Here is a 113361-nt window from a genome sequence, read left to right on the forward strand (position 1 = left end):
GATCGCGCCGACGCTCGACCACATCAGGCCACCCCTGGGCCAATTAACCCTCAGGGCGGAGCGCACTGTCAATGTAGGGTGAGAGAAGATGCTGCATTCATCCTGAAAATACCGAACGTGTATTCACGATGAATATGCGTTCGGCATGTTCGGCGCGCTCGCACGTCTGGCCGGATGATGCCGGACAGTGACAGCCTCGATCTTCCCTTGCGAACCCCCGCCCCCCGCACCGGCCATGAGTCTCTTCCGGCCACAGATGTGCACGTCACGCCCCCGCACCGGCGAAGTGCGGCCCCGGCGGCCTCCGACCTCGCCCGACCCGGCGCCGGGGGCCCTCGCGCCCCGATGCCGCGGGGACCGGGCGCGACCCTTGGGGCCGGGCCCGGGCGAGGCTCCCTCCGGCGAGAAGTCCTGTTCACGTACGGGGCGAGGTTGTGAAGGTCTCGTGACGGCCGCACCCGTGACGGTCGCGGAAGTGGCCGAAGAGCGTCCTGGCTTCGGCGGCCGCTCCCTACACTGCGTCGGGACGCGGCCGTCCGGGAGGGGGAACATGATCGGGTGCCGTCCTTCCGGACCCGGCGACGGCCGGGAGTCCGATGTCCTGGGCCCCTACCTGGAGTTGCTGCGGGCCCGGTTGACCGGTGACCGGTTCGAGCTGCTGATCCGGGCCGTCGAGACCACCTGCACCCTCCTGGGGGACGACCCCGGGCCCGTGCTGGAGGTTCCCGCGGAGAGCCGCCTCGCCCCCGCATTGCAGCGCGAGTACCTCTCCCTCATCGCCGTCATGGTCACGGGCCACCTCGACCACCACCTGGTCGAGGTCCTCTCCCCCGACGGCGACCGGGGGTGGGCCGTCGTGGAGGACGCCCGCGACCGGCACGCGCGGGCGGCCGAGCGGTCCTGGATCGACGCGGAGCTCGACGGCATCGCACGCGCCGGAGGCTCCGCCGCGTCCTGACGCCGCATCGGATCCGCGTCCTCGCACCCCGGCCGACCGTACGGGTGCGCGCCTCGCGCTACGCGGAGCGGCGACGACCACGACGGCGACTGCCACCGGGGCCACGGCTGCGCCCGGACGCGAGGACGGCGAGCGCGAGGCCCAGGAGGAGCGCGGCGACGGCGAACGTGGTCCGCGTCCCTTCCGCGACGGCCGCGGGGCCCGCCTGCGCCACGTCACGCGTCCCCGACGCCACTGCGAACACGGCGCCCATGACGGACGCGCCGGTGACCAGTCCGAGGTTGCGGGACAGGTTGAGCAGGCCGGAGGTGACGCCCCGCTCGGCCGGGTCCGTGTCCGCCATCACGGCGGTGTTGTTGGCCGTCTGGAAGACCGCGTAGCCGGCCGTGACCACGACCAGGGGGGCGAGGTAGCCCCCTGCACCGAACTCCGCCGGGGCCAGCGCCAGGCCGCAGGAGCCCGCCACCATGGCGACGAGCCCCGCGCCGGTCGTCCGCCGGGCGCCGAAGCGGTCGGCGACGCGCCCGGCGGGCACACCGGCCAGCGCGGCGACGAGCGGGCCGACGGACAGGACGGCGCCGACGCCGGCGGGGGCCAGACCGAGCGCCCGGGACAGATGGAACGGCCCGACGACCAGGGTCGCCATCATCACCGTCGAGACGAGCGCGCTCATCGCGAGGCTCGCCCGCAGTGCCGGATCGCGCAGGCTCGCCGGCCGGACCAGCGGTGCGGCCGCTCTCGCCTCGGCCCGTACGAAGAGGGCGGCTCCGGTGCCGGCGACCAGCAACAGGGCCGCGGTGCGCAGCCCGAAGCCGCCGCTCCCGGAGGTCATGGCGAGTGCGTACGCACCGAGCGTCAGCGCGAGCAGCAGCGTGCCCCGGTAGCCGAAGCGGTGGTCGAGACGATGGCCCGAGCCGGGTCGGCCGGCCGCGGGGTCGCGCCGGTCGACGGGCAGGTGGCGGTGGGCGAGGAGGAGGGTCGCGATGCCGAGAGGCACGTTGACCAGGAAGATCGCCCGCCAGCCCGGTCCGGAGAGGAGGGCGCCGCCGAGCGAGGGGCCCAGTGCGGTGCCGATCGCGGACATGGTGCCGAGGAGGCCCATCGCGGCGCCGGTCCGCTCCTTGGGGACGCTCTCGCCGACGAACGCCATCGTGAGCGCCATCATGGCGGCCGCGCCCAGCCCCTGCGCCACCCGGGCGGCGATCAGCAGAGACAGCGTCGGCGCACCGCCGCACAGCGCCGAGGCCAGCGTGAAGAGGAGGATCCCGGCGAGGAGCAGCCGTTTGCGGCCGACGAGGTCGCCGAGCCGTCCGACACCGACGATGACGGTGGTGAGGGCGAGGAGGTAGGCCAGCACGACCCACTGGACCCGGTGGAAGGGGGCGTCGAACTCCTGCGTCAGCGTGGGCAGTCCCACGTTGGCGATGCTCGTGCCGAGCGAGGAGAGCAGCACGGACAGGGAGAGCGCGGCCAGCGCCCACCGGGGCGAGGCCGCCGGTGGCGGGCTCGCGTCCGGGGCCCGGTCGGGTGCGGGGTTCAACGGTGTGGTGCGGTCGTGTCCGGCGCGGTCCGCGCTCGCGGGGTCGGGGGCCTGGTGTGTGGTCATGGCGGGGAGCGTGCACCGGTCGGGCCGCCACGGCAATTATCGTTGCCAATTCCGGGACGGGCGGGATGGAATGCGGTCATGGACACCACGCCGCCCTCGCCTCCGCCCCCGCCGTACCAGGCGGTCCTCGACGAAGTCGCGCCCAGGTTGCGCCGGCTGCGCGCCCGGCGCGGCCTGACCCTGGCCGCGCTCTCCGCGGAGACCGGGATCTCCAAGAGCACCCTGTCCCGGCTCGAATCCGGGCAGCGCCGCCCCAGCCTGGAGCTGCTGCTCCCGCTCGCCGGGGTGTACCAGGTGCCCTTGGACGACCTGGTCGGCGCCCCCGAGGTGGGTGACCCGCGGGTGCGGCTGACGTCGCATCCGTTGGCGAGGGGCGGTACGTTCGTCCCCCTCACCCGGACTCCCGGACCGCTCCAGGCGTACAAGATGATCATCACGGACCGGGGTGACGCCCCGGACCACCGGACGCACGAGGGCTACGAGTGGCTGTACGTGCTCGACGGCCGCCTGCGGCTCGTCATCGGCGAGCACGATCTGGTCCTCGGCCCCGGCGAGGCGGCCGAGTTCGACACCCGCGTGCCGCACTGGTTCAGCAGCGCGGACGGCCGGCCGGTGGAGATCCTGAGCCTGTTCGGCCGGCAGGGGGAGCGCATGCACGTCCGTGCGAAGCCCCTCACCTGACCGCGGCCGTCGCACGACCCCTCGTCACGCGACGGCCTGGGCTCCGTCCTGTTCGGGCGCCACGACCAGGAAGGCGTCCCGTTCCAGGTCCATGACGACGCTGGCCGGCTGCCCCTGCGCCCTGCGTTGCGCGGCGTACTCCTCCGCCGGCCAACTGCCGTGCGGTCCCCCGGCGGGGAAGAATTCGAGAACCTTGGTACCCGTCATTGCCGACACCTCCAGCGCCCTGCGCGTCCACTGCGTTTCCCGCGTATGCCCCTGGAACGGGCGGCCATTCCCCCGGGGGTGGCCGGCCGCGGCACCGAGCGGGGCGGGGCCCGGGGGCGGCTGCGGGGGCGTGCGGGCGGTCCGGTTCAGGCCCGGCGAAGCCGCGCGGCGAGGGTCAGGAAGAGGAGGAGGTTGGGCACGGTCTTGACCTCGGCCCGGGCCCAGGGCTTCGGCTGCCCGGCGCGGCGGACGATCACCGCTCCCCCGCTGACGTCGACCGCCTCGACCGCGGACCAGGGCAGCGTGCCGCCGCGAGTGGTGGAGATGCCGGTGGCGTCCAGCGTGAAGGGTCCGTGGGCCGCCTTCCGCCCGCCGCGCACCGCGTCCCACACCCGCTGTGCCTGGGCGCGGGCGATGGCCTCGCCGATCAGCGGCAGCCAGGTGCCGTGGTCGGCGAAGGAGTCCGTGACGTCGAATCGGGTGCCGTCCGGCGCCACCAGGGTGGAGACGTGGGAGGTCTTGAAGGGGGTGGTGGTGCCCTTGTACTCGATCACTTCCTGGACGGTGGCCTGGTAGTGGACCGCATGCTCCCAGCGGAGCGCGAAGAGCCGACCGCCCCCCGAGTCCACGAGCAGGCCCTGCTCGAAGAGGTGCAGCCGCCGGCCGGCGACCTTCCTGCGGAAGTTCGGGCTCTTGACCAGGGCTCCGACGGCCAGCACCGTCAGGAACAGCGGGTACAGGGCGAGGATGCGGGAGTAGGAGGTCCAGAGCAGGACGCCGCCGGCGCCCAGGGCTGCGGTGCCGGCGATCGCACCGGCCATGAACAGTCCTCGGCGCCCGTCCCGCACGTCGAGCTCCTTCCTCGGCAGGAAGGTGTGTTCGAGTCGGCCGAAGCCCTTGCGGGCGGCCAGGTCGGCGGCTTCGGGGGACGGGGAACCCGGCACGCTCATACGGGGCCTCGGATTCGCTTCTGGGCGGCCTCGGGACCGGGGCCGTTACGGCTCGCCGTGCGATGGTACCCGCGTCCGGCCCGGTTCCGGCAGTCGTATCGACCATCCATCTCGCCCTGGAAACAGGCCGGTTGGCATGCCCAGCCGGCCGAGGACGGCCCCCGGGCCAGGGCGGGTCCCGGCCCGGCCCGGGCGGCCGGGCGGCCCGACCGGTCCCCGACCGCTCCGGACGCCGGTGGTCGGCCAACCGGGTGACAGGGGGAATGGCCGGGCCCGGGACCGGGTTTTCTTGTCGTACGTCTTTCCTGCCGAAGGAGTGTGCCGTGGCCCTGTCCGATACCGAACGTGAGCAGTTCCTCGCCGAGCCCCACATCGCCGCCCTCGCCGTCGATGCGGGTGCGGAGGGCGGGCGCGGACCGCTGACCGTCCCCATCTGGTACCAGTACGCGCCCGGCGGCGACATCTGGATCATGACGGGCCGTGCGTCCCGGAAGGCCGAACTGATCGCGGCCGCAGGCCGGTTCACCCTCATGGTGGACCGCGTGGAGCCGACGATCCGGTACGTGTCGGTCGAGGGGCCCGTGGTGTCGACCGTACCCGCGAAGCGCGAGCAGCTGGTCGAGATGTCGTCCCGGTACCTGCCCGCCGACAAGGTCGCGCCCTACGTGGACTTCGCGTGGAAGGAACACGGCGAGCAGGTCGTGATCCACATGCGGCCCACGCGGTGGGTGAGCTCCGACCTCGGCCAGGTCTGAGACCGCCCGCCGCCACCCGCCCCGGTCGCGGCGGGCCCGTGCCGGCCCGCCCCGGGCCGGGGTCGTGCCGCACTCAGAGGATCCGTGGAGGATCGATGCACCGGCGCAATCCGTTCCTGGCCTGCCGTGCGGCCGCTGCCGTCCTGGCCTGCGTGTCCGGTGTGTCCGGGTGCCACGCGCCCGCGGCCGGGCCCGGCGCACCGGCCGCGTCCTCCTCCGTACCGTCCTCCGGCGACTTCTCCGGCCCGGTCGACATCGGGGGTGGCCGACGGATCCACCTGAGCTGCAAGGGCAGCGGCCGCCCCACCGTGATCCTGGAGTCCGGGCTGCACGACTCCTCCGACACCTGGACCTTCACCGACACCCGGCCGCCCGTACCGAAGTCCCCGGCCGTGTTCCCCGGCGTCGCCGCGTTCGCGCGGGTCTGCACGTACGACCGGCCCGGTACCGTCCGCTACTCGGACCCGCCCGCCCTCACCACCCGCAGCACGCCGGTGGGCGGCACGCGCTCCCTCACCGCGATGGCCGACGACCTCGACCGGCTGCTGACGGCCGCGCACCTGCCCGCGCCCTATCTGCTCGTCGGCCACTCGTACGGCGGGATGATCACCCGGCTGTACGCCCAGCGGAACCCCCACAAGACGGCCGGCCTCGTCTTCGTCGACGCCTTCGGCACGGACATGCGGCCGCTCTTCGGGGCCCAGTGGCCCGCCTACCTGAAGCTGCTCGACAGCCCCGGCACGCCGCTCGCCGCGCAGCGGGGATTCGAGACGGTCGACGTGGACGGCGCCGTGGCCGCGATCGAGGCGGCGGGGCCGCTGCCCGCGGTGCCCCTGGTCGTCCTCAGCAAGACCGAACCGTTCGCCGCGCCCCCCGGCGCTCCGAAGGCCCTGCTGGACACGCTGGAGCGGGCCTGGCCGGTGGTGCAGCGGAGCCTGGTGCGGCTCGGGCCGCAGACACCGCAGTACCTGGCGACCGGGAGCGACCACTACGTGCAGGTGCACGATCCGGACCTGACGATCGGCGCGGTGCGGCTGGCCGTGGGACGGATCGGCACGCGGCCGTAGCACCGGGGCCGGACCGCCGGTCGCGCGGCGTGCCCGCCCCGGTTGCCGCCGCCGGGTCTGTCGCCGCCGGACCGCGCACGGCAGGATGGCGCCATGGGCCCCCTCCTCGCGGCGCTGCCGGACGCGTTCGGGACCGTGCCGTACGCCGGTTTCCGGTTCCCCGGGTCGGCGGCCGTCCGGCGCCGTCCCGATCTGGCCGAGGGCGCCAACTGCCAGCTGTTCTCCTACGCGGTGCTGCGGCACTTCGGCCGGGCCGTGCCACCGCTGCGCTCCGACGACCTGTGGAGCGACACCAGGCACACCACCGGGGTCGCGCGACCGCAGGTGCTGGACCTGCTGCTGTTCGGCGCGGACCGCGATCCGTACGGCGCCCACGTGGGCGTGTGGGCCGGTGGCGGCACCGTCCTGCACCTGTGTGCGGAGGTGGGCCGTCCGGCACTGTGGACCCTCGCCGACTTCGCCGGCCGGCCGCGCTACCGCGTGCTGATCGGTGCCAAACGGGTGCGCTGAACGGCGCGCTGCCCGGCCGGACGGTATGGAGGAGGCCGGCCGGACGACGGCCTCGTGGCGGACTCGTCCTGCCCGAACAACACACCTAGGCGGTCGGCACCGTCCGGTCGGTGGTGGTGAGACGGGCCAGTTCCCAGGGGTCGTGGGCGCTGAAGACGGTGACCTCGTCCGCGTGGTCGCGGCGCAGGGCGCGCAGTCGGTCGCGGGTGGCGACGCGCGCCGTGCCGTCGGTCTGCGCCCCCTGTTGGACCGGTTCGAAGACGGGGTGGGGGAAGGGCGGGGTGTGCTCGATCTCGCCGTGGTACATGTACGCGTCGCCCGCGTGCAGCAGCCACCGCCCGTCGCCGCCGCGCACGGCGACGCCCGCGTGACCCGCCGAATGGCCGGGCAGCGGTACCAGCAGCAGCTCGGTCGCCATCCCTTGCGGTCGCGCCGCGCCCGTGAAGCCGAACCACGGGGTGTGCTCGTCGACGCGTGCGGGCGTCAGCAGCGGGCCGTGGGCCCGGTGCGCGGGCATGAAGCGGGCGAGGCTGCCGTGGTGGTGCGGCGCCGTCGGGTCGGTGACGGCCCGGTACTCGTCGGGGTGTACGTGCACCTGTGCGCGGGGGAAGTCCGGCAGCCCCCCGGTGTGGTCGCGGTGCAGGTGGGTGAGGACGATGTGCCGTACGTCCCGCGGTGCGTGGCCGAGGCGGACGACCTGGTGCAGCGCGCTCTCCCCGGGGTCCAGTGCGGGCCGGGCGTGGGCCAGCCAGTCCGCGCCGAGCGACCGCTCGGGGTGTCGCAGGTCCGCGGTGCCGAGTCCGGTGTCGACCAGCACCAGACCGTCCTCGTCCGTCTCGATGAGCAGGCAGTGGCAGACGGCGGCCCTCTGCGGTGCTGCGGCGCCTGCCGGGGGTGTGTCGCCGAGCGGCGGAATCTCACGGAGGGAACCGCAGTTGAGGTGGTGGACGCGCATGAGGCCCCCTGGAGGAACGTGGGCGGGCTGTTTCTCCACGGACCTTAGAAGGGGCTCTCGTGACTCACCAAACGGTTGGACACGTACCGGCGCACGACGGGGGTCCGCTGGCGGACTGCCCGGACGGTGCGCTCGTCCCGCCGGGCGACGAGCCCCGCTGCCCCGTCGACATCACCCTCGCCGCGCTGGGCGGCCGGTGGACGCCGCTGGTGCGCCGCGAGTTGCTCCGCCGCGATCGGGCCGCGTACACCGAGCTGTCCGCCGCCCTGCCCGCCCTGTCGGACAAGGTGCTCTCCGACCGGCTGGCGCAGCTGACCGCTGCGGGCGTCGTCGAGCGCCACCGCACCCCCGGCTGGGCCGCCCGGGTGCACTACGTACTGACGGACCGGGGACGAGCCTTGGAGCCGGTGGTGCACAGCATGTGGGTCTGGGGAGCGTCCCGGCGCACGGCTCGCGGCTGACGGCCGGGCGACGCCGGCTCGGCCGTCCGCGGGCGGTGCCACCGCCACCGCCCTACGGGGCCGGAGGTTCGCCAACGGCGAGGTGAGCAGCACGTCGGCGTCCGAGACGAGGACGAAGCACAGCAGCGCCGACTCGCCCCGGTCCATCCGGTCCGCATCCCAACGGCCTCCATGCGAGCGGGGGATGCGGGGTTCACTCACACCGGAGCTCCGGACCAGGCCCCTCCGGCTAGCCTCGCCGGGGGCGGGGCCCGGGGCTATTCCTCGGTGGTGTCCGGGCGGTTCCTGGCGCGCTTGGTGACGATGGCGGCCGCGGCGAGGGCGCTGCCCGCGAAGGCCAGGGCGAGGGTCCACGGCTGGTTGAGGCAGTGGCCGGTGGCGTGGTCGACGGAGTACCGGCCCGGGCCCGCGAGACCGATGGCCGCGGCGGTGAAGCCGAGGAAGGCGGGGTATTCGTAGCCGCCGCCCTGGGCGAAGAAGCCGGCGGGCGCGTGGACGGAGACCGCGCCGGCCATGGCGCCGGCGGCTGCCGCACCGGCCGCCGGGGTGGCCAGGCCCAGGGCGAGCAGGGCGCCCCCGCCCGCCTCGCCGAGTCCGGCGGCGATGGCGCTCTCGCGGCCGGGGGTGAAGCCCATGTGCTCCATGCCGGCGGCGGTCTGCTCCAGGCCCCCGCCGCCGAACCAGCCGAACAGCTTCTGCGTCCCGTGCGCCATCAGCACCGCGCCCGTTCCGGCCCGCAGGGCCAGCAGGGCGAGGTCACGTCGGTCGAGGCAGGGCATCGGGGTCTCCCGGTGGGTGCGGGGCGGGCGGCGGTGCGCGGCGCCCGCGCGGGTCCGCCCGTGCTGCGCGGCGGGCCGGGGCGCCGGGCGGGGCACGTGGCCCCGGCCGGGTGGGGTCAGTGGATGACGCTGAAGCTGCGCCAGGGCAGGGTGTGGGGGGCGGTGACGTTGGAGAGGGTGGTGGCGACGTAGACGCCCTCGTCCCGCTCGCCCTTGCGGCAGTCTTCCGTGCGGTACAGCACGACGTCCACGAGGGTGTTGTTCTCCACGTGGGTGGCGCCGCGCGGGACCGCGATGCGGTGGCAGCCCTTGACCAGGGTGTTGGAGTAGCTCACCTGGACCGGCGAGTCGTGTCCGCTGAAGGTGAGCACGCCGACGGTGCTCCGGCCCAGGCCCGAGCAGGCGGTGGCGCTGAGCAGCAGTGCTGCGGCACCGGTGATGGCGCCGATGCGACGGCGGTGGGACATGGCGGCGTCCTCGTCTGTGCGGTGCTGGCTGTCCTTCCCCACAGCGTGCACCGGCGGGCCGCGGGCGGCATCCGCTGGACGGCCGGGCGGATGAACGCGGCTCCGTGGACGCGGAGCTCACCCGCCTCTCCGCCGGCCGCGGGGCTTCGTAACGGCCGGACGGCCCGGCCGTGCGGCCGGGCCTGCCACCCCGTCCGGGACGGGGTGGCAGGCCCGGTGGGTCGGGGCCGGCGCCAGGGACGTGCCGGTCCCGGAGGACTCAGGCGTACCGGCCCCGGAGGATCCGGAAGGCGGCGTAGCCCGCGGCGGCCGCCAGCACCAGGACGATGGACCCCTCGACGAGCTGGGTCCACCAGTAGTGCGCGTGCGGGTGGAAGTCGGCGTACCTCCCGACGATGTCCAGGTCGGCCGGGCAGACACCGGCATCGCCGGACCGCTCGAAGCAGATCCATCCGGGCAGCCGCCCGCCCGAGCCGGTGGTGAACCCGGCGTCCCGCAGGAAGGCGTCGGACGGCACCTGCTGGTCCGGGTAGGCCGAGAACGGGGTGGCGACGGTGCGCACCGGCACGAGCGACCAGCGCAGGTGTCCCATGACCAGCATGACCAGACCGGTGACCAGACCCGTGACGGCCATCGCGGGCACGGTGCGGCGCACGAGCTGGCCGACGACCGCGCCGAGCGCGATCGCCAGCAGGCCGTACGCGACGAGGACCGGGCCGGTCGCCTCGTAGGGTCCGCGGTCCGCCCAGGAGAACCCGTACGTGTCCGCCACCCGGGACCAGCCGAAGCGGTAGACGCCGATGAACAGGGCGGCGGCGACCACCCACACCGCCGCGGCCACCACGACCTTGGAGGCGAGCCAGGCACGCGGGGACGTCGACTGCGTCAGCGCGAGCCGGTGGGTGCCGCTCTCCCATTCGCGGGCGACCATCGGACCGGCGACGAAGGCGCCCGCCAGCAGGGGCAGGAACAGCATGCCCGTGGAGGCCAGGTCCATGACGGACCGCTCCAGGGACTGCCAGGAGCGCGGGAGCGCTCCGGTCGGGCGGTTCGCCAGCAGGCGCAGCGCGACCAGGGCGGGAAAGCTGACGGCGATGGCCGCGGCCAGCACCCACAGCGCCCGCCGGTGCTGGCGGACGGCGACCCAGCGGGGGCCGGTGGGCATCACCGCGCTCATGCGTCCACCGCCTCGGCGGTGGCGGGGCGCAGGGTGAGTGCGGGGGCCTGGGGAGAGCGCAGGTGGGAGAGCAGGACTTCCTCCAGGGACGGGTCAGTCGCCTGCCAGAGCGTCTTGTCGACGGGGCCCTGCAAGCGGACGAGCGTGGTGAGTTGGCGGCCCGTCGTCCGGGATTCGACCACCGTGTGGGGGGCGAGGTCCGCGGCGTCGGCGGTGGGGCCGGTCAGGACGGTGTGGGCGGCGACGACGTCGTCGATCGGCCCGGCCAGGCGGACGCGTCCGCCGTCGACGAGCAGCAGGTGGTCGCAGGCCCCCTCCAGTTCGGTGAGGATGTGCGAGGACATCACCACGGTGGTGCCGTGCTCGGCGGCGTCGCCCATCAGCGTGCCCATCAGCTGGTGCCGGGCGAGCGGGTCGAGGTCGGCCATCGGTTCGTCGAGGAGCAGCAGGCCGGGGCGTTTGGCGAGCGCGAGGGCGAGGGCGACCCGGGTGCGCTGGCCGCCGGAGAGCGTCCGTACGCGGGCGCCCGTGTCGAGGCCGCCCTCCGCGACGATCCTCGCGGCGAGAGGGGCGTCCCAGCGCCCGGAGTTGAGCTCGCGGCCCAGGCGCAGGGTCTCGCCCACCGTCAGCTGCGGGTAGAGGGGCTTGTCCTGTGCGACGTAGGCCAGTTCCTCGCGCGGCGGGGCGTCGATGGTTCCTTCGGTGGGCCGCAGCAGGCCCGCGGCCAGCGCCAACAGCGTCGACTTGCCGGCGCCGTTGGGTCCCACGAGTGCGCATACGCGGCCGGCGGAGAGCCGCAGGGAGCAGTCCCGCAGCGCCCAACCGCGCCGTTTCCCGTAGCGCATGCCGAGGCCGTGGGCCTCGATCACCGTGCCTTTCACGCGTCGTCCCCCTTGACGAGTCGGTCCAGTACGGAAGCGAAGAGCGCGGACACGTCGTCCCGCTCCATTCCGGCGGTGCGGGCCCGCCGGGCCCAGTCGGCCAGTTCGTCGCGCAGTGGCGAGTCGGCCGGGGCGTTGCCCAGGGATGTGCGCACGAAGGTTCCCAGGCCCCGTCGCGCTTCGACGAGGCCCTCGCGTTCCAGCTCGCGGTAGGCCTTGAGCACGGTGTTCGGGTTGATGGCGGTCGCCTGGACGACCTCACGTGCGGTGGGCAACTGGTCTCCTGGTTCCAGCAGGCCCAGGCGCAGGGCCTGTTTGGTCTGCTGGACGATCTGGAGGTAGGTGGCCACACCGCTGCGCCGGTCGATGCGGTACTCCAGCACGGATAAGAACCACCCTTTCACTAGTCAACTAGTGAAAGGGTCGGGCACCCGTGCCGTGCTGTCAACCCACTTCGTGCGTAGGGCCCTTCGCGCGGTGCGGGGTTTCACACGTAGGGGTTTACGTCTCTCGCGGCCGACCGAACGGGTGCGAATCGCGCAGAGATGGAACTACAGCCTCCTCATGGTGAGTAGCATCCGGCAGCAACACACGAGGTATGAGGAGAGTGAGCCGACATGGCCAACGAGCTGGACACCGTACCGATCCACAGCCTGTACGCGGAGCGGTTCGCCGCCGATCTGGAGACCAACCGCAAGGAGCAGGCCGACGTCGCTGCGCAGCTGACCGAGTTGGAGGAGCGCCTGAGGCAACTGAAGTCGGACGAGACCTGGCTCTCTGGGTTGCAGGGCACACTGCCCGGGGACGCCCCGCGGAAGGAGTCGCCCGAGGAGGCGGTCGCGTCCAAGGCGGTGCCCCGGCCGCGGGCCGCACGCAAGGCGTCGGCCGGCACGACGCGCGGCAGGAAGGCGGCGCAGCCCGGGAAGTCCGCCCCCGCCACCGGGCCCACCGCACCCGACGCCGCACCGGTCACCGAGTCCCCCGAGGCCACCGCCGTCGCGGCCACACGGGCACCCGCGAAGGCGAAGGCCACCGGCACCGGCACCGGCACCGGCACCGGCACCGGCACCAAGACTGCGGCCGGTTCGCGCAAGCCCGCGCGGACCGCGGTGAAGTCCACGGCTACTCGGGCGGCGAAGTCGGCGAAGTCGGCGCCGAAGAGTGCCGCGAAGGACGACGCGAAGGTCGCGACGAAGGGCGTGGCGAAGGCCGCGCCCGAGTCCGCACCGACATCCGCCCCCAAAGCGCCCGTCAAGGCCGCTTCGAAGGCCCGGGCCAAAGCTCCCGCGAAGTCGGCCGAGCAGCAGACCGCATCGACCGCACCCGTGCCCGTACCCGTACCCGCACCGACGGCAACGGGCACGGCGACGGCGAAGCCCGCCGAGCCCCCGCTGCGCGAGCTCGCGCTCGCCCTGCTGGTCAGCGCTGCGGAGCCGCGGATGGTGAGCGAGGTCACGACCGCGCTGGCCGAGGCGCACCCGGAGCGCGCGGCCTCCACCCAGGTGGTGCGCAACACCCTGGAGACGCTCGCCAAGAAGGGCGTCATCGACAAGGAGCACCGGCAGGGCTCGGTGATGTACACCGCGCACCAGCCTCCGGCGGGTGAGCCGGCTCCGGTTCCCGAGGTGGCCCCGGCCGACGACACGGCGGTGGAGAAGACGACGGCCGAGGCCTGAGCCGTCGCCTTCGGCCCGCCAGCGGTGGTCGTGGGGCCCGCTGGCGGGCCGCCGGGCGAACGGAGTGGGGAACAGGACGGACGGGGCATCGGGCGTGCGCCGCCGGTTCCGTGCTCATGCGCCGTCCGCGGAGAAGTGCTGGTAGTCCGGGTTGGACCAGCGTCCGCCCCAGTACCAGCCCTCCGCGCGGAAGGCACTGGTCAGCACGGAGTCCGCGTGGATCGTCCCCGGCCGGTCGGGCTCGCGGTCGAGGTGGGACCGCCCGTTCGCGGGATGGATGGTGCCGTGTATGTCCACGTACGGGTTCTCGACGGGGTTGATGTCCACGGCGTCGCCCCACGCGTGCCGGGACCGCCTGCCGGGGTCGCCGGTGACCTGCCGGCAGTTGAAGGCGGAGGTGTTGTCGTCTGCCATGGCCCGGTCGTCGTCGCCCCCGTACGCGGCCATGACCCGCATCCGGCGGATGGGGAAACGGGCCTCGAAGGCCTTGCCGAAGACCCGGAGCAGGGGTTCGACCGCGTCGCGGTGCACGACCAGTTCGCCTTGGTGGACCTTGCCGTCGAACCCCCAGTGGTTCATCCGGACGAGCCTCAGCAGGTCGGGCGGGACCGGACAGCCCTCCCGGTGGGTGGCGCCCAGCGTCTCGGGCGGCACGGCCGAGACGCTGGCCGAGAGCGTGGCGGCCGGGTCGACGGGTGCGGCGGCCCGCAGTCGGGCCGTGGAGGAGGAGACGTCGCAGGACGTCCCGGACGCGCACAGTGCGGCGGCCAGCAGCACGGCCGCGAGGCGGTTGCCCACCGGTCCACCGTAGAGCCGAACGGCGCTCCGGGCATGCCGAGCACGGCGGGGCCCGGGAACCGGGCTGAAATCGCGGGTGGGAGGTGGGCGGGCTGCCGTGCGGGCCGTGCCCGCGCCCGGCGGTACGAGCGCCGGGGGCGGGGGTCCACCGGACGTCGGGCGGGCCGGCGTGAAGGGTGCCGGCCGTGGCGTCCGGTTGCCGTACGGTCCGAGCGGCAGCTCATCGTGCCGCCGGGGCCCGGGTCGAGCGACGACGGGGCGTCGCACGGGACGGGGCCCGCTCCGGGGGCCCGAGCCGCTCACCGCCGCGGACTCCCGACCTCTCGCGTATGACCCGGGATCCGGACGTCAAACGCACCTCGCGGCACCTTTTCTGAGCGGTGGTCAGCACAGCGGCCCGGGCCCTCCCCGACGGCGCGCAGGCGGAGGTCAGCCGGTGTACTTCTGCCACACCTTGACGGTGGTCTTCGGGTTGCTCGCCGAGTTCGACTTGTGCGCCGTGAGGCAGCGGTACTGCTGGCCCAGGTGGACGACCCGGTCGTTCTGGGCGTACTGCCGGTTGACTTTCCACTCCGAGAATCCTGCTGCCATGGGGGCTCACCTTTCGCCGGGCCGGCTCGCTGCCGGCCCGGCTGATCCTCGCACCCTTCGTACGGCCCCTCCGCCACGGGCCGCGGCCGTCAGCTCGCGGCGGGCCCTTCCGGGGCTCCGGCGGGAGCGGGGCGGCGGCCCCGGTGGCGGGAGACGCCGACGCCGGCCAGGCAGATGGCGCCGCCCAGGAGGGTCAGCCAGCCGGGGATCTCGCCCAGCACGAGCCAGGCGATGAGGACCACGGTGGCGGGCACCGCGTAGGTGGTGGCGCCCATCCTGCCGGCGGTGGTGCGGGCGAGGGCGTAGGTCCAGGTCGTGAAGGCCAGGGCGGTGGGGAAGAGACCGAGGTAGACCATGTTCAGGGTGGCCGACAGGGGGGCGTGCGGCAGCTCGGCGAACAGTTGCCCGGCGAAGGGCAGGGTGACGGCCGTGCCGACGAAACAGCCGTACGTGGTCACCTGGATCGGGCTCGCGTACGCCAGGGCGGGCTTCTGCGAGACGACACCGGCGCCGTAGGTGAGCGCGGCCACCAGGCAGAGCAGGACCCCGCCGAGCGAAGAGGACCCGCCCCCGGAGGTGGACAGGCCCACCACGGCGGCACCGGCGAACGAGACGCCCATCCCCGCGAGGAGCATGGGCGGGAAGCCCTCCTTCAGCAGCCATCCGCTGAGCAGGGCGATCACGATCGGGCCGATGTTCACGATCATGGCGGCGGTGCCGGCGTCCACCAGTTGCTCGCCCCAGTTGAGGGCCACCATGTAGAGCCCGAACCAGAGGATGCCGGAGCCGAGGATGCCGGGCCAGGCCTGCCGGGGCGGGAAGGGGACCCGCCGGACGGCGAGGACGATGCCGAGGGCGAGCGACGCCGTCAGCAGGCGCCCCAGCGCCAGCGCGCCGGGCGAGTAGTCGGCCGCCGCGGCGCGGATGGACACGAAGGCGGAGGCCCACAGCACGACGGTGAGGGAGGCCGCCGCGAGGGCACGATGATCGGTTCCGGGGACTCCGGCCGTTTGATCCATGCGGGTCAACGTACCCAGGGGGCGCCCCCGCTGCCCACCGCGTTTCACCGGCCCCGTACGGCCCGACCGGTGGGCGGTCCGTACGGCACCGCGCGCGCACCGTACGGCCCGCCCAGCGCCCCGCGCGGGACCGCGACGGGCTCCCGCGGGACGGCGACGGGTCGTCGCCCGGCCCGTCGGCGCGCACCAAGGGATCCGGTGCGCGCAGACGGCTCCGGCGCTACCGCGCGGCCGATCCGTCCTGGGCGGGGGCGGCCGCGAAGGAGGCCAGGTCCTCGCGGAGCGCGCGGACCACCGCGTCCTGGTGCTCCGTCAGGTAGAAGTGCCCGCCCGGGAACCCGCGGAAGGTGAACGCGCCACCGGTCAGCTCCCGCCAGGCCATCGCCTCGGCCACGGTGACCTGCGGGTCCTGCTCGCCGCACAGCACGCTGACGGGGACGCGCAGGGCCGCGTCGGCGGAGGCGGGCGCGGGCGCGTAGCGGTAGGTGTCCACCGCCCGGTAGTCCGCGCGCAGCGCGGGCAGGATCACCTCGCGGAACCCTTCGTCGGCCAGCAGCCCCGGGTCGGTGCCGGCCAGCGAGGTGAGCTGGGCGAGCAGTTCCTCGTCGCTGCGGACGGGCGCGGCGTCCGGCCGGTGCGTCAGCGGGGAGCGCCGGCCGGAGAGGACCAGCCCGCGCAGGCCCGTGGCACCGTCCGCCTCCAGCCTGCGCGCCAGCTCGAAGGCGACGAGGGCGCCCATGCTGTGCCCGAAGAGCACCAGGGGCTGTCCGAGCCAGGGCTCAAGGGCCCGGTGCACCCCGTCGACCATGGCGTGGATGCTGTCGGGCGCGTCCTCCCCGAACCGGTCCTGGCGGCCCGGGTACTGCACCGTGAGCACCTCGGCGTGCGCCGCCAGCTCCTGCGAGAAGGGGAAGTAGAACGACGCGTTCCCGCCGGCGTGCGGGAGCAGCACCAGCCGCGGGGCGGGTGCGGTCGGGGCCGGGTGGAACCGGCGGATCCACGGGTCCGGCTGCGGGCCGGGCCGCGGTACGGCCGGTCGCGGGTCGGGGGCGCTCGCGCCCGGGGCCGTGGGGTGCGCGGTGGTCATGTCCGCTCCTCGAACTCGTCCGTCAGCAGCCGCTTCTTCTGCGGCTTGCCCATGGCGTTGCGCGGTACCGCGGTGATGAACCGGACCTCGCGCGGCCTCTTGTGTACCGACAGGTGCGCAGCGACGAAGTCGGTGAGCTCGGAGCCCGTGACTCCGTCCGCCACGACGAAGGCGACGATCCGCTGGCCCAGGTCGGGGTCGGGGACTCCGACCACGGCCGCCTCGCGGACCCGGGGGTGGTCCAGCAGGGCGTTCTCGACCTCGCCCGCGCCGATCCGGTACCCCCCGGATTTGATCATGTCGAGGGAGGCGCGGCCCACGATCCGGTGGACGCCGTCCGCGTCGGCGGCCGCGATGTCGCCCGTTCGGAACCAGCCGTCCTCGGTGTGCGCTGCGGCCGTGGCCTCCGGGCGTCCCAGGTACGCGGAGAACAGCGTGGGTCCCGTCAGCTGGAGTTCGCCGATGTCCGCGCCCGGCTCGGCGGCGATCCGGGTGCGGATGCCGGGCAGGGGCGTGCCGACCGTGCCGGGGCGCACCTCGGCGCCCGCGCGGCCGCTGAGGGTGATCAGGGTCTCGGTCATCCCGTACCGCTCCACGGGCCGGTGGCCGCTGAGCGCGTGGAGATCGCGGAAGACGGGGGCGGGCAGGGCCGCGCTGCCCGAGACCAGGAGGCGGGCTCCGGACAGGGCGGCGGCCGCCTGCGGCTCGGCGGCGATGCGGGACCACACGGTCGGCACCCCGAAGTAGAGGCTGCCGCCCGCAGCCGCGTAGGCCTCGGGGGTGGGGCGGCCGGTGTGGACCAGGCGGCTGCCGGTGCGCAGGGCGCCGAGTACGCCGAGGACCAGGCCGTGCACGTGGAACAGCGGCAGGCCGTGCACCAGGGTGTCGGCGGCCGTCCACTGCCAGGCGTCGGCCAGCGCGTCGAGGTCGGCGGTGAGGGCGGCGGAGCTGAGCACGACGCCCTTGGGCGGCCCGGTGGTGCCGGAGGTGTACAGGATGAGCGCCGGGTCGCCGGGCGCGGCCGGCTCCGTCGTCCCGTGGTCGCCGCGGCGGGCGAAATCGGCCTCGATCGGGGTCGCGCCGGAATCCCGCAGGATGTGCTCGCGCTCGGCGGGTCCGGCGTCGGGCGGCACCGGTACGCAGGGCACCCCGGCCAGCAGCGCGCCCACGACGGCGGCGACGGTCTCCAGGGAGGGCGTGGCGCTCACCGCGACCGCGCGGGCTCCCCCGATGTCGGCGGCCACCGCGCGGGCGGCGCCGAGGAGGTCCTCGTAGGAGGAGGTGCGGCCGGCGACGGTCACCGCGTCCGGGCGGTCTCCGTGGGCGCCGGTGAGGGCGGTCAGCATGGCGGCAACTTCCCTGCGCGAGGCGGCGGTGGGTCCGGGCGTCAGCCTACGGGTGCGCGGCGCCCGTCCCGTACACGCCCGCCTTGTGTCCGGCGGCAGTTGGGGATCCGGCGGACCGGAGCGCGGGCCGCGAGCGGGGTCGCGGCCCGCGCCGACGGCGCCCGGCGGGGAGCGTCGCCGGGCGGTCGGCGAAGCCGGTGGGGCGAACGGGCTCCGGGCCGTGGCGAGCCCTGCGCAACCCGTCCCGTCGCCCCCGGAACGCGGCCCGGGCGCCGTACGGCCGGGCCCGGCGCGGGGCCCCCGCCGCGTTGGCCTTGCGCGGCACCGGCGAGGACGCGCACGACCCGGTGGGCGGCGGTCCGCAGGTCGTCGGCGCTCGTCTCGCCGCTATCCGGCAGGGAGACGGGCGTCTCGGCGCAGCTGCTCCACCCCTACGCCGGGCCGGTTGCGCGGTCGGGGCGGCCCCGGGGTCCCTTCCGGCACCCTGTGCGGCTCGGCGGCCGGGCGGCGGCCGGTTCGCGGGGCCGGTCGTCAGGGCGCGGTGCGGGCCGGGAAGGTGAAGGTGTAGCCGTGCGCGGTGAGCCAGGGCAGGTACTGTCCGAGCGCGGCGACGGTCTCGCTGCGGTCTCCGCCGCCGTCGTGGAAGAGGACCGTCGGCCGCACGGGCAGGGCGCCCTCCACCGTGGAGACGATGGCGGGCAGGCCGGGCCGGCTCCAGTCCTTGGGGTCCACGCTCCAGCCCAGCGGCCGCATGCCGTTCGCGGCGGCGATGGCACGGCTGTCGGGGGTGAAGGCGCCGCCCGGCGCCCGGTAGTAGTCGACGGCGACGCCCGGCACCGCGTTCTCGATCATGGCCTTGGCATCGAGGATCTGCCGGCGCTGGTAGGCCACGGATTTGTGGTCCATCGTGACGTCGTGGTCGACCGAGTGGTCGCACAGCCGGTGTCCCGCGGCGGCGACCTCGCGGACGAGTTCCGGGTGGGCGCGCGCACTGGTTCCGATCATGCAGAACGTGGCCTTGACCTTGTTCTGTTCCAGCACCTTGAGGACCCGCGGGGTCCAGCGGGGGTCCGGGCCGTCGTCGATCGTGATCGCGATGGCGCGCCCGGCGCCCTGGGCGAGCCGCGAGATGCCGAGCGGGACGGGAGCCGCGGCGGGCGCCGCCCCGCCGGGCGCGGCCGCGGCTTCGTCGCGTGCGGCGGGGCGGTCGGTCGCGGCGAGGGCCGGCGCGCCGCCGACGGCGACGAGAGCCAGTGCGGCCGCTGCCGCCGCCCTGACGCGTGTCCGCCGTCGCCGGGTCCCGGCGGTGCTGGTGCTGCTCATGAATGCGGTGTTCCCTTGCGCTCGGCCCCCTGGTTCCACGGTGCCGGTCCAGGCTAGGGAGGCCGTGGCGGGATCTCTTCCCCCGTTCGGCCGATATGCGGGCGCCCGGGGCCGCGACCGGTCCGGGTCGGGGACACGGGCACGGGCGGGCCGCGCTTCAGATGGTCGTCGGCGGGGCGGCGCGGCGGTACTCGGCGTTGATCCGCTGGGCCTCTTCGAGCTGGTCCTCCAGGATGACGATGCGGCACGCGGCTTCGACGGGAGTGCCCTGGTCGACGAGTTCGCGGGCGCGGGCCGCGATGCGCAGCTGGTAGCGCGAGTAGCGGCGGTGGCCGCCCTCGGAGCGCAGCGGGGTGATCAGGCGGGCCTCGCCGATGGCCCGCAGGAAACCGGGGGTGGTGCCGAGCATCTCGGCCGCCCGGCCCATCGTGTAGGCGGGGTAGTCGTCGTCGTCGAGCCGGCTGAGCGGGTCGTCTACGGTCATCGCACCTCTCTGTGGAACGCGCCGAGGGCCCTGGCGCCGAACGGCACCAAGGCCCCGAGGAACTTCTCACGCCGTCGGTGCGAGGGCGCACGCCACTCGCCTCCACACCTGGCTAGCCGAAACCATAGCCCTCCGACCGTCACATGTCTATCACGACCGCGATAGATTTCCGCATGTTCGATGGTGAAGTAATCAGGTTCGAACGGGTCGGAACCACCCGACCGACGGCGCGCGACGGACGCCACGGGGCCACCACCCGCTCCACGACTCCCCCCGAAGGTCCGGCTCGCCCGCCATCGCCCTTACGAGCCGCAGCACGTGCGCCCTCACGCTTCGCACGCGCGCCGGTAGAGAAACCGTGGCCAGGCGGGTGTCTAATCTCTACTCCAGCCAAGGTAGATTTCTACCTGCTGGAGGGCGAGGAAATCAGCAGCGGCCTCCGTACCCGCGTCACCACCCGAAGATGATCTGAAGCCACGGGCAGCCCCGCGCGCCCGTTCGACCGATGCGACCCGAGGAGTCACCACCATGACCGAGCACCCTGCCCGGCAGGCAGGCGGGGAGGACATCACCGTGGACGTCCTGGACCACGCCGTCACGGTCCGGCCCACCGGCGAGATCGATCTCGAACGGGCCTCCGTCCTCGCGCTCGCCCTCGCCGAAGGCCTTTCCCACGCCTCACCGAGCAGGCCTCTGGTGGTCGACTGCGGCGGCCTGACCTTCTGCGACTCCTCCGGCCTCAACGCCTTCCTGTCCGCCCGGCGCACGGCGGAGAAGACCGGCACGGTGATCCGCCTGGCCTCCCCGAACCAGCAGTTCCGGCGCCTCTTGGAGATGACCGGGACCACGGCCCTGTTCTCCGTCGAGCCGGACCCCGCCGATCGCCGGTCGGCCGACGGAGCGTCCGCCGACTAGGACGGCGCCGCGGTCCGCCGGGAACGGTACGCCCGCGGGAGGAGCCGTCGAGCGGCGGGCACCGGGCGCGGGCGTCAGGCGCGACCGAACCGGTCCCCCTGCTCCTCGCGCCGGCGGCCCGGCGGGCCCGCGGGCCGGGGGACGGCGCGGCCCGCGCGCAGCCATTCGCGCTCCAGGCGGTCGTAGATCGGGGAGTCGGACTCCGTCCAGGCCGGTCCGAGCGGTCGCGGGACCCGGGCCGTTGCCTGCGGGGGCGGGGCGAAAGTCGTTTCCTGCATACCGGGTCAACGATTCTGCTGCCCCGGGTGTGGCGGCGCGTGACCGTTTCGTCACCACCCTGTCCCACGTGCGGCTGTCGGGCAGTCGGCCTGTGGGTCTCAGCGGGTGCCGCGCCGCCAGCCCGGCCGGTCTCCCACGGCCCAGGAGGCGGCTGCCGTGCGGCGGGCCGCCGCGTCCCGCCGACGGGCGGCCTCGCGGCGCGCCGCACCCCGCGCCTCGGCCCGTGTCCGGTCCCCGGCGCCGGCGGCCCGCGCGGCCAGGACGGCGGCGAGGGCCACCGCGACCGCGGCGACCTCCTCGGGCGCCGGCTCCCCGCGGGTGATGTGCCAGGCCGGTGCGGCCGGGCCCGCCCGGCCCCCCGCACCCCGGGACCGTGCCGGGTCCCTCTGCCGCTCGTGCTCGTCGTCCGCTGGCGTCATCGGACGCTCCTCCGTCCTCGGGAGGGGTGCCCGACGCGCGCATGCGGCGGGCCCCTCCAGACTCCCCCTCCCCCGGCCCGGTTTCCTCCCCTCGGCCGCCGCGGAGGCCCGCGGACCCTCCGGGCCCGATCCCGCGGGCCGAAGTTACCCTGAGGTCATGTCTGGAACCGTGCCCTCCAACGCACTTCGCCTCGCCCCCGTCACCGAGCAGAACCTGGCCGCCGTCCTGGCCGTGCAGGTCCGCCCCGATCAGCGGCACCTGGTGTCCCCCGTGGTGAAGTCGCTGGCCGAGGCGTACGTGCACGGCGAGGTCGCCTGGCCGCGGGCCGTCGTCGACGGCACGGAAGTGGTCGGCTTCGTCATGGCCTTCCTCGACATCGTCTGGGACCAGGAGAAGGACCCCGACGACCGCCGTTCCGGCATCTGGCGGTTGAACATCGACGCCGCCCACCAGGGCAGGGGCTACGGCCGCTTCGCCGTCGGCGCGGTCCTCGACGAGCTCCGCGGCCGCGGCGCCGGTCCGGCGTACGTCTCGTGGGACACCGGCGCGCACTCCCCCGAACCGTTCTACCTGGGCCTGGGTTTCCGTCCGACCGGGGAACTCAGCGGGGGCCAGCGGGTCGCCGTCCTGCCCTTGGACGCGTCATCGGCTCGGTGAGCACCACCGTGCGCGGCGCCCGCGCGGCCGGCTCGAACGCGGCCGGCGCGGTCGCGCCCGCGCGGAACTCCCGCGGGCTGACGCCCCGGACCCGCTTGAACGCGGTGGACAGGGCGAAGGCGCTCCCGTAGCCGACCTTGCGCGCCACCGTCGCGACGGTGGCGTCGGGTTCGCGGAGCAGGTCGGCCGCGAGGGCCAGGCGCCAGCCGGTCAGGTAGGCGACCGGGGGTTCGCCGACGACCTCGGTGAAGCGGCGGGCCAGGCCGGCCCGTGAGACGCCGACCTTGAGGGCGAGCTCTTCCACGGTCCAGCCGTGTTCCGGGCTCTCGTGCAGCAGGCGGAGCGCCGGGCCGACCACGGGATCGCCCTGCGCCCGGTACCAGGGCGGGGCGTCCGAGCCGGGGGCTTGGAGCCAGGCCCGGAGCACGCCGATGACGAGGAGGTCCAGCAGCCGGTCCAGGACGATCTCCTGGCCCGGTTCGTCGCGGGAGATCTCGGCGCTGAGCAGGGTGATGAGGGTGGAGTCGGCCGCGCCCGCGGGACGCACCAGGACGGTGGGGAGCGCGCCGAGCAGGCGGCGGCCGATCTCGCTCGGCGCCTGGTAGGTGCCGCTGAGCATCACGGCCGAGCCGGCGTCCCGGAGTGGTTCGCCCCAGGTGCGGACGCCCAGGGACATCGAGTCGCTGACGTCCCGGCCCTCCTCGTCGCTGCACCGCTGGTCCGGGCCCACGGTGATCTGGACCGGGCTGTCGGGTGCGTCGGCGACGCCGTAGCAGTCGGGACCCCTGACGACCGCCACGTCGCCGGGGCCGATCCGCACGGACTCGCCGTCGTCGGGCAGCAGCCAGGCCGAGCCGTGGACCATGGTGACCACCGACAGCGGGGCGCGGTCCTCGATCCGCAGCGACCAGGGCGGGTTCAGCACGGACTTGAGGAGGAAGGCGCCCCGGGCCTTGGGGCCTTCGAGGAGTCCGGTCAGCGTGTCCATGGGCCCATTGTCCCCGGAGCCGTACACCGCCGGTCGGGCTCGCGCGCCATCCGGGCCCCCGCCTCGCCGGGGCGGGCCGGTCCGGTGGGAACGGGAGGGTCCTCGACCCTCCAGCGGACTCAAGGGCATTCCATATGATCATATTGTTCGATGACCACGAAGACTCTCTACCTGCTCTGCTCGGCCGCACCGCCCGTCTTCGAGGTGGCGCACGTCATCGAGGACGCCCAGGCACGGGGCTGGGACGTGTGCCTGGGACTGACCCCCACGGCGGCGCACTGGCTCGCGGCGAGCCTCGACGGGCTGGCGGCGCTGACCGGGCACCCGGTCCGCTGGCAGTACAAGCTCCCCGGCGAGGAGGACGTGTGGCCCGCGGCCGACGCCCTGCTCTACGCCCCCGCCACCTTCAACTCCGTCAACTGCCTGGCCCTGGGGCTCACCGGCCGCTTCACCGTCGGCGTGGCCGCCGAGGCCGTCGGCAAGGGCACCCCCTTCGCCGTCATGCCGTGTACGAACGCCGCGCTCGCCGCGCACCCCCGGTTCGAGCAGTCCCTGTCCGTGCTGCGCGGGGCGGGCGTCCGGGTCCTCTACGGCGAGGGCGGATTCACCCCCGGTCCGGCGGGCCCCGACGCCCCCGCGCACTTCCCGTGGTCGGCCGCCCTCGACGCCGTGGACCGCGCCGCGGGCCCGGCGCCGGCCTGAGGTCCGTCCGCCGGCAACCGGCCTGCGGCGCCGGGGCCCCGGTGACCCGCCCGGCCCCGGGGCTCAGCCGCGCAGCGTCCGGAAGAAGGCCCGTACGTCCCCCACCAGCAGGTCCGGTACCTCCATCGCCGGGAAGTGGCCACCGCGGTCGAAGGTGGTCCAGCGGACGATGTGGTCCGTGCGCGCGGCGACGTGCCGCAGCGGGATGAAGTTGTCGTGGGGGAAGTCGGCGAGCGCGGTGGGCGTGCGCGACTCCTCGGGCGGCTGTCCGGCGTAGTCGGCATGGGCCCGCTCGTAGTAGATCCGGGCCGCCGAACCCGCCGTCCCCGTCAGCCAGTAGAGCATCACGTTGGTCAGGGTCCGGTCCCGGTCCACCGGGCAGCCCGGGTCCGCCCACTCGGCGAACTTCTCGGCGATCCAGGCCAGCAGCCCGACCGGCGAGTCGTTGAGCCCGTACGCGAGGGTCTGCGGCCGGGTCGCCTGGATGTCGGCGTACCCCTGCCGGTCGCGGGTCCAGGTCCGCTGCCGCTCCCAGGAGGCCAGGGTCCGCGCGCGCTCGGCCGGGTCGAGCGCGGCCAGCTCCGCCGGGTCCGGCTCACGGGTCGCCCCGGCGCCCGGCAGCAGGTTCAGGTGGACGCCCAGCACCCGGTCCGGCTTGAGTCGGCCCAGCTCCCGCGAGATCGCCGCGCCCCAGTCGCCGCCCTGCACGCCGTACGACCGGTAGCCCAGCCGCTCCATCAGCGTTCCGAAGGCCCGGGCGACGCGCTTGAACTCCCAGCCGGTCTCGGCCGTGGGTCCGGACAGGCCGAAGCCCGGGATGCCGGGCAGCACGAGGTGGAACGCGTCGGCGGGATCGCCGCCGTGGGCCCGCGGATCGGTCAGCAGGTCCGCGACCTCCTGGAACTCGACGATCGAGCCGGGCCATCCGTGCGTCATCAGCAGGGGCGTGGCGTCCGGCTCGGGCGACCTGAGGTGTGCGAAGTGCACCCGGGCGCCGTCGACGGTCGTGGTGAACTGCGGCCAGGAGTTGAGCCGCGCCTCGGCCGCCCTCCAGTCGTACCCGTCCCGCCAGTACTCCACGAGCGAACGCATCCGCTCCAGCGGTATCCCGTACGCCCAGCCGACGCCCGGGAGCTCGTCGGGCCAGCGCACCCGGGCCAGCCGCTCCCCCAGGTCGTCCAGTTCCCGCTGCGGCACGTCCAGCCGGAACGCGTGCAGGCCCGCTCCACGATCGCTCATGGGGCGTCATCGTAAGTGCATCCGCGGCCCCCGGTCCGGGACCGGGGCGCTCGCCGCGGTCCGGCGCGGCCGCCCACGCGGCCACGCGGCCACCCGGCCGCCGAAGAGTAATATCCCTTAACCATACGAACCCGCCCGAACCGCTCCCCGTTCGGCTCCAGTCCATACCAGTTGACTGGTTTCCTTCGGCCCGCCCCGGCTACATTGGCCCCGTGCCGACCGGCGTCCCCGGCGGCGGCCGCCGCAGCGGGCGAAGTCGCTGACGACCAGAGGGCTACAGGGAGACGCGGACGTGGCGAGGGCCAGGCAGGAACGGGCGGAGATCACCCGCCAGGCCATCCTCGACGGCGCCGCCGTCGCCTTCGAGCGGACCGGCTTCGACGGCACCAGCCTCACCGACGTCGTCCGGAACGCCGGGGTCACCAAGGGCGCCCTCTACTTCCACTTCCCCTCCAAGGAAGCCCTCGCCCGCACCCTGATGGACGAACAGTTCCGGGTGGCGGAGGGCATCGCGGCCGTCGAGGACCGCGGGCTGCAGACGGTCATCGACCTCACCCACCGCGTGGCGCACGGCCTGCGCACCGAAGCTCGCGTCCGGGCCGGCATCCGCCTCGTCATCGAGTTCGGCTCCTTCACCGACCCGGATCCCGGCCCGTACGACACCTGGATCGACACCTGCCACAGTTGCCTGGTGCCGGCGCAGGTGCGCGGCGACCTCGATCCCGGTCTCGACCCGCACGCCCTGGCGACCCACCTGGTGGGGGCCTTCACCGGGATCCAGGTCACCTCGCACGTGCGTACGGGCCGCGACGACCTGCACACCCGGATCCTGGACATGTGGCGGTTCCTGCTCCCGGGCATCACGCCCGCGCACCGCATCCCGCACCTCGACCCGGCGGGCTCGCTGCGCTGCCGCACCGAACTCGGCCTGCCCGGCCCGCGTACGGCCACCACCGGCTGACCCACGAGCCCAGGACGGCCCCGTCCGCCCCCGGTGGACCACGGGGGTGCCCGCCTACGGGCGGACGGGGCCGTCCTGCCGTCCCTTCGCCGCCCCGCCCCTGCGGGCCCCCGCCGGCAGGGCGGCCCGAAGGGCCTCAGAGGCCGCCGGATACCCGCAGGACCGCGCCGGTCGTGTACGAGGCGTCGGCGGAGAGCAGCCACGCGACGGCTCCCGCGATCTCCTCCGGCCGTCCGGCCCGGCCCATGGGGACGGCGGCGGCCACCCGGGCCGGCCGCTGCGGGTCGGCGTGGAACCCGGTCCACACCGTGCCCGGTGCGACGCAGTTGACCCGGATGCCCTGGGCCGCGACCTCCTTGGACAGCCCTACGGTGAGCGCGTCGACGGCGGCCTTGGCCGCCGCGTAGTGCACGTACTGGCCGGGGGAGCCGAGCGTGGCCGCGGCGGAGGAGATGTTGACGACGGCGCCGCCTCCGGTGCGCGTCATGTCGCGGACCGCGCGCCGCGCGCAGAGCAGGTAGCCGAGCACGTTGACGTCGAGCGCGCGGCGCAGCCCGGCCGTGTCCGCGTCGGCGAGGGTTCCGTTGGGTCCGCTGATCCCGGCGTTGTTGACGAGGCCGGTGACGGGGCCGAGTCCGGCGGCGGTGTCGAAGAGGTGGTCGACGGCCGCTTCGTCGGCGGTGTCGACGCGGACGGCGAGGCAGTGGCGGCCGGCCCGCCGGACCGTGTCGGCGGCCTGCTCGGCGGCCTCGGCGTCGGAGTGGTAGCCCAGGACGACGTCGTGGCCGTCGGCCGCGAGGCGGGCGCAGACCGCGGCGCCGATGCCGCGGCTGCCTCCGGTGACGACGGTGAGGTGGCGCTGGTCCAAGGGGGGTCTCCGTCCGGTGGCGCCGTCCCGCGGCGCGGCTGATCGACTGGCCGCCCGCGGACCGGGCGGCGCGGCTGCGGCGCCGTCCGGTTCAGGCGGGGTCCTGGACGCAGAGGCCCTCGACGGGTTCGGCGCGCGGCAGCCGGGCGAAGAACGCGCCGGGGGCGATCAGCTTGCCGCGGCGGCTGCCGCTGCCGACCAGTACGTACGGCATGTCCGCGACCGCAGGGTCCACCAGCAGCGGCCAGTCGGCGGGCAGGCCGACCGGGGTGATGCCGCCGTGCTCCATGCCGGTGAGCTCGACCGCCGTGGCCATGGGGGCGAAGGACACCTTGCGGGCGCCCAGGTGGCGCCGCACGACGCCGTTGACGTCGATCCGGCCGGCGGAGGGGACCAGGCAGGCCGCGAGGGTGGTCTCGCCGCCGCGTTTGGCGGCGACGACGACGCAGTTGGCCGACTGGCCGAGCAGCTCGGGTCCGTAGTGCGCGACGAAGGCGGCGGTGTCCGCGATGGCCGGGTCCGTGTCGACGTAGAGGACCTCGTCGGCTCCGGCGGCGTCGTCGGCGTGGAGGCCGCGCACCGCTTCGGCGACGGGGCGGGTGAGGTCGGCGAGGCAGTCGGCCGCGGGGCGGGCCTGCTCGAAGGGACCGATGGGAGCGCGCATGTCCGTACGGTAACAGCGGCTCCCGACCGGAATGTCACCCCCCTGGCGGCCGGTCGACGACCAGGGCGGCGGGGGCGCGTGGCGGGCGGGGCGGCAGCTCCAGCGGGCGCCGGCCCGGGGTGAGGGAGCCGAGGACGCGCGGCCCTTCGGCGCCGGTGCAGTCGGGGGCGTTGCCGGGCAGGCCGTGCAGGGTGAGGAAGCCGAGGACGGCGAAGGCGTACGCCTCCTTCGCCGCGACCGGCAGACCGAGGGCGTCGGAGGTCAACAGGGTGGTGCGGGCGGGCAGTTCGGCGCGGAGCATGGCCATCAGGACGGGGTTGCGGGTGCCGCCGCCGGAGGCGATGACCTCGGTGGCGGCGAGGGGGCGCAGGGCGTCGGCCACGGTGCGGGCGGTGAGGCGGGTGAGGGTGGCGAGCAGGTCGGGGGTGGTGGGGCGGTCGGCGCCGTGCAGGACGGTGCGCAGGTAGCCGGGGTGGAAGAGTTCCTTGCCGGTGGTCTTGGGCGCGGGCAGCCGGTAGTACGGCTCGGCGAGCAGGCGCCGCAGCAGCGGTTCGTGGACGCGGCCCCTGGCGGCGAGGGCGCCGTCGTGGTCGTAGCCCAGGCGGCCGCCGGTCGCCTCGTGCGCGGCCGCGTCCAGCAGGGCGTTGCCCGGGCCGGTGTCGAAGGCGACGGGGGTGCCCGTGGCGGGCAGGGCGGTGAGGTTGGCGATGCCGCCGATGTTCAGGGCGGCGGGGACGCCGGGGCGCCCGCGCAGCAGCATGGTGTCGATCAGCCCGACCAGGGGCGCGCCCTGGCCGCCTGCGGCGACGTCGCCGGGGCGGAAGTCGGCGACGACGGGGCGGCCGGTGGCTTCGGCGATCCATGCGGGCCGGCCGAGCTGGAGGGTGCCGCGGACCCGGCCGGCGGAGACCCAGTGGTAGACGGTCTGCCCGTGCGAGGCGATCAGATCGGTGCGGCCGGAGCACAGTTCGCGGTCGGCGCGCACGGCGAGGTCGGCGAAGGCGCGGCCGATGCCGGTGTCGAGGCGGCACACGTCGGCCATGGTGGTCGGGGCGGGCGGCAGGGCCGCGGCCAGGGCGCGGCGCAGTCGCGCGTGGTAGGGGGCACTGACCATGCCGAGCGGGGTCAGGCGCAGGGTCTCGCCCGTGGCGTCGAGGGTGAGGTGCGCGGCAGCGGCGTCCACGGCGTCGTGGGAGGTGCCCGACATCAGGCCGAGGACCCTCATCGCAGGGGCTTCCGGTGGTCGTCGCCGCGCAGGGTCGCGAGGGCCAGGGCGCTGAGGGCGCAGGCTCCGGCGGCGTAGTGGGCGGGGATGTCGGGGTCGCCGGTGAGCTCGGTCAGGGAGGTGATGACGAGTCCCGCGCAGCCGGCGAAGACGGCGTTGGCCAGGGCGTAGGCGAGTCCGAGGCCGGTGCAGCGGACGCGGGCGGGGAACATCTCGGCGAGCATGGCGGGGCCGGGTCCGGCGAGCAGGCCGACCGTGGCGCCCGCACCGGCCAGGGCGGCGGCCTTGGTGACGGAGCCGGCCGCGGGGTCCTGGAGCAGGTGCAGCAGCGGCAGGGCGAGGAGGACGACGGCGAGGGCGCCGCCCAGCATGACGGGGCGGCGGCCGACGCGGTCACTGAGCCGGCCGGCGGGCAGGATCGAGGCGGCGAAGCCGAGGTTGGCGCAGGCGGTGGCGGCCAGGGCGTCCCTGAGGGAGGCGCCGAGGGTGGCCTGGAGGTAGGACGGCAGGACGACGAGGAAGGTGTATCCGGCCGCCGACCAGCCCATCACGCGGCCGACGCCGAGCACGACGGCCCGGGCGGTGGCGAACCGCTCCGCGCCCGGTCCGGCGGGGGCCGAGACGGGCGCGGCGTCGGCCGGGGTGTCGGCCGGGGCGGACCCCTGCGGTACGGAGCGGCCGGGGCCCGGGGGGTCCGCCGGGTGCGGGGCCTGCGGTACGGGCGGCCGCGCCGCGCTCGGGCCGACGGCTCCGGGCAGGGCGGGCTCCGTCAGGCCGGTGCGCAGCCACAGTGCGGCCAGCCCGAGCGGCAGGGCCAGCAGGAACGGTACGCGCCAGCCCCAGGCGGTCAGGGCGGCCGGGGTGAGCGCCGAGGCGAGCAGGGCGGCGGTCCCGGCTCCGGCGAGCAGGCCGAGGGCGACGGTGAAGGACTGCCAGGCTCCGTAGCGACCGCGCCGGCCTGGTGGGGCGTACTCGGTCATGAGGGCCACGGCGCCGCCGAACTCGCCTCCGGCGCTGAGGCCTTGCAGGGCCCGGAGCAGGGTGAGCAGCCAGGGCGCGGCGGCGCCGATCGTCGCCTGGGTGGGCAGGAGGCCGATCAGGGTGGTGGCGAGGGTCATCAGCGCGATGACGAGGACCAGGGTGGGGCGGCGGCCGACGCGGTCGCCGAGCCGGCCGAAGAGCAGGGCTCCGGCGGGGCGGAAGAAGAAGGCCAGGGCGAAGGAGGCGTAGGTGGCGATCAGCGGGCCCGCGCCGCCGGGGGAACCGGCGTGCGGGGTGAAGAAGTGGCCGGCGAGGACCGTGGCGAAGCAGCCGTAGACGCCGAACTCGTACCACTCGACGAAGTTGCCGGCCGATCCGGCGAGCAGTGCGCGGCCGGGCCGGGTGTCGGCCTGCGGCGGCGCGGGGCGCAGTACGGGAGGACTCACCCGTGCTGGGTGCCCGGTCGTGGCGTCGGGGATGCCCCACCGGGCCCGGGTTCAGCAGTTCGGACGGCGCCGCGCATCGTAGTCCGCGCCGCGCGGGCCGGCCGGGCGCGGGCACCCCACGGCCCGCGCCGCCCCTGCGGATACCGGCAACCGGCCACCGATGACCCGCTCGCCCCCGGGGCGGACCGGCTCCGGCCCCGGCGCCGGTACGCCCCGTTCGGACGGGGCCGCGTCAGGCCGGCCCGACCGCGGCGGTCACGGCGCGGACCAGCCCGGGCAGGCCCTGGGGGTTGTCCTTGAGGAAGAGGTTCGGTTCGATCAGTTCCAGCTCCATGACCAGCGGTTCGCCGTCTTCGTCCAGGGCCAGGTCGACCCGGGCGAAGAGGGGGGCGGCCTGCGACGGGATCGCCGCCAGGGCGGCGCGCGCGGTGCGGATTTCCGCTTCGGTCGGCGGGTGCGGGGTGATGCCCGGGTGGGCCACCCGCTGGTTGTCGATGACCCCGGCCTCGGTGAGCAGCGGCCCCTTGCGTATCGCGTGGCTGAACGCACCGCCGAAGAAGACCAGCGCCCGCTCCCCCTCCGCCACGCGGCGCAGGTACGGCTGGACCATCACCGTGCGGCCCTGGTCGAGCAGCATCCGGGCGTGGCGCGCGGCGTCCGCGTGGTGGCCGGGTTCGTAGCGGGCGGTGTCGCGGGCGCCGGCGGAGACGGCGGGTTTGACGACGACGCCACCGGGCCGGTCGAAGTCCGCGACGTCGTACGGCGTGCCCGGTTCGAGGAAGCGGGTCGGTGCCACGCGGACCCCGCGCTCGGCGAGACGGGTCAGGTAGCGCTTGTCGCTGTTCCAGCGCACGACCGGCGCCGGGTTCCGCAGGCGGGTGGCGCGGGCCGCGGTGTCGGTCCAGGCCAGGAATTCGCCGAGCCGCTGGGAGTAGTCCCAGGTCGACCGGATGAGCGCCAGGTCGAAGCCGTCCCACACGGTGGCGTCGGCGTCCCAGGGCACCGGCCGTGCGGCCAGTCCTTCGGCGCGCAGGGCCTCGACGATCAGCGGGAGGTCGGCATCGGCCTCGATGCCCGGCCCGCTCGTCACGACCGCGATCCTGGCGCCGTCCCTCGCGCTCCCCATGGTCCACGCTCCCCCGTGTTCGAGCGCCGGGCGGACCCCGGCGCGACCCGATGATACGAAGGCCGCGCCGTCCCGTTCGCGCCGCCCGGCGCTTCAGGGGCCGGCCGCTGCGGCGGCCGGGTCACCGCAGCGGTTCAGGGGGCCGCCCGCCAGATCGTGGTGGCGTTGCAGAACTCGCGGATGCCGTGCCCCGCCAGCTCGCGCCCGTACCCCGAGCGCTTGACGCCGCCGAAGGGGAGGGCGGGGTGCGAGGCGGTCATGCCGTTGACGAAGACCCCGCCGGCCTGGAGGTCGCGGACGCAGCGCTCCACGTCCTCGTCGCTCCCGGTCCACACGTTGGAACTGAGCCCGAAGGGCGTGTGGTTGGCGCGGGCGATGGCCTCGTCCAGGCTGTCCACGCGGTAGAGCGTGGCGACCGGCCCGAAGGTCTCCTCCTGGTCGATGCGCATGGCGTCGGTGATGCCGGCGAGGACGGTGGGCTCGTAGAACCAGCCCGTCTCGCGGCCCGGGGGGCGGCCCGCGCCGCACAGGACGGTCGCGCCGTGGCGCACCGCGTCGTCGACGAGTTCCTCCAGGTCGGTGCGGCCCTGCTCGGTGGCCAGGGGGCCGACGTCGGTGGCCTCGTCCATCGGGTCGCCGACGGTGAGCGCGGCCATCGCGGCCGTGAAGGCCGCGGTGAACTCCTCGTAGACGTCGGTGTGGACGATGAAGCGCTTGGCGGCGATGCACGACTGCCCGTTGTTCTGCACGCGCGCGGTGACGGCCGTCTGCGCGGCGCGGGCGACGTCCGCGGTGGGCAGGACCAGGAAGGGGTCGCTGCCGCCGAGTTCCAGGACCGTCTTCTTGATCTCGTCCCCGGCCACGGCGGCGACGGCCCGGCCCGCCGGTTCGCTGCCGGTGAGGGTGGCGGCGGCGACCCGGGGGTCGCGGAGGACCTTCTCGACGCCGTCGGAGCCGATGAGCAGGGTCTGGAAGCAGCCGCGCGGGAAACCGGCCCGCTGGAAGAGCTCGCCGAGGTAGAGGGCCGTGCCGGGGACGTTGGAGGCGTGTTTGAGGAGACCGGTGTTGCCCGCCATGAGGGCGGGCGCGGCGAAGCGCATGACCTGCCAGAGCGGGAAGTTCCAGGGCATGACGGCCAGCACGACTCCGAGCGGCCGGTAGCGGACCCGGGCGGAGGCCGCGCCGGAGTCGGTGACGTCGCCGGGGGCCGGGTGTTCGTCGGCGAGCAGCGACTCGGCGTGGGCGGCGTACCACCGCATGGCCTTGACGCACTTGGCGGCCTCGGCCCGGGCGGCGGCGATCGGTTTGCCCATCTCGGTGGTCATGGTCCGGGCGATGGCCTCGTTGTCCGCCTCCAGCAGGTCGGCGGCCCGCAGCAGGAGGGCAGCGCGCTCGGCGAAGCCGGTGGTGCGGTAGTGGGCGAACGCCGCTGCGGCCTCCGCGAGGCACTGCTCGACCTGTTCCGGGGTGTGCGCGGTGAAGGTGTGCAGGGTCTCGCCGGTGGTCGGGTTCACGGTGGCGATGGGCATGGCTCGGGTCCTCCCTGGGGGCGGGTCGCCTACCGACCCTCCCCCGCCCGCCGCCGGGCCGCAACGCGGGGGCCTACGGGCGGTTCAGGGCGCGTCGGCGAGGAGCTCGGGGCCGTTGTGGCGGACGTCGTTGACGGCGGTGGAGACGGCCCGGGCGTTCAGGTGGCCGCCGGCGGGCGTGCCGAGGAGGGCGCGCAGCTCGTCGGGGTCCTGCCGGCCGGGGTCGAGCCAGGCCCCGTAGTGGGCGGGGGCGATGGCGAGCGGCATCCGGGGGTGGACGCGCCCCGCCGCGTCGACGGCCTCGGTGGTGATGATGGTGCAGGTGGCCAGCCAGGCGGCCGGGTCGTGCGCGTCGGCCACGCCGGGGTCGCGCCAGAAGGCGTAGAGCCCGGCCATGGCCATCACCGAGGCGTCGTCGGGGCTGATGAAGTAAGGCTGCTTGAAGGCCTTGCGGCCGTCCGTGGCGGGCACGGGCTCCCACTCGTAGAAGCCGTCGGCGGGCAGCAGGCAGCGGCGGGTGGCGAAGGCCCGGCGGTAGGCGGGCTTCTCGTGCACGGTCTCCGCCCGGGCGTTGATCATCTTGGCTCCGGCGGCCGGGCTCTTGGCCCACGACGGCACCAGCCCCCAGCGCAGGGTCCGCAGCCCGCGCTCCACGGCGCCGCTGTCGCGGTCGGCGCGCTCCAGTACCGCCCATACCCGGTCGGCCGGAGCGACGTTCCAGCTGGGCGCCAGGACCTCGTCCGGGTCCCGCCGGGTCACGTCGAACAGGTCGGCGAGGTCGGCGGGACCGCGGGTGGAGGCGTATCGGCCGCACATGCCGTCCACTCTGCCACCCGGCGGGCGGGGTGGCAGAGTGGACCGGGATGTTCCGGCCGAATCCGCCGCTTCCGGGTGTCCGGGGGTGCAGAGCCCGCCGGACGGGGCAGGGGCGCGTGGACCGGGCAGGCCCGAGAGAGGACGGAAACCGTGGCGCGACCGAGGATTCTCGTGGTGGGCGCCGGCTTCGCCGGCGTGGAGTGCGTGCGCCGGCTGGAACGCCGGCTTACCCCGGAGGAGGCGGAGATCTCCCTGGTCGCGCCGACCTCCTACCAGCTGTACCTGCCGCTGTTGCCCCAGGTGGCGTCCGGGGTGCTGACGCCGCAGTCCATCGCCGTCTCGCTGCGGCGCAGCAGCCGGCACCGGACCCGCATCGTGCCGGGCGGGGTGATCGGCGTGGACCCCGAGGCGAAGGTCTGCGTCATTCGCACCATCACCGGCGAGGTGACGGACCGGGCGTACGACCATCTGGTGCTGGCGCCCGGCAGCATCACCCGCACCTTCGACATCCCCGGGCTCACCGAGCACGCGCGCGGGATGAAGACCCTGGCGGAGGCCGCGTACCTGCGCGACCACGTCATCGCCCAGCTCGACCTGGCCGACGCCAGCCAGGACGAGGCCGAACGGGCGGCGCGGCTGTGCTTCGTCGTGGTGGGCGGGGGCTACGCGGGCACCGAGACGGCCGCCTGCCTGCAGCGGCTGACCCATCACGCGGTCAAGCGCTACCCGCGGCTGGACGAGCGCGAGATCAGCTGGCACCTGGTGGACCTGGCCCCGCGCCTGATGCCCGAGCTCGGCGAATCCCTGGGGAGGGCTGCCCTGGACATCCTGCGGCGGCGCGGCATCGAGGTGTCCCTCGGGGTGAGCGTGGCCAAGGCGGGTGCGGAGGAGGTCACGCTGACGGACGGACGGGTGCTGCCGTGCCGGACGCTGATCTGGACGGCAGGGGTGGCGGCGAGCCCGCTGATCGCCACGTTGGACAAGGAGACCGAGCGCGGGCGGCTGGTGGTGACGCCGCAGCTGACCGTGCCGGGCGCGTCCGGCGTCTTCGCGCTGGGTGACGCGGCGGCGGTGCCCGATCTCGCGGGCGGCAAGGAGGGGGCGATCTGCCCGCCCACGGCGCAGCACGCCCAGCGGCAGGGCCGGACCGTCGCCGACAACCTGATCGCGACGCTGCGCGGGCAGCCGCTGCGGCCGTACGTGCACAAGGACCTGGGCCTGGTGGTCGACCTGGGGGGCACGGACGCCGTCTCCAAGCCGCTGGGCATCCCGCTGCGCGGGCTCCCGGCCCAGGCGGTGGCCCGCGGCTACCACTGGTCGGCGCTGCGGACGAACGTGGCGAAGACCCGGGTCATGACGAACTGGCTGCTCAACGCGATGGCCGGGGACGACTTCGTCCGGACCGGCTTCCAGCGGGCGAGGCCGCCGGCGCTGCGGGACTTCGAGTACACGGACACCTATCTGACTCCGGCCGAGGTACGGGCCCACACGGCGTCCCTGCGGGCGTCCGCCGGCTGAGGGGCCGGCCTCCGGGGCCGTCGGGGCCGGCCGCCACGGTGAGTGGCGGCCGGCCCCGACGGGGACCGCGGGATCAGCTGTTGACGCAGGTGTTGCCGAAGGCCGGGTTCAGCAGGCCGATGACGTTCAGGCTGTTCCCGCACACGTTGATCGGGACGTGGACCGGGATCTGGATCAGGTTGCCCGACAGCACACCCGGCGAGCCCGCGGCGATGCCGTCGGCGACGGCGTCCGCCGAGGCCGCGGAGGCTCCGCCCAGGACCATCAGGCCGACCGCCAGGACAAGACCCGCACTCTTCCGAACACGCGACACGTGAGATCTCCTCGCTACTGCCGTAGCGGCGCCGGGGCGCCGCACGACCCCGGCAGGGGCCGTCCCCGTTCCTTCGGCAGCAGCGCGGCCCCAGCCGGGTCCCGGGGGCCCGTTTCCCCCGAACGGAGACCCCCGGCTCCTCTGTTCGGCGGTAGCGGGCGTGCGGCGGGCCTCGCGGGGTCCCGTAGGCTCGTCGGATGGCCAAGTACTTCGACGTTCACCCCGACAACCCGCAGCCGCGCACCATCGGCAGCGTGGCCGACCTCGTCCGCTCCGGCGCGCTCGTCGCGTACCCGACGGACTCCTGCTTCGCGCTGGGCTGCCAGCTCGGCAACCGGGACGGCCTCTCCCGCATCCGGTCGATCCGGAACCTGGACGACCGTCACCACTTCACCCTGGTCTGCGAGAACGTCGCGCAACTCGGCCAGTTCGTGATCTTCGACAACGACGTCTTCCGCGCGATCAAGGCCGCCACCCCCGGGAGCTACACGTTCATCCTCCCGGCGACGAAGGAGGTGCCGCGCCAGTTGCTGCACCCCAAGAAGAAGACGGTCGGCGTCCGCATCCCCGACCACGTCGTCACGCAGGCCCTGCTCGCCGAACTCGGCGAGCCGCTGCTCTCCAGCACCCTGCTGCTGCCCGGTGAGGACGAGCCGCTGACGCAGGGCTGGGAGATCAAGGAGCGGCTCGACCACGTGGTGGACGCCGTGGTCGACTCCGGCGACTGCGGCACCCAGCCGACCACGGTCATCGACTTCTCCAGCGGCGAGGCCGAGATCGTGCGCCGCGGGGCGGGCGACACCTCGCGCTTCGAGTAGCGCGGCCGGCGGGCGCGCGCCGCGCCCGCCCGGGCGGCCGCTCGCGCCCCGCCCGCACCGCCCGCCCGGGCCGCCCGCGTCAGGTGCTCGGGTGCAGCCGGGTGGGCGGCGACGCCGAGTCGTGCGGGTGGCCGTCCAGGGCGGCCAGTGCGCTGCCGGCCAGCCAGGCGCGCCAGTCCAGGTTCCAGTCCCCGAAGCCGTTGTCGAAGGGGGCCATCTTCTCGCCGCCGCTGTTGACGACCTCGACGACGTCGCCCTCGCGGACCGTGCCGAAGAACCAGGCCGCGTCCTCGGTGCTCATGCCGGTGCAGCCGTGGCTGACGTTCTCCTCGCCCTGCGACGCGACCGACCAGGGCGCCGCGTGGACGTACTCGCCGCTCCAGGTGACCCGGGTGGCGTAGCGGACGGGCAGGTCGTAGAACTCGGTGGTGCCGCGTTTGATGCCGATCGAGTCGCCGCGCATCCGCACCTTCTCCTCCTTCCCCAGCACGACCTTGATGCCGCTGCGGGTGCGGAACCCCTCCTTGCCGGTGGTGACCGGGATGGTGCGGACCACCTGCCCGTTGCGCCGGACGGTCATCTCGTGGGCGGCGGCGTCGGTGACGGCCTCGATCCGGTCGCCGACGGTGAACTCCAGGCCCTCGGAGGGCCCGCCGTAGCCGTGCTCGCCGACCCGCACCCCGTCGAGTCCGCTGCGGACGCGGACCTCCGTGTGCGCGGGCCAGTAGGTGCGCGGCCGGAAGTGCAGGGTGGAGTCGTCGACCCAGTGCCAGGCCCCGTCGACGTGCGGCTCGGAGGTCACCTGGAGCGCCTGTTCGAGCCGGGCGCGGGCCACCAGGTCCTCGGCGGGCACGGGACGGCTGAGGGCGGCGGTGACGATCTGACCCGCGCCGTACGTCCCCGGGCGCGGGCCGAAGGCGACGGTCAGCCGGTCCCCTTCGGCGGGCGGCGCCGTCCGGAAGGTCATGGTCACGCCGACCGGCGATCCGGTGGCGTCCTGGGCGCCGACCTGGACGGTGTAGGTCTCCCCGGCCCGCATCGGCTCGGTGTTGAGCCAGCGCGTCCCGTCGTGGCCGAGGGCGCCGGCCAGATGGCGGCCCCGCCCGTCCCGTACGGTCACGTCGGTGAGGCGGCCTTGGTCGGCGAGGGAGATCTCCAGCGGCGCGCCGGCGTCGGTCGGCAGCGAGTCGGACTCGGCGGCCCGGGCCGCGTCGCCGACGGGCGGGCGGCGCGGTACGGTCCCGACGCCGGCGGAGGCGGCCACGACGCGCTGCTCGCGCCAGGCCGTGCAGAGGGCGGGCCGGAAGGTGTGCACGGCGCACCAGCGCTCGGTGTCCCCGTGCCCGTCGTCCAGCGCCCTGCCGACGAGCAGGGTGACCGCGGCGTGCGCCGCGCCGCGGCCGGGGGGCGCCTCGCCCGGTTCCGGCTCCGGCCCTGCGCCCGGCGCGGCCGCGACGAGGAGCATGACGCCCGTGGCCGTGGCGACGGCGCCCCAGGCCCTGGTGAAGGGGGTGCGGCCGACCGGCCTCGCCCGTAGCCCTCGTTGCGTTCGGGACGTGGTCACGCAGCCTCCCAGATCTCACACGGCCGGATGACGGCATCAAAGCGATCGGGAGCCGAGCTGATGATCATAAACTCGGTCTTGCGGCCGAACGGGCACGTCAAGACAACTCGGACGGAGCAGAGCGACCCCGGACGGCCGCGGCCGGGAGGGGTACGGGAACCCGACCGGCGCACCGGGCGTCCTGGAAAGCGGTGGGGCCCGGCGGGCTGCCGGGACGGCTGGTGCGAAAGGGGTGGGGCGTGGGGGGCGGATGGTCCTGGGTGCGCGGGCGGATCCTCGCGGCGTGCGCCGTACTGACGGCGTTGCTGCTGGCTTTCCACTCCGCGGTGCCCAACGGCGTCGGGCGGCTGGGGAGCCTGTTGGAGGCGTTCCTGCCCTGGCTCGGGGTGCCGGTGGTGGTGCTGGCCGGCCTGGCCCTGCTGCGGCGCTCGGCCGTCGCGGCCGTCGCCGTGCTGCTGCCGGCGGCGGTGTGGGCGTACCTCTTCGGCCCGTTGCTGTTGCCGGCCTCCGGCGGCGGGGGCGACGGGGGCCGGCCGTACGAGCTGGTGGCCGTCCAGCACAACGTCGGCGACGAGAACCGGGACCCGGCCGGCACCGCCCGCGCCCTGACCGGGGCCGGTGCGCAGCTGGTGGCCCTGGAGGAGCTGACGCCGGCCGCGTTGCCGCTGTACGCGTCGGCCCTGGCCGCCGACTACCCCCACCACGTGGTCGAGGGCTCCGTCGGGCTCTGGTCGAAGTACCCGCTCTCGCAGGCCCGTCGGGTGGACATCAGGCCGCGGGGCATCCCCGAGGGGTGGAACCGGGGCCTGCGGGTCACCGCCGCCACGCCGGGCGGCGAGATCGCCGTGTACGTGGCGCACCTGCCCTCGGTGCGCCTGGGGCCCGGCGGGTTCGGGTCCGGCTTCCGTGACGAGAGCGCCGTCCTGCTGGGCGCGGCCCTCGCCGCCGAGAAGCGGGAGACGGTGGTCGTGCTCGGCGACCTGAACGGCACGGCGCAGGACCGCGGCCTGGCGCCGGTCACCTCCCGGGCCGCCCCGCCGCGCCGGGGCTTCGCCCTCAGCTGGCCCGCGGCCTTCCCGCTCGCGCGGATCGACCAGGTCCTGGCCCGCTCGGCGACCGTCCTGGACATCCGCGCCCTCCCCCCGACGGCGAGCGACCACCTCCCGGTCGCCGCCCGCATCCGCCTGCCCCCGCCCTGACCCCGGCCGGGCGTCGGCACTGCGCGCAGGCTGCCGGGTCGTGAACAGACACATACCCTTCGAACGGGTCCACAACTTCCGTGACCTGGGCGGCTATTCGGCCGCCGACGGGCGGACCGTGCGGTGGGGGCGGCTCTACCGCGCCGACTCCCTGGGCAAATTGCGCGGCGCGGACTGGGAGCTCTTCCTCGGCCTGGGCGTCCGGACGGTCATCGACCTGCGGTACCCGTGGGAGATCGAGGCGAAGGGCCGGGTACCCGAGCACCCGTCCCTCGCGTACCACCACCTCAGCATCGAGCCCCGGCCCTACGACCAGGCGGCGCTCGGCCCGGAGGTGGATCCGGGCCCCTACCTCGCCGAGCGCTACCTGGAGGTGGCGCACGACGGCGTCGACGAGCTCCGCCGGGCCCTGCGGCTCCTGGCCGGCCGGGACGGGCCGGCGGTGTTCCACTGCGCGTCCGGCAAGGACCGCACGGGTCTGCTGGCCGCGCTGGTGCTGACGCTGCTCGGGGTGGCCGAGCGGGACGTCGTGGACGATTTCGCGCTCACCGGACGCGCGACCGGGCGGCTGCTCGCCGACCGGCGGGCGGACCGTCCCGCCGGGGAGCCGGTCTGGCCCGGGTACGGGCAGGCGCCCGCCGCGGTGATGAGCCTGTTCCTGGGCGCCTTGGCCCGGGAGCACGGCTCCGTGCACGACTACGCGACCGGGTCGCTCGGCGTCGACGACGCCCTCGTCTCGGCCCTGCGCGACCGCCTGCTCGAACCGGCCGCGGCGCCGGTCTGACCGGCTCCGCCCCGGCCGGGCGCGCGCGGCGGCGCGACGCTCGCGCACCCCGGGCGCCAGAACGCCCTTTCACCCCGGTTCTCCGCGGCGGGCACGGCATACTCGGAGCATGGCTGACACCACCGCGGTCGAGCTCGACACCGATGTCCACGACCGGCTCACCGCGCTCGCCGCGGAACGCGGACTGAGCCTGCCGGCCTACCTCGCCGAGCTGGCCTCGGCCCAGGAGCGGGAGGCCTCGCTCGCCCGCGCCACGCGGGCCTTCGAACGGGCGGTCGACCGGCCCGGGTTCCGCGAGGCCTTCGCGCGCGACTTCGGCCCGGCCGGCCCGGGCACCCGGAGCAGCCGGGGCCGGTGACCGCGCGGCGGCCGCCGGCTCGGGAGGGCGCGCTCAGGTCGCCGGCTCCCGGACCGCCCCCACCCGTACGGGGGCCGGGATCGGCGTGCGGCTCGCGGCCAGCAGGCGGGAGCGGCTCTCGGCCCAGGTCCGCAGGTTGCGTACGAGCGCCGCGCGCACCCCGTCGCGGGTGACGGCCGGACCGCAGTCGGGCGGGCCGAACGAGGTCTCGAAGGCCGGTGCGTCCCGGAAGGCCAGGAAGAGCTCGGCGCGGTGGTGGAACCGGGCCCGCGTGGGCGGCGCCGCCGGAGTCCCGCCCGGGACCGGGCGCAGCAGCCGGTGCGCGACCTCTTCACGGACCAGCCGGGGCGGAGCCGGCCGTACGAGGCCCTGTTCGACCGCGAAGTCCAGGCAGAGCTCGACGGCCTCCCCCAGCGGCAGCGCCTGCGGGCCAGCGGTGAGCCAGTACTCGCCGCCGGTCACTCCGGCGCGGATCAGGCCGGCCGCGGCGCGGGCTACGTGGTCCTGCGGGACCAGGTCGACGCGGGTCCGCGCGTCACCGGGCAGGACGGGCATCCGGCCGAGCACGAGCGAGCCGAGGGCCTGGACGAGGCCGCGGGTGCCGCTGCTGCGCCCGGTGTGCGAGTCGCCCAGCAGGAGCGCGGGCCGCAGGATGACGCCGGGCACCGGGGCCTCGCGCACCGCCTGCTCGGCGGCCCGCTTGGACTCCAGGTAGGCGGCGGCGCCCGGGAACCGCTCGCGGTCGCGGTCGCGGAGCTCGGCGGCGACGAACGCGGTGCTCACGTAGTGGAAGGGAGCTTCGGCCCGCTCGGCGAAGGCGAGCAGGTTGCGGGTGCCGGAGACGTTGGCGCGCCGGATCTCGCCGGGGGTGCGGCGCCAGTCGGTCTCGGCGGCGCAGTGCAGCACCACGTCGACGCGGTCGGCGAGTTCGGCGCGTTCGGCAGGGGTGAGTCCGAGGCCGGGAGCGAGCAGGTCGCCCGCGATCTCGCGGACCCGGGGGTCGCCGACCGGATTGCGGCGCCGCAGGCAGACGAGCTCGTGGTCGGCGGCCAGTTCGTCGATGAGGGCGTGGCCGAGCACCCCCGCACCGCCCGTGAGCAGGAGCGTCGGGCGCGGGGCGGAGCCGGTACGGGCGGGGGGCAGCGTCATGAACGATCCCTTCTTGATCACGTATGACACCCCAACGACCGGTTTGCGCCCGGGTGGCGGAAGTCATCACATGAACAACCCTTTGGAGTAAGCCGCTTGCTCCGTCCGGCCCGTCTCCATCGGCCGGCGCCGCGCGCCGGCGGTGGTGGGGCCGGGTCAGTCGAGGACCGGGTGGAACTCCGGGTGCGCGTCCCACCACTCCTTGTGGAAGGGCTGGTTGCCGACGTTGTCCACGTAGGCCAGGGCCGCCGCCCGGTACAGCAGCTCCGCCTGGCGGGCCGAGACCGTCGCACGGTTCCAGGCCAGCCGGATGCGGCCGGTGATCGGCTCGCCGCCGAGCGGGCGCATCACCGTACCGGGCGCCGTCGGGGCCGTGGGCTGGCTCAGGGAGACCGCGCGACCGGCGGCGATCAGGTCGTAGTGCATCTTGCGGTCGGCGATCCGGTAGCGCAGGGACGGGCTGAAGCCCGCCTGCGCGCAGGCCGCGACGAGTGCCTCGGGTCCGCCGTCGTCGTCCTCGACCAGGGTCATCCAGGACTCGGCCGCGAGCTCGGCCAGGTCGATGCGCTCCCGGCGGGCCAGGGCGTGGCCGGCGGAGAGCCGGATGCAGAAGGGCTCCCTGGCGACCAGGGTCCTGGCCAAGGCGCCCGGGGGCAGCCGCACTTCGTGGTCGTTGACCTCGCCGTAGACGATGGCGTCGTACTGTCCGGCGCCCAGCATCCGGGCCAGGGCCGTCACCGAGTCCTCCAGGTCCACGGTGATCTCCTGGCCGGCCATGGAGAGGTCGGTGCGGGCCAGCAGGCCGTCGAGCAGGACCAGCAGGATGCAGCCGAGCCGCAGCGGCGCTCCGGTGGCGATCTCGCGGGCCTCGGCGCCGAGCGCGTCCATCTCGCTGAGCACGCGGCGCGCCTTGGCCAGGACGAACTGGCCGAGCGCCGTGGGCTCGACGCCGTTGCGGCCGCGGACGAACAGCTCGCCGCCGGTGACCCGCTCGATGCGGCGCAGCTGGGCCGAGAGGGCCGGCTGCGAGACGCCCAGACGCCTCGCCGCTCCCCCCAGACTGCCCGCCTCCGCGATCCTGCAGACCGCTTGCAGGTGCCTCAACTCCAGCTGCATCCGGGCAGCGTACGCAGCGACGCGGGCCCGGCACCATAACCCGGACCTTATGCCTGCCGGGATGTCCCGTTCACGTCACGTTCACGCCCATACTCGGCCGCGAACACAGCACGTCGCACGAGCCTCGCCCCACACCCCCCACGATCGGAGTGGACGTTGCAACCCACCAGATGGACGGCCGCCGTGGCAGCCATGGCGCTGACCGCGAGCCTGGCCGGCGCCCTGGCCGGGACGGCATCGGCAGCGCAACCGGCGCAGCCCGCACCGTCACAGCAGGACTCCCCCGCCGCCCGCGCGGTCGCCGCCGCGGACCAGGCCGTGAACAGCGGTCTGGACTCCCTCGTCAACTCGGCCCAGGAGCAGTACGAACGGCGTCTGGTCACCCCCTGGGTGAAGGACCTCTACTCCGTCGCCTACGAGCGCAGCTACCGCGGCCTGCCGGTCGTCGGCGGCGACGCGGTGGTGCTGGCCGACGGCGCGGGCAAGGTGCGCGCCCTGCAGTCCGCTTCGGCCGTGCGGATCGACGTGGCGACCCGGCCCGTCGTCACCGCCCGGGCCGCCGAGAGCACTTCCCGGGCCAAGCTCGCCTCGGTGGACAAGGTCGAATCGCACCGGCTGGTGGTCCGCCTCAAGGACGACAAGCCGGTCCTGGCCTGGGAGACCGTGCTGTCCGGCCGTACCAAGGCCGCGCCCAGCAGGCTGCACGTCTTCGTGGACGCGCGCAGCGGCGCCGTCGTCGACAGCTACGACGAGGTCGTGGCGGGCAGCGGCAACAGCAAGTGGAACGGGCCGGGCCCGCTCGCCATCGACACCACCGCCTCGGGCTCCACGTACTCGCTGCGCGACCCGAACCGGACCGGCCTGAGCTGCGCGGACTACAGCACGGGCGCGGTCTTCTCGAAGTCGTCGGACTCCTGGGGCACGGGCAACCCCACCTCCAAGGAGACCGGCTGCGTGGACCTGATGTTCGCCGCGCAGAAGCAGTGGGACATGCTGGGCCAGTGGCTGGGCCGCAACGGCGTCAGCGGCAACGGCCGCAGCTTCCCCGGCAAGGTCGGGTTGAGCGACCTGAACGCCTACTGGGACGGCAGCTCGGTCACCATCGGGCACAACAGCGCCAACGAGTGGATCGCCGGCGTGGACGTGGTGGCGCACGAGTACGGTCACGCCATCGACACCAACACCCCGGGCGGCACCAGCGGCCAGGAGGCCGGGCTCGGCGAGGGCACCGGTGACATCTTCGGCGCGCTGACCGAGGCGTTCATCAACGAACCGTCGCCCTACGACACCCCGGACTACACGGTCGGCGAGGTCATCAACCTCCAGGGCCGCGGCCCGATCCGCAACATGTACAACCCGCCGGCCGTCAACAACGACCCGGCCTGCTACAGCTCCGCGATACCCGGGACCGAGGTGCACGCGGCCGCGGGCCCGCTCAACCACTGGTTCTACCTGCTCGCCGAGGGCACCAACCCGGGCGGCGGCAAGCCCAGCAGCTCCACCTGCAACCAGACGACGCTGACCGGCGTGGGCGTGCAGAACGCCGGAAAGATCTTCTACGGCGGCATGCTGCTCAAGACCAGCAGCATGTCCTACAAGAAGTACCGTACGGCGACGCTCAGTTCGGCGAAGTCCCTGGATCCCGCCACGTGTGACCTCTTCACCAGGACCAAGGCGGCCTGGGACGCGATCAGCGTGCCCGCCCAGGCGGGCGACCCGACCTGCACGCCGAGCGGGCAGAACAACGACTTCTCACTGGCGCTGAACCCGTCCTCGGGCACCGTGCAGCAGGGCGCGTCGGTCACCACCACCGTGGCCACCAGCACCACCACCGGATCCGCGCAGTCGCTGACCCTCACCGCCACCGGCCTGCCGGCCGGGGTCACCGCCTCCTTCAACCCGGCCACCGTGCAGTCCGGCCAGTCCTCGGTGCTGACCCTGACCGCCACCGCCAACGCCGCCCCCGGCTCCTCCACCGTGGTCGTCAAGGGCCAGGGCACCACCCTCTCCCACACCGTCGACTACGCGTTGAACGTCGGCGGGACCCAACCCGGCAACGATCCTCCGAACATCAGTGTGGACAACGTCCGCGCGCACCTCACCCAGTTCGGCACGATCGCCTCGCAGAACGGCGGCAACCGCCGTGCGGGCAGCGCCGGCTACACCCAGTCGCTGGCGTACGTGAAGGGCAAGCTGCAGGCCGCCGGTTACACGGTGTCCGAGCAGAACTGCACCTCCTGCACCTACCCCTCCAACAACCTGATCGCCGACTGGCCCGGCGGCCCCGCGGACCAGACGATCATGTTCGGCGCCCACCTCGACGGCGTCTCCGCCGGCCCCGGCATCAACGACAACGGCTCCGGATCCGCCACGCTGCTGGAGAACGCCCTCGTCCTCGCGCAGAAGAACCCCACCATGACGAAGCACGTGCGCTTCGCCTGGTGGACCGACGAGGAGCAGGGCCTCAACGGCTCGAAGTTCTACGTCAACCAGCTGAGCAGCGCCCAGCGCAGCGCCATCAAGGGCTACTACAACTTCGACATGGTCGGCTCGACCAACGGCGGCTACTTCATCAACAACGTCAACTCGGCCACCGCCGCCCCGCTCAAGGCGTACTGGACCTCGCTGAACCTCGCGCCCGAGGAGAACACCGAGGGCCAGGGCCGCAGCGACGACTACTCCTTCCAGCAGGCCGGCATCCCCACCTCCGGCTACGCGGCCGGAGCCAGCGCGCGCAAGACGTCCGCCCAGGCCGCCAAGTGGGGCGGCACGGCGAACGCCGCCTACGACGCCTGCTACCACAGCTCCTGCGACACCACGAGCAACATCAGCCCCACCGTCCTGGACCGCAGTGCCGACGGCGTCGCGTACGCAGTCTGGAAGCAGGCCGTGGGCGGGGAGACCCCCGCCCAGGACTTCTCGCTGAGCACGAGCCCCTCGGCGGGCAGCGCGGCCCCCGGCGGTTCCACCTCGGCCACCGTCAACACGGCGACCGTCAGCGGCGCCGCCCAGACGATCGCCCTGTCCGTCTCCGGCGCCCCGGCCGGGGTGAGCGCCACGCTCAGCCCGACGTCGGTGCAGTCCGGCAGCGCCTCCACCCTGTCCGTCCAGGTCGGCGCGAGCACCGCGCCGGGCACCTACACCCTGACGGTCACCGGCTCCGGCACCGTCAGCCACACCACCACCTACACGCTGACCGTCACCGGCGGCGGCGGCTCGTGCACACCCCGCCAGCTCGTGGTCAACGGCGGCTTCGAGAGCGGCACCAGCCCGTGGACCACCACCTCGGGAGTCATCACCAACCAGGCCGGCCAGGCGCCGCACGGCGGCAGCTACAAGGCCTGGCTGAACGGCTGGGGTTCGGCCCGCACGGACAGCGCCTCGCAGTCGCTGACCATCCCGTCCGGCTGCTCCGCGTACCAGCTGTCGTTCTTCCTGCACATCGACACGGACGAGACCGAGAACGTGGTCTACGACACCTTCACCGTCTCGGTGGGCGGCCAGACCCTGGCCACCCTGTCCAATCTGGACGCGAACACCGGCTTCACGCAGAAGACGTACGACCTGTCGGCCTTCGCCGGCCAGAGCGTCACGCTGAAGTTCAACGGCGTGGAGGACCAGTCCCTCCAGACCTCCTACGTCGTGGACGACGTCACCCTCCAGGTGAGCTGACGCCCGCCTGACCGCACGGAGCCGGCCCGGTCCCCTCGCGAGGGGGCCGGGCCGGCGCGTTCGCGGGACGGCCCGGCCGCGGCGGGCGGGCGTCCGCTCGCCCCGGCGCTCAGGCCTTCAGGCCTTCAGGGCGGCGACGACCTCGGCGGTGGAGCCGACCCGGCCGATGCGCGGGAAGATCTTGCCGAAGCTGTGCGCGTGGGAGTCCGCGTCGGTGTCGGCGGTGGCGTCCTCGGCGAAGACGAGCTCGTAGCTGTGCTCCCAGGCGGTGCGGGCGGTGGACTCGACGCCGACGCTGGTGGAGATGCCGCCCAGCACGATGCGGTGGATGCCGCGGCGGCGCAGCTGGAGGTCCAGTTCGGTGCCGGTGAAGGCGCCCCAGTGCCGCTTGGTGACGACGACGTCCCCGAGCGCGGCCAGCTCCTGCGGGATCTCCGAGAACGCGGCGGGCGGGGCCACGGCCGGTCCCGGGCGGTCGACGGCGGTGGTGGGCAGGTCGCCGCCGTCGGCGGACCAGGCGACGCGGACCAGGACGACGGGCAGATTCCGCGCGCGGAAGGCCTCCGCGAGCTCGATGCCGCGCCGCAGGACGTCGGCGGCGCGGCGGTGCGTGGGGAGGCCCAGGATGCCCTTCTGGAGGTCGATGAGCACCAGTGCGGTCTGCGCGTCGAGGTTCAGGTCGGTCACGGGTCGTCCTTCGGGTCGGTTCGGCGGTGCGGCCGGGTCCTCACCGCCGCCTGTCGGGCGCCACCAGCGCCGTCAGGCCGTAGTCCAGCTCCGCCCCGTCGACGAGCAGCGCCTCCACCGTACGCGTACGGGGATCGATGTCGGCCTCCAGGCCCTGGCCGCGATAGCGCGGGTAGCCGGAGGCCCCGGTCTCGCCGGTGGCCTCGACCACGGCCGACCTCAGGGCCCGGTCGGCCGCGTCGGCGCCTCGCAGGTTTTCGATGTGCCCGGGTACCAGGAGGATCTCGAATCGCTGCGGTTCAGTCGTCATGCGCAGACGCTAGACACCGCCCGGGCGGGCAGGCAAGGACCGCCGCCCCCTCGGCCACGTCGTAGGCTCTGCGGGACCACGGCAGGCAGAGGAACAGGAACACCATGAGCGGCACGCCCCCAGTCAAGATCCTCCTCGTGGCGAAGGACCGCACCCTGCGCACCCTCCTGGAGCGGCTGCTCGTGGGCCGGGGGTTCGCCGTGGTCGACGGCGGCACCGGCGCGGACACCGTCGCCCTGCTCGCCAGCGAGAGCCCCGTCGGTCTGGTGGTCTGCGAGCGCACCGGCCCCGGGCTGGACGAGGTCGCGCTCTTCGAGGAGATCCGCCGCGACCCCGCCCACGGGCGCGTCCCCATCCTCGCCCTGCCCCCGGCGGACCCGGAGTGCACGGCGCGCGCCCTGGAGGCCGGGGTGGACGACTGCCTCGCCAAGCCCTTCCACCCGACGGAGTTCCTGGCCCGCACGGAGCGGCTCGCCCGCCCGGCGTCCTGACCGTCGCGCGGGGTCCCGCACGGGCGGGTCCGTCGCCCCTCAGGCCGGCCGGTAGCCGCGGCTGCGGACCAGCTCACGGGCGAGGGCGGTGAACGCGCGGGCCGCCGCGCTCTCGTACGCGCCCGTGCGCCGCAGCAGGGTGACGGCACGGGACGGCAGCGGTGGCTCCAGGGGGATCGGCCGCAGCTGCGGGTGGTCGTCGGTGACGGCGTCCGGGAGGACCGTGGCCAGCGGGGTGCGCCGGACGATCTCGGTGAGCGCCTGTACGGAGTTGGCCTCGACGGCGATGTGCGGGCGCACGCCGTGGGCGGCGAGGTACGCGTCGACGTGCGCCCGGGTGGCGAAGTCCCCGCTGAGCAGGGCGAGTCGGCGCCCCGCGAGCTCGCGCACGGGCAGCGGCGCTGCGGGAACGGCGTCGGCGCGGTCCGCGTCGGCCGCCGTGACGAGGCCGAGGGTCTCCGTGAACAGCGGCTCGGCCGCGATGCCCGGCGGGTGGGGCCCGCCGAAGGCGATGCCCAGGTCGTGGTCGTCGGCGAGGAGCCCCGCTTCGATGCGGTCCTGCGGCATCTCGCGGACGTCGACGGTGATGCCGGGGTGGGCGCGCTGCAGCGCGGCGAGGAGGGGGCCCGTGAGGTACGCGGTGAACGTGGGGGTGAGGGCCAGCCGCAGCCGCCCGCGGGAGAGGTCCGCGAGGTCCAGGACGGCCCGTTCCGCCGCCGCGAGGTCCCGCAGCGCACCGCGCGCGTACTGGACGTAGGTGGCTCCGGCGTCGGTGAGCCGGACGGCGCGGCCCGTCCGGTCCAACAGCTGTGCTCCCACGGCCCGTTCGAGCTGCTTCACCTGCTGCGAGAGGGTCGGCTGGGAGATCCGCAGCTCTTCGGCGGCGCGGGTGAAGCTGCCGTGTTCGGCGACCGCGATCAGATAGCGGAGGTGACGCAGTTCCGGGGCCATCCCCTCACTATAGATGAAACCAATGCAAGACATCGATATTGCGCCTTGGACACAATAGATGCAGCTCATGCATGGTGGAACACGTCAAGCCCCACGGGGCGGATCCCACAGAGGGAGTGACCATGCACGATCTTTCGGACGGCGCCCTGTCGGACGGCGTCGCACGCTTCCAGCGGGAGGTCTTCCCGGCCAAGGCGCGGCTCTACGCCGAGCTGGCCGGCACGCACCGCCCCGCCACCCTGTTCATCGGCTGCTCCGACGCCCGCGTGGTGCCGGAGCTGATCACCCAGAGCGAGCCCGGTGAGCTGTTCGTCATCCGGACCGCCGGCAATCTCGTCCCGGCCTACGCCCCCGTCCCGGACGGGGTGACGGCGAGCATCGAGTACGCCGTCGCGGTGCTCGGCGTCACCGGCATCGTGGTCTGCGGGCACTCCGCCTGCGGGGCGATGACCGCGCTGGCCGAGGGGACGGACCTGAGCGGCGCCGCGTCGGTCGCCGGCTGGCTGCGGCACGCCGACGCCTCGGTGGCCCGTACCGCCGGGACGGGTCCGGACCGGGTGGCGGCGCTGGTCCGCGAGAACGTCCGCGCCCAGCTGGCCAACCTGGCCACGCACCCCTCGGTCGCCCGCGCCCTCGCCGCGGGGGCAATCACCCTGCGCGGCTGGGTCTACGACATCCCGACGGGCGACGTGGCGGAAGTCGGCGCGTCCGCCGCGCCCACGCCCGCCCCCGCCTCGGCCTGAGCCGGCGCGGCCCCGGTCCCCGATGCCCGACCCCCGCCCCGTCCCACACCCGTCCCACCCGTCCCGGAAGGACCCCTCCCCCATGCTGCACGCCCAGTTCGACCCCACCGCCCGCCAGGACCTCGCCGTCGCCGTCGTCGACGCCAAGACCCGCCGGGACCTCTCCTGGCAGGAGCTGGCGGACGTGACCGGTCTCTCGGTCGCCTTCGTCACCGCCGCCCTGCTGGGCCAGCACGCCCTGCCGGAGTCCGCCGCCCGGCCGGTCGCCGCGCTGCTCGGCCTCGACGAGGACGCCGTCCGGCTGCTGCAGACGGTTCCCACCCGCGGCTCGATCCCGGGCGGCATCCCGACGGACCCGACCATCTACCGCTTCCACGAGATGCTCCAGGTCTACGGGACCACGCTGAAGGCCCTGGTGCACGAGCAGTTCGGCGACGGCATCATCAGCGCGATCAACTTCAAGCTCGACGTGCGCAAGGTCGCCGACCCCGACGGCGGCGAGCGCGCCGTCATCACCCTCGACGGCAAGTACCTGCCGACGAAGCCCTTCTGAGCCGTCCGCACCCGCGCACACACGACAGAGCCTCCCGACCCCCGAAGGGGTGGGGAGGCTCCGTGCTGTGCCCGTCGGTGCCCGTGGTGACGGCCTCGCGGCCCTCGCACGCCTGCGGAGGAACCGGACCCGCGAGGAGTCCGGGTGGAACAAGCCGGGGCCCCGTGGGCACTCGCGCAGGCGTCGGAGGCCCCGGCTCGCAGAGGGGACTGCGTCAGCTGCCGGCGGAGACGTTGCCCGACAGGACCGGGATGTTGTCGAGGATGTGCGAGAGCGGCTCGTCACCCTTGGCCTGGGTGGAGTTCTCGGTGCACTGCTGGTTCTGCGGGTTGGACAGGACGTTGATGTCCTGGACGCCGACGTTGACCAGGGCGACCAGCGACTGGGCGTTGACCTTCGCCGGGAGGCCGATGCAGGGCTTGTTCAGGGTGCCCTGGACGAGGCCGAGCTGCGGGCTCTGGTCACCGGAGGTCTTCTGGTTGCCGTAGATCTGCTGGGCGCCGTTGCCGTTGACCGTGTTGACGCCGTTGTCGTTGCCGATGGCCATGGCCGGGGCGGCAACGGCGGCGGCGACGCCCAGGATCGAGGCGGAGGCGGCGGCGGTGGCCATCATCTTCTTAATCATCATCAGGTCTTCCTGTTGCACGAGTGCATGGTGGTGAGCGTCTTGATCAACGCCCGGGCCCGGCACAGGTTCCGCCGGTTCACCCGATCAGCCTCTTCTGCTTCCGGGCCCCCGTCACGGCCGGCCGTCGAGCCACCGGGCGGCCCCGTCCCGCAGGAGCCGCTCTCCGGCCTCCCGGCCGAGGTCGGCGGCCCGGTCGGCCGCGCCCGACGCGGTCGCCCGGAGCGCGCCCGCCCCGCCCGGGTCGAGGACCGCCGCGCGGACGGTGAGCAGCGCCGTCCGGGGGTCGAGGGAGGCGTGGACGGAGGCTGCGGTGAGGCATCCGCCTCCCAGGGCCGCCAAGGCGGCCCGTTCGGCGTCGAGGAGGGCGTGGGTGGGGGCGTCGGTGAGCGGGGCGAGCAGGTCCCGGGTCGCCTTGTCGTCGCCGCGGTGCTCGATGACGACGATTCCGGCGCCGGAGGCCGGCAGCCACCGCGCGGGGTCGAGGACCTCCGACACCCGGCCGGTGAGGCCGAGTCGGCCGAGGCCGGCCAGGGCGGCGATCATGGCGTCGACGCCGAGGGCGCCGGAGTCCAGCCGGGCGAGGCGGCTGTCTGCGTTCCCGCGGATCGGGACCGGCAGCAACGCCGGGTACAGCGCCTTGAGGAGGGCCGCGCGGCGCGGCGCGCTGGTCCCGACACGGCTGCCCCGCGGCAGGTCGGCGAGGGTGGCGGGCGGGTGGCCGGCCGGGAGCACCAGGACGTCGCGCACGTCCTCGCGGGGCAGGACCGCGCCGACGGCGATGCCCGGTTCCCGGTCGTGGGGGCCCGGGACGTCCTTGGCGCAGGCGATCGCCATGTCGACCTCCCCGGCCAGCAGCCGCCGGTCCGCCGTGCGCGTGAAGGCGCCCTTGCCGCCGATCCGGGACAGCGGTCCGACGTGGCGGTCCCCCTCGGAGACGACCTCGACGACGTCGAGGACCAGGTCCGGGTGGCATCGCCGGAACAACTCGGCGAAACGGCCGGTCTGTTCGAGGGCCATGGGGCTGGCCCTGGTGGCGAGCCGGACGTCTGGCGTCTCGATGGGCGTGTTCACGCTGCCTCCCTGGTATCGGCGGTGCGCCGGCGCCGCGTCAACGGCGCGAACGCCCGCTCGGTGACGGGCGCTTCGCGTGTGCGGCTTCGCGCCCTCGGCCCGGGGCGCCCGCGACGGCGGCCGGTCACGGGGGGTCCGGCGTGGCGATGCGCGCGGAGCCGTCGCGCGGGGCGGGCAGGGTGACCGCGAACGCGGCCGCCTGGACGAGTTGGGCGTTGCGTCGGCTCCGTCCCACCAGACGGTGCCGCCGCCGGCGTCGGGCAGGTACAGGCCGGCCAGCAGCTTGATCAGGGTGGACTTGCCGGAGCCGTTCTCGCCCACCAGGGCGATGACCCTGCCGATCCGGGCGGTCAGGGACACCTCGCGCAGGGTCGGCCGCGGGCGCTCGCCGGCACTGCCCGGGCAGGTGAAGGTGACGTTGTCGAAGCGGATCCCGCGCAGGCGCTCCGGGAGGGGCTCGCCGGTGGCCGGTGTCGCCCGCGCCGCGGCCTTCGCGCACAGGCGCTCGTAGTCCGCGACGAACAGGGACTCCTGGTGCAGGTCGGTGATCTGCAGGACGAGGCCGTCGAGGCCGGCCGCGGCGGCGGACCGCGAGGACGGCGGTGCCCGCGAGCGCGAGCCGCACGCTTCCGCCCCAGAGCAGCAGCCCGAGCGCCCCGTAGGTCAGCAGGGTCGCGAGTCGCCGGCGCCGTCGGCGATCAGTCCGATCCGGGCGGCCCTGCCGGCCAGCCGGGTCTGCTCGCGCTCACTGGTCTCGGCCATGTTCCGGAAGTGCCCGAGCAGGAAAGGACCGACCTCGTGCACACGGACCTCGGCGGCGGCGGCCTGCTGCGTCAGCAGTCGGCCCAGCAGGTGGCCGGCCCGTGCGTGCTGGACGAAGCCGTGGAAGGAGAGGTAGCGCTGTTTGGAGGTGGTCAGCGAGCTCCACGCGCTGGGCAGCGTCACGCCGAAACGCCGATGCCGGTACGGGACGTGCGCAGCACCGTGCCGGTCCGACCGTCCCGGGGTGGGGGCGGGCGGACCGGCACGGTGAGAGGGCCGGGTGGGCCGGGGTCAGAGGACGGTGAAGGCGCGTTGGACGGTCTTGCCGTTGATCAGGATCTCGCAGGCCCGCAGGGCCACCGTGGACGGGTCCTTGACCGTGAAGTTCAGGGCGAAGGTGCCGTCGAGGCCGATGATCCGGGTGACGTACGAGTCGGAGGTCTGCGAGCCGTCGGCCCGGCGGCCCGTGACCGCGACCGTGGCGACCGGGGCGAAGCCCGAGCCGGTGACCTGGACCACCGTGCCGGCCTTGCCGGAGTCGGGCGAGAGGGCGAAGCCCGCGGCGGGCGGCGGGGTGCCGGTCCCCACGGTGAAGGCGGCGACCGCGGTGCGCGGGTTGACCAGCACCTCCTTGACCCGGATCGCGGTGGTGGCCGGGTCGTTGACCGTGAAGGTCTGGGAGAAGGCGCCGTCGAGGCCCACGATCTTGGTCTTGGTGCCGTCCGAGGTGCCCGAGCCGTTCGCCTTGAGCCCGGTGATCGCGACGGTGGCGACCGGGGCGAAGCCCTGGCCCACGACGGTCACCTTGGTGCCGGCCGGTCCGTTGGAGGTGCTGAGGACGATGAAGTACTTGGCGACGGTGAGCGCCGCGGTCTGCGACACCCCGTTCGCCTGGACCTTGAGCAGGTAGGTCGCCTGCGGGGCGCCGGAGGCGACGGAGACGCTCCCCGCGAGTCTGCCGTCGCCCGCGACGGTCAGGGCGCTGGAGCCGATCAGGGCCGGGTCGCAGGCGCTGCCGTCGGCCGCGCAGAGCGAGGCCGTGGGAGCGGCTCCCGCGGGCCAGCCGGTGCCCGAGACCGTGAGGGTGCCGCCCGGCTTCACCTTGCCGGCGCCGGTGGTGAGGGTGGCCGCCGCCGCGGTGATGGTGAAGGGCCGGGTGAGGGTGGTGGCGGGGTCGCCGCCCTCGTCCGTCTGGACGGCGACGATGGCCGGGTCGCTGACGGTGAAGGCGCCGGAGAAGGTGCCGTCCGGGGTGGTCTTCACGTAGACCGCGGTGTCGTCCAGGGTGAGCCCGGCGGCGTCGAGGCCGACGATGTTGATCCACTGGTCCTGGCGGTGGTTGGTGCCGGAGACCGTGATGACGCTGCCGACCGGCCCCTGGTTCGGGGAGAGGGTGAAGGCGCGCGGTCCGGTGGGGGTGAAGGCCTTGACGGTCAGCGGCGCGGTGGCCTCCTTGGCTCCGTCGTTCACCTTGACCAGGTAGCTGCCGTCCGGGACCGTTCCGGCGCCCGCGAGGGTCGCCGTGCCGGTCAGCTGCTTGGCCGCGTTGATCGACAGGGTGCTGGAGGTGAACTTGCCGGGGTCGCAGCCGCCGCCGTTGGCGTCGCACAGCGCGGGCACCGGGGTGCCGCCCGGGGTCCACAGTTCGCCGCTCAGCGGGACGGAGGTGCTCGGCCGGACCGTGCCGCCGGGGGCCGTGAGCGTGGCCGGGACGCCGGCGGTGCCCTGAGCGGTGACGGTGCCGACGCTGCCGCCGCCCGCCGTCACGTCGCACGGGGTCTGGTAGGTCGAGCCGAGGACCTTGGTCTGGGTGAGGGTGCGGATCGGCGCGAAGGAGATCGGGCCGCTCGCGTTGACCGGGATGAGGAAGTCGCCCTCGTACGGGGGGATCAGGATCGGCGTGTTGGCCGGCACGTTCATGGTGATCTCGGGTCCGCGCACCGTGACCGTACCGGTGGCTCCGCCGGACATCGCGAGGTCGAGGGAGGGCGTGGTCGGCACGTTCGACAGGGAGATGCCGCTGGTCGCGGGCGATCCGCCGAGCGTGACCTTGGCGTGGACGCTGCCGCCGGGGTCGACGATGGACGGGCTCAGCTCGACCGTCATGGACTGGGGGCCCGTCGCCTCGCCCTGACCGGCGGGCAGTGAGCAGTGCACCGTGGGGGTGACCGTGCCGGCCTGGGCGGCGGGTGCGGCGACGAGCCCGAGTCCCGTTATGGAGACGGCGAGCAGCGCCGGCGTCGACACCCATCGGTGTGTCATCAGTCTTCGTCGTGAAAACACTTGACTCCCATTCATCACTGAGATCCGGGATGGCATTTCACCGATTCACGGCACGGGACATTGAGGCGGCTGGAACGGAACAAGTCAATAGCATTCCGAATACGATCTGACGCGACGTCAGTTGACATTATCGAGATAAACGTCCGGCCGGTCGCCGCCCAAAGGCGGGGACCGGCCGGACCTCCTGCGGCCGCTCGGCTACGAGAGCGACAGGGTGAGCAGCGCCGTGTAGCTGCCCGGCTGGGCGGTACCCGGCAGCTGGAGGACCAGCGCCGCGTCGGCGTCGTAGTTGCCGCCGAGGGACGCGCGGGAGCCGTCCGTGGCCACCGAGCACAGGGCGGCCGGGGCGTTGCCCAGGCGCGCGGGCGGACCCGCCACCGGCGTCGCGGAGCTGCCCCCCTGGGCGGCGCAGGCCGGAGCCCAGGTCACCATGGAGGCGGAGAGGGAGGCTCCGGCGGCGGTGGTGAAGTCGCTCATGGTTCCGGTGAGCGACCAGCCCGTGTTGATGCCGCGGGCGTCGTGGACGGTGACCTTGTTGAGCGCGCCGTTCAGGGTGTGCGGCGAGCCGTCGAGCGTGACCGAGCCGAAGTCGACGGAGTCGCCGGCCTGGGACATGGTCAGTGGACCGGGAAGCACGGACAGGTTCATCTTCTGGCCGCCGCTGCCGCCCGGACCTCCGCCGGTGGTGACGGTGAAGGGCCGGGACCGGACCGTGGCCGGGTCCCCGCCCTCGTCCGCCTGGATCGACACGAGGGCCGGGTCGGTCACGGTGAACGCGGTGCTGAAGGTTCCGTCCGAGTCGCTCTTGGGATAGACGGCGGTGTCGTCCAGGGTCACTCCGTCGGCGTTCACGCCGACGACGTTGATCCACTGGTCCGGCCGGTAGTTCTTGCCGGAGACGGTGACGACGGTGCCGACGGGTCCGCTGGAGGCCGAGAGGGTGAGCTCGCGCTCCCCGGCCGCCACGGCCTTGACCGTCAGGGGCGCCGTGGCCTCCTTGGTCCCGTCGTTCACCTTCACCAGGTAGTCGCCGTCGGGCACCTGGGTGGCCGGGGCGAGGGTCGCCGTCCCGGACAGGCCGCCATAGGAGTCGATGGCAAGGGAGTTGGCGGCGAACTTCTCCGTGTCGCAGCCGGCGCCGCTGGTGTCGCAGAGCGACGGGACCGCTTCCCCGCCCTGGGTCCAGCCGGACCCGGTGAGCGCGACCGCCGTGTTCGGGCGGACGGGCTCGGACGGCGCGCCCAGCACAGCGGGCGGGCCGCCGCTGCCCTGGACGTCCACCGTGCCCACCGAGCCGGCTCCGGCGGTGACCACGCACGGGGTCTCGTACGACCCGCCGAGCACCTTGGTACGGGTCAGCGTCCGCAGCGGGGTGAACTCGACCGGCCCCGACGCGGTCAGCGGGACGATGAAGTCCCCTTCGTAGGGCGGGATCACGATGTGCTCCCCCGCGACGATGTCCACCGGGACCTCGGGGCCGGTGACGGTCGCGGTGCCGGTGGCGCCGCCGGACATCGCCAGGTCGATGCTCGGGGTGGTGGGCACCTGGGTGATGGAGAACGCGCTGGTCGCGGGGCTCGGTCCGAGGGTGACCTTGGCGTGCACCTTCCCGCCGGGCGCCACCGTCGCCGGGGTGAGTTCCACGGTCATCTGCTGGGCGCCGGTCGCCTCGCCCTGCCCGGCCGGCAGGACGCAGTGCACGGTCGGCGTGGTCGTGCCCGCCGTTCCTGCGGGGACGGCCTGGGCCGCCGCACCGCAGCTCAGCACCAGGAGCAGCGCGCTCGCCCCCACCACCGGGCGGTGCGGTATGCGTCTACGTTGTCGAAACACCTGACTCCTTCTCCTTGCCCCGGGCAAGCCGCCGGGCCGGTGCACCGGGGCGCGCACGGAACGCTGCGGACGCCACGGGGTACCGGCTCGATGATCCAATTGTCGAATGATTCAGAACATTGAGAAGGCGGGCACCGAAGAAGTCAAGAGAAGGAATATCGCGGACTGACGGGACATCACGTCGATCAGGATTCCGCACGGTGATACCGGGCCGGGCGACCGATTATCGTTCGGCTTTCTTCCCGTGCACGGCTGTTGACTGTTCGGATGATCGTGGCTTCACTACGACTCGACGTCCTGACCCCGGCACGATGCGCCGTGGTACGAGGACACCCGACAGCACATGGGTGTTTACCGCCCGGCACATCTCGGGACTTCCGGTCCCCGGTTCCGGTTCGTGGCTTGCGGGGCGAAGTCGGCCCGGCCACGGATCCGCACGCGGCTATGCCCCTGCGCACCACCGCTCGGAAGGAGCACCACCGGTATGAGACCCTCACGATTCGCCGGCCTGGCCGTACTGGCCACGGCGGGCGCGCTCACGGCGACGTTCGCCCTGTCCTCCTCGGCGGTCGCCGTGGCCCCGGCCACCGCGACCGCGACGTACAACTGCGGGAGCTGGGGCACCGGGCTCGGCACGCTCACCGCGACCGACTCCGGCGGGGTGAAGAAGATCAAGCTCACCTCGACGGCCATCACGATGCCGATCGGCAGCAGCGCCGATCCGAACAGCATCACGACGACCCTCAAGACGAAGAAGAACGACGGCACCGAGGTCGACTTCTCCGGCAAGGTGAATCCGGCGATGACCGGCCCCAACCCGATCACCCTGGGCGCGGTGCCGCTGAGCAGTGGTTCCCTGGCGACCGGCAACACCACCAACTCGTGGCTGCTGACCGGTACGCCCAGTGCGACCAACTGGTCGCTGAGGATCGTCACGTCCTCGCCGACCGTGGCGACGGTCTACTGCATCGCCACGACCAACCAGTCCTCCGCCTTCACCTGGTAGCACCGCGGCGGACTTCCGGGCGGCGGCCCGCCGCCGCCCGGGAATCCGGTCTCGGACGCACGCACCGGACGTGCGATGTCTCGCGTGCGATGCCCGGCGAGCGATGACCGGCATGCGATGTCCGGCGTACGAGTCAGGCGTACGCGATGGTCACCGTGGTGAAACCGAGGGAGCGCAACAGCCCCTCCAGCATCGAGGCGGTGTTCTTCTCGGCGCGCTCGGTGAGCCCGCTGTCGCGGGCGGCCGTGGCGATGTTGGCGACGGCGATCTTCTGCACGGCCTGCTCGCCGCCCGGATTGCCGGAGAAGAAGTCGCCGAGGCGGTCCAGCAGGCCCCGCTCCTTCGACACCGCGTAGGAGCGGTTCGGGTCGAGGGCCGGGTCCCCGAGTGCGGCGTGCGGCAGGGTGAGCCGGGCCGTGGTGCGGTCCGCGTTCACGGTGACGCTCCGCTCGTCGAGCCGGCCGAGGTCCACGTAGGCGCTGACCGTGCCGGCGCCCACGTACAGGGTGCGGGTGCCGCGGATGGCGTCGGGCAGCAGCTTGGCGTCCTTCTCCAGGTCGACGATCACCTGGTAGTTGCCGGCCGCACCCTCGTAACGGCTCATGTCCTGGATGGACTTGAGGACGGCGGGACCGGTGCGGTCCCGGGTGGTCGAGCCGAAGACGTCGCCCAGGCCGGGGAGCAGGCCGAGGGGACCCGTGACGATGACGAGCACGGCGGCGAGGGCGAGCAGCCCCGCCGCGAACCACACCGGACGGCGGGAGCCCGAGCCTCCCGACTTCCCTGATTCCTCGGGTCTTTGCACGGAATTCTGCATGGCCTACGGATGCCCGGTGCGGGCCCCGTCATCCCCGGAACCGCGGAACGCTCACGCCCGTTCGGCCGCCGCCAGCGCCCAGAACTGCCGCATGGGTTCGGGTGAGGAGGGGCCGGCCAGTTCCCGCTGGGTCAGCAGGAGGGTGACGGTGCCGGTGGCGGGGACGATGTGCGCGGCGGTGCCGGTGCCGCCCATCCAGCCGTAGCGGCCGGACACGTTCCAGGGTTCGAGGGGCGCGATGTCGACGCTGCCGCCGAATCCCCAGCCCTGGCCCTCCAGGAAGAGGGCGCCCGCTTCGCGCTGCGGCGCGGTCAGGTGGTCGGTGGTCATCTGCCGTACGGAGTCGGCCGACAGCAGCCGGCCGCCCGGGTACGCGCCCCCGCCGAGCAGCATCCGGCCGAAGGCGTACCAGTCGTCGGCGGTGGAGACGAGCCCGCCCGTCGCCGAGGGGAACGCGGGTGGGGTGGACCACTGCCCGTCGGGCCCGTCGACGAGGTGCAGGGCCGCGCCGTCCGGTGATCCGGCGTCCGGGGCGGCCCGGTAGTACGAGGCGAACCGGTGGCGCTGCGCGGGCGGTACGGCGAACGCGGTGTCGCGCATCCCGAGGGGTTCGAAGAGCCGCTCGGCCAGGAGGTCGGTCAGCGGCTGCCCGGCGGCGCGGGCGAGCAGGACGCCGAGGATGTCGGAGCAGGTGTTGTACAGCCAGGCCCGGCCGGGCTGGTGGAGGAGCGGAATGCGGGCGAGGGCGGCCATCCACGCGTCGGGCGCGGCGATCTCCTGGGGCTCCGGCGGCCCCTGCCGGAGTTCGCTGAACAGGAGCCGCACGGCGGGCAGCGAGAAGTCCGCGGGGAAGCCGTAGCCGGCCCGGAAGGTGAGCAGGTCCTCGACGGTGATCGGGCGCTGCGCGGGGACCACGTCCTCGACGGGCGAGGCGGGCGTACGGACGACCACGGGTGCGGCGAGCTCGGGCAGCCAGCGCGCCACGGGGGCGTCGAGCGCGAGCAGCCCGTCCTCGATCAGCATCATCGTGGCGGCCGCGGTGACCGGTTTGGTGAGGGAGGCGATGCGGAAGAGGGTGTCGCGGGCCATGGGTGCGGTGCCCTCCGTGTCGAGGGAGCCGACGGCCGCCACCTCGGCCCGGTCGCCGCGGGCGATCAGCGCGACGGCGCCGGGCAGGTATCCGCTGTCCACGTGTGCCTGGAGGAGGCCGTGCAGGTCGCTCATGGTCACCGTCTCGCTTCTCGTCCGGGTCTCGTCCGTGCGCGCACGGGCAGGCCGTGGGCTCGTAGGAGAAGACTGCTGGCGAACGGCGGATTCATCGGTCCGACGCGGCCGGGAGCGGGACGGACGGGCGGGGGCCGGGCCGGACGGCCGGTGATGACCCGTATGAAGGCAGCCGAGAGGGCGGCGGTCCGGTGGAGGGTGTCCGGAGGGGTTCGGGGGCGCGGTCGGCGGGGGCGTGACGCGCGGGCGCCGCCCCTCCCGGAGGGAGGTCCGGGAGGGGCGGCGTTCAGGAGGTGCCCGGCCCCGTGGGGTCGGGCACCCGGGGCGGGATCAGGCGTCGATGACGGGCGTGCTGCCCAGCCTGATGTTGTCCACGGCCCAGAACCAGTTGTTGCCCGCGTGGTGGATCCGGAAGTTGACCTTCGCCGACGTCGCTCCGGACGGCACCGGGATGGAAGAGGTCACCAGGCGGTTCTGCTGGTCCCGGCCCGCATTGGTGTTCCCCGACGTCGCGCTGGAGTAGTTCAGTACGCGCGCGGTGACGCCGTTGTCGAACACGACGGTGACCTCGGCCTCCTGCGGACTCTCCTGGCGGTAGTGGGAGTCGAAGCCCAGGTGCAGCGTCGAGGTGCCCGGCGGGATCGCGACCGCGGGTGTGGTCAGTGTCGAGTCGAACGTGCCGCGGCCGGAGGGGCTGCCCGTGTCGTCCCAGTCGTCCGGGTCGGCGACGGCGACGATGCCGAGGGAGCGGTCGAACGCGGGACGTTCCTGGCCCGCCGGGAACCAGAACTGCCGGGAGAGGAACGTCCAGCCGTTCAGCTCCTTCGTGCCCTGGGGCATGGCCGGCGCGTTGGTGACGGTCCAGCCCTGGGGGGCGGTGCGTGTCCATCCCAGCAGGCCGGGCCGGCTCAGGTCGGCGGCCGGAGCCAGTTGCCCGGCGACGGACTCGAAGTCCTCGGCGAGCAGGTAGCCGGTCATGACCGGCCCGATGCGGGTGGCGAGGGATTCGGTCCGCTCCACCCGGCCGCTGGCCGAACTCGCGCCGATGGTCGCCTTCAGCGTCGCGGAGGTCCGGGCCGCCGCGGCCGGAGCCACGACGTCCCATACGACCTTGACCGAGGTGCGGGCCGGCACCGAGGCGGGGGTGCCGGGGGCCGGGGTCGCGCGCCAGCCGTCCGGTACGGCGAGCGAGGCCGTCAGGGCCGTGAGTGCCTTGCTCCCGGCGTTGGTCACGGTCGCGGTCACCGCGAGCGGCTTGCCGGGCGACAGGACGCAACCGTCCGTGGCGGGTGAACTCGCCGGGGCGGTCAGGGACGTGCTCACCGCCGGGGCGACGTCGGCCCGTACCCGGGCGTCCGCGACCCGCAGCAGCCCCGAGCCCTCGGCGCGCGTGGTGACGAGCAGGGTGGCGGCCAGGGCGGTGGCGGCCGGGGTGACGGTGAAGCGGACGTCGGCGGAGCCGCCCTCGGGCAGGCTCTTCGGGACGGGTCCGGAGGGCTTCACCGTCCAGCCCGCGGGGGCGGCCAGGGCGACCTGGAGGTCGCGCAGCCGGCCCGCGCCCTGGTTGCGGATGCCGACGACGACCTCGCCCGGGCTGCCCTGCACCAGCGGCGCGGTCAGCGGGGGCAGCGGCTTCGGCAGGGCGAGGGCCGCAGTCAGTGCCGGAGCGGTCCCGATGGCGGGGTCGGTGGTTGCCTGGGCGCCGTCGGCCGCGTGACCGGTCATGCGGCGCAGGAACCGGGGGTCGTCCGTGTCGACGACGACGATGTCGTACCAGCCGTGGCGGGCGAGCGGCACGGAGACGGTGCGCTTGCGGCCGGGCGCGAGCCGCACGGTCAGGACCCTGTCCTCGCCCCGGCGCGGATGCGCCGACTCCCCCACCAGGAGCGTCCGGGTCCGGCCGGACGGATTGGCGCACACGACGTCGACGCAGCGCTCACCGGCCCGCTCCACCACGTAGGCCTCGGCGCCCGCGCGGGCGCCGCGCAGCTCCCACAGCGACCAGCCCGGGCCGTGGACCTGGATGTCGTAGCCGTCGGCGCCCTGGGGGAACGTACCGGTCGCGCCGTCACGGCCGACGACGGTCCAGGTCCGGGGCGCGGTCCCGTCCCCCGGGTAGGCGGTGACCGCTGCGGCCCGGGAGCTGTGGTTGCCGACCCGCACCACCACCTCGGTGTCGGTGACGTCGGCGCGCAGCGAGAGGCGGTAGGGCGAGGGGCGCGTGGGCCGGACGCCCGTCTCCTGCGCGGGCAGCGCCTGCCGAGCGGGCGGTACCGGGTTCCAGCGGCCGATCGGCTTCGGTACCGGTCCCGGGTGCGTGACCTCGGGCTGGCGGTGCGCCCGGTCGAAGTCGAAGACGGAGGTCAGGTCGCCGAAGACGCTGCGGCGCCACGCGCTGATGTTGGGCTCCTGGACACCCGTCCACTTTTCCAGGAAACGGATCACGGAGGTGTGGTCGAAGGCCTCGGAGCTGACGAATCCGCCGACCGTCCAGGGCGAGACGACCGTCATCGGCACCCGGGGGCCGGGGCCCACGGGGCGGCCGCCGAACCAGTCGTCGCCGTCGCCGCTGTCGGGCCGGGGCGCGGTGGGCGAGGGCACGTGGTCGAAGTAGCCGTCGTTCTCGTCGAAGTTGATGAACAGGGCCGTCTTCGACCAGGTCTTCGGGTCGCTCGCGATGGCATCCAGCAGGTCGTAGACCAGACCCGCGCTGCCGACCGGTGTGGAGGAGCTGGGGTGCTCGGACAGGGCGGCCGTCGGCACCACCCAGCTCACCTTCGGGAGTGTCCCGTTGCGGATGTCGGCCTTGATGCGGGTGAGCAGGGTGCCCGGCTCGGACCGCTGGGCTCCGCGCAGGAAGAGCCGTCGCTCGTTCTCGGGCAGGGAGTCCACGCCCGTGCGGAAGCGTGCCAGCGCGGCCTCCCGCTCGGTGGCGCTCTTGTCCCAGAGCTTGTCGTAGAACTCCTCGGTGGTGGCGTAGGGGAACCCGGCCGCGGTGAGGATCTTGCTGCCGATCCGCTTCCAGGGCTTGAAGTACTCCACCGCGTTGTCCGTGAAGTTGTCCCACTCCTGGTAGATCTGCCACGAGACCCCGGCGGCCTCCAGGCGCTCCGGGTAGGTCGTCCAGTCGTAGCCTGCGTGGGTGTAGGAGTAGGCGGCGTTGGTGACGGCCCGGCTGCCGCCGCCCGGCTCGAAGCCGGTGGTGCCGGTCCACAGGTAGTTGCGGTTGGGGTTGGTGGACCCGAAGACGGAACAGAAGTAGGCGTCGCAGATGGTGAAGCGGTCGGCCAGTTCGTGCTGGAGGGGTATGTCCCGCCGGTCGTAGAAGGCCATCGTGCTCTGCCCCTTGGCCGCGATCCAGTCGTTCCACCACCCGTTCGCGCGGGCCTGGACTCCGTCGGCGAAGCCGTGGGGCAGCGATCCGAGGTACTGGATGTCGCTCTCGGATCGGCCTGCGTCGACCGCGGCCTTCCGGGCGGAGAAGGGCAGCACGGCGGGCCCGCCCGAGCGGGGCTGCTCGAAGACGCTGGCGCCGCCGGGCAGCCGCAGCGCCGTTCGGTCGCCGAAGCCGCGCACCCCCTTGAGCGTGCCGAAGTAGTTGTCGAAGGAACGATTCTCCTGCATCAGCACGATCACGTGCTCGATGCCGCGCAGACCACCGCGCGGCATCGGCGCGGCCATGGCCTGCAGGAGGGAGGGGGGCAGAACGGAGAGCGCGGAGCCACCGGCGAGGGTACCGAGGATCCTGCGACGGGAAATGTCGGGCATGCCCGGAGGCTATGGCGTCGCCTAGCGCACTCGAAACCCCATGCGCCCGGGATTCGCCCAGAGTTCACGCACCCGACGCGAGCGATTTCCGCAGGTCAACCCACTGATCGTCGACATCACGGCACAGAGCGGTCGGCCGGCCCCGGGAGGGCCCAGGGGGCCGGGCCGGGGAGACCGGCCCAGGGGTCCGGGCGACCACGCGCTGTCGTACGGCGGCGCCGGCGGCAGCGGGTCGATGCGCTCCCCGCCCAGCGTGACGACGCCCCTCGCCGAGACACCCATGCCGGGTCCGCCACCACTCCTGGCAGGCGAACCTCCAGGTCACGGAGTTCGCGACGCACGCACAACACAGCACGACCCTGCCCGCTGCGGAAGCGTCGGACCATGCGGGTGACGGCCATTGCGATGCGACACGTACACGAGCCTATTCACAGCTATTCACGCCTGTTCACGGCGCTTCTGAAGCGCACCGGCTTGCCCGTCTCACGCGGTCGCTCGGCCCCGCGGACCGATCGCACGCGTGAGCCGCGAAGGTCCACGGCGGTGGTGACCAGAATGGTGAGGAAGGTGAGCACGTAGAGATTGGCCAGTACGAATGCGAGCGGTCCGTCGGTCAGGACGGGTACCGCACCGTCCTCCATCGGATCGGCCAGGGCCAGCAGCACCGGGAGGGTGCTCGCGAGGAGTACGGCGGCCGGAAGCCACAGCGTGCGACGGCGCGGCTGGGCCGCCACCCACGTCAGGAACACTCCGAACGGCACGAGCCAGACCCAGTGGTGCCCCCACGACCAGGGCGAGACCGCGGCCGCGCAGAGTCCGCACAGCGAGATGGCCAGCACGTGCTCGCCGCGCCGCGCCGTATGCGCGGCAAGCGTCAGCGCCGCAACGCCGACAGCGGCGGCGATCACCAGCCACAGCCACAGAGCGGTGTCCTCGGGTACGCCGTTCTTGAGCAGAAGCCCCCGCAGCGACTGGTTGTGCCGGGACGCCGGATCGACGAAGATCCGGCCGAGGTCGGCGAACATCCCCCGTATCCAGTAGTCGGCCGCAGCGGTGGGGGTGAGGAGGAAACTGACGATCACGGTCCCTCCTGCGCACGCCGACGCCACTGCGGCCTGCCGGTATTTCCGGGTCACGATCAGATAGGCCACGAAGATGAGAGGGGTGAGCTTCAAGGCCACCGCGAGCCCGACTCCGAAGCCTCGGGCGGGGTGGTCCGTGCGTCCGGTCAGATCGGCCAGCACCAAGGCGACCAGCAGCAGGTTGATCTGGCCGTCGATGAAGGTGCTGTGCACCGATTCGAGTGCGAAGGACGCACCAGTGACCGCGATCACCACGGAGATGAAGAGGCGGGTTTCCATCGTGCCGAGCGACCGGCACGACTGCGCCACGATGAACACCATCAACGCGGTGTTCGCCAGCACCACCAAGACTGTGGCGGTTCCCGCGCTCACCAGGGTGAGCGGGGCGAAGAACAGGGCCGCGAAGGGCGGATAGGTGAAGGCGAAGTCCTCCCAGACAGGCACGTCGTAGAGCTCCCGACCGTCCAGCAGCGCCTCGCTGCCCGCTCGGTAGACCTGGAGGTCGACCGCCTCGGCGCCCATCGCGAACACCAGGCTCACCAGCCCGAACATGCCGAATCCACCGACGAGGAACGCGTAGCCGACGGCCCGAGCGCTCGGCCGGTTGCGTTGCGGCTTCACAGGCACCCCTTGGCGTGGTGGTCGGAACAGAAAGCGGCAGCGAGAAGGAGCGACTTGTCCGTCGGCCAGCAGGTCGGTCACGGGGACGGGTTCAATCCCTGAACCGCCGGCCGTATCCCGTACGCAGAGATTTCCGCGGCCTCCCGTGGCCCTCCCGCAGCGAGCAGCAACGGGCGCGGTCGCGCTGGTGCCGGCGTCCCGTCGAGTCGACGCGGCGCACGCAAGGCGTGCCGGGCGCCGTGCAGCGAACCGTCGTGACGGCCTTCCCGGAACGACCGGACCTTGGCACCTCAGCGAGGTGGAAGGACCTCCTCTTCGGCCTCCGGCCAGTCGCGATCGGCGGCAGTGAGCCGGTGCGCTGCGACGGCCAGCGGGTCGCGGACTTCCTCGGGCTGCCGGGAGCCGATGAGCGCGACGACCGGGACGGGCTGGGAGCTGGTCCAGTCGAGGGCGATGCCGGTTGCGGAGGTACCGGTCCGCTCTACCGGCTGACGGGTGCGCCGGACCCGGGCGGCGTTGGCCTGGCTGTACCAGCTCTCCGCGAGGGGACCGGTGCGCGGCTCGTAGAAGTGGGCCGGGGGCTGCGCGCCGCGGCCCCGGCACGCCCAGGAGTACGGCCGAGTGCCGCTCCCGACCGCACAGGCGCACCAAGCACGCGAGTGGGAAGTCTCGGTGCCCGCGCCGACGGGGTGGACCATGTCGATGAGGCTGTACTGTCCGGGCCGTGCGGTGAAGGCGTACCGGGTGTCGAGCAGCCGCCCGAGCGGCAGGCTGCCGCCCTCGTGGCCCTCAGCGCCCAGGAGGCTCGACCAGGTCGCGAGCCGCTCGGCGCACTGGCGCCGGGTGCGGTCGGGCAGCACCCGACTGTTGTCGCGGCTGGTGTCCCCGCACACGGTGAACTCCAGCGGGGTGGCGGGCACGTCCAGTCCACGGACGGCCGCCGCCCGGAAGGCGCGCAGCGGGTCACGCTGTGCGCCGACCATCTCGTGCCCGTGGGGCATCAGTGCGGTGCGGACGTGCGCCCGGCGGGGCAGCCCGGTGGAAGGTCGGCACTCCATCACGGTCGCTTCGTTGGGGAGCTGCTCGCCGTTGACCCGTACGTCGAGCAGGGCTCGACCCGGTCTGTCGTCGTGCACGTCCATCCGCAGGTGGGAGCGGAGTTCCGGGTCGGCCGGCAGGTCGTGCGAGCCGGGTGGGGGAAGTTGGTCGGCGGGGCAGCCGGACGATGAAGCCGTGCACGCCGTGGTCGGCGAGGCCTCCGAGCCGGGCGTTTGCCATGACACCCACGTCGGTGAGGGCGATCGCGGCCGACCGGGTGCTCTCCACGATGCCCGCGCGCAGCACGACCGTGCCGGCCGCGACCGTCGCCACGGTGCCGTCGGGGGCGCACACCAGGACTCCGCGGGCCCGTCCGTTCCGTACGTCCACGGCGAGCACCCCCATGCCGCTGCGAACCCGGACTCCGGGCGGCAGCGCGGGACGGTCGTCGGGTCCGCGCCAGGTGTAGAGCCTCGTGCACGCCTCCCAACGGTCGGCGCCCGGCAGGCGTCGGCGAACACGGGGCGGCGGGCGGAACGTCCGGCCGCCAAGGATGGTCCTGGCGGGTCGGGCGAGGTTCCGAGGCTGCCGCCGTTCCAGGCGGTGAGGTCGTCGGTGACCCGGCCGTGCCAGGAGGGCCCGCCGTCGGCGCCGGTGGTGAGCTCCGCGGCGACGTCGGCGGGCCGGCCGGGCGGTTGCAACGCCCAGTCCTCCCACGGCACCACCACCCCGTGCCGGTGCAGGGACCGGCCGCCCAGTCTGCGGCGCAGCCCGAAGGCTCCGGTGTGGTGCGGGCGCGCCCCCGACTGCCAGGGCCGGTGGAAGTGCGGGGCACGCTCCGATGCGAAGACCATCCCGGTCGCGGTCACAGTCGCGGTCGCCCGGGGGCGTGGCAGGTGCATGTGGGCGAGGCCGTCGGCAGGTCCCGCTTCCAGCAGCAGCACGTCATCGCCGCCGTGATCCGCGAGCGCGGCGGGGAGTTCGACGCCCGCGAGCCCACCGCCGACGATCACGGTCCCGCCGTGCCGCGGCACGGCTCCGGCACGGCCTGGGCTGCCCACCCTGGACCGGGCGGTGCCGTGCTGCGCTTGAGGACTGCCGGACATCGATGACCCCTTCCCCTGATGCTGTCCCGCGCCACCGGCCACCGGCCACGAAGAGACGACCGGCGACACCCGGCTGGCCTGTTGCCGCAGCGTACCCATCCGTTCGAATCCATGTGTTCCTCGGTCGAACACCGAGAGGACGTCCGTGGTGCCGCCGGCGAGCGGCGGGTCGGGCAGGCTGCGCGCAACCTGTTCGACCTTCTCCCCCATCCCCTTGAGCAGTTGCGGGCGGGAAAGAAGGTGCGGTTCTCCTCGTCCTAGCCGATTCCGATGAGCAGCGTCCCTTCGTCGACGGCAGAGGCGGCCATGTCCAGGGCGAGCTCCTCGTTGTCGCCCTTCGTAACGGTTGGCCGCGGCCAGAGCGGCCGCAGCACCACCAGGCCCGGACGGCCAGCCCGGCGGGCGCCCCCAGGGTGCCGGTGGCGAGCGGTACGGAGCGCTCCTCGCGGAGGTCGGCCGACCCGTTCCCCGTGGCGTGGGCGGTGAGGGTGTCGAGGAGCCGGTCACTCGGTCTTGGCCGGACTGGCGGAGCGCCGCGAGCGCGGGGGTTCGGAAAGCGGGCGCGCACTGTCGTCTGACCCGGGTGTGGTGCGGCGGGTCGAGTCCGAGCAGGCTGGGCTCGTCCAGGTCGGCGGACGTCATCCGCGGTCCGCCCGGCGCGAGCAGGCCGCGGCGGCTGAGCCGGGGGGCGCGCAGGGCCTGGGCGACGGCGGCGTGGCGGACGGCGAGATGCGCGGGGTGGCTGCAGTGCATCCGTACGCGCGTCATCCGGTCGTGGTCGAGGAGGTCGAGGTGGGGCACGGGCGCGAGGCAGGTGCTCGCGCGGGAACGGGCAGGCGAGCATCAGGCCCCCTCGGACCGCGGCCGGCCCCCGGCAGAGGGGTCGGCGGCGTCCGGGGGCGGTGGTTCCGAACGGGTCCTGGGTGGAGAGGTGTGTGCGGCGGGGGTTGGCGCTCGGGTGACCGCACCACTGTCGCCCTCTGCGGGAGTCTGACTCAGGCACCCGTCGCCGCTGATACGACGGCGGTCGCCGCATCGACCAGGGCCCGACCCGATCCGCACCCTCGGACGGTCGGGCCCTGTCGCGCCCGTGAGGGGCGTGGCGCAGGGGTCACATGTCCCCGTGCGGTTCGTCGGCGCTTTCGTACCGGGCCAGGGCCTGCCCCAGGCCGAACCAGGTCGCCGGCCAGGTGGCGATGAAGATCCCCCACCGGTCTGCCCGGTCGATGCCCGCCGGTTCCACCTTCATCGACGTCACCCATGAGGCGACGGACAGACCGATGGTCAGGCAGGCGATGGTGTTCGCATGCTCACTGCGCAGACCCTTGTCGTGCAACAACTTGACGATCATGGCGCTCCTCGCGGATCGACGACGGAACCTCCACCGTCACCCAGACGCCCGCCTCGCGCATCCCGGGCACCAGCCCCGAGGGTGCGGACGGGGCCCTTCAGGCTCCCGCGCGAAGGCGGACGTCACGCGGTGAGGCGCCACCCGGCGCGAGCTATCGTCCGGCTTCGGCTGCCTCGACGGCGGCCTTGATACCCTCCAGGGCTTCTGTGAGCCCTTCGTCGACCTGGGCGCCTTCGACGCGCTCGGTGTGCAGTTCCACCGAGAGCCGTGAGTGCTCCGGGTCGTCTCCGGCGGCGACGTGCAGCCGGCCGCGATAGTCGTGCGGGCCCGGCGCGCCCCACTCCAGGGACGTGCCCTCTTGCAGCACGCGGATCCACGCCTCGCTCTTGACGTCCTGCTCGGGCTCGCCGGGCGGTTCGATGTGCGCGGTGACGGTGACCTTGTCGCCGTCGTGCGGCCTGGCCGAGGTCAGCCGCGGCATGTAGGCGGGGAGGTTCTGTACGTCGGCGAGGTAGCCGAACAGCGTGGCCGGGGGTACCGCCACGGTGATCGCAGTGTCGTAGTCACCCATGTGCATCCCGTTCCCTGCGACCGCGAGACGCAAAACGGTACGGACCCGTGCCGGCGATTCCGCGACACCCACCGGCGGCACCGCACCCGGCCTCGTTCCAGGGGTGGCGCGGTCAGGCCGGCAGGGATAGCGGGCCAGCGAAGTAGACCCGTCTGGCGCAGCTCCCGCAGGGTCGTGTGTCCGGAGCGAGGCGTGCGGTTGCCGGGGCGGGCTGACGGCGACCCCGCCGCCGGGCGCGGCAGCGGGACCGTCACACGGATACCGGCCCGGGATGGACGAGCAGGTGGGCACCCTGTCATCGCCCTCGACGTCCGCGGCGGCCCGACGTCACGCCGATTGGGCCGTTCAGGTGCACAGACGGCTCTCGGGCCCGTCGTGATCGCCGTCGCTCTCCTCGTTGAAGACGAGCGCGACCGCGACGACTCTTAGGCGAGCGCGGAACCCACGCACGCAGAACTCAGCCGGGCCCGTGGCCATCGGCTGAGCGTTGACCGCTGCACCGTCCCCCAGGCCGATGCCGTCCTCTCGCAGCACACCAAGCTCGCCGTCAGAACCGGGAGGACGCGGGGCATGCCGCTGGCCGGTTCCCCATCCGGATGGGGAACCGGCCAGCGGCGCGCAGTGTCTGAACTGCGGTTGTTGCTGTTCGGCTACCAGCGGTACCAACGGCCGCTGCCGCCCTTGGGACGGGCGACGAAACCGATGAGCCACAGGATCAGGACCGCGATGGCGACCCACCAGAGAATCTTCACCGCGAAACCCGCGCCGAAGAGGATCAGGGCCAGCAGAAGAACGAGAAGCAGGGGAACCATAGTTATTACCTCCGAGACACCGTGTGCCCGGCGACACAGCAGGCATGCATTGGATCTTATGTGTTTCTTATTCCGACAGGCGGGCACGAGGCCGGATCATCGACCTCTCGCTTCAGCACCTTCGACAGCATGGATGCCGCGCGAGATTGAGGTGCGAATCTACCCGTATGTAGCGGTATGGCATGCACGTACAGCACGACGTAGGAAATGGATTTCACGCATTGCTTGACGGGTGTGCAGGGGAAGGGTGATGCTCTGTGCGCGGCCACCCAGGACGCGATGCCGGGGAAGTCCCCCGGCGGCGGAGCCGAGCCCTCAGGGAGTTGAAAGTGAACATCCTCGCCACGCAGCGGTCGACCGGTACGACGCGGGAGCACGAGGCCGCGCCCGGGCCCGTGGCTCCGCTACCGCGGGTCGCCAATGCCCGCGAGGTGGCCCCGGGTGACGCCCGCGCCCTGTCGAAGGTCTTCTTCGAGCGGCTGCGCAGTCTGGAGGAAGGCACTCCGGAGCGGCAGTACGTCCGCAACACCCTGATCGAGATGAACCTGTCCCTGGTCCAGTTCGCCGTGCGCCGCTTCCGCAACCGCACCGACGGCACGGACATGGAGGATGTCATCCAGGTCGGGACGATCGGCCTCATCAAGGCCATCGACCGCTTCGACCCGGCCCTGGGCAACGAGTTCGCCACCCTGGCCCTCCCCTACATCACCGGGGAGATCAAGCGGCACTTCCGCGACACGACGTGGGCGGTCCACGTCCCGCGGCGCCTGCAGGAGCTGCGCCTTCAGCTGGCTCGTGGCAACGAGGATCTCAGCGCGGCCCTCGACCGGGCGCCGACGGTCAAGGAGCTGGCGGCCCATCTGAAGCTGACCGAGGACGAGGTGGTCGAGGGGCTGGTCGCCGCCGCCGGCCACTCCAGCCAGTCCCTCGACCACGAGTCCGACGACTCCGACAGCAACCCCCGACCTCTGGCCGAGGTCCTCGGCGCCGACGACTCCGCTATGGAACTCTTCGAAGACCTCCACACTCTCGCTCCTCTCTTGGAACGCCTTGAGGGACGCGAGAGGCTCATCCTGCAGATGCGCTTCGGCCAGGAGATGACGCAGGCCCAGATCGGCGAGCGCCTGGGAGTCTCTCAGATGCAGGTCTCGCGGATCCTCGCCCGCACCCTCGCCCGTCTCCGCGAAGGCATGCTCGCCGCTTGAGAGAGGGGGCGCCCGTTCCGCGCCAAGTCCGTCGACATCCGTGAGCCCGGCCACCTGGACCGGGCTCAGGCCGAGGGCCCGGTCGTGCCCCTGCCACGCGGTATCAGTGGGTCGGACGCCAGTGGCCGCCCGGACTCGGCTGCGGGGCGACACCGGCCAGGTCGAACGTCACCCCTCCCACGCCCACTGGGCCGTACCCGCTCTGACCTGCGGCCTGATCGTCCTTGATGCCCTCGACGGCGAAGGTGAGCGCCGATGGCGACGGCCCAGACGGGAGTCACCGTCACACCGCGTGCCGGGCCGCGCCACGTCGGCTGGTCCGAACGGCCCGCAGGACCACGTAGGCGCCTTGATGACGTGCACCGTTCCGGCGAGGCGCCGACCGCGCACGTCTGGGAGGGCACCCTCCTGTTGTGGGGGCCCGGTCGATCCCGGGTGAGCCGTCGTACGGGCATTTCGGGTATCGCGCTTGCCCCGGGGTGATCCGGGCAGGTGCGGAGGGAACCACCGTGCCGAGCGTCGCCGCCAGCAGTTCACCCACCGGGTGAAGGCATCCTCAGTGTGGGCGCCGCCGCACCGTTCTGGAGGTTTCGCATGTCCCTCTCAACCGGCTCCGGCCCGCTCGCCGACCTGTCCGCGGCCGGGGTGTCCATCTGGCTCGACGACCTCTCTCGTGAACTTCTCGCAGGTGGGGAGCTCAGGAAGCTGATGGCGGACAAGCACGTCGTAGGGGTCACCACGAACCCCACGATCTTCGCCTCCGCCCTGTCGAAGGGGGACCGGTACGCCGAGCAGCTGCGCCGGCTCGGCACCGCGGGTGCCGGCGTCGACGAGGCGGTCTTCTCCCTGACCACCGACGACGTACGGGACGCCTGCGCCACCCTCGCGCCGGTCTACGAGCGCAGCGGCGGAATCGACGGACGGGTCTCCATCGAGGTGGACCCGCGGCTCGCGCGGGACGCCGACGCCACCACGGCCATGGCCCGCAAGCTCTGGGACGCAGTCGGCCAGCCGAATCTGTTCATCAAGATTCCCGCCACCCGCGAGGGACTGAAAGCGATCACCGCCGTCATCGCCGAGGGCATCAGCGTCAACGTCACGCTGATCTTTTCGCTGGACCGCTACCGCGACGTGATGGGCGCCTACCAGAGCGGCCTGGAGCAGGCGCAGGCCGCCGGACACGATCTGGCGCACATCCACTCGGTCGCCTCGTTCTTCGTCTCCCGGGTCGACACCGAAGTCGACCGCCGCCTCGATGCGATCGGCACCCCCGAGGCCCGTCGACTCAAGGGCAAGGCCGCGATCGCCAACGCCCGGCTGGCGTTCCAGGCGTACGAGCAGATGCTCCTCGACCCGCGTTGGCAGCGCCTCAGCGCGGCCGGCGCGCGCATGCAGCGTCCGCTGTGGGCGTCCACCGGAGTCAAGGACCCGTCCTATCCCGACACGATGTACGTCAGTGAACTCGCCATCGCCGGCACCGTGAACACCATGCCGAGGACCACCTTGGAGGCGTTCGCAGACCACGGCACCCTCCCCGGCCACGCGCCGACGACGGACGACTTCACGGCTGCCGCCCACCACCTCGAAGCACTGGAACGCGTCGGCGTCGACTTCACGGACGTCACCGACACCCTGGAGCGCGAGGGCCTGAGCAAGTTCGAAGCCAGCTGGACGGAGCTGGGCGAGTCGGTGGAGCGCGAAATGCACGCCGAAGTCGGCGACGCGGACGATGCCGTCGGGGCCCTGGCTGGCGACTCCGAGAGCGCCGAGTTTCTGGCGATCTACCTCAACGACCACTTCACGGGCGCCACCGGCGGCCTGGAGCTGCTGCGCCGGGCCGCCGGTGCCCGCAAGGACACGGAGGCCGGGGCGACGCTGGGCGCCCTGGCGCAACAGGTCGCCGAGGACCGTGAGGCGCTGGCCCGGATCATGACCGATCTGGGCGTGGCCACCAGCCAGTCCAAGGCGGCGATGGGCTGGCTGGCCGAGAAGGCGGGCCGGCTCAAGACGAACGGCCGCCTCCTCACCCGCTCCCCGCTCAGCGACGTCCTGGAAGCGGAGTCCATGTTCCTCGGCGTGCACGGCAAGGCAGCCTGCTGGCGGACCCTGCGCATCCTGGCCGAAACCGACGACCGGCTCTCCGCCGACCACTTGGACGCACTGCTGGAACGCGCCGAGCAGCAGAGCACCACCCTGGAGCAGCTGCGCTCCGAGGCGGCCGCCCGGACCCTGCGCCCTCGATCACCGACCGCACGATGACGGCGGCACGTGGGTGCGCCCGGCACCCTCATCAGCCCACAGCGCTGCACCGATCCGGGACTCGTCGGCGCCGTTCCGTCGGCATCCGTGCGTGATCGGACACAGGGCAGCAGCCAGTGGTGAGGCCCTCTGGGCATGATCTTCCTGGCAGAGCGGCTCGGCGCGCCCCACAGCCTGATGGGGATCGGCGCAGGCGGGTATTCGGGCCGCGGGCGGCGCTCTGCGACCCGACTGCCGGCGACGCCAAGGGGCCCCGGTGTGGGTCGGCTCAGCCGGCGCCCTACGCCCGGGAGACTTCGATGGGTACAAGCACCCGGGCTCGTGGCGTTCTTCGCAGTTCACTGCCTCCGGTCAGCGCAAACGTCCCACCCGCGGAGCGCCACCCAGGGCGCCTTGCGCGGCCAGCAGCAGGATGTTCGGGTGGGGCAAAGTCCGCAGATCCCGTTCGAGCGCCCGGCACGGTCGGTTCTCCGTCGGTCCGGGTGGTGTGGTACTCGCGTTTCTGGTCGACCCGGCGGCTGGGCATGAACACTCCGACCTATCGAGCCCGACCGCTCGCGTGCCGGCTTTCCTCGGCGACCGTCAGCGTGAGATGCCCGCGCCGGTCCCAGGGCACGACGAGGCGCCCGCCGAGGCGGCACGGTTCGGCGCCGACCGGCTGAGCGGGTGTCACGGTGTGTGGTCGCGCCCGTCCTGTGGGGAGAAGGTTGCGAGGGCGTCGGCGTCGGTCGCGCGAGCGTGCAGGTAGTAGTCGGCCCATTCGGTGATGTCGGGGTAGGAGGAGTCCTGGCTGAGCCGGGTGGCTGCGGCCTGGAGGTCGAAGTGCGTGGTGCGGAGTTCGACGCCCGGGCCCAGCAGGGCCCAGTGTGCTCCGGGTCGTCCGTAGGGCATGCCGATGCTGCCGGGGTTGATCACGAGCCGGCTGTGGGCGAGGCGGACGAACGGCATATGGGTGTGGCCGCAGACCACGGTGCGGATGTCGGTGTCGAGTTCACTGAAGACTTCCTTCCAGCGGTCGAGTCGGGAGTCGACCAGGACGACCTCCTCGTCGTCGCGCGGGGTGGCATGGCAGAACAGCACCTTTCCCAGGCCGTTCAAGGACAGGGAGAGCGATCGTGGAAGCGAGCCGAGGAGGTCGAGATGGTCCTCGCGAAGCTGTTCGGCTGCCCAGGGGGCGATCGGGTCGGGGATCGTGTCGCGTCGTCCCCGGCGGTATTCGAGGAGTTCGCGGTCGGCGTTGCCGCTGATCCAGATGACGCGGTCGCCGAGGCTGGTCAGCAGGTCGAGAACCCGAGTCGGTTGCGGGCCGGCGGCGATGTCGCCGGTGACCACGATGTGATCGGCGGCGCCGACGTCTGGTTCGGCGAGTACTGCCTCCAGAGCAGGCAGGACTCCGTGAATGTCGGACAGAACGGCTACTCGGTTCAGCATGGTCACCACTGTGGGGTGGAGGCGACCGAGCGGTGTGATCTTTCGCCCGCCGCGTAGTTCAGGGCGGCCGTTGCGCGTGTGTGGCCGCCGGGTGCGTGGTTCTTCCAGGGAGCTCCGGCTTCGGTGGCGATGCGGTGTTCCTCTTGCCGTGGTAGCCCAGTGCCTGGGCGATGACGGGCACCGGGGCCTGGAGGACGAGCCGGCTGTTGGCCGAGGTGCGGCCGTTCTCGGTCGGGACGCCGATCCCTACGCCGAGGCCAGGTCGTAGAAATCGCCACCGCCCTCTGCCGGAGCGTCCGGCCCGGAAGGCAGGACGGTGGACAGCAGCAGTAGCTGGGCAGCCGGCGGCGGCGGGACACGAACGCGCCGCCGCCGCAACCTCGCAGGCGGCCGCCGACCGGCGGTGGACAGCCGGCCGTACCACACTCGGACGGGCAGCCCGGGCAGCCCGCGCCAGCGGGCGGTATCCGGGCCCGGGGCCGGGCCGGCGCGGCCACCGCACAGCAGAAGGGCGGTAGCGATCCCTGCCCGACCGCCTCAGCCTGGGCGGGCGGGAGAGGGGACGGAACCCGCTCGTGGAGCAGCTGCCTGACGCACCACGAGCTCCCGATGCCGGCGCTCCCCGTCCACCAGCCCCGGCTGAGCCTCCACGATCCCCCCGTTCGCGAGAGGGGACGGACAGACACGTCAACAGGAGATCCTCTCCGCTCTGTGGCGGCCGTTCGGACCGACCTCCGGGACACGGCGGCCAGCAGTCGGGCTCGAACAGCGCTGGCGGACGCCCTGGACGCCGAGCGGGCGACCGTCACCCCCGTCGGATCCGTCGGACCCGGACCACCCGTGCCTCGCTCGCCAGAGTCGACCGATCCGAGCCGCACCCTCGGCGCGGGCCGGCGCGCACGCCCGGCCGGGCATGCGCGCTGGTGGGAGGCGTCTCCCGCCGGGAAGACCGGGAGGAGAAGACGTCCGGCAGCCCGCGTGGCGGCTGGGCCTACCCGGGGAACGGGTGAGCGGTATCCGGTATCGAAGGGGAGGTTGGCAGTCGTGCCATCCGACGTGCTCGCGGAGGATGTGCCGGACGCTCGTTGCCGAAGCACTCAGGGATGCTCCGGATCGCCTCCGGCTACGGCGTGCTGCCAGTCCCGGTAGGCGGCAACGGCTGTGGGGAGAGTGGGGAAGATGCGCTCCGGGCCGATCGCGGCTGTCAGCCCGTAGGCATCGAGGGGCCGGCGCAGCTCCTGCTTGACGCGGGCGAGGGCCAGCACGATGTCCCGTCGGGCGAGTTCGGAGCGCAGGGCCTCGACGGCGTCGAGGGCGGTGATGTCGACCTCGACATTGGCCTCGGTGTTCAGGAGGAACCAGTGCACGGAGTCCTCCTGGGCTTGGACCGCGGCCAGCGCGCGGCGGCGGAAGTCCTCGGCGTTGGCGAAGAACAACGGCGAGTCGTAGCGGTAGATGAGGAGACCGGGAATGGTGCGCGCGGTCGGGTAGTCGTCGATGTCGTGCATGCCGGCCAGACCGGGCACCATGCCCTCCACCGCGTCGTGCGGACGGGCGACCCTCGTGAGGAGTTCGGCGACGGACAGCGCCACGGCGAGGAGGACTCCGTACAGGATGCCGAGGGCGAGGACGCCGAGGCCGCAGCCGAGGGCGAGCAGGAACTCGCGGCGGCGGAAGGCTGCCAGCCTGCGGAACTCGCCCACTTCGATCAGGCGTACGGCGGCATAGACGACGATGGCGCCCAAGGCGGCCGAAGGGGTGTGGGCCAGCAGCGGGCCCAGGAAGAGCAGGACGGCGCCCACGCAGGCGGCACCGACGAGGGAGTACGCCTGGGTGCGTGCGCCGGCGGAGTCGGCGAGCGCGGTGCGGCTGGCACTGCTGCTGACGGGATAGCCGTGCAGCACGCCGGCGCCGAGGTTGGAGGCGCCGAGCGCCAGCAGCTCGCGGTTGGCTGCCAAGGGGTGCGGATCGTCGTGGCGGGCGAACGCACGCGCGGTCAGGACCACGTCTGAAAATCCCACGATGAGCAAGCCGACGGCCGGTAGGACCAGGTCGGCATAGTCCGACGGATCGGGCAGGGTGAAGCTCGGAAGGCCGGTCGGGACGGCCCCGATGACGTCGATGCCGTGGTTCTCATCGAGGGCGAGGGCCCCCACCAGGGCGGTGGCGAGAGCCAGGACGACGAGGGGTCCGGGGAGCGGGCGCCACAGCAGCGGCAAGGCGAACAGAAGGGCGAGACATCCGACGGCGAGCGCGGTCGTCGGCCAGTGCACGTCGCCGAGACCGCGGAGGAAGGACGACAGCTGGAGGAGGAAGCCCGATCCGCTGCCGCTGGTCCCGGTCAGGCGGGGGAGCTGATCCACGATCATGATGAGGGCGACCCCGGCCAGGTAGCCGACGAGGACCGGCCGGGAGAGGAGATCCGCGAGGAAGCCCAGCCTGACCGCCCACGCGACGAGGCAGAGCAGCCCCACCACGACGGCCAGCGCCGCCGAGAGCACCGCGTACCGCGCGGGATCGCCGGCCGCCAGCGGGCCGACGGCCACCGCGGTCATGAGGGCGGTGGTCGATTCCGGGCCGACGGACAGCAGACGGGACGACCCGCTGAGGGCGTAGAGGACCATGGCGGGGAGGGCGGCCCAGAGACCGACGGCGGGCGACAGCCCGGCGACGCCGGCGTAGGCCATGACCTGCGGCACGAGATAGGCGGCGACCGTGATACCTGCCAACGCGTCACCACGCAGCCAGGCAGCCCGGTAGTCCTGGAAGGCGCGCGGCACTGCCACGGTCCAGCCGTGCTTCGGCATGACACCTCCGGAACTCCTGCGGGCGTGTGCCGCACCATCGTGTCGTGCGCAGGACCGCGTGGAGGCGAAGCACGCGAACGGGCGCCGCTACGGGCCGCACTCGCGCAGCCGGAAGCCGGTGACCAGGGCGGGTCGGATCCGGATCGCCCCCGCTGCGCCGCCCGAGGTCCAGGACTCCAGAAGATGTACGTACCGCTCGATTTCTTCAGGGTCGGTGACCCCACGGTGGCGTAGGCCGTGGCGACCGCGCTCCAGCCCGGGTGGCCACCCGTGTCGACGTCGTCCGCCTCGTAGGCGACGACCACTCCTCGGCCTTGCTTGGGCGCGAGCAGCGCCGCCAGCGTCGATCCGTCCTGGACGCGGATGATGATGTCGCCGGCATCCAGGACGTGGTTGACCGGACGCACGGCGGGCGGTGCGTGCCGCGTGAAGACGATCCGGCCCAGTTCGGCGGTGCCGAGCAGCCGCAGGGCCTCGTCGGCGGCGAGCCGGGCGGACGGACTCCCCCCGGCGGGCGCAGCACCGTCTGGTCCGGGCAACCCGGACGGCGGCACAACCGCGGCCGCACGGGCCGGCTCGGCCCCCGAACGACGGCCCTCCGGACGAGCGGCAGCGGTGGGGCGCGGGCGGCCCCGCTCGGCAGCCGGGTTGCGGCGGACGCGGCACGGGCGGCACGGCGGCCAGGGCGCGGGAGGTCCGTCCGTCGGCCCGGTCAGCGCCGGCGGACGGACGCGGCCCGACGGCCGGAGGTCGGTCGTGCCCGCACAGAGGGCCCGTGCGGGCACGACAACACCCCGCCCCAGCAGGGCCGAACAGCCGCCCGGCCGGCAGGCGGCAGGCGGCAGGCGGCACGACCAACAGCCGGCCGTCGGCGGCACGCGGGCCGCCGGGGCGCGGACAGGGCGGCCGGGCGGCGGTAGGCGGGCCGCGGCCAGAGTCGGCCGACAGGCGCGGCCGAGCGGCCACAGCACCGCCCGACCGAGGCGGGCGGCTCGGACGGAACGCGGACGGAGGTCGGCCGAACCCGAACGAACGACCACAGCACCACCCGCATGCCTGCCCCTTGGATACCAGACGACGAAGTCCTCGTCGCACCACAGCCCGTCGAGGCGGTCACGTACCCATGTCGCGGTCGTGTCGACCGGGTTGCTCGCCCGCACGGCCTGCGCAGTCAGAGAAGGGACCTGCTGACCGGAATGGGGGCGGAGGGGCAACGGGCCACCTCGACAGCTGCATCGGTCGGCGAAACCACCCGAACATGTCCGGTCGCCACGTTGCCGCACCGGGAAACTCCAAGATCCCCGATAAAGTCAAGCTCAACGCTGGAATGTCGATCGAGTGGCACCGAATCCGTCCCCCGAGAGCTGCGGTTGCACGTTCCTTGATCTCGCGCGGCCCACTACTGCGCGGCAGGTGACCGCGCCCTCAGTGCGCCGCTGCGCCAGCCGCGCGCCCTCCCGGGTGGTCAACGCCCTGCCGCAGCCTGAGGCCATGGGGGTTTCACACGGCCCGCTCTCTGGGTCGGCCGTGCACACCACGGCGTCAGGCCAACCCGCCTGCCCTTGCCCGGCCGAGTCGTCCTCACGGTGAAGCCGCGTCCTGGCTCCAGCACCCGAGCCTGCTGAAACGTCGGAAGGCCGAGCGCACAGGAGGGGACCGCGGTGATACCGCACGTACAGCTTCCGGGGCACGCGGCCGGATGGACCTCGAAAGACCGGGCTGCAGTGGCCGTCGACCTCGGCCGGAGCTTCCGGCGAACAGGGTTCGTCTTCGTGCACAACCACGGCATCCCCGACGACCTGATCGGAGACGTCTACTCGGAGACACGCCGGTTCTACCAGTTGGCGCCGGCCCAGAAGAGCCTCTACGACGCCACAGAACAGTCTCAGTTCCTCGGATACCGGGGACTCGGCAGGGAACGCAGCCGAATACACGGCGGCACAGAGGCATGCGAGCAGTACCGCATCGGTCACACCACCGAGGAAGCGACCCTGTCCTGCGCCGTGGACTTCTACCACGGGCCATTTCCCAAGTCCCTCGAACTTCTGGCTCATCTGACGCAGCTGGGGGACAGGACCCTCGCTGCCTGCGCCCTGGACCTGGGGCTGGACGAGGACGCGTTCACCCCCTACCTGATAGGCAGCCCACTGCACCGCCTGGGCCTCAACCATTACGGCGCGAGCTACCCGGCCCATGGTGGTTCCGCAGCCGGGTATGCGATGTCACCGCACATCGACCTGTCACTGCTGACGATATTGGACCAGGACGAACCGGGCCTCGAGGTCCGCGACCGCGACGGCCGGTGGCTGGAGGTGCCCATGGTCCGCGGCGCACTGTTCCTTTTCCTCGGCGACTACGTGCAGCGATGGTCGAACGGTCGCCACCGGGCCGCCCCGCACCGGGTCCGCAGAGTGGAACGCGACCGGATGTCGATCCAGTACAAGCACCGCCCCGACTACGGTGTCGTGGTCCGCCCCCTGGACGTTCTCATCGGCCCGCAGGAGCAACCCGCATACGCGCCGTTGAACACGGGCCGCGACTACGTAGCCGTGCTGAGGTCCATCCTCGGCGGCTGAAGGGCGTGAGCCAGGCGTTCCGACTCGAAGATCAAAACCCCGGTGCGGGGTGCATTCCCACCGAGCTGTTAAAGGTGGCCACGGCTCGCCGCCGCCCTCACCGCGCATGAACGGGGGCAGCCCGGCGGTGCTGTCCGCGGCCGAAGCGGACGCCGGGCCTGACCCGTGCACGCCGTGGTCGCCGGGTGCCGCGACTACAGGGTGCGGGCCTCTTCCAGGCTGCCGGCGATCGTGAACAGCCGGTCGGCCTGGGTGATCTCCAAGACCTGGGCCAAGAGGCAGGGCAGCAGGCGACGGCCGACCCCTGCCCCGGCCCGGGCCCTGCTTCCTCGCCGAGTCGGTCCCCGCACCCGCCTGGCCGAGCACCCCGGTCCGCGGCGGCCCGCGCCGAGGACGGCGGCCCCGGCACAGGGACGTCCGGCGCGGGTTCGGCGGGCTGCGGGCGACGCACAGCGCCCGAGCGCCACGCACCGCCCGGCACCACCTCCCCGCCCGCAGGGTCAAGACCGTGCCCGCGACCTCGTACCCGGACCACTGCGCCCACCAGCCGGCCGCGGCCAGCCCGGTCCCCACCAGCACGCTCACGCCGGTCCGGCGCTGCGTACCCGTCATCACCATCCGCCTCCCCCTGTCCGCACGGTTCTCCCCCGGTCAGCGCCGAGGGCGGTGCCCGCCTCGCGTGCCGCGTGCCGCTGGACTTGCTCCGAGGGCGCCACCAGCGGCCCGGCCGCAGGCGCGGCGGGCCGCGGCCGGTGGACGGCCCCGGTACAAGGTGGCGACGCCTGCCATGCCGGCCTGGACCGACAGCACGAAGTCCGCCTGCACCATGCCGAGGTGGCCCGACCGCAACGGCCGCGAACAGCGCCCCGGTCAGGAGCAGGCCCTCGACAGCGATCCGGTCCCGGTCCGACAGCGTCCACCAGGCCGCCCGTACCCGCTCCGTCCACACCCGCAAGCCCTGCCGTCCGGGTGTGGCAGCCTTCGGCGTCACCGCCTACGCCCAGCGCCCCTGGCCGGTGCGGCCTGCTGCCGGTGGGCGAGGACGTTGGCCGCCATCGGGGCCTGCTGGCCGGGGGCCGCGGCGGCGGGCGTGGTGGTGGAGCGGGAGCGGGCAGCTGCCGGGGAGACCCTCCCGCGGGAAGCGGGCACGGCCGGGGCGGAGGGCGGTGTCGTCGGGGAGCGCAGGGTCGCGTCCACGAGTCGCCCGGCCGTGGTGGAGGTGGGGCCGTCCTTCCAGGAGGTGTCGGCCTGGAGGCAGGCCAGGTGCGCGCCGAGGAGTTGAGGGCCGCCCTGGTCGCGGATCCGGTCCATGCGGGCCGCGAGCAGGGGCCACTGGCGTGCGCCGACCAGGAGACCCACCTGCGTCTCGGGCAGCGCGTCCTTGACGACGCCGATGATCGTGGCGTGTGCGGCAGAGGGGCAAGAACCCCGTGGGCCGGAAGGGTTGTGGCGGCCCGGTGGTACTGCTGCAGCATCATGACCCGGGACCTGTTCCCGGGCCCGGTCAACCGTCTGTCCCCGCACCCGCCCCACAGCAGCCCGCTGCCGGTGCCGGCCTGACCGCCGCGATAGCGCAGGGCGCCGCTCGGTCGATCACGGCACGACTCGTGGACAAGTTCCTCACCAACCCGCCCGACTGGCTCAGAGCCCTGTGGAACGCGCTGCCGCGCCCCTGGGAGTAGCCACCACAGCCGGGCAGGGTGATCCGCCCGGCTCGGCTGGCGTCGGGTCAGTCGGAGTCGAGCGTGTCCCGGACGAAGCGAGCCGGGGTGGAGCCGGGCGGCGGTGGAGGTGTGTCGTCCTGGCGCGCGGCGTTCCAGCGCTCGGTCTTCCAGCCGTGGGGGCGGGGGTTGGTGGTGCGGGTGCCGGGTCAGACGTCCTGGATGTACCAGCGCTGGTTGGCGTTGCCCTTGTCGGTCCACTGGATGACGTTCCCGCCGTCGTCGGTGGAGTAGCCGTATACGTCGAGTACCTTGCCGCTGTTCACATTGGTCAGCTTGTAGCCGTTGCCGGTGTCTTCCAGGTGCCAGTGCTGGTTGGCCTGGTCCGGGTAGTAAGTCCACTGGTCGACGTTTGCGCCGTCGTCGTTGGTTGCGCCGTGGACGGTCAGGGCCTTGCCGCTGTGCACGTTGATCAGCTTGGAGCCGTTGGGGGTGCTCTCCAGGCTCCAGTGCTGGTTGGAGCCGCTCTGGTAGGTCCACTGGTCGACGTTCGCGCCGTCGTCGTTGGTTGCGCCGTGGACGGTCAGGGCCTTGCCGCTGTGCACGTTGATCAGCTTGACCCGGCGGCTCGGGGCGCCGGTATGGGCGCGGAGCCTGAGGCGGACGCGGGTCTCGCCGCGGCCGGTTCCGTCGATCACGGCCTCGAAGGTGCTCGGGTCCTGGGCCGTCCCCAGGCCCGTGGCGGGAATCCTGAACACATAGCCGCCGATCGCGTCATCCCCATTGAGAGCGCCGTGCGAAGAGCTGTAGCCCCAGATTCGCTCTCCGGACTGTATCTGGAGGCCTGTCAGTCCCTCCGCGGTCCCGCTCCCTTGAGTCCCGAGGATGGCCTGGAAACGCTCTCGCCTGCCGCGCTCGTCGATGCCCCCGTCCTCCTCCCATGCGATAACGGCCACGGTCAAGCCGTCCGCCGGTACGGCCTGCTGCCAGAGAACGGCGTTCGCGAAGCCGTGCGTCTCCCCGGCGTCGACGCTGGTGAACACCTGGGACAGCAGGGTCGAATTGGCACCGCTGCTGGTGTGGGCGTAGAAGTCGAAGTAGACCTCGTCGGAGGACGACGCCTCGGTCGACTCCCGCTCGCAGACGAAGTTCTCCGCCCAGACCGTGATCTGCTGATCGCTCATAAGGCCGCTCCTCAAGGGGACGTACCCCCGCACACCGGAGGCTACGGCCAGTGATCGTTTCAGCACCCGCCCCGGTGGTCTAAGCCGCTTTCCAGCCGAACCCAGGATGACTCACCAGCACCCCGGCACACCGGCCACCCGCCCGCCCGCCACGGCACCGAGACCCACAGCCCACGCCCCCGCGGATTCCCGCTCTGTTGCGCCACTGCCGCCCCCTACCGGAGCCCGAACCGATGAGGCGGCGCAAACCGGAGCAGAGCCGGGACACGGGCGCGCTCCTGCGCCCGAGCCCGTGGTCTGGCTGAGGTCTCTGGGTGTCGTCCGGACCGGTGAGCCAGCTGACGACGTCGGCGTCGGTCATGACGATCGCCTGCGTCTCGTGGACGGTCCTGGCGTGCTGGATGACGTGGAAGCGGCCGGGTCCTCGCCTCCGGGGAAGTCTCCGCGGGCCTGACCTCGGCAGCCGCCCCCCAGGTCACCACCGCCCTTAGCACCCCGTCGGCGCGCGGTGCTCGCCGCGTGCGCGTTTCGCCGACGCCAACGGGCCTGAGGAATGAAGCGCGGGCGCCACCGAAGGCGCGGCCAGCCCTCAGGAGATGCTCGCCGGGGTGCTGTCCGGGAGGGGCCCGCAGGCCGCTTAGCTCTTGGAGCTCGTCCCGGCGGTTGTCGCGAGGGTGCCGAGGGTGTGCCGGCCGCGGCCGGCCCGACCGGAACCGTCGACCGCGCGAGCGATCCCGCGGTCTTGAGCCCCGGACTGCGACGGACACTCGCCCCGCACAACCGCAGCGCGCGCATCCACCACCAGCTCGACCCGGCCGATGGAGGCCCGGAGGAGGCCCGGAGGGCAGGCTGGGCGGACGCGGCCCGGGCGCCCGGGTGGGTGGCCAGGACGCGGGAGGTCCGTCCGTCGGCCCGGCCAGAGCCGGCGGACGGACACGGCCCGGCGGCCGGGGCCGGCCCAGCACCACCGAAGCGCGGCGGCACGACCGCGCGGGCACAACAACACCCTGAGCCGGCACCACCGAGACACCGCTCCCGAACAGCAGCATCAGACCGTGTAGCGGCCGGCGGGCGGCCAGAGCCGGCAAACGGGCGTACCCAGAGCGGCAACAGCATCACCCCGGCCCAGTCTGGACCGGCGGGCGGGCGAACGTCGGGGGCAGCACGGGACGATGGCGCCCAGGCGCGGGCGGCCGGGCAGCAACAGCGCGGGCGACAGCGTGCGGACGGGGGCGCAGGCAGCAGGGCGGCGGCCGGGGCGCGGCCAGAGCGGCCGCAGTACCAACCTGGCCCGGACGAGCAGCACCATCTGACCCGGACAGGCGACGGGCGGCCCGGGCCAGAGCCGGCCCACAGAAGCGGCCGTGCCACACGTGCAAGTCAGTGTCTACGCGAACGTCAGCCGGAGCGCGGCGGAAGGCGGATACGCCGACCGCGATGCGGCAGAAGTTACCTTGCCCTGTCGCGAAACGGTGGAGGGGCCGCAGGGACTGGTCGGCGTCCGGCAGTGGGTGACGTGGAACTCGCCGCCGGGCAGCTGCACGCGACCGCCGACGAGGTGGTGGCCCGCGGCCAGCTGCTCCACCTGTCCGAGAAGCAGGCAGACGACTACGGGTTCGACGGGCGCGTGCGGCGCCTCGCCCAGGGCTTGGCCCTCCTCAGCGCCGACCCGAACCACCTCGCGGGCGCGTGCGCCCAGCTCGCCGCCCCGGACCAGCCCCCCGCGTCTCCCCCGCGCCGAGCCGGACCCTGATCCGCGTCGTCGACGACAGCTTTCCCGCCGACCACGACCGCCCGGCCCGGCTCCTGGAACGGCACGCCGAGCACCGCCGTGCCGAGACCCTGGCCGTGCTGCTGGCCGCGAACCCGTACAGCCCGCACGCCGCTGTCACCGACGCGCTGAACGCGCTGCATCCCGCCGAGCTGGCCCGGATCGCCGAGATGGCCGAAGGACCCGGCTGGTTCCTGGATGAGGCGGCCGCAGTCCCGACCCCCGAACACGAAGACGACGGGGTGCTGCGGCTTCTGACCACCCGGCTCCCGCAACAGGCACGGCGCCGGCCGCGGGCACGGGTGCAGCTGCGCCGCGGTTCTCCGAACCCCAGGCCGCCGGCCCGGTCCCGGTTCCCCGCACCGCACCGGCGCCTGCCGCCACAGGCGAAGATCGCCCAGCGGATCATCCCCCCACGACTGCGGCCCGTCGTCCTGCGGGACGAACTCGTCGAACTCGGTGATCTTTTCCGCGCCTACCAGCAGCGCGACGAGCCCGACCTGGAGCTGCTCGCCGACCTCCACGAGCGCAAGGCCCGCGCCTTCACCACCTGGGCCGACGCCACCAGCGAGGGCCCCTGCGGTGGGAGGCCCGGCGGACCGAGCAGGCGGCTGCCGCCGCCCGCCTCCAGCACCGGCAGCGCATCGGCGGCATCACCGGCGGCGACGGGCCGGCCGTGAACCGGCTGCCGACCGCCCGGTAGATGCGCTAACCGACCATGATCAATCTCAGCGGCACTCTCTGTACGCAACTACTCACACCCGGCGTCGCCCGCGCGGGACTGGGCGGTGACGAGCGCGGCGTTGGCCGCGGCGAGGGCCACTCGTTACAGCGCCCTCTCATGGTCGTGCCTGCGTGGGCAGGGTGAGGACCTCGGCTCCGTCGTCGGTGATGGCGATGGTGTGCTCGCTGTGCGCGGTCCGGCAGCCTGTCGCGCTGCGCAGCGTCCAACCGTCGGCGTCGGTGACGAGTGTGGCGGTGTCGGCCATGACCCAGGGCTCCAGGGCGAGCAGCAGTCCGGGGCGCAGCTTGTATCCGCGGCCGGGCCGTCCGGTGTTCGCGACGTGTGGGTCCTGGTGCATGGTCGAGCCGATGCCGTGGCCTCCGAACTCGGTGTTGATCGGGTAGCCCGCCTCGCTGAGGACCGTGCCGATGGCGTGGGAGAGGTCGCCGATGCGCGCCCCAGGCTTGGCGGCGGCGATGCCGGCGGCGAGTGCACGTTCGGTCGTCTCGATCATCGCAACGCTCTCCGCCGGCCTGGCCTTGCCCACCAGAAAGCTGATCGCGGCGTCCGCCGCCACCCCGCCCCTGGCTACGGCGAGGTCGAGAGTCAGCAGATCCCCGTCTGCCAGCGTGTAGTTGTGAGGCCGCCCGTGGAGCACTCCGTCGTTGACGGCCGTGCAGATGTAGTGCCCGAACGGGCCGCGCCCGAAGGAAGGCGCGTAGTCGACGTAGCAGGACTGCGCTCCCGCCTCGGTGATCATCTCCTTGGCCCACTGGTCGATGTCCAGCAGGTTCGTCCCGACCGTGCTGCGCCGCTTCAGCGTGTGCAGGATGTTTCCGACCAGGGCGCCGGTGCCTCTCGCCCGCTCAAGCCGCGCGGAGTTCAGAATCTCAATCATGGGGACCCCTCATGTGCTTCCAATAACTATACCGGTCTAACTTTACCGGTATTAGAATGGGGTCATGGTCAGGTTGCCGCTCACCCCCGCCGAGGTAGGACGCGGACAGCGCCTTGGCGCCCTGCTCCGCCGAGCCCGGGGCTGCCGCTCGATGCTGGACGTGGCGCTCGCTTCGCACATCTCGCCGGAAACCCTGCGGAAGATCGAATCCGGCCGTGTGGCTACCCCCGCCTTCCCGACCATCGCAGCGATCGCCGAAACCCTCGGCCTGTCTCTTGACGCCGTCTGGGCCGAGATCAGCCAGGCGGAGCGAACCGTCGAGGATCAGTCGTTCCTGCCTGTCACACGGCATCCGTCCCTGGTTTCGCAACACCCACTCCACATCAAGTACGCATGAGCCAGTGAGCTTGTTAGTGAGCTTGTCCGTGGCCTCGTCAAGATCACCGACGCAGAGCTACCGGCGAACGGCGATGTGCGCGAGACCCGCCAGTGCGATCGCCACCGTGGCCACGGGCGCCCAGGCCCTCGAAGCAGCGCCTCGACCTCCTGGCGAGCAAGCAGCCTCCGGACGAGCGCTGACTCCTGCCGGCGATGAGAGCGGTGTGCCACCGGCTGCCGGGTTCCTCACCACCGCCGGGTGCCGGAAGATCTTCGCGGACAAGAAGTCCGGCAAGAACGCGCTCCGCCCCGAACTGAAGGCTTGCCACGCCTTCCTCGACACCGGCGACACCCTCGTCGTCCCGAGCCCGGGCCGCTACGGCCGCAGCCTCCACCGGCCGGGAGCCGTGTCGGCGCGGTCCCCCGACAGTGCGACCGCGCATCCCACCAGGGTCCCGCCGTCGCGGCGTTCACGCACGGGCAAGCCCGCGTCGCACAGCCGCCCGGGGAAGTCGGCTTCGCAGGGCGAGGGCGGCGTCCTGTCGGACGGTGCGCTGCAGCACCTCCCGGGCGGTCACCGGCGAGGCCGCGGCGGGCGGCTTTCTCGGCGTTCGGGCGCCGCCATGTGATGACAGCGTTGGTCGGCTCCCTGCGGGTCGGCACGGATGCCGAGCGAACGGGTGCCGTACGGCCTGGTACTCCGCCCATGTGCCGTCGCGCACGGATCGTTCCCCTGCGTACGGACCCGACGGGATGCGTGATCCCGCTTCGGGCGGGGCAGAGGGCATCAAGGCCGCGTGGTTGGAGGCCTCGATGCCCGTGTTCGCCGAGGTGACCGAGCCGCAGATGCGCCGCCATGTCCTGCCGGGCCTGCCCGCCCTCCGGGCGGCACGCCCCTCTCATCTGCGCGGCGTCGGACCGGCGGCCCTCCGGCCCTCAGCCCTTGCCGAAGTGCACCGCGGGAAAGGCCCCCGCTGCCCTGAGGGTTGCCGAGAAGCCGCCGGCCAGTTCGGTGAGGCGTGCGGTGGCGGCCGGGCCGAGGTGGTCGTACGGGGCGGCATCGAGGCGGTCGGTGAGCACCTCGGTCTCGGCGCGCAGGGCCGTGCCCGCCTGCGTGAGGTCACCTGCCGCGTCCAGCAGGCCGCGTTCGCGCAACTGGTCCCGGGCGGTGTCCCATTGCCGCGCGGACCACCCGCGGGTCCGCCTGAAGAGTGCCGATGTCGGCGCCCTGCCGGTGGCGTTGTGCAGGACCAGCGCCTCGATGCCGGACAGGCCGGCGATCGCCAGGGCGGCGAGGTGACCGTCACCCCGGTGTTCGCGCAGCAGTGTCGCGGCGTGCCACAGGGCCAGGTGGGGTTCTTCGGGTACGGGGAGGTCGGCGTTGGCGGCGTACAGCGGGCGTGCCTCCCGGCGGCAGGCTTCGTTGGCGTTCAGCGCCAGTTCGGCCGCCTCGGTCATTTCTGTGGACGTGAGGGCCTCCTGTCCGAGCAGCCGCCGCAGGGTCCGGTCGGCGCCGCGCAGCCGCGCCGTGAGCACCTCCTCCGGTGTGGTGAGGGTCCATGCGGCGGGGATGTACCGCTGCACGTGCTCGTGGCTGAAGTTGTAGAACGTCGCTGTGACGGTGCCCGCGTCGACGGCTCCGAGCGGTGCCGCGCGGCCCGCGAGGTAGACCATGGCTCCGCGCTGCAGCCCGAGCGCCCCGAGTTCGTCGTCCGGTTCCGGCGCGAAGTACACGGATGTGTGCAGGGGGCTGACGGCGTTGTGGCAGTGGCGGCCCGTGCTCGCTTCGAAGATGGTCATGCCGTGGCTCCGGTTTCGGTGATCAGGTGCGGTCGTGCGGCGGCCGGGCGGGCGCCGCGCGTCAGGTTTCGTTCGTGGGTTCGTGGTGGGGGCAGTCGGTCAGTCCGGTCGCGGTCTGGGTGAGGTGCCGGGTCAGGACCTCGGCTGCGGTGTCGGCGTCGCGGGCGAGGGCCGCCTCCTCCAGCCGGCGGTGTTCCAGGGCGCCGTCCCGGTGGGGGTTGCGGTGCGCCGACCAGCGGCGGGCCAGTTCGCTCGCGGTCCACATGCGGTCGAAGGTCTCCAGCAGGATGCGGTTGCCGCAGCCGTCCAACAGGGTGCGGTGGAAGAGGCGGTGGGCTTCGGCCCAGGCGCTGCTGTAGTGCTCGCCCTCCTCCGGTACGTACGCCGGGGTGCGGGTCAGACGGTGGTGGGAGGCTCGTACGCGGGCTTCCCAGTCCACATCGCCGCGTTCGATGGACATGCGCAGCATGACCGGTTCGATCTTCCGACGGGCCTCCGCGATCTCCTGCCAGCGGCGGTCGGAGTAGGCCGGGACGGCGAAACCGCGGTTGGGCAGCCGGTCGGCGAGGCCCTCGCCGACCACCCGCACGAGCGCCTCACGCACGACGGCCAGGCTCACGCCCTGCTCTTTGGCCAGGTCCTGGGGTTTGAGGGCGTCACCGGGGGCGTGGTCCCCGCGCATGATCGCCTCCCGGAGCCGTGTGTAGACCTGCTCGGAGAGCATCTGCTTGCCCGTGGAGGCCGAGGTGTGGGTCGTCTGAGTCATGTCTACACAATAGACGATCAGAAAGATAATCGATTATCGATGCTATGGTCGATCCTGTTGGTGAGCAGGGGCGACCGCGTCGCCTCCTGACGCCGCCACGGCGGGGCCTCCGTCGGCCGCACACCACCACACCCCGCAGCACATCCGAGAGGGACGACACCATGAGTTCCAACGACCCCTTCGCCCGTCTCCCCGAGGCGGCCTCTTTCACCGTGGTCAGCGCCACCGTCACCGACGGCGCTCCCTGGTCGATCGAGCAGTACTCCGGCCTCTCCGGCGTACCCGGCGGGAAGGACGTCTCCCCGCAGCTTTCCTGGAGCGGCGCCCCGGAGGGCACCAAGAGCTACGCCGTCACGGTCTACGACCCCGACGCCCCCACCGGGTCCGGGTTCTGGCACTGGGCGGTCGCCGACATCCCCGCCACCGTCACCGAGTTGCCCGAAGGTGCCGGCGACGACACCGGCTCGGGCCTGCCCGAGGGCGCGTTCCAGCTGCCCAACGACGCCCGCGCGGCCCGTTTCATCGGAGCCGCCCCGCCGGCCGGACACGGCCCGCACCGCTACTTCACCGTGGTGCACGCCCTCGACGTCGACACCATCGGCGTCCCCGCCGACGCCACGCCGGCCGCCCTCGGCTTCACGATGGCCGGCCACATCCTCGGCCGCGCAATCCTGACCGCCACCGCTGAGACCCCCGCCTGACAACAGCCATGAGGCCCGCGCCGAGCGCGACCGGGCCCTCCACCAGGTCAACGTCCGGCGCACTGAGGACCGCGGCGGACCAGGGCTTGGTGGCAGGGGCTCGGCGCGGCAGCAGCCGGCCGCGCGAACGCGGCGCGGCCAGAGCAGACCGGCCCAACTACAGCACCACCCGACCCGGACGGACACCGCCGGCTGACACGCGAGCAGCACAGGCAACGCCGCCCCACCGGGACGCGGTCGGGCGGCCGGGCCGCAACGCCGCAAGCCGCCGACAGCCCCGGCGGCCGGCGGGCGGCACCACGTGCGGCCGGGCCAGCCCGGGCTGGCCCGAACCCGGCCGCGCGCGACAGGGCAGCAGGCGAGCGGAACACGGGCGAGCGGCCCGGGCCGAGCGCGGCCCGACCGGACGGGCAGCAGCACAATTGCCGTGTAGACGGCGGCGCGGCCTGGGTGGCGTAGCCGAGGTCGCTCGCGGCGACCACCAGCCGCAGCCGGTGCCGCGCCTCGACCGCGTGGTCGATCGCGGGCAGCCGGAGCCGGGCCCGCATCGAGAACGCCTGTCGCACGCAGGCGCCGATGCGCGAGGCGGTGCACGCGATGACCCGCACGGCCCTGGCCACCTCCACCGACTCGGAGCCCTCTCCGGCTCAGATCGAGATCAATACCCGCTCCATCTTCGCCGAGGCCCCGCTGCTGCTGGACGCGGCCGGAATGCTCGCGCGACCCAGTACCTGTTCACCCGGCATGCCCGCATCGTCAACCGCGACGCCCTCCCGGTTTCCGACGCCAGGCAGCTCAGCATGCCGCCGGCGATTGCCGGGCCGAAGCCGCCGTTCCCGCGCACCGGCGGCGGGCGCGTGGTGGAGCGGGACCAGGCCGCCGCCGGGGAAACCCGGACGCGGGCCCGCGTCGTGGGTGGTACGGAGGGCGGGGTCGTCAGGGAGAGCAGGGTGTCGTCCACGAGGCGGGTCACCAAGGTGGAGGACGGTCCGTCCTGCCGCACCCTGCGCCGCGGCCGGACCTCCCGCATCGGCCCGAGCCTCGGCCGATTTCCCTCCGGGGCCGCGACGACGACGTGGCCACGCGATCTATCGGCAGCGGCGGACCACCGCGCGCCCGCGCCGCGGGCGGCGGCTCGCGCCGTGGCCACCGGGCGTTCACGGCGGCGCGGCGGCGTCTGCCGTGTCGAGTCCCGCGAGTACACGGCGGGCCCGGTGGTGCCACGTGTGGCAGTCGAGGAACTGTCGCCGGGCCGCGTCGCCGAGTGATCGTCTGAGGGAGCCGTCGGCGACGAGACGGCGTAGGGCCTGCGCCCAGGCGTCCGGATCGTCGTGCGGGCGCAGGAGGCAGGTGGCTCCGTCCCGCAGAACCTCGCGCAGGACGGGCAGGTCGGAGGCGATGATGGCGCGCCCGTGCGCCATGTACTCGAAGATTTTCATCGGGGACGCCCAGCGCCCCGTTTCACAGTGCCCGCCGGCGGTGTAGACCTTCGCCTGGTACGGAGCGAGGACGACGTCGAACAGCGGATAGTACGCGTCGACGGCACCGGGCGGCTGGTGACCGTGGAAGTAGGCGTTCTTCGGACCGCCTCGCCTCCGCCACCGGTCGAGATCTTCGGGGGCTCCGCCGACGAGGTGGACGTCATGGTCGGGGAAGCGGGCGGCCATGGCCAGGACGAGCTCGATGCCGCGTCCTTCGTAAAGGTGCCCGACGTACCCGATGCGCGGTGCGCCCGGTCTCCCCGGCATCGGCGGCGGGTCCGCCGGTCGGGTGGAGGCGCGGGGGTCCTCGGCGGCCTCCGGGGCGACGACGATCGGCAGCGCGCCCAGGTGGCCGTAGGTACGCCGGTAGTCGTGCCCGAGGGCGTGGGTGATCACGACGATGCGGGCCGGCGGAGTGTCTCGGAGCAGGCGCTGTTCGATGCTCAGGGTGTGCGGGTCGTCCCGCAGGCGGTGGGTCTCGTAGACGAGCGGCGCTATCCGGGCGGCGGCCGTGAGAGCGTACAGGTCATGACCGTAGATCAGATCGGGTGCGGTCTCTCGCGTCAGCAGGGAACGGACTTGTTCGGCCCGGACCCGGTACCCGTCGGGTGTGTAGTCGGGGCTCGGAACCGTTCGTACGGCGAAGCGGTGGCGCACTCCGTAGTAGGCGTGCGCGTCGTCGACGGTGTACGTGCCCGGTGCCGTGTACAGCGTCACCACGTGTCCGGCCGCGGCGAACGCGTCGCACATGCGCATGGCGTGGACGCTGTTGGCGTAGAGCGAGGGGACGCTGCCGGGGTGCAGATAGGCGATGCGCAGGCCCGCCCGGGCGCGGATCGCGGGCGGACGGGTCCGTTCCTCCTCGGACGGTCCGTGGCGCGGCGTGGGGCGAGGTTCGGTCACGTCCGGATCCGATCGTGTCTGGGGCGGATGCTGCGGCTGCGGTCGAGCGGAGCGCGGCCCGCACGGCGGATGAGCGCGCTGGAGGGTGTTCTGCCGGACCGGCTCGATGGACCGGAACCCGCCTACCGGGCCTGCGCACGGAACCACTCGACGGTCCGTTCCAGTCCCTCGCGTAGCGGGACGGGCTCCACAGCGGGGAAGAGGCTCCGCAGCCGGGAGTTCTCGGCGTGCGAGTGGCGTACGTCGCCCGGCCGCGGCGGGAGGTGGCGAGGTTCGATCGGGGTTCCCAGTACCGCTTCCAGCTCCGTGATCAGCTCTCCGAGCGAGGTGCGCGTTCCGTAGGCGAGGTTCACCGGGTCGGCGGAGACGACCTTGCGCAGGACCGCTTCGGCGAGGACGCGGCAGACGGTCTCCACGTACGTGAAGTCCCGGCTCTGGAGACCGTCCCCGTGGACGAGGACCTGCTGACCGGTCGTCACGGCGTTGATCCAGGCGGGCACGACCGCCGCGTAGTCGTGGCCCGCGGGTTGCCGGGGGCCGTAGACGTTGAAGAAGCGGAACGGCAGGACCGGCAGCTCGTAACAGTGGTGGTAGGCCGCCAGGTACGATTCGGCGGCCAGTTTGCCCACGGCGTAGGGGCTGAGGGGGGCTGGGCGCAGTTCCTCGTGCTTGGGGAGGTGGGTGTTGGCGCCGTACACGGAGGACGAGGAGGCGGCGATCACGTGCACGTCCCCCGCGCGTCGAGCGGCCTCCAGGACCATGAGCGTTCCGGTCGCGTTGGCATGGTGGCTCGTGAGCGGGTCGGCAACCGAGCGGGAGACCGAGGGCACGGCGGCGAGGTGGACGATGACGTCCGCGCCCCGGAACGCCCGGTCCAGGAGCGGGCCGTCCAGGACGCTGCCCTCGACGAGGTGTACGCCGGCTCCCACGAGATTGTCCTTGGAGCCCGTGGAGAGGTCGTCGACGACCCGGATGTCGGATACCTCGGCGCGCTGGGCAAGGGCGTGTGCAAGGTTGCTGCCGATGAAGCCGGCGCCTCCGGTGATCACGATCTTCACGCTCGTCACTCCTGGTCTCGCTAGGTCTCGCTTGGTCTCGCTCGCGGTCAGCGGGCTGTTCTAGCGGCGCGAGCGTGCTGCCCGGGTCTTCGCGCGCGCGGTCGCCGCGCGGGCGCTGCGACCGGCCGTTCCGGGCTATACGGGCATGAATGGCCCCCTCTGGGCGGGTCCGCCCCCGGGTGAGTGGCGCAGGGCGCTCGCCCTGTGCGAGGCCGGTGCGTGACGGCAGGGACGGCGGACGTCAGGTGAGCAGGGTGATCACGTTGCGGGTGATGGTCCGTACGCGGGGGTCCAGGCGCAGGAGCCGGGGCCAGTCGGTGGTGGCGGCGTTGAAGACTGTGCCACCGCGGGTGTAGAGCCCGAAGGTGGCCGCCCGCCGCGGATCGTCGTTCTCGCGGGCGGCGGTGTGCCACCCCGATCCGGGGGCCGTGGGGAGGTCTGCGATGCCCAGGATGATGAAGCCGTCGGGAGTTCCGTCCTCCCCCGTCGCCACCGCCTGGCCGTGCGGATCGCGCCGGTGGGCCGCTCCGTCGCATTCGTAGCCCACGAGGTGGTGCTCAGCGCCCAGTACGTCGCCGTCGCGCAGGCCGGTGCCCGAGAAGACGGGGTGCCCGGTGTGCTGGACGGTGAAGCCCAGACGCTCGCGGGGGCCGTCCCAGTGGCCGCCTCCGTTGCGGTAGCTGACGCCGATGAGCCGGTTCTCCGGTTCGGTTTCCCACCAGTGGTCGGGTGCGCCCCGCATCCGGTCGGTGTCGGCTCCCTGGGGCGCTCCGGGCGGGTATTTGGCGCAGCTGATGGCGGTGCCCGTCGCGTCGGGCGTCACCCGCCACCAGCAGGTGTTGGCCCCGAAGACCGCGATGTTGCCGCCCCGGTCGCGGAAGGAGGAGACGTGTCGGCGGACACGTTCGCTCCAGTACTCGTCGTGCCCCGCGGACAGCAGCAGCCGATAGGGGTGCGCGAGTTCGGGGTTCTCGTCCAGGTCGAGGTCGGTGCAGTAGTCGGCGGTGAAGCCCGATGCCTCCATCCATGCGATGAACGGCGCGTCCCAGTGGGCGAAGGTCTGGCGGGGTGATCCCGGATCGTGGGCGTCGGGCCTCCCCTTCACCGGGCCTCCGGTCCCGCCGCCCGGACGCCGCAGGGTGACGGTGCGACGGTCCTCGGCTCCGGGAAGAGCGCCGTAGAGACTGGCTCCCCCGCTCCGGTTGTAGGCGTGGTAGGTGAAGAGCGGCACCTTGTACAGGATGGGGGCGCGGTGGCCCGGTTCGCGGGCCGTCACGACGAACAGCAGCCGCGAGTGGCGGGCGTCCAGGGCGGCGGCGTCGACGGGCGGCCGGGCAGCCGGAAAGCGGACGTCGGAGCCTGCGGTGTCGGGGCCGAGGACCGCGATGTAGACGCCCGAGGGCCAGTCCGCAGGGATCGCGACGTCGTGTGCGGGCCAGTTCCAGTCCGTGTCGTGGCTGCCGGGCTCCGCGTACGTGCCCCTTCCTTCCATGCGTCCCATGAGGCGCGGGCGCGGGCCACAGCGGTAGAAGGCGGCCCGGAAGCGCTCGGCTCGTGTCGATACGTGCAAGCGCAGGATCTCCCCGGCCCGCACGCTCGGCCGGGCGGGATAGCCGTCCACCACCGGCCGCCGCGGGGCCGTGCCGTCCGTCATGCCGCGGGCCCGGGGTGGGCGGTCTCCTGGGCGCCGAGGCCGGCGAGGACTGTGTCGGCCCGGCGGCGCCAGGTGTAGCGCTCTCGGACCTGCCGCTGCCCCTCTGCGCCGAGCTGGCGGCGAAGGGCGGGGGTGGCGGCCAGTTCGTTCAACGCTCCCGCCCAGGCCTCCGGGTCCTCTGGCGGGCGGAGGAGGCAGTTGACCCGGTCCTGGAGGACTTCCCGCAGAACCGGCAGATCGGAGGCGATCATGGGGCAGCCGTGGGACATGTACTCGAACACCTTCATGGGCGAGGCCCAGCGCCCGGTCTCCCCCAGTCTCCCCCACGTGTACACCTTGCGTTCGTACGGGGCGAGGACGATGTCGAAGCGGGCGTAGTAGCGGGCGAGTTCGGATGGCGGTCGGTGGCCGTGGAAGTACACGTGCGGGGACCGGCACGCCTCCTGCCAGCGGGTGCGGTCCTCGTCCGTGCCGCCGACCAGGTGGAAGTCGAGCGCGGGAAACCGTTCCGCCAGGTCCAGGACGAGTTCGATGCCGCGCCCGTCGTAGAGGTGGCCGACGTAGCCGACGCGCAGGGCGTCCGGGCGGCCGGGGAGCGGCAGGGTGCCGGCCGGGGCGGGGCCGGGCGGGTCCGCGCAGTCCGGCGCGACCACGATGGGCAGCGGGCCCAGGGCGGCGTACTTGTCCCGTACGTCGCGTGCGAGGGCGTGGGTGATCGCGACGACGCGGACCAGGCTGGGCGTGGCGAGGAGCGCTTCCTCTGTCCCGGCGGGAGACAGGTCCTCGCGCAGCTGGTGGATCTCGTACACCAGGGGCGTCAGGTCGCCGAGGGCGGTCAGCGCGTAGGGGTCTCGGCCGTAGACGAGGTCCGGGGTCGGGCCGTCCGCCACCAGCGCCCGGACGGTCTCGGCGCGCTTGCGGTAGCCGGAGGGCGTGTAGTCGGGGCAGGCGACGAGGCGGATCGGGAAGCGGTGACGCACACCGTAGTAGGCGTACGGGTCTTCGTCCGTGCCGGGGACGGAGTACAGGGTCACCTCGTGCCCGGCGGCGGCGAACGCGTCGCACATCCGCATGACGTGGACGCCGTTGGCGAAGGGGGAGGGAATGCCGCCCCCGTGCAGGTACGCGATGCGCATGCGGCCTAGCCCCGTGCGGCCGGGGCGGCGGGTGCGGGCCGACGGCCGGCGCACGGGGGACGGTGGGGCGTGGTGTGCGTCGGATCCACGGGCGACTCCTCGGGATGGGCCGCGACGACGGTCATTGCCGGGCAGGTGACGCGGCAGCGGGCCTGCCGCCTGGAGGGGCGGAGCGCGGGGTGAGGTTGTGACGGCGGTGCACCCGCCGGAGCGGGGTTTCGCCTGGCTGGGCACGGACGGGCCAGATGACGAAGCATCATGCTGCGTGGTGCCGGGCTTTCCAAGAGTGGCCTTTCGGCCGTTTCGACCGTCCGGTTTCCGCCGCACCGGGCCGCCTCGCGCACGGGACGGGCGCGGGACGGGCAGCCGGTACAGGACGGCCGGGGCGCTGCTCCGGCGTCGACGGGTTGAGCCCTCCCTACGCCTTCCGGACAGAAATCTGTCCGAGACAGAGCCTGTGAGACGGAGGGCAGGGTGTGCCGCGACGTCCCCCTCCCCAGGCGGCCTCGGGCGATTTCCGGAGCATGCCGGACGGGACCGGTAGCTGGGAATGCGCAGGCCAGGAGGCGAGCGTGCATAGCCGACGGCCACTCGACGCCTCCGATGGCGACGCGGATGCGTCGGGCACGCCCACTGGCCGGACGGCCCTCCGCACGTACGTCTTGGAGAACGGGCTGTGCCTTGTGCTGGATTCCGGACCCTGCCTACCGTGGCTGCCCCGTGACTCCCCGTCATTGTCGGAGGAGCCGGTCATCGAAGGGAGATCGACATGAACGAGGAGATCGAGCAGATTCCCGAAGAAGAACTTCCCGAACTCGCGCTGATGGTCGACATTCCCAGCTGACGCCGGGCGCTCGGGGCGGCGGGCCGATCCGGTCCGCCGCCCTCCCGCTCACTGCTCCCCTGTCCCACGTCAGCACGGAGGTCACGCACGGTGCGAGTGGAACCGGACGCGCACGAGGGTGCCGAGGAGCGCACCGCGCTGGCGCTCATGGCGCGGACAGCCCTGGAACGGGTGGGCCTGGAGGTCTCCCCGCAGGAGGCGACGCATCCCGCGGTGGTCGAGGCGGCGCACGTCGCCCAGTCCGTGCTGCGGACCGGGCCGCCCTCACCAGACCGCCTCGGCCGGCTCACCGGCATGCTCGACCGTGCCCGCTCGGACGGGATGTCCACGCGTCCGTCCGTGCTCCCGTGGCCGACCCGGCTTGCCGCACCGGGACCGCATCTGGCGCGGAGTGTCACCCGCGCGCTGAAGTCCGTACCGCATCAGGGAACCGAGGCCGGCGCACCGCGCGGCTCCTCGGTGGCCGGGTGGTGCGCGCACGAGGAGGAGACCGCCCGGCACGCGGTCGCCCTGCTGCAGTCGGCCTGGCCCGGCGCGGCAGCCGAGTTGGGCGCCGTGCTCGTGCAGATCGCCCTGCTGGACGGTCCGGGCATCGACGGCTTCACGGACTTCACCGTCCACGGCGCGGTCTTCGTCCGGCGCGACCGCCTCGTCCCGGACGCCGACGGGCTGCCGGGCGCGGTCCGGCTCGCGGAAGCCCTCGTCCACGAAGGCGCCCACACACGATGCAACGCGGCGTCGGTGGCGGACCGGCCCTTCCTGCGGCCCCTGGAGGAGAGCGGCCCGATGGTCGCCACCCCTCTCAGGCTCGATCCACGGCCTCTCACCGGACTGTTCCAGCAGATGGTGGTTCTGGCGCGCAGTGTCCTGCTGTACCGGAGGCTGCTCGCCCAGGACACGTGCGGCCTGGACGCGGCCCCGGCCGTACGGGCGCGCCACGACCGGCTCGCCCACTCGGCCGTGGAGGCGGTCCGGACCATGGCACGCCACCGTGACACGCTCACCGCGCACGGGACGGCGATGCTGGAGGACGCCGCTCGGGTGGCGCAGGTGCGCGTGTGATGGCCGCGTCCCCCTGGGCGCCCCAGGTCTTCGCCCCGTACGCTTCCTGGCCCCGGGTCGTCCTCGCCCGCGTGGCGGCGCGCTCGCCGCAGTTCGACGCCGTCTGCGCCGCCGGGGACCGCCCCGTCATCGTGGGCAGCGCCGCCGGACACGACACCGAACAGGTCGCGGCGAGTGCCCGCGGTGAACTCCTCGAACGCGTCGGCAACGTCCTCGCGGGCCGCGCCGCGGAGTTGGACGCGACAGTGGTCGCGTCCCATGGAGAGCTGCGCCGCAGGGGGATTCCCGCCGTCGATCCCGCCGAGTTCGCTCCGGACGGCGGGGCGGCGGCGCTCGACGACGCACGCGGGGCCCGCAGGCTCTGGGTGCGCGGACGCTTCCTGCACTCCGGGGCCGACGTGCACGTGCCCGCCGGGGCGGTCTTCCTCCACCACCGTGCGCCGTCCGGATGCGATCCCGGTCCGGGCGCGGGCTCCACCGGCCTCGCCGCCCATCCCGATCCGGACGCGGCCACACAGCACGCCGCATGGGAGGTCCTGGAGCGCGACCTCGTCCGCAGAAGCTGGTACGGCCTGCTTCCGGGCCCGCACGTGGTGGCTTCGGCCCGGTTGCCGGAGCCGCTGGCCGAACTCCTGGACGGTACGGGAGTGTCGGCCACCGCGCTCGATCTTCCCGCGCCCGCCGGAGCACGCTGCGTCGCGGTGGCCCTGCACACTGCGGACGGAACGCGGCAGACGTTCGGGGCGCGCTGCGGACCGGACACGGAGGGCGTGGGCCCACTGGCCGAGAAGGCCGCCTACGAGGCGCTGATGGTGCGCTGGAGCATGGGGACGACGGTGGCGGAGAAGACGTGGGCGCGCTGGCGGGGCGAGAGTCCGCCCGGCTCGGCCGTGGAACACGCGCTGTGGGCCTTTCACCGCCAGGACAGCCTCCGGCTGTGGACGGCACACGCCCCGCGGACCCGCGCGCGTCGCGAGCCGGCTCCCGGCGGGCCGCACCGTGCCGGGACGGCCGTGCTCAGCGAGCACACAGGCCGAGACCTTGTCGTCGTGGACACCACGTGCGGGCCGGCCAGCGCCCTGGGGTCGACCGTCGTACGGATCGTGGCTCCGGGGGCCCGCGCCCTGCCGACCGGCCCGGATGCGGAACGCGGCCTTCTGCTCGCTCGGGGCCCCCACCCCTTCGGATGAACCGCACGGCCCCACCCGATCAGATCTCACCCGGCAATCCGTCCATCCGCCCACACGTCCGTCCGCCCGTCTGCCACGCCGCCCGCCACATCCGCGTCAACCGCCGCTCGGTACGACGACCGGACCGACCACAGGCCGAGGAGCCCCGGCATGACCACCTACCACGACCGACCGGCCGCCCCGACGGGCCGGTACTCCGACGACCACGCGGCCGACTACGACCGGTGGTTCGCCAAACCGGGCGTCACCGCGGCGACCGTGGACAGCCTCGCCCTGCTCGCCGGCGAGGGCCGGGTGCTCGAACTCGGGGTGGGCACAGGCAGGATCGCACTGCCACTGGCCCGGCGCGGCTTCGACGTCCACGGCGTCGAGGCATCGCAGTCAATGGCGGACCGGCTCCGTGCGAAACCCGGCGGGGAGAGCGTCCGGGTGACTCTGGGCGACTTCGCCGAGGTGCCCGTCGAGGGCGTGTTCTCTCTCGTCCTGGTCGTGGGCGGCACGCTGTTCGAACTCCCGTCCCACCAGGACATCCAGCGGTGCCTGACCGCCGCGGCGGAGCACCTCGAAGCGGAGGGGGTCCTCGTTCTCGACGCCCATGTGCCCGAGGCGCTGGCCGTCGCCGCTGCGTCGGGGGTGCCCGAGGTGGTCTCCGAGTCCGAAGATCATCTGATCCTCTGCCACCGCAGGATCGACCCGTCCACCGCCACCTACCACTCCCACTACCTCGTCCACGAGGCGGACCGCACCCACCACCTGCGCGTCCGGTTCCACTATGCGTCACCGCGCGAGCTGGACCTGATGGCGCAACGGGCGGGGCTCCGGCTGCGCACGCGCCTGGGGTCCTGGGCCGGAGGGCCGTTCACCCGCGACAGCGCCTACCACGTCTCCGTATACGAACGCCGCTGAGACCTCCCCCGCCCCGCCCGTACGCGGTCGCCGACGCCCGCCGTCCGCACCGCCGAGAACCCTCCCCGGAGCAGTCGTGACTGACGTCGACGCAGGTGACCCGTTCCCCACTGCGGACTTTCCCTTCCCGCACCACGACGGGCTGGGCCCGATCCCGGAGCTGGCGGCCCTGCGCCGCAACGCGCCGTGCGCCCGGATCATCCTGCCGAGCGGCGACCCGGCATGGCTGGTCACCCGCTACGGCGACGTGCGCACCGTGCTGGCCGATCCGCGCTTCAGCCGTACGCGCGCCACCCGGGGCGCGGGGCCCCGTATGGCGCATGTCCCGACCCTGCAGGACTCGATCCTGGCGGCGGACCCGCCCGAACACAGCCGGCTGCGCAAACTCGTCGCCCCCGCCTTCACCGCCCGGCGCGCCGAGGCCATGCGGTCCGGCGTGGCCCGGCTCGTGGACGACCTGCTGGACCGGCTCGCCGTGCACGACCGGCCCGCCGATCTCGTCCCGCTGCTCGCCCGGCCGCTCCCGCTGGCCGTGATCTGCGACCTGCTCGGTGTTCCCCGGGAGGACGCCGATCGGCTCGACGCCTGGTGCGACGCCCTGCGCAACCTGACCGCCGCCCCCGACGCGGAAGTCACGGCCGCCGTCGGGGAGATGACCGGATACCTGACCGGGCTCGTCGGGGCCAAGCGCAGGCGGGGCGGCGAGGACGTGCTGAGCACGCTGATCGCCGCCCGCGACGAGGGCGACCGGCTCAGCCAGGACGAGCTGGTCTCCTTCGCGCTCGTTCTGCTCACCGGGGGCTACGGCACCACCGCGGACCGGCTCGCCGGCTCGGTGCACCTGCTGCTGGACGACCCCGAACGGTACGGTCGGCTGGTCCGCGAACCGGCGACGGTCCCCCGCGCCGTCGAGGAACTGCTGCGTTACGCCCAGACCAATGTGCAGGCCAACCTCCGGGTCGCCACCGAGGAGGTCCGGCTCGGCGGCGTCCGGATCGCCGAGGGCGAGGCCGTGATGGCGATCAACTCGTCGGCCAACCACGACGAGAGCGTCTTCGACGCCCCCGACCTCCTCGACCTGGCCCGCGAGCACAATCCGCATCTGGGGTTCGGCCACGGCGTGCACCACTGCGTCGGCGCCCAGATCGCGCGCGTCCAGCTTCAGGAGGCCCTGGCCGGACTCGTGCGCCGGTTCCCGGGACTGCGCGCCGCCGCGCCGCCCCGGTGGAAGACCGGTCTGAAGACCCGCGGCCCCCGCAGCCTGCCCGTGACCTGGTGAGGCGGGCGTGCCCCGTGACGACGAGCCCCGAACAGCGCGCGAAGAGGGCCCGCGGGCGGGGCGCCGGGTCCACGTCGACCCGGCCCTGTGCATCGGGTCCGGAATATGCCTCGCCACCGCGCCGCGGCACTTCCAGGCCGGCGAGGACCACCGCTCGCGGGCACGGCCCGACGCTCCGGCGGCGGACGAGTCGGCCGAGGACGCGACAGCCCTCTGCCCGGTGGAAGCCATCGGCCTCATCGCGGGACCGCCCGTGCCGGGTATACCGCCGCCGGACCTCTGACGACGTACCCGGAAGGATCACGCATGCGGACACTGACCCTCGGCAATGGCGTGTCCGTCCCCCGGCTCGGCCTCGGCGTCTGGCCGCTGACGGACGCCCAGGCGTACACCGCCGTCTCGCACGCCCTGGCATGCGGCTACCGGCACTTCGACACCGCCCGGGTGTACGACAACGAGGCGGGCGTCGGCCGTGCGATCCGCGATGCGGGGATCCCGCGGCAGGACGTCTTCCTCACCACCAAACTCTGGAACGCCGACCAAGGCCACGACGCCGCGCTGCGGGCCTTCGATACCACCCTCCAGCGCCTCGGCACGGACTACGTCGACCTCTACCTGATCCACTGGCCCGTTCCGGAACAGGACCTGTACGTCGAGTCCTACCGGGCACTCGAACGGATCCACCGCGACGGACGCGCCCGGGCGATCGGCGTCTCCAACTTCACCGCCGCGACCCTCGGGCGCCTGCTGAACCGAACCGACGTCGTTCCCGCCCTCAACCAGATCGAGCTGCATCCCTACTTCCAGCAGAACCGCATGCGGGAGTTCTGTGCCCGGAGGTCCATCACCACCGGTGCGTGGAGCCCGCTGGCGCAGGGCGGTGCGCTGCTCGACGAGCCCGCGCTCCTGCGCCTCGCCGAGCAGCACGGGAAGACCGCCGCCCAGGTCGTCATCCGCTGGCACCTCCAACTCGGCCATGTGGTGATCCCCCGATCCGTGAACCCGTCCCGGATCGAGGAGAACATCGACGTCTTCGACTTCCGGCTCGGCCCCGAGGAGATGCGCGCGATCGCCGCCCTCGACGACGACGACGGCCGGATCGGCCCCGACCCGGACGCGTCCGGCCGGCGCGGCTGACGTACTTCGATGCCTCCGGGCGGCAGCCGGCAGGCCTGACTCTGCCAGGGCGTCGTGGGCCTGGTCCTTGCCGAAGCCTGTGCCCCTGCCGAGCCGGGTTCTGGCAGACCGCGACTGCGCGGCTCGGCGCCCGGGACCTCCGCGGCCCCGCGTCGCAGGGTGTGCCGTGGGAGCCCGGTGGCCCAGGCGGCACGTGGCCGGTCAGTGCACCAGCAGGTCGATCACGCCCGTCAGGTCTTCCTCGCCGCTGCCCTCGGCCAGGCGGCGCCGCATCAGCTCGAAGTAGGGGCTGAGCAGTTCCGGGCTGACCCCCTGCTGCTCGGCGGTGCTCAGGAAGGTCGGTGTGCCGGCCACCTGCATGGCGAGGTTGGAGACGACACCCGTGGTGTAGTCACCGCTGCGCAGCTGGTCGGCGGTCTGGTGAACTGCCGGGGCCATCGCGACGAGCCAGTCGGCGAGCAGCGGGGCGAGCGCCGCGGGGTCGATGTCCTCCTTGTGGATCAGGGCGAAGGCATGCGCGGCCCCGGCGAACATCCCGTACATGGCGCTGAGCAGGGCCACGTCGTGCAGGGCAGCGAATCCCGCGTCCTCGCCGACGTAGGTGGTGCCGAGGGGGACGCCCAGGGTCTGCCGGTGCCGCTCGAACAGCTCTGGCGAGCCGCTGTAGAAGACGTAACCGCCGGCTTCCGGGACTCCGATCATGGGAGGGACGGCCATGATCCCGCCGTCCAGGTAGCGGGCGCCGCGCTCGCGGGCCCACTCGGCGCGGGCGCGGGCCTGGGCAGGGGTGCTGGTGGTCAGGTTGACCAGGTCCTTGTCGGCCAGGTCGGTGCCGGCCAGCACCTCGTCGACCGAGGCGTCGTCCAACAGGCAAACCACGACCAGAGTGTTCGCTGCGACCGCCTCAGCGGCAGTGTCCGCGGCCCCTGCCCCCTCGGCGCCGAGCGCCGTGGTGTGGGCCGGGGTGCGGTTCCAGACGGTGAGCGGGTGGCCGGCGGCAAGCCAGGTACGGGCCAGCGCGGTGCCCATCGCGCCGAGGCCCAACAGCGTGACGGGTGTCTTCTCAACAGTGTTCTGTGCCATGCCGATTAGGCTGGGCTCAAGTCCCGGGGTGATCAAGTACGCACTTGGCAGTGGGTGGTTACCCCGAGGTGAGCGAGCACGTCGGAAGGGTGGGGCATGACAACGCTGAACCGGCCGGGCACACCAGACGGACACGTCTGCGGGATCGACACCGCGATGGAGGTGATCGGCGGCAAGTGGAAGGTGCTGATCCTCTGGGCGCTCCACGAGCACCCCTGCCGTCGCTTCGGCGAGCTGCGTCGATTGCTTCCGGGTATCACCGAGAAGGTGCTGGCCTCTCACCTGCGTGAGCTGGAAGCGGACGGTGTCGTACATCGGGTCTCCTACGACGAGGTGCCGCCTCGCGTCGAGTACTCGCTGACCGAGGACGGCAAGCGTCTCAACGACGCGCTCCAGCCGCTGGCCGCCTGGGGTCGCGAGCGGCCGACCAGTCGAGGACCGGAGGAAAAGACAGGCCAGGGGCCAGGGCCTGTTGTGAACGTCCTGCTCGCAGCCACTCGGTGATGGCCGCGACGAGCACCGTGGCCTCGTAGCGGAGGGCGAGCCTGTCGTATCGAGTGGCCACTTCGATGAGCTGCTCGGCCATCTTCGGCTCCTTGGCCGAGGCCTTGGTCTGGTACGGGTCGACAGGTTCATGTCGGCCGGCCCGGGGTCGGTCGGGGCGGGGCCGTGTGGTGCACGGTTCCTCCAAGGCGATGGGCAGAAGCCCTTCACCTGGACCGAGTACGCATTCGAGGCCGATCCGGACACCGCACCCCAACGCTGCGCAATCCCTTGACTGTTGGGGGTGCTGGTGCGTCGATCCGGTTGCCCTCGGACAGCGAGGTCGGTCGTAGCCGACCCCGGTCCTGGCCGGTGGTTCAGCCCGTGCGGGCGGTGACGTTCGTCACCTCGTGTCTTATGCCTGCTCCGGCGGAACTGTTATGCCCCTGCCGCCTGGGAAGACGGAGCCGGACTGGTAGGGCTGCTCCGCCTTCCGACCAGGCCGTTCTTGCCCTACGCCAGCTCAGGGCGGGCGCTGCTGCACACCCGTTGGCAACCCTGCGTTCCCTCAGACGGCTTCCCTGTGCCATGTCACCTGTGCAATGGTCCGAATTGCAGGGCGTGGTCATGCCAAGCCGGGCGGCCCTTCTGCATCCCGTCACGTCGTCCGCATGGTCTTCCCGCTGTCCATGCCCTCTCCCCCACCCCGTCGGTCGCGTCCCGCGCGACCGGATTCCTCATGGGAGGCACAGTGAGAACGTCACTTGTCCGACGAAGTCTGGGCGCGGCGCTGCCGCTGACCCTGACCCTCGCCATGGGCATCGGCCTGCTGACTCAGCCGGCCGGCGCAACCGAGAACACCGAGCCGGCAGCACGCATCACGGCGGAAGGCCCGGATCGGGCTGAACCCGCGCCCGTCGGGCGGCACACCGCAGCCGAGACCGAGCACGTCGCGAAGGGGCGCCTGAAGGCATCCCAGCTGCCGCCCCTGGCCGCGAGCAAGGACGCTCTCAAGGAGGAGTACGGCAAGGCCGCCACACCACCTGTGCCCCCCTCCAACTCGCCGGAGGAGGCGCTCGGAAATACGGCCGGAGAGGAGAGCGCTGCAGCCTGCAGTGTCTCCGACTTCACAAGCCGCACCGGCAGCGCGCTGGTCCAGCAGATCAAGGCGTCCACGCTCGACTGCGTCAACACGCTGTTCAACCTGACCGGAAACGACGCCTACTACGCCTTCCGCGAGGCGCAGATGAGCACCGTCGCCTACGCCCTGCGTGACGGTTCGGCGTCGTACCCCGGCGACTCCAGCACCGGTATGCCGCAGCTCGTGCTCTACCTGCGCGCCGGCTACTACGTCCACTACTACAACGCCGGCACGGTCGGCTCCTACGGCAGCGGCCTGCAGACCGCCATCCGCGCGGGACTCGACGCCTTTTTCGCCAGCGCCCACTCCCGCGACGTCACGGACGCCAACGGCGAGACGCTCTCCGAGGCCGTCACGCTGATCGACAGTGCCGAGGAGAACGCCCGCTACATCTACGTCGTCAAGCGGATGCTGGCGGACTACAACTCCTCCTGGAACACCTCCTGGGGGATGCTCAACGCGATCAACAACGTCTACACCGTGACCTTCCGCGGCCACCAGGTACCCGCGTTCGTCACCGCAGTCCAGTCCGACCCCAGCCTGGTCGACGCGCTCTACAGCTTCGCCTCCGGCCACGTGTCGCTGCTGGGGACGGACCAGTCCTATCTGACGTCCAACGCCGGGCGAGAGCTCGGCAGGTTTCTGCAGCATCCTGCACTGCAGTCGAAGGTCCGCCCTCTGGCCAACGGTCTGCTGACCGCCAGCTCGATCAAGGGCATTACCGCACCGCTCTGGGTCGGCGTGGCCGAGATGACCGACTACTACGACAAGGCCAACTGCTCCTACTACGGCACCTGCGACCTGCAGTCGCAGCTGGCGAACTCGGTACTTACGGTGACCTACCCCTGCAGCTCCAGCATCACCATCAAGGCCCAGCAGATGACCTCGACCGAGCTGTCGTCGAGCTGCTCCAGCCTGCGCAGCCAGGACGCGTACTTCCACAACATCGTCCGTGACGACGGCCCGGTCGCCAACGACAGCAACAGCGCCATCGAGGTCGTGGTCTTCGACTCCAGCACCGACTACCAGACCTACGCGGGCGCCATGTACGGAATCGACACCAACAACGGCGGCATGTACCTGGAGGGAGACCCGGCGGCGGCCGGCAATCAGCCCCGGTTCATCGCCTACGAGGCCGAGTGGGTGCGCCCGACCTTTCAGATCTGGAACCTCAACCACGAGTACACGCACTACCTCGACGGCCGCTTCGACATGTACGGCGACTTCGACGCCAACCTCACCACCCCGACCATCTGGTGGATCGAAGGCTTCGCGGAATACGTCTCCTACTCCTACCGCGGTGTCCCCTACGCCGAGGCGATGACGGAGGCGGGCCGTCGCACCTACACCCTGAGCACCCTCTTCGACACCACCTACAGCAACGACACCACACGCATCTACCGCTGGGGCTACCTAGCCTCCCGGTACATGATCGAGAACCACCGCGCGGACATGGACACGGTCCTCGGCTACTACCGCTCCGGCAACTGGAGCGCCGCCCGCACCTACCTGACCAGCACCATAGGCACTCGCTACAACAACGACTGGAACACCTGGCTGGCAGGCTGCGCGGCCGGCAAGTGCGGCGGGGGCACCAACCCGCCCGGCAACCAGGCACCCACCGCCGCGTTCACCACGGCCGTGCAAGGCCTGAAGGCCGCCTTCACCGACCAGTCCACCGACGCAGACGGCACCATCGCCTCCAGGTCCTGGAACTTCGGCGACGGCACCACCTCCACCACCACCAGCCCCAGCAAGACCTACAGCTCCGCCGGAACCTACACGGTGAAGCTCACGGTCACCGACGACAAGGGGGCCACCGCCACTGCCACAAGGACCGTCACCGTCGGCAGCGGAGGAGACACCGGCACCGAGTGCACCGGCACCGATGCCAGGGAGTTGGGCCAGGACTGCCAGCGCAGCAACCAGTCCGCCACCGCCGGGAACTACGCCTACCTCTACCTCTACGTCCCGGCCGGCACCACCCAGCTGAAAATCACCAGCACGGGAGGCACGGGCGACGCAGACCTGTACTACAGCCACAGCGGCTGGCCCGGCACCACCAGCTACACGCAGCGTTCCACGGGCGCCGGCAACAGCCACACCCTGACCATCGCCAACCCGCCGGCCGGCGCGAACTACATCAGCCTGTACGCCGTGAACAGCTTCAGCGGCGTCACCGTCACCACCGGCTACTGACACACGGGCACCACGAGGAACCACATCTCCACCACGGCCCGGGACGGCTCCCCCCGTCCCGGGCATTCACCCGGGGCGGCGGGGGTGCGCCCCCTGTACGGACCGGCCGAGGGAAAGCAGGAACACCTTGTCCCGGACCGGCCGTGTGTACCGCCGCAAGCCTCCGCGAAACGCCACTGCTCATCAAACCGGGCCAGGAGGCGTCCTTCGGGTTCCGTCTGCCGGGCGGGGAGGTGCGTACGTACGAGTTACCCACTTCTGAAAGTGCGGAGCCTGAGCCAGCAGCTGACAGTGGGTGCGCACGGCATGATGGTGCACCGCCTCGACGACCGACGCGTCGACCAGGTCGCGGCGCCACAGGAGCAGATGACGCTGCCACAGGGGATCCCCCGCCAGGGGTCTGATCAGTACTCCTTCCACGGGACACACAGTGGGCTGAACGGCAGTCACTCCGAGACCTTTGGCGATCATCGACTGCAGTTGATCGAGCACATGAAACTCGTGCGTGACCGCAGGCGTGAAACCTGCGGCCTGGCAGGCGTCATAGAAGGCACCAGGCCACCCCACACCATCGTCGGAAGAAACGAACCAAGTCTCCTCGGAAAGCCCCTCCAAGGGAATTTCAAGGCGATGCCCCAGCGGATGTCCGGCAGGGGTGGCTACGAAGACCGGAACGGTTCTGATCGCACGATGATCCAACTTCGGAGAGTGCTGGACCGGCAACCCGGGATAGTCGCATCCCAGGCCGGCATCCAGTTCGCCGGCTTCCAGAAGGCTCAGGAGTTCCCCAGTGGCATACACACTGCTGACGGAGACGAAGAGATCCGGAAAAGCCTCGCGCAGAGAGTCCAGCAGCACAGGCACCACGGGTGTATTGATGGCACCGAGGCGAAGTCGCCGTGTCGTAGCAGGCGTGCGCGAGTGCCGGAGGCGAGTGAGATTGTCCGCGAGCACCAGAATTTCACGGGCCTGGCCGACGACGTGCGCACCATAGGCCGTGAGTTCCATACCAGCGCTGCTGCGCATGAACACTCCCTCGCCGAGCATCCCCTCGATGCGGCGCAATTGCGTGCTCATGGCTGGCTGGGTGTATCCGAGCGCGGCAGCCGCCCGGCCGACACCCCCCAGGTCCGCTATCGCACACAACACGCGCAAGTGGCGCAACTCCAGCTCCATGAGGGCCCCTCACTCCGGGTGAACAGAGTTCCATTATGCGCCGGCAAGGAGGGGTGGGATCCCCGTCACAGGCGTGCTTTTCGGGGCATCTCATATCGGACAACGAGGTTTATGGGCAAGTCCAGTGATCCGATACATGACCCGGCCTGGTGTTCCGCAGCGACCATCATGCACGTCTCGAATTTTCGCATTGATCGGCAGATGCGACTGCGAAATCCGAAGCGCCCCGCCACCGAGGAGCAACATCACAGCCCCGGGCGGCAAGCGCTGCTGGGCGGTTCTTCCCGTGAGGACGGTGGCCGATCGTGCTGACGAGGTGGCGCCGCATGAGGACCAGGGCAACCACTGCGCCGTGGATCAGGCACGTTGGTCACTGTCTTCGACAGGAGGAGAGCTGCCGGCGAGCATGTTCCCGTCCTCGTAAGGCCTCCGCCACTCCGTTGACCAAGCACGTTCTTGGCCGAGCGTGGCGAGCGGCTCCCGCTGCTCCCCCGCCGGTTTCCCGAATCCCCGGCGCTGCGCGGTAGACCAGCGGTCGAGGTCCTCGCCGTCCTCGACGTCCTCGACGCGGAGGCCGGGACCGGTCGGGATCGGGACGATCGCCCCCCCGGTCGTGGCGGTCTTCCCTCCGCCGCCCGAGGTTCCTCACGGGCCGGAGCCGGTCCCGACCGCGCCGCCCCGGCGTTGTAGGACGCGCAACGCCCGACCGGAGGCGGGGTCGTTGGGGGTGTAGATCTCGACCCGGTGGTCGGGACTGTCGGGCTGGAGCCACACCTGGTAGTCCACGTCCATCTCGCCGACGGTCGGGTGCCGTAGGCGCATGGTCCCGACGGTGCAGTCCGACACGTCGCCGGTGGCCCACAGTCCGGCGAACTCGGCGCTGCGCATGCTGAGTTCGCCGATCAGCTCCGCCAGCCGGGAGTCGGTGGGGTAGCGGCCCGCCGTGAGGCGCAGGTACGCGACGTGGACGCGGGCGAGTTCGCTCCAGTTGAGGTGCGTGGCGCGGGTGTGGGGATCGAGGAAGAACATCCGCGGGACCGACGGCCGCCGCCGCGCGTCCCGGGGCGCCTCGTAGGGGACGTGCTCGGCGACGAGCGCGTGCCCGGTGCGGTTCCACGCCAGTACGTCTCCCCGCCTGCCGAGCACCACGGCGGGGGTGGCCTCGCCGAGGGAGTCCAGGAGGGCGAGGACGCGCGGGTGGGGCTCCTCGCCGGGCGGTTCGCCCAGACCGGACCGCCCGGAGTGCCGGGCGAGATTGTGCAGGTGGACGGTCTCCACCCGGTCGAGCAGGAGCACCCGGGCGAGCGCGTCGAGCACCTGCCCCGAAGCGGTGTCGGCCAGCCCCTGTTCGAGGCGGGTGTAGTACCCCGCGCTCACGCCGGCAAGCTGGGCGAGCTCTTCGCGCCTGAGCCCCGGGACCCGGCGGGACGCGCCGTAGGTGCGCAGACCGATCTCGGCCGGCGTGACCCGGTCGCGCCGGGTCTTGAGGAACGTTGCGAGGCTTTCCATGCAGCCGAGCCTAGGATGTCGTCCGGCCCCGTGGGTGTACCCGTCGGGTGTACCCACGGGACGGGGATGGTTGTCGACCGCGCCCTGCCGGACCGTCGACACCATGACTCGACAACGTACGTGCGACACCCCCGGACCGCGGGCATGGCTCGGGCTCGTGGTGGTCCTCGGCCCGGTCCTCCTCGTCTCCATGGACGGATCGATCCTGTTCCTGGCGATGCCGCGGATCGGCCGGGCCCTCTCGCCCAGCGCCGACCAGGCGTTGTGGATCCTGGACGTCTACGGCTTCGCCGTCGGCTCCCTACTGGTCGCCTTCGGCGGGATCGGCGACCGCTACGGTCGGCTGAGGCTCCTGATGGCCGGCGCGACCGCGTTCGGATTCGGATCCGCCGGCGCGGCCTTCGCGCCGACCCCCGAACTCCTCATCGCCTGCCGGGCGCTCATGGGCGTGGCGGGCGCGACCCTGCTGCCCTCGGCGCTGGCCGTGCTGAGCGAACTGTTCCCCGACCCCCGGCACCGGGCGCGGGCCATCGGACTCTTCGCCGCCGCCTTCGCGGCCGGGTTCGCCATCGGCCCGATCGTGGGCGGCATCCTCCTCGGCCGCTTCTGGTGGGGCTCGGTCTTCCTCGTCAACCTCCCCGTCATCCTCCTGTTCCTGCTGTTCGCGCCGGTCCTCCTGCGCGAGGTCGCAGCGAGCGGGACGGGACGCGTCGACCCGCCCAGCCTCGTGGCCTCCGCCGGTGGCCTGCTGCTCACGGTCCACGTGGTCAAGCAGTGGGCCGCGGAAGGCGCATCGGCCCTGGCGATCGTCACGATGCTCCTCGGCATCGCGGTGCTGGCCTGGTTCGTCCGGCGCCAACAGCGCCTCGAACACCCGCTGATCGACTTCTCCCTCTTCCGTGACCGGGTGTTCACGATCGCGATCATCACCGGCCTGCTGCCGCTGGCCGCGTGGTCGGCGACGGCGTTCCTGACCGGCGTCCACCTCCAGTCGGTACTGGGCCTGAGCGTCCTGCACGCGGCGCTCTTGGCGCTCCCCGGCGCGGTGGTCCTCACGGTCACCTGCGCGCTCACGCCGGTCGTCGTCGAGCGCATCGGCAGGAAGGCGGCGCTCGTCGCCTGCCACTTCTCCATCGCCGCCGGTCTGTTGCTGCTCCTTCCCACCACGACCACGGACGGGGCCGGTTGGTACGTCGCCTCGACCGCGCTCGCCGGCGTGGGATACGGCATCTCCTTCAGCGTCGTCGCGGACACCGCCGTCGGCGCGGTCCCCGCGGAGCGGGCCGGATCGGCCGGAGCGATCGCCGAGACCGGCAACGAGATCGGCAACGCCCTCGGCATCGCGGTCCTCGGCTCGCTCGCCGCGGCGCTCTACCGCCTCCAGGGCCCGGACCTCGCCCCCACCCTCGACGAGACCCTCGCACTCCCCGCCCTCGCACCGGCCGTCGTCCAAGACGCGAAGGCGGCCTTCCTCACCGGCCTGCACGTGGTCGTGTGGGTCGCCGGCCTGCTGCACGCCGCGCTCGGAGCCACCACCCTGCGCCTACTCCGAGGGGCGGGATCCGGTAAGGAGCGTGACGCGAGTTCCCGGTCGGCCTTCACCGGGTGGCGTGACCCAAGTAGATGAAGTCCTCATGGGAAAGGCGTCTTCCCGTGCGGGTTGCCCTCCTGTCCCGCACCGCCCCACGTCGCACCGCCCGTTGACATGGCCTCGATATCGCGGCCGGGTGCAGGCCGCAAGGCGCCTTTCGTGATCTTCAGCCGAAGAGGCGCTCGCACACGGTCGCGGTCGAAGGAATGGGGGACGGGCTCGTAGACGTCCGTTGTGATGGGACAGTCATCGGCGATTCCCAGGAGGGCCTGGCGCCGGTTCTCGTCGGCGCGAACCGGCGCTTCGTGTCAGTGGGCACTGATGATCAGTGCGTGGGGGTGGGTGAGGTAGTCCGACCAGTGCGCGTCGGTTTCGGTGGTGTGGAGGGTGGGGGCGCTCCAGCTGATGTCGGTGAATCCCGCTTCTCGGAGTGCACTTTGGTGGGCGTGGCGGGACCAGCGGTGGGCGGTGGCCGTGAAGGTGTTGGTGCCCACCCAGGTGTTCAGTTCGACCAGGTGGCCGTCTGGCGGTTCTGTGGATTCGTCGTGGCGTGGGGTGACGTCGTGTCGTGGGGTGACGTCGTGGCGTGGGATGAGGGTGAAGCCGTAGGGCCGGTAGTAGTCGGGGGCGGTGGCGAAGTCGGGGTTGAGGGTGGCTGCGATGAAACGGCCGCCCGGGGTCAGGAGGGTGCGGGCGGTGCGGCAGATGTCGGTGAGCTGCCCCTGGGTGGAGGCGTAGGGCAGGACGTAGACGCAGACGACGGCGTCGAGACTCTGCGCCGGGAGGGGCGGGGGTTGGGAGATGTCGTGCAGGAGGTAGGTGATCCCGGTTCCTTCGGCCTGGTCGCGCTGTCGGGCGTGGGCGATCATTCCGGCGGACTGGTCCAGGCCGGTCACGGCCGAGGCTCCGCTCTTGGCAAGGACGCGCGCGTACAGGCCGGCGCCGCAGCCGAGGTCGGCCACCCGCTTGCCTCGGATGTCGCCGATGGCGGCGAGGACCGAGGGGATCTCGATGTGGCCGCGGAAGGGCAGCCCCGCTTCGCTGGCGTCGTACAGCTCGGCGGCTTGGTCGAAGGCTTGTGCGGGCATGGAGTGGTCCTCTCCTACCAGGCGACGGGCAGACAGACGGGGCGCACGAAGATGACGTCGTTGCGCCAGGGAACGTGGTGCTCGTCGACGGCCAGGTACAGCGTGGGGAAGCGTTCGAAAAGGGAACTCAGGGCAGCCCGGAGGTAGACGCGGGAGAACTGGGACCCCAGGCAGTAGTGGGGCCCGGCACCGAAGGTGGCCGCGGCGTCGGTCTTCCGGTGGATGTTGAACTTCTCGGGGCTGTTCACGTGTGCGGGGTCCCATGTGGCGGCTTGCATGGAGGCGACCACGGCCTCGCCGCGGCGGATGACCTGGCCGTGCAGTTCCACGTCCTCGGTGGCGACGACGGGGAACCCCAAGACCCCGTTGTGGTAGTAGCGCAGCACTTCCTCGGCCGCGCACGGCCACAGACGGGGATCGCCGAGGCACTCGTCGAGCTGCTTGCGGTGCAGCATGAGGATCATGGACCCGGTGGTGGTGGGTGCGACGA

General features: G+C 73.0%; 101 protein-coding genes and 2 pseudogenes (1 of these 103 running past the window's edge). 38 read left to right on the forward strand and 65 right to left on the reverse strand.

The annotated features are described in order from the left end of the window. Positions 1-550: 550 nt before the first annotated feature. On the forward strand, positions 551-958 hold the full coding sequence (locus CP968_RS00765) for a hypothetical protein (protein WP_150516141.1): 408 nt from the start codon (positions 551-553) through the stop codon (positions 956-958). 58 nt (positions 959-1016) lie between these two features. On the opposite strand, the gene CP968_RS00770 is transcribed toward CP968_RS00765, so the two are convergent. Next, positions 1017-2564, reverse strand: a complete 1548-nt coding sequence (locus CP968_RS00770) for an MFS transporter (protein WP_150516142.1) — start codon at positions 2562-2564, stop codon at positions 1017-1019. Positions 2565-2642: 78 nt separating this feature from the next. Here CP968_RS00770 and CP968_RS00775 point away from each other — a divergent pair, with 78 nt between their 5' ends. Next, positions 2643-3245 carry a helix-turn-helix domain-containing protein gene (locus CP968_RS00775; protein ID WP_150516143.1) on the forward strand — a complete coding sequence of 201 codons (603 nt, stop codon included), beginning with the start codon at positions 2643-2645 and terminating at the stop codon, positions 3243-3245. Positions 3246-3269: 24 nt separating this feature from the next. Here the strand turns inward: CP968_RS00775 and CP968_RS00780 are convergent, their stop codons facing one another. Both CP968_RS00780 and CP968_RS00785 read right to left on the reverse strand, forming a co-directional pair. Beyond that, the gene (locus CP968_RS00780; RefSeq protein WP_150516144.1) at positions 3270-3452 is read right to left on the reverse strand and encodes a hypothetical protein; all 183 of its coding nucleotides are present in this window, start codon (positions 3450-3452) and stop codon (positions 3270-3272) included. A 146-nt stretch (positions 3453-3598) separates the two neighbouring features. Next, positions 3599-4402, reverse strand: coding sequence for a DUF6585 family protein (locus CP968_RS00785; protein ID WP_150516145.1), 804 nt, complete (start codon positions 4400-4402; stop codon positions 3599-3601). 323 nt (positions 4403-4725) lie between these two features. Between CP968_RS00785 and CP968_RS00790 the strand changes: the two genes are divergently transcribed. The 3 genes from CP968_RS00790 to CP968_RS00800 all read left to right on the forward strand — a co-directional run bounded on the left by CP968_RS00790 (position 4726) and on the right by CP968_RS00800 (position 6734). After that, positions 4726-5157 carry a pyridoxamine 5'-phosphate oxidase family protein gene (locus CP968_RS00790; protein ID WP_150516146.1) on the forward strand — a complete coding sequence of 144 codons (432 nt, stop codon included), beginning with the start codon at positions 4726-4728 and terminating at the stop codon, positions 5155-5157. A 95-nt stretch (positions 5158-5252) separates the two neighbouring features. Next, positions 5253-6224, forward strand: a complete 972-nt coding sequence (locus CP968_RS00795) for an alpha/beta fold hydrolase (protein ID WP_150516147.1) — start codon at positions 5253-5255, stop codon at positions 6222-6224. A gap of 93 nt (positions 6225-6317) precedes the next feature. Further along, complete coding sequence (locus tag CP968_RS00800) at positions 6318-6734, forward strand: NlpC/P60 family protein (protein ID WP_150516148.1); 417 nt, start codon at positions 6318-6320, stop codon at positions 6732-6734. Positions 6735-6819: 85 nt separating this feature from the next. Here the strand turns inward: CP968_RS00800 and CP968_RS00805 are convergent, their stop codons facing one another. Next, entirely contained in the window at positions 6820-7689 is an 870-nt protein-coding gene (locus CP968_RS00805; RefSeq protein WP_150516149.1) for an MBL fold metallo-hydrolase, read from the reverse strand. Positions 7690-7748: 59 nt separating this feature from the next. Between CP968_RS00805 and CP968_RS00810 the strand changes: the two genes are divergently transcribed. Beyond that, positions 7749-8150, forward strand: a complete 402-nt coding sequence (locus CP968_RS00810; protein ID WP_208835963.1) for a winged helix-turn-helix transcriptional regulator — start codon at positions 7749-7751, stop codon at positions 8148-8150. A gap of 257 nt (positions 8151-8407) precedes the next feature. On the opposite strand, the gene CP968_RS00815 is transcribed toward CP968_RS00810, so the two are convergent. From CP968_RS00815 to CP968_RS00835, 5 genes are all read right to left on the reverse strand, one after another. Then, complete coding sequence (locus tag CP968_RS00815) at positions 8408-8929, reverse strand: DoxX family protein (protein WP_150516150.1); 522 nt, start codon at positions 8927-8929, stop codon at positions 8408-8410. A 116-nt stretch (positions 8930-9045) separates the two neighbouring features. Further along, positions 9046-9396, reverse strand: a complete 351-nt coding sequence (locus CP968_RS00820; RefSeq protein ID WP_150516151.1) for a hypothetical protein — start codon at positions 9394-9396, stop codon at positions 9046-9048. A gap of 259 nt (positions 9397-9655) precedes the next feature. Next, positions 9656-10573 carry an ABC transporter permease gene (locus CP968_RS00825; RefSeq protein WP_150516152.1) on the reverse strand — a complete coding sequence of 306 codons (918 nt, stop codon included), beginning with the start codon at positions 10571-10573 and terminating at the stop codon, positions 9656-9658. Further along, positions 10570-11454, reverse strand: a complete 885-nt coding sequence (locus CP968_RS00830) for an ABC transporter ATP-binding protein (protein WP_150516153.1) — start codon at positions 11452-11454, stop codon at positions 10570-10572. Before CP968_RS00830 ends, CP968_RS00825 begins: the two co-directional genes overlap by 4 nt. After that, complete coding sequence (locus CP968_RS00835; protein ID WP_150516154.1) at positions 11451-11837, reverse strand: GntR family transcriptional regulator; 387 nt, start codon at positions 11835-11837, stop codon at positions 11451-11453. The genes CP968_RS00830 and CP968_RS00835 overlap by 4 nt, the downstream gene beginning before the upstream one ends. Before the next feature lie 234 nt (positions 11838-12071). Between CP968_RS00835 and CP968_RS00840 the strand changes: the two genes are divergently transcribed. Beyond that, positions 12072-13130: a hypothetical protein gene (locus CP968_RS00840; protein WP_150516155.1), complete on the forward strand. Its 1059-nt coding sequence runs from the start codon at positions 12072-12074 to the stop codon at positions 13128-13130. A gap of 114 nt (positions 13131-13244) precedes the next feature. On the opposite strand, the gene CP968_RS00845 is transcribed toward CP968_RS00840, so the two are convergent. The 7 genes from CP968_RS00845 to CP968_RS00875 all read right to left on the reverse strand — a co-directional run bounded on the left by CP968_RS00845 (position 13245) and on the right by CP968_RS00875 (position 19778). Next, complete coding sequence (locus CP968_RS00845; RefSeq protein WP_229886922.1) at positions 13245-13928, reverse strand: M15 family metallopeptidase; 684 nt, start codon at positions 13926-13928, stop codon at positions 13245-13247. Between the two features lie 429 nt (positions 13929-14357). Further along, complete coding sequence (locus tag CP968_RS00850) at positions 14358-14519, reverse strand: carbohydrate-binding protein (RefSeq protein ID WP_150516156.1); 162 nt, start codon at positions 14517-14519, stop codon at positions 14358-14360. An 89-nt stretch (positions 14520-14608) separates the two neighbouring features. Beyond that, positions 14609-15538, reverse strand: coding sequence for a DMT family transporter (locus CP968_RS00855; RefSeq protein WP_150516157.1), 930 nt, complete (start codon positions 15536-15538; stop codon positions 14609-14611). Positions 15539-15758: 220 nt separating this feature from the next. Next, positions 15759-16625: a thioesterase II family protein gene (locus CP968_RS00860; protein ID WP_150516158.1), complete on the reverse strand. Its 867-nt coding sequence runs from the start codon at positions 16623-16625 to the stop codon at positions 15759-15761. Beyond that, the gene (locus CP968_RS00865) at positions 16622-17971 is read right to left on the reverse strand and encodes an acyl-CoA synthetase (RefSeq protein WP_150516159.1); all 1350 of its coding nucleotides are present in this window, start codon (positions 17969-17971) and stop codon (positions 16622-16624) included. The genes CP968_RS00860 and CP968_RS00865 overlap by 4 nt, the downstream gene beginning before the upstream one ends. Positions 17972-18502: 531 nt before the next feature. Continuing rightward, positions 18503-19294, reverse strand: coding sequence for a polysaccharide deacetylase family protein (locus CP968_RS00870; RefSeq protein ID WP_150516160.1), 792 nt, complete (start codon positions 19292-19294; stop codon positions 18503-18505). Between the two features lie 157 nt (positions 19295-19451). Then, positions 19452-19778, reverse strand: a complete 327-nt coding sequence (locus tag CP968_RS00875) for a MerR family transcriptional regulator (protein WP_150516161.1) — start codon at positions 19776-19778, stop codon at positions 19452-19454. A gap of 528 nt (positions 19779-20306) precedes the next feature. Here CP968_RS00875 and CP968_RS00880 point away from each other — a divergent pair. Beyond that, on the forward strand, positions 20307-20693 hold the full coding sequence (locus tag CP968_RS00880) for an STAS domain-containing protein (RefSeq protein ID WP_150516162.1): 387 nt from the start codon (positions 20307-20309) through the stop codon (positions 20691-20693). A 74-nt stretch (positions 20694-20767) separates the two neighbouring features. Here CP968_RS00880 and CP968_RS00885 read toward each other — a convergent pair whose 3' ends face one another. Together CP968_RS00885 and CP968_RS00890 are read right to left on the reverse strand one after the other, a co-directional pair. Continuing rightward, positions 20768-20971, reverse strand: coding sequence for a hypothetical protein (locus tag CP968_RS00885; protein WP_150516163.1), 204 nt, complete (start codon positions 20969-20971; stop codon positions 20768-20770). A 99-nt stretch (positions 20972-21070) separates the two neighbouring features. Continuing rightward, positions 21071-21391, reverse strand: coding sequence for a hypothetical protein (locus CP968_RS00890; RefSeq protein WP_189828993.1), 321 nt, complete (start codon positions 21389-21391; stop codon positions 21071-21073). A 157-nt stretch (positions 21392-21548) separates the two neighbouring features. Here CP968_RS00890 and CP968_RS00895 point away from each other — a divergent pair, with 157 nt between their 5' ends. After that, complete coding sequence (locus CP968_RS00895; protein ID WP_150516164.1) at positions 21549-22049, forward strand: GNAT family N-acetyltransferase; 501 nt, start codon at positions 21549-21551, stop codon at positions 22047-22049. On the opposite strand, the gene CP968_RS00900 is transcribed toward CP968_RS00895, so the two are convergent. Continuing rightward, entirely contained in the window at positions 21994-23037 is a 1044-nt protein-coding gene (locus CP968_RS00900) for an AraC family transcriptional regulator (protein WP_150516165.1), read from the reverse strand. The genes CP968_RS00895 and CP968_RS00900 overlap by 56 nt on opposite strands. Positions 23038-23187: 150 nt before the next feature. On the opposite strand from CP968_RS00900, the gene CP968_RS00905 reads away from it, so the two are divergent. Then, positions 23188-23739, forward strand: a complete 552-nt coding sequence (locus tag CP968_RS00905) for a flavoprotein (RefSeq protein WP_150516166.1) — start codon at positions 23188-23190, stop codon at positions 23737-23739. Positions 23740-23802: 63 nt separating this feature from the next. Here the strand turns inward: CP968_RS00905 and CP968_RS00910 are convergent, their stop codons facing one another. Beyond that, complete coding sequence (locus tag CP968_RS00910) at positions 23803-24978, reverse strand: epoxide hydrolase family protein (protein ID WP_150516167.1); 1176 nt, start codon at positions 24976-24978, stop codon at positions 23803-23805. Between the two features lie 292 nt (positions 24979-25270). On the opposite strand from CP968_RS00910, the gene CP968_RS00915 reads away from it, so the two are divergent. Further along, positions 25271-25939: a ScbR family autoregulator-binding transcription factor gene (locus CP968_RS00915; protein ID WP_229886791.1), complete on the forward strand. Its 669-nt coding sequence runs from the start codon at positions 25271-25273 to the stop codon at positions 25937-25939. Between the two features lie 136 nt (positions 25940-26075). Here CP968_RS00915 and CP968_RS00920 read toward each other — a convergent pair whose 3' ends face one another. The 7 genes from CP968_RS00920 to CP968_RS00950 all read right to left on the reverse strand — a co-directional run bounded on the left by CP968_RS00920 (position 26076) and on the right by CP968_RS00950 (position 33594). Beyond that, positions 26076-26807: an SDR family oxidoreductase gene (locus CP968_RS00920; protein ID WP_150516168.1), complete on the reverse strand. Its 732-nt coding sequence runs from the start codon at positions 26805-26807 to the stop codon at positions 26076-26078. 91 nt (positions 26808-26898) lie between these two features. Next, positions 26899-27471 (reverse strand): YbaK/EbsC family protein, encoded by a 573-nt coding sequence (locus CP968_RS00925; protein ID WP_150516169.1) that lies wholly within the window; start codon positions 27469-27471, stop codon positions 26899-26901. Between the two features lie 34 nt (positions 27472-27505). After that, a complete protein-coding gene (locus CP968_RS00930) occupies positions 27506-28696 on the reverse strand; it encodes an anhydro-N-acetylmuramic acid kinase (RefSeq protein ID WP_150516170.1) in 1191 nt (396 codons plus the stop codon). Beyond that, a complete protein-coding gene (locus CP968_RS00935) occupies positions 28693-30123 on the reverse strand; it encodes an MFS transporter (protein WP_150516171.1) in 1431 nt (476 codons plus the stop codon). Before CP968_RS00935 ends, CP968_RS00930 begins: the two co-directional genes overlap by 4 nt. A 232-nt stretch (positions 30124-30355) precedes the next feature. Further along, positions 30356-31249: an ATP-grasp domain-containing protein gene (locus CP968_RS00940; protein WP_150516172.1), complete on the reverse strand. Its 894-nt coding sequence runs from the start codon at positions 31247-31249 to the stop codon at positions 30356-30358. Positions 31250-31383: 134 nt separating this feature from the next. Then, complete coding sequence (locus CP968_RS00945) at positions 31384-32778, reverse strand: NADP-dependent succinic semialdehyde dehydrogenase (RefSeq protein WP_150516173.1); 1395 nt, start codon at positions 32776-32778, stop codon at positions 31384-31386. An 84-nt stretch (positions 32779-32862) separates the two neighbouring features. Beyond that, the gene (locus CP968_RS00950; protein WP_150516174.1) at positions 32863-33594 is read right to left on the reverse strand and encodes an SOS response-associated peptidase; all 732 of its coding nucleotides are present in this window, start codon (positions 33592-33594) and stop codon (positions 32863-32865) included. A gap of 150 nt (positions 33595-33744) precedes the next feature. Here CP968_RS00950 and CP968_RS00955 point away from each other — a divergent pair, with 150 nt between their 5' ends. Beyond that, complete coding sequence (locus CP968_RS00955; protein ID WP_150516175.1) at positions 33745-35112, forward strand: NAD(P)/FAD-dependent oxidoreductase; 1368 nt, start codon at positions 33745-33747, stop codon at positions 35110-35112. A gap of 73 nt (positions 35113-35185) precedes the next feature. Here the strand turns inward: CP968_RS00955 and CP968_RS00960 are convergent, their stop codons facing one another. Beyond that, the gene (locus CP968_RS00960) at positions 35186-35377 is read right to left on the reverse strand and encodes a chaplin (RefSeq protein WP_150521620.1); all 192 of its coding nucleotides are present in this window, start codon (positions 35375-35377) and stop codon (positions 35186-35188) included. A 245-nt stretch (positions 35378-35622) separates the two neighbouring features. Between CP968_RS00960 and CP968_RS00965 the strand changes: the two genes are divergently transcribed. Then, on the forward strand, positions 35623-36243 hold the full coding sequence (locus CP968_RS00965) for an L-threonylcarbamoyladenylate synthase (RefSeq protein ID WP_150516176.1): 621 nt from the start codon (positions 35623-35625) through the stop codon (positions 36241-36243). A gap of 79 nt (positions 36244-36322) precedes the next feature. On the opposite strand, the gene CP968_RS00970 is transcribed toward CP968_RS00965, so the two are convergent. Next, positions 36323-37807, reverse strand: coding sequence for a L,D-transpeptidase (locus CP968_RS00970; protein WP_229886792.1), 1485 nt, complete (start codon positions 37805-37807; stop codon positions 36323-36325). Positions 37808-38046: 239 nt separating this feature from the next. On the opposite strand from CP968_RS00970, the gene CP968_RS00975 reads away from it, so the two are divergent. From CP968_RS00975 to CP968_RS00985, 3 genes are all read left to right on the forward strand, one after another. Beyond that, on the forward strand, positions 38047-39006 hold the full coding sequence (locus tag CP968_RS00975) for an endonuclease/exonuclease/phosphatase family protein (protein ID WP_229886793.1): 960 nt from the start codon (positions 38047-38049) through the stop codon (positions 39004-39006). 40 nt (positions 39007-39046) lie between these two features. Further along, positions 39047-39790 (forward strand): tyrosine-protein phosphatase, encoded by a 744-nt coding sequence (locus tag CP968_RS00980; RefSeq protein ID WP_150516177.1) that lies wholly within the window; start codon positions 39047-39049, stop codon positions 39788-39790. 109 nt (positions 39791-39899) lie between these two features. Next, entirely contained in the window at positions 39900-40148 is a 249-nt protein-coding gene (locus tag CP968_RS00985) for a ribbon-helix-helix domain-containing protein (protein ID WP_150516178.1), read from the forward strand. A 33-nt stretch (positions 40149-40181) separates the two neighbouring features. Here the strand turns inward: CP968_RS00985 and CP968_RS00990 are convergent, their stop codons facing one another. Together CP968_RS00990 and CP968_RS00995 are read right to left on the reverse strand one after the other, a co-directional pair. Next, a complete protein-coding gene (locus CP968_RS00990; RefSeq protein WP_150516179.1) occupies positions 40182-41297 on the reverse strand; it encodes an SDR family oxidoreductase in 1116 nt (371 codons plus the stop codon). Between the two features lie 156 nt (positions 41298-41453). Next, positions 41454-42413, reverse strand: a complete 960-nt coding sequence (locus CP968_RS00995; protein WP_150516180.1) for a LysR family transcriptional regulator — start codon at positions 42411-42413, stop codon at positions 41454-41456. A 192-nt stretch (positions 42414-42605) separates the two neighbouring features. Here CP968_RS00995 and CP968_RS01000 point away from each other — a divergent pair, with 192 nt between their 5' ends. Continuing rightward, complete coding sequence (locus CP968_RS01000) at positions 42606-46085, forward strand: M28 family peptidase (protein WP_150521623.1); 3480 nt, start codon at positions 42606-42608, stop codon at positions 46083-46085. A gap of 117 nt (positions 46086-46202) precedes the next feature. Here CP968_RS01000 and CP968_RS01005 read toward each other — a convergent pair whose 3' ends face one another. Together CP968_RS01005 and CP968_RS01010 are read right to left on the reverse strand one after the other, a co-directional pair. Then, the gene (locus tag CP968_RS01005) at positions 46203-46772 is read right to left on the reverse strand and encodes a hydrolase (RefSeq protein WP_150516181.1); all 570 of its coding nucleotides are present in this window, start codon (positions 46770-46772) and stop codon (positions 46203-46205) included. A gap of 40 nt (positions 46773-46812) precedes the next feature. Next, positions 46813-47082 carry a hypothetical protein gene (locus tag CP968_RS01010; RefSeq protein ID WP_150516182.1) on the reverse strand — a complete coding sequence of 90 codons (270 nt, stop codon included), beginning with the start codon at positions 47080-47082 and terminating at the stop codon, positions 46813-46815. A 104-nt stretch (positions 47083-47186) separates the two neighbouring features. On the opposite strand from CP968_RS01010, the gene CP968_RS01015 reads away from it, so the two are divergent. Further along, entirely contained in the window at positions 47187-47573 is a 387-nt protein-coding gene (locus tag CP968_RS01015; protein WP_150516183.1) for a response regulator, read from the forward strand. Between the two features lie 39 nt (positions 47574-47612). On the opposite strand, the gene cynR is transcribed toward CP968_RS01015, so the two are convergent. Then, positions 47613-48524 carry a transcriptional regulator CynR gene (gene cynR, locus CP968_RS01020; protein WP_150516184.1) on the reverse strand — a complete coding sequence of 304 codons (912 nt, stop codon included), beginning with the start codon at positions 48522-48524 and terminating at the stop codon, positions 47613-47615. A gap of 122 nt (positions 48525-48646) precedes the next feature. On the opposite strand from cynR, the gene CP968_RS01025 reads away from it, so the two are divergent. Together CP968_RS01025 and cynS are read left to right on the forward strand one after the other, a co-directional pair. After that, positions 48647-49267: a carbonic anhydrase gene (locus tag CP968_RS01025; protein WP_150516185.1), complete on the forward strand. Its 621-nt coding sequence runs from the start codon at positions 48647-48649 to the stop codon at positions 49265-49267. An 82-nt stretch (positions 49268-49349) separates the two neighbouring features. Then, entirely contained in the window at positions 49350-49820 is a 471-nt protein-coding gene (cynS, locus tag CP968_RS01030; protein WP_150516186.1) for a cyanase, read from the forward strand. A 214-nt stretch (positions 49821-50034) separates the two neighbouring features. Here cynS and CP968_RS01035 read toward each other — a convergent pair whose 3' ends face one another. The 6 genes and pseudogenes from CP968_RS01035 to CP968_RS01055 form a co-directional block, all read right to left on the reverse strand. Further along, positions 50035-50445 (reverse strand): rodlin, encoded by a 411-nt coding sequence (locus CP968_RS01035; RefSeq protein WP_150521624.1) that lies wholly within the window; start codon positions 50443-50445, stop codon positions 50035-50037. Between the two features lie 114 nt (positions 50446-50559). Then, the gene (gene hemC, locus CP968_RS01040) at positions 50560-51519 is read right to left on the reverse strand and encodes a hydroxymethylbilane synthase (protein WP_229886798.1); all 960 of its coding nucleotides are present in this window, start codon (positions 51517-51519) and stop codon (positions 50560-50562) included. 225 nt (positions 51520-51744) lie between these two features. After that, positions 51745-51879 (reverse strand): annotated as a pseudogene (locus CP968_RS35495) (ATP-binding cassette domain-containing protein); the annotation flags it as partial. 303 nt (positions 51880-52182) lie between these two features. Next, complete coding sequence (locus CP968_RS35500; protein ID WP_306419935.1) at positions 52183-52464, reverse strand: hypothetical protein; 282 nt, start codon at positions 52462-52464, stop codon at positions 52183-52185. Positions 52465-52572: 108 nt separating this feature from the next. Continuing rightward, entirely contained in the window at positions 52573-54543 is a 1971-nt protein-coding gene (locus CP968_RS01050; RefSeq protein ID WP_150516187.1) for a hypothetical protein, read from the reverse strand. Between the two features lie 219 nt (positions 54544-54762). Further along, positions 54763-56394: a WxL domain-containing protein gene (locus CP968_RS01055; protein ID WP_150516188.1), complete on the reverse strand. Its 1632-nt coding sequence runs from the start codon at positions 56392-56394 to the stop codon at positions 54763-54765. A gap of 484 nt (positions 56395-56878) precedes the next feature. Between CP968_RS01055 and CP968_RS01060 the strand changes: the two genes are divergently transcribed. Next, positions 56879-57400 (forward strand): hypothetical protein, encoded by a 522-nt coding sequence (locus CP968_RS01060; protein WP_150516189.1) that lies wholly within the window; start codon positions 56879-56881, stop codon positions 57398-57400. Between the two features lie 133 nt (positions 57401-57533). On the opposite strand, the gene CP968_RS01065 is transcribed toward CP968_RS01060, so the two are convergent. From CP968_RS01065 to CP968_RS01100, 8 genes are all read right to left on the reverse strand, one after another. Next, the gene (locus tag CP968_RS01065; protein ID WP_150516190.1) at positions 57534-58217 is read right to left on the reverse strand and encodes a DUF4230 domain-containing protein; all 684 of its coding nucleotides are present in this window, start codon (positions 58215-58217) and stop codon (positions 57534-57536) included. A gap of 51 nt (positions 58218-58268) precedes the next feature. Then, positions 58269-59441: a serine hydrolase domain-containing protein gene (locus CP968_RS01070; protein WP_150521626.1), complete on the reverse strand. Its 1173-nt coding sequence runs from the start codon at positions 59439-59441 to the stop codon at positions 58269-58271. Between the two features lie 330 nt (positions 59442-59771). Further along, complete coding sequence (locus tag CP968_RS01075) at positions 59772-63209, reverse strand: phosphocholine-specific phospholipase C (protein WP_150516191.1); 3438 nt, start codon at positions 63207-63209, stop codon at positions 59772-59774. A gap of 434 nt (positions 63210-63643) precedes the next feature. Continuing rightward, positions 63644-64993, reverse strand: coding sequence for a glycosyltransferase 87 family protein (locus CP968_RS01080; protein WP_229886794.1), 1350 nt, complete (start codon positions 64991-64993; stop codon positions 63644-63646). 209 nt (positions 64994-65202) lie between these two features. Beyond that, positions 65203-66054 (reverse strand): aldo-keto reductase family protein, encoded by an 852-nt coding sequence (locus tag CP968_RS01085; RefSeq protein ID WP_150516192.1) that lies wholly within the window; start codon positions 66052-66054, stop codon positions 65203-65205. A 2113-nt stretch (positions 66055-68167) separates the two neighbouring features. Continuing rightward, positions 68168-68407 carry a hypothetical protein gene (locus tag CP968_RS01090; protein ID WP_150516193.1) on the reverse strand — a complete coding sequence of 80 codons (240 nt, stop codon included), beginning with the start codon at positions 68405-68407 and terminating at the stop codon, positions 68168-68170. A 151-nt stretch (positions 68408-68558) separates the two neighbouring features. Then, positions 68559-68978, reverse strand: a complete 420-nt coding sequence (locus CP968_RS01095) for an SRPBCC family protein (RefSeq protein WP_167536734.1) — start codon at positions 68976-68978, stop codon at positions 68559-68561. Between the two features lie 650 nt (positions 68979-69628). Continuing rightward, positions 69629-69790, reverse strand: a complete 162-nt coding sequence (locus CP968_RS01100; protein ID WP_031140725.1) for a hypothetical protein — start codon at positions 69788-69790, stop codon at positions 69629-69631. Between the two features lie 323 nt (positions 69791-70113). Between CP968_RS01100 and CP968_RS01105 the strand changes: the two genes are divergently transcribed. Continuing rightward, positions 70114-70995, forward strand: coding sequence for a SigB/SigF/SigG family RNA polymerase sigma factor (locus CP968_RS01105; protein WP_167536735.1), 882 nt, complete (start codon positions 70114-70116; stop codon positions 70993-70995). A gap of 594 nt (positions 70996-71589) precedes the next feature. Then, the gene (gene tal / locus CP968_RS01110) at positions 71590-73254 is read left to right on the forward strand and encodes a transaldolase (RefSeq protein WP_150516195.1); all 1665 of its coding nucleotides are present in this window, start codon (positions 71590-71592) and stop codon (positions 73252-73254) included. Positions 73255-73923: 669 nt separating this feature from the next. Here the strand turns inward: tal and CP968_RS01115 are convergent. The 3 genes and pseudogenes from CP968_RS01115 to CP968_RS35505 form a co-directional block, all read right to left on the reverse strand. Beyond that, positions 73924-74685, reverse strand: a complete 762-nt coding sequence (locus CP968_RS01115; protein WP_150516196.1) for a metallophosphoesterase family protein — start codon at positions 74683-74685, stop codon at positions 73924-73926. Positions 74686-75782: 1097 nt separating this feature from the next. Further along, positions 75783-77492 (reverse strand): SulP family inorganic anion transporter, encoded by a 1710-nt coding sequence (locus tag CP968_RS01120; protein ID WP_150516197.1) that lies wholly within the window; start codon positions 77490-77492, stop codon positions 75783-75785. A 278-nt stretch (positions 77493-77770) separates the two neighbouring features. Further along, positions 77771-78775: pseudogene (locus CP968_RS35505) on the reverse strand (pyridoxamine 5'-phosphate oxidase family protein); the annotation flags it as partial. A gap of 378 nt (positions 78776-79153) precedes the next feature. On the opposite strand from CP968_RS35505, the gene CP968_RS01130 reads away from it, so the two are divergent. Then, complete coding sequence (locus tag CP968_RS01130; protein ID WP_150516198.1) at positions 79154-80068, forward strand: 2OG-Fe(II) oxygenase family protein; 915 nt, start codon at positions 79154-79156, stop codon at positions 80066-80068. Positions 80069-81055: 987 nt separating this feature from the next. On the opposite strand, the gene CP968_RS01135 is transcribed toward CP968_RS01130, so the two are convergent. Together CP968_RS01135 and CP968_RS01140 are read right to left on the reverse strand one after the other, a co-directional pair. Further along, positions 81056-81427 carry a hypothetical protein gene (locus CP968_RS01135; RefSeq protein WP_150516199.1) on the reverse strand — a complete coding sequence of 124 codons (372 nt, stop codon included), beginning with the start codon at positions 81425-81427 and terminating at the stop codon, positions 81056-81058. A 511-nt stretch (positions 81428-81938) separates the two neighbouring features. Then, positions 81939-82913: an RICIN domain-containing protein gene (locus CP968_RS01140; RefSeq protein ID WP_150516200.1), complete on the reverse strand. Its 975-nt coding sequence runs from the start codon at positions 82911-82913 to the stop codon at positions 81939-81941. 1507 nt (positions 82914-84420) lie between these two features. Between CP968_RS01140 and CP968_RS34335 the strand changes: the two genes are divergently transcribed. Then, on the forward strand, positions 84421-84666 hold the full coding sequence (locus CP968_RS34335) for a hypothetical protein (protein WP_189828996.1): 246 nt from the start codon (positions 84421-84423) through the stop codon (positions 84664-84666). Then, a complete protein-coding gene (locus tag CP968_RS34340) occupies positions 84603-85364 on the forward strand; it encodes a hypothetical protein (RefSeq protein WP_189828997.1) in 762 nt (253 codons plus the stop codon). The genes CP968_RS34335 and CP968_RS34340 overlap by 64 nt, the downstream gene beginning before the upstream one ends. 159 nt (positions 85365-85523) lie before the next feature. On the opposite strand, the gene map is transcribed toward CP968_RS34340, so the two are convergent. After that, complete coding sequence (gene map / locus CP968_RS01155) at positions 85524-86306, reverse strand: type I methionyl aminopeptidase (protein WP_150516201.1); 783 nt, start codon at positions 86304-86306, stop codon at positions 85524-85526. 64 nt (positions 86307-86370) lie between these two features. Between map and CP968_RS01160 the strand changes: the two genes are divergently transcribed. Together CP968_RS01160 and CP968_RS35610 are read left to right on the forward strand one after the other, a co-directional pair. Beyond that, positions 86371-86703 carry a helix-turn-helix domain-containing protein gene (locus tag CP968_RS01160; protein ID WP_150516202.1) on the forward strand — a complete coding sequence of 111 codons (333 nt, stop codon included), beginning with the start codon at positions 86371-86373 and terminating at the stop codon, positions 86701-86703. Between the two features lie 73 nt (positions 86704-86776). Then, a complete protein-coding gene (locus tag CP968_RS35610) occupies positions 86777-87313 on the forward strand; it encodes a recombinase family protein (protein WP_373304109.1) in 537 nt (178 codons plus the stop codon). 307 nt (positions 87314-87620) lie between these two features. Here the strand turns inward: CP968_RS35610 and CP968_RS01175 are convergent, their stop codons facing one another. Further along, positions 87621-88484, reverse strand: coding sequence for an SCO6745 family protein (locus tag CP968_RS01175; RefSeq protein WP_150516204.1), 864 nt, complete (start codon positions 88482-88484; stop codon positions 87621-87623). A gap of 61 nt (positions 88485-88545) precedes the next feature. After that, a complete protein-coding gene (locus CP968_RS01180) occupies positions 88546-89250 on the reverse strand; it encodes a GntR family transcriptional regulator (RefSeq protein WP_150516205.1) in 705 nt (234 codons plus the stop codon). 161 nt (positions 89251-89411) lie between these two features. Here CP968_RS01180 and CP968_RS01185 point away from each other — a divergent pair, with 161 nt between their 5' ends. Further along, positions 89412-89951, forward strand: a complete 540-nt coding sequence (locus tag CP968_RS01185) for a YbhB/YbcL family Raf kinase inhibitor-like protein (RefSeq protein WP_150516206.1) — start codon at positions 89412-89414, stop codon at positions 89949-89951. Between the two features lie 1157 nt (positions 89952-91108). Here the strand turns inward: CP968_RS01185 and CP968_RS01195 are convergent. The 4 genes from CP968_RS01195 to CP968_RS33925 all read right to left on the reverse strand — a co-directional run bounded on the left by CP968_RS01195 (position 91109) and on the right by CP968_RS33925 (position 96183). After that, a complete protein-coding gene (locus tag CP968_RS01195; protein ID WP_150516208.1) occupies positions 91109-92335 on the reverse strand; it encodes a glycosyltransferase family 4 protein in 1227 nt (408 codons plus the stop codon). 122 nt (positions 92336-92457) lie between these two features. Further along, positions 92458-93393 (reverse strand): NAD-dependent epimerase/dehydratase family protein, encoded by a 936-nt coding sequence (locus tag CP968_RS01200; RefSeq protein WP_150516209.1) that lies wholly within the window; start codon positions 93391-93393, stop codon positions 92458-92460. A gap of 241 nt (positions 93394-93634) precedes the next feature. Continuing rightward, on the reverse strand, positions 93635-94885 hold the full coding sequence (locus tag CP968_RS01205; RefSeq protein ID WP_306419937.1) for a N,N-dimethylformamidase beta subunit family domain-containing protein: 1251 nt from the start codon (positions 94883-94885) through the stop codon (positions 93635-93637). Between the two features lie 158 nt (positions 94886-95043). Next, positions 95044-96183 (reverse strand): glycosyltransferase family 4 protein, encoded by a 1140-nt coding sequence (locus CP968_RS33925; RefSeq protein WP_167536736.1) that lies wholly within the window; start codon positions 96181-96183, stop codon positions 95044-95046. A 934-nt stretch (positions 96184-97117) separates the two neighbouring features. On the opposite strand from CP968_RS33925, the gene CP968_RS01215 reads away from it, so the two are divergent. From CP968_RS01215 to CP968_RS01240, 6 genes are all read left to right on the forward strand, one after another. Then, the gene (locus CP968_RS01215) at positions 97118-98089 is read left to right on the forward strand and encodes an aKG-HExxH-type peptide beta-hydroxylase (RefSeq protein WP_150516212.1); all 972 of its coding nucleotides are present in this window, start codon (positions 97118-97120) and stop codon (positions 98087-98089) included. Then, entirely contained in the window at positions 98089-99279 is a 1191-nt protein-coding gene (locus CP968_RS01220; RefSeq protein WP_150516213.1) for a YcaO-like family protein, read from the forward strand. The genes CP968_RS01215 and CP968_RS01220 overlap by 1 nt, the downstream gene beginning before the upstream one ends. Before the next feature lie 150 nt (positions 99280-99429). Then, a complete protein-coding gene (locus CP968_RS01225; RefSeq protein WP_150516214.1) occupies positions 99430-100185 on the forward strand; it encodes a class I SAM-dependent DNA methyltransferase in 756 nt (251 codons plus the stop codon). A gap of 76 nt (positions 100186-100261) precedes the next feature. Beyond that, positions 100262-101464, forward strand: a complete 1203-nt coding sequence (locus tag CP968_RS01230) for a cytochrome P450 (protein WP_150516215.1) — start codon at positions 100262-100264, stop codon at positions 101462-101464. 7 nt (positions 101465-101471) lie between these two features. Beyond that, the gene (locus tag CP968_RS01235) at positions 101472-101747 is read left to right on the forward strand and encodes a ferredoxin (protein ID WP_150516216.1); all 276 of its coding nucleotides are present in this window, start codon (positions 101472-101474) and stop codon (positions 101745-101747) included. A 23-nt stretch (positions 101748-101770) separates the two neighbouring features. Further along, the gene (locus CP968_RS01240; RefSeq protein WP_150516217.1) at positions 101771-102601 is read left to right on the forward strand and encodes an aldo/keto reductase; all 831 of its coding nucleotides are present in this window, start codon (positions 101771-101773) and stop codon (positions 102599-102601) included. 201 nt (positions 102602-102802) lie between these two features. Here the strand turns inward: CP968_RS01240 and CP968_RS01245 are convergent, their stop codons facing one another. Next, positions 102803-103684 (reverse strand): NAD(P)-dependent oxidoreductase, encoded by an 882-nt coding sequence (locus tag CP968_RS01245; RefSeq protein WP_150516218.1) that lies wholly within the window; start codon positions 103682-103684, stop codon positions 102803-102805. A gap of 96 nt (positions 103685-103780) precedes the next feature. Here CP968_RS01245 and CP968_RS01250 point away from each other — a divergent pair, with 96 nt between their 5' ends. Together CP968_RS01250 and CP968_RS01255 are read left to right on the forward strand one after the other, a co-directional pair. Beyond that, a complete protein-coding gene (locus CP968_RS01250) occupies positions 103781-104188 on the forward strand; it encodes a winged helix-turn-helix transcriptional regulator (protein ID WP_150516219.1) in 408 nt (135 codons plus the stop codon). Positions 104189-104918: 730 nt separating this feature from the next. Then, positions 104919-107507, forward strand: a complete 2589-nt coding sequence (locus CP968_RS01255; protein ID WP_150516220.1) for a collagenase — start codon at positions 104919-104921, stop codon at positions 107505-107507. Between the two features lie 183 nt (positions 107508-107690). Here CP968_RS01255 and CP968_RS01260 read toward each other — a convergent pair whose 3' ends face one another. Beyond that, positions 107691-108683: a LysR family transcriptional regulator gene (locus tag CP968_RS01260; RefSeq protein ID WP_150516221.1), complete on the reverse strand. Its 993-nt coding sequence runs from the start codon at positions 108681-108683 to the stop codon at positions 107691-107693. 645 nt (positions 108684-109328) lie between these two features. Next, positions 109329-110192 carry a helix-turn-helix transcriptional regulator gene (locus CP968_RS01265; RefSeq protein ID WP_150516222.1) on the reverse strand — a complete coding sequence of 288 codons (864 nt, stop codon included), beginning with the start codon at positions 110190-110192 and terminating at the stop codon, positions 109329-109331. A gap of 103 nt (positions 110193-110295) precedes the next feature. Between CP968_RS01265 and CP968_RS01270 the strand changes: the two genes are divergently transcribed. Next, complete coding sequence (locus CP968_RS01270) at positions 110296-111819, forward strand: MFS transporter (RefSeq protein WP_150516223.1); 1524 nt, start codon at positions 110296-110298, stop codon at positions 111817-111819. Positions 111820-112091: 272 nt separating this feature from the next. Here CP968_RS01270 and CP968_RS01275 read toward each other — a convergent pair whose 3' ends face one another. Both CP968_RS01275 and CP968_RS01280 read right to left on the reverse strand, forming a co-directional pair. After that, complete coding sequence (locus tag CP968_RS01275) at positions 112092-112871, reverse strand: class I SAM-dependent methyltransferase (RefSeq protein ID WP_150516224.1); 780 nt, start codon at positions 112869-112871, stop codon at positions 112092-112094. Positions 112872-112885: 14 nt separating this feature from the next. Beyond that, a protein-coding gene (locus tag CP968_RS01280) for a cytochrome P450 (protein WP_150516225.1) crosses the window boundary here: on the reverse strand, positions 112886-113361 show its 3' portion. 745 nt of this gene lie beyond the right edge of the window; the window shows 476 of its 1221 coding nt (coding positions 746-1221); the start codon falls outside the window, past its right edge; its stop codon occupies positions 112886-112888.

It is taken from the genome of Streptomyces subrutilus, assembly GCF_008704535.1.
GTDB classification, from domain to species: Bacteria; Actinomycetota; Actinomycetes; order Streptomycetales; family Streptomycetaceae; genus Streptomyces; species Streptomyces subrutilus.

Bases quoted from the DNA above. Each gene is read 5' to 3' on its own strand.
- CP968_RS00765 (WP_150516141.1), top strand. From the start codon at position 551: ATGATCGGGTGCCGTCCTTCCGGACCCGGCGACGGCCGGGAGTCCGAT.
- CP968_RS00770 (WP_150516142.1), bottom strand. From the start codon at position 2,564: ATGACCACACACCAGGCCCCCGACCCCGCGAGCGCGGACCGCGCCGGA.
- CP968_RS00775 (WP_150516143.1), top strand. From the start codon at position 2,643: ATGGACACCACGCCGCCCTCGCCTCCGCCCCCGCCGTACCAGGCGGTC.
- CP968_RS00780 (WP_150516144.1), bottom strand. From the start codon at position 3,452: ATGACGGGTACCAAGGTTCTCGAATTCTTCCCCGCCGGGGGACCGCAC.
- CP968_RS00785 (WP_150516145.1), bottom strand. From the start codon at position 4,402: ATGAGCGTGCCGGGTTCCCCGTCCCCCGAAGCCGCCGACCTGGCCGCC.
- CP968_RS00795 (WP_150516147.1), top strand. From the start codon at position 5,253: ATGCACCGGCGCAATCCGTTCCTGGCCTGCCGTGCGGCCGCTGCCGTC.
- CP968_RS00800 (WP_150516148.1), top strand. From the start codon at position 6,318: ATGGGCCCCCTCCTCGCGGCGCTGCCGGACGCGTTCGGGACCGTGCCG.
- CP968_RS00805 (WP_150516149.1), bottom strand. From the start codon at position 7,689: ATGCGCGTCCACCACCTCAACTGCGGTTCCCTCCGTGAGATTCCGCCG.
- CP968_RS00815 (WP_150516150.1), bottom strand. From the start codon at position 8,929: ATGCCCTGCCTCGACCGACGTGACCTCGCCCTGCTGGCCCTGCGGGCC.
- CP968_RS00820 (WP_150516151.1), bottom strand. From the start codon at position 9,396: ATGTCCCACCGCCGTCGCATCGGCGCCATCACCGGTGCCGCAGCACTG.
- CP968_RS00825 (WP_150516152.1), bottom strand. From the start codon at position 10,573: ATGAGCGCGGTGATGCCCACCGGCCCCCGCTGGGTCGCCGTCCGCCAG.
- CP968_RS00840 (WP_150516155.1), top strand. From the start codon at position 12,072: ATGGCCAACGAGCTGGACACCGTACCGATCCACAGCCTGTACGCGGAG.
- CP968_RS00850 (WP_150516156.1), bottom strand. From the start codon at position 14,519: ATGGCAGCAGGATTCTCGGAGTGGAAAGTCAACCGGCAGTACGCCCAG.
- CP968_RS00855 (WP_150516157.1), bottom strand. From the start codon at position 15,538: ATGGATCAAACGGCCGGAGTCCCCGGAACCGATCATCGTGCCCTCGCG.
- CP968_RS00860 (WP_150516158.1), bottom strand. From the start codon at position 16,625: ATGACCACCGCGCACCCCACGGCCCCGGGCGCGAGCGCCCCCGACCCG.
- CP968_RS00865 (WP_150516159.1), bottom strand. From the start codon at position 17,971: ATGCTGACCGCCCTCACCGGCGCCCACGGAGACCGCCCGGACGCGGTG.
- CP968_RS00870 (WP_150516160.1), bottom strand. From the start codon at position 19,294: ATGAGCAGCACCAGCACCGCCGGGACCCGGCGACGGCGGACACGCGTC.
- CP968_RS00875 (WP_150516161.1), bottom strand. From the start codon at position 19,778: ATGACCGTAGACGACCCGCTCAGCCGGCTCGACGACGACGACTACCCC.
- CP968_RS00880 (WP_150516162.1), top strand. From the start codon at position 20,307: ATGACCGAGCACCCTGCCCGGCAGGCAGGCGGGGAGGACATCACCGTG.
- CP968_RS00885 (WP_150516163.1), bottom strand. From the start codon at position 20,971: ATGCAGGAAACGACTTTCGCCCCGCCCCCGCAGGCAACGGCCCGGGTC.
- CP968_RS00890 (WP_189828993.1), bottom strand. From the start codon at position 21,391: ATGACGCCAGCGGACGACGAGCACGAGCGGCAGAGGGACCCGGCACGG.
- CP968_RS00895 (WP_150516164.1), top strand. From the start codon at position 21,549: ATGTCTGGAACCGTGCCCTCCAACGCACTTCGCCTCGCCCCCGTCACC.
- CP968_RS00900 (WP_150516165.1), bottom strand. From the start codon at position 23,037: ATGGACACGCTGACCGGACTCCTCGAAGGCCCCAAGGCCCGGGGCGCC.
- CP968_RS00905 (WP_150516166.1), top strand. From the start codon at position 23,188: ATGACCACGAAGACTCTCTACCTGCTCTGCTCGGCCGCACCGCCCGTC.
- CP968_RS00910 (WP_150516167.1), bottom strand. From the start codon at position 24,978: ATGAGCGATCGTGGAGCGGGCCTGCACGCGTTCCGGCTGGACGTGCCG.
- CP968_RS00925 (WP_150516169.1), bottom strand. From the start codon at position 27,471: ATGCGCGCTCCCATCGGTCCCTTCGAGCAGGCCCGCCCCGCGGCCGAC.
- CP968_RS00930 (WP_150516170.1), bottom strand. From the start codon at position 28,696: ATGAGGGTCCTCGGCCTGATGTCGGGCACCTCCCACGACGCCGTGGAC.
- CP968_RS00940 (WP_150516172.1), bottom strand. From the start codon at position 31,249: ATGGGGAGCGCGAGGGACGGCGCCAGGATCGCGGTCGTGACGAGCGGG.
- CP968_RS00945 (WP_150516173.1), bottom strand. From the start codon at position 32,778: ATGCCCATCGCCACCGTGAACCCGACCACCGGCGAGACCCTGCACACC.
- CP968_RS00950 (WP_150516174.1), bottom strand. From the start codon at position 33,594: ATGTGCGGCCGATACGCCTCCACCCGCGGTCCCGCCGACCTCGCCGAC.
- CP968_RS00960 (WP_150521620.1), bottom strand. From the start codon at position 35,377: ATGGTCCTGGGCGGAGCCTCCGCGGCCTCGGCGGACGCCGTCGCCGAC.
- CP968_RS00965 (WP_150516176.1), top strand. From the start codon at position 35,623: ATGGCCAAGTACTTCGACGTTCACCCCGACAACCCGCAGCCGCGCACC.
- CP968_RS00985 (WP_150516178.1), top strand. From the start codon at position 39,900: ATGGCTGACACCACCGCGGTCGAGCTCGACACCGATGTCCACGACCGG.
- CP968_RS00990 (WP_150516179.1), bottom strand. From the start codon at position 41,297: ATGACGCTGCCCCCCGCCCGTACCGGCTCCGCCCCGCGCCCGACGCTC.
- CP968_RS00995 (WP_150516180.1), bottom strand. From the start codon at position 42,413: ATGCAGCTGGAGTTGAGGCACCTGCAAGCGGTCTGCAGGATCGCGGAG.
- CP968_RS01000 (WP_150521623.1), top strand. From the start codon at position 42,606: ATGGCGCTGACCGCGAGCCTGGCCGGCGCCCTGGCCGGGACGGCATCG.
- CP968_RS01010 (WP_150516182.1), bottom strand. From the start codon at position 47,082: ATGACGACTGAACCGCAGCGATTCGAGATCCTCCTGGTACCCGGGCAC.
- CP968_RS01015 (WP_150516183.1), top strand. From the start codon at position 47,187: ATGAGCGGCACGCCCCCAGTCAAGATCCTCCTCGTGGCGAAGGACCGC.
- cynR (WP_150516184.1), bottom strand. From the start codon at position 48,524: ATGGCCCCGGAACTGCGTCACCTCCGCTATCTGATCGCGGTCGCCGAA.
- CP968_RS01025 (WP_150516185.1), top strand. From the start codon at position 48,647: ATGCACGATCTTTCGGACGGCGCCCTGTCGGACGGCGTCGCACGCTTC.
- cynS (WP_150516186.1), top strand. From the start codon at position 49,350: ATGCTGCACGCCCAGTTCGACCCCACCGCCCGCCAGGACCTCGCCGTC.
- CP968_RS01035 (WP_150521624.1), bottom strand. From the start codon at position 50,445: ATGATTAAGAAGATGATGGCCACCGCCGCCGCCTCCGCCTCGATCCTG.
- CP968_RS01050 (WP_150516187.1), bottom strand. From the start codon at position 54,543: ATGACACACCGATGGGTGTCGACGCCGGCGCTGCTCGCCGTCTCCATA.
- CP968_RS01060 (WP_150516189.1), top strand. From the start codon at position 56,879: ATGAGACCCTCACGATTCGCCGGCCTGGCCGTACTGGCCACGGCGGGC.
- CP968_RS01065 (WP_150516190.1), bottom strand. From the start codon at position 58,217: ATGCAGAATTCCGTGCAAAGACCCGAGGAATCAGGGAAGTCGGGAGGC.
- CP968_RS01070 (WP_150521626.1), bottom strand. From the start codon at position 59,441: ATGAGCGACCTGCACGGCCTCCTCCAGGCACACGTGGACAGCGGATAC.
- CP968_RS01075 (WP_150516191.1), bottom strand. From the start codon at position 63,209: ATGCCCGACATTTCCCGTCGCAGGATCCTCGGTACCCTCGCCGGTGGC.
- CP968_RS01085 (WP_150516192.1), bottom strand. From the start codon at position 66,054: ATGGACGTGCACGACGACAGACCGGGTCGAGCCCTGCTCGACGTACGG.
- CP968_RS01090 (WP_150516193.1), bottom strand. From the start codon at position 68,407: ATGATCGTCAAGTTGTTGCACGACAAGGGTCTGCGCAGTGAGCATGCG.
- CP968_RS01095 (WP_167536734.1), bottom strand. From the start codon at position 68,978: ATGGGTGACTACGACACTGCGATCACCGTGGCGGTACCCCCGGCCACG.
- CP968_RS01100 (WP_031140725.1), bottom strand. From the start codon at position 69,790: ATGGTTCCCCTGCTTCTCGTTCTTCTGCTGGCCCTGATCCTCTTCGGC.
- tal (WP_150516195.1), top strand. From the start codon at position 71,590: ATGTCCCTCTCAACCGGCTCCGGCCCGCTCGCCGACCTGTCCGCGGCC.
- CP968_RS01115 (WP_150516196.1), bottom strand. From the start codon at position 74,685: ATGCTGAACCGAGTAGCCGTTCTGTCCGACATTCACGGAGTCCTGCCT.
- CP968_RS01120 (WP_150516197.1), bottom strand. From the start codon at position 77,492: ATGCCGAAGCACGGCTGGACCGTGGCAGTGCCGCGCGCCTTCCAGGAC.
- CP968_RS01140 (WP_150516200.1), bottom strand. From the start codon at position 82,913: ATGAGCGATCAGCAGATCACGGTCTGGGCGGAGAACTTCGTCTGCGAG.
- map (WP_150516201.1), bottom strand. From the start codon at position 86,306: ATGATTGAGATTCTGAACTCCGCGCGGCTTGAGCGGGCGAGAGGCACC.
- CP968_RS01160 (WP_150516202.1), top strand. From the start codon at position 86,371: ATGGTCAGGTTGCCGCTCACCCCCGCCGAGGTAGGACGCGGACAGCGC.
- CP968_RS35610 (WP_373304109.1), top strand. From the start codon at position 86,777: ATGTGCGCGAGACCCGCCAGTGCGATCGCCACCGTGGCCACGGGCGCC.
- CP968_RS01175 (WP_150516204.1), bottom strand. From the start codon at position 88,484: ATGACCATCTTCGAAGCGAGCACGGGCCGCCACTGCCACAACGCCGTC.
- CP968_RS01180 (WP_150516205.1), bottom strand. From the start codon at position 89,250: ATGACTCAGACGACCCACACCTCGGCCTCCACGGGCAAGCAGATGCTC.
- CP968_RS01185 (WP_150516206.1), top strand. From the start codon at position 89,412: ATGAGTTCCAACGACCCCTTCGCCCGTCTCCCCGAGGCGGCCTCTTTC.
- CP968_RS01205 (WP_306419937.1), bottom strand. From the start codon at position 94,885: ATGGAAGGAAGGGGCACGTACGCGGAGCCCGGCAGCCACGACACGGAC.
- CP968_RS33925 (WP_167536736.1), bottom strand. From the start codon at position 96,183: ATGCGCATCGCGTACCTGCACGGGGGCGGCATTCCCTCCCCCTTCGCC.
- CP968_RS01220 (WP_150516213.1), top strand. From the start codon at position 98,089: ATGGCCGCGTCCCCCTGGGCGCCCCAGGTCTTCGCCCCGTACGCTTCC.
- CP968_RS01225 (WP_150516214.1), top strand. From the start codon at position 99,430: ATGACCACCTACCACGACCGACCGGCCGCCCCGACGGGCCGGTACTCC.
- CP968_RS01240 (WP_150516217.1), top strand. From the start codon at position 101,771: ATGCGGACACTGACCCTCGGCAATGGCGTGTCCGTCCCCCGGCTCGGC.
- CP968_RS01245 (WP_150516218.1), bottom strand. From the start codon at position 103,684: ATGGCACAGAACACTGTTGAGAAGACACCCGTCACGCTGTTGGGCCTC.
- CP968_RS01250 (WP_150516219.1), top strand. From the start codon at position 103,781: ATGACAACGCTGAACCGGCCGGGCACACCAGACGGACACGTCTGCGGG.
- CP968_RS01260 (WP_150516221.1), bottom strand. From the start codon at position 108,683: ATGGAGCTGGAGTTGCGCCACTTGCGCGTGTTGTGTGCGATAGCGGAC.
- CP968_RS01265 (WP_150516222.1), bottom strand. From the start codon at position 110,192: ATGGAAAGCCTCGCAACGTTCCTCAAGACCCGGCGCGACCGGGTCACG.
- CP968_RS01270 (WP_150516223.1), top strand. From the start codon at position 110,296: ATGACTCGACAACGTACGTGCGACACCCCCGGACCGCGGGCATGGCTC.
- CP968_RS01275 (WP_150516224.1), bottom strand. From the start codon at position 112,871: ATGCCCGCACAAGCCTTCGACCAAGCCGCCGAGCTGTACGACGCCAGC.